Source organism: Trebonia kvetii, from assembly GCF_007827045.1.
Taxonomy (GTDB): Bacteria; Actinomycetota; Actinomycetes; order Streptosporangiales; family Streptosporangiaceae; genus Trebonia; species Trebonia kvetii.
This window is the reverse complement of record NZ_RPFW01000005.1, coordinates 580031-691649: the sequence shown is the minus strand read 5'-3', so window position 1 is coordinate 691649 and position 111619 is coordinate 580031. Positions and strand designations below refer to the sequence as shown.

The following is a 111619-nucleotide window of genomic DNA, read 5'->3' as shown; positions in this document are numbered from 1 at the left end:
CGCGGCAGCTTCTCCCCCGGCCGGACCCGGCCGGAGGTGATCATCTCCTTGATCTTGCCGATCGCCTCGTCTGTCAGTGCCACGGTCCCGCCCCCGCTTCCGAATGTCCCTCGCCCGCCCCCGCCGCGCCCGCTCGCTCGGCGAGCCGGTAGGCTCGGGCGGCCGTACCGCCAAAAACCGCCGCCTGTTCCGCCGCTGACAGCCCGGCTGTCAGCGACCTGGCCAGGCCGAACACCCCGGCATAGTCGCTGACGAGCAGGCAGACCGGCCAGTCGGAGCCGAACATGACCCGGCCGGCGCCGAACGCGTCGAGCACGGCGTCCGCCACCACGGCGAACGCGCTCGGCGCTGCGCCAGCCGGCGCCTCGGTCACCAGGCCGGACAGCTTACACGCCGTGTTCGGCAGCCCGGCGAACTCCCGGACAGCCGCCTGCCACGCACCGAGGTCACCGCCGTCGATTCGCGGCTTGCCCGCGTGATCGAGGACAAGCGTAAGGCCGGGCACGACCGCGGCGGCATAGCTGGCGGCGGGAATCTGGTGCGGCAGCACCACGAGGTCGTAGCACAGGCCGGCCGCCGCGACCGCGCGCAGACCGCGGATGACGTCGGGGCGGCGCAGCCAGTCAGGATCGGGTTCCGACTGCACCTGGTGCCTGATGCCGACGAGGTGCTCGCCGCCGGGCCCGGCGGTAAGCCTGGCCAGTTCGTCGGCGATCGCCTGGCTGGTGAGGTCCGTCCAGCCGACCACGCCGGCGACCAGCGGATCGCCGCCGGCGAGCGCCAGCATCTCCGGCGTCTCCTCCGCCACGGTCACGGTCTGCACGAGCACGGTCGCGCCGACCCCTGCTGCCCGCGCGTCCGGCCTCAGGTCATCGACGGTGAAGCGGCGGCGGATCGGCGCCATCGCGTCGCCATCCAGCCAAGGCTGGTCCCTGACGGCGAGGTCCCACACGTGGTGGTGGGCATCGATGACGGTCATAGCCGCCACACCACGGGCAGCGCGGCGTCGCCGCCCGCCGCCGAGTAATCGTGCGGGGTGTCGAGCAGCTCGGCCATGCGCGCCTGCCAGGCGGCGTTCACCGGGCTGGCCGCGAGGGTGGCGAGCATGGCACGGTAGTCGTCGCAGTCGATGACGTGGAACAGGTCGGTGCCGCTGCGCCAGATGGTCCAGCCGGTCACGCCTGCCGCGCGGATCTGCGCGGTGAGCTCGGCCGGCACTGCCGCGTGCGCCCGCTCGTACTCCTCGATCCTCATCCCGCGGACCCTGGTGTGCAGTGCGATCCTCATGCCAGCCCCTTCGCGGTGGTGACGCCGACGGCGGCTACGGCATCCCAGAGCGCGCGGGGGATGTCCAGGTCACGCAGCCGAACCGCTTCGCTGATCTCCGCGGCGCTGCGCGCGCCGATGAGCACGCTGGCGACAGCGGGATGGTTAAGCGGGAAGCGCGCCGCGACCGCGCGCAGCGGCACGCCGAACCGGGCGCAGGCCTGCTCGAGCCGCAGCGCCCGGTCAAGCAGCTCGCCGGACGCCGCCTGGTAGTCATAGGTCGCGCCGGGCGCCGGCGCGGCGAGCAGGCCGGAGTTGAACACTCCCCCGGCGATGACCGACACGCCACGGGCCTCGGCGGCGGGGAGCAGCGCGTCCGCGGCGGACTGGTCGAGCAGCGTGTACCTGCCCGCCACCAGGACCACGTCGATGTCGGTCTCGGTGACGAACCTGGTGAGCATCGCGGCCTGGTTCATGCCGGCCCCGATCGCGCCGACCACGCCGTCGGCGCGCAGCTTCTCCAGCGCCGGGTACGCCTCGCCGATGGCCTGGTCGCCGTGGTCGTCTGGATCGTGGATGAGCACGATGTCCACCCGGTCGAGGCCCAGGCGTGCCAGGCTCGCCTCCAGGCTGCGCCGCACGCCGTCGGCGCTGAAGTCGAACCGCCTGACAAGACTCGCGGGCACCGCGAAACCCTCGGTGTCGGACCCCTGATCGCCGGCCGCCCCGGCTGCCCCGGCCGGCTCGAGCAGCCGGCCGACCTTCGTGCAGATCACGTACTCATCGCGCGGCCGGGCCCGCAGCGCCTCGCCGAGACGCCGCTCGGACAGGCCGAGGCCGTAGTGCGGCGCGGTGTCGAAGGTCCTGATGCCGCCGTCCCACGCGGCGTCCACGGCGGCACGCGCCGCCTCTTCCGTCACCGCGGTGAACAGGTTGCCGATGGTCGCGCCGCCGAACGACAGCTCGGTGACGCGCACCGGCGAGCGGCCAAGCGGCTGGGTCGGCAGGGACGCGGTGGCTGTCACGCGCGCGGCCTGATCCGCAGTCCGGCCATGCCGCCGTCGATCGCGAGCGCGGTGCCGGTGACCGACGCGGCCAGCGGGCTGGCCAGGTAGGCGATGCCGGCCGCGACCTCGTACGCGGTGACAAGGCGTCCCATCGGCTGGCGCCGTTCGAGCGCGGCACGCTCGGCCGCCGGGTCGGCGGCCTGGTCGAGCAGCCGGCCGACCCACGGGGTGTCGGCGGTGCCTGGGTTGACGCAGTTGACCCGGATGCCGTCGTGGATGTGGTCGGCGGCCATCGCGAGCGTGAGCGACAAGACGGCGCCCTTGGTCGCCGAGTACAGCGCACGCTGCGGCAGGCCAGCGATCGCCGCGACCGAGCAGGTGTTGACGACGGCGGCGTGCCCCGAGGCGCGCAGGTACGGCAGGGCGGCCCTGGTCACCCGGACGATCCCCATCACGTTGACGTCGAACACCCGATGCCACTCGTCGTCCGCGTTGTCGGCCACCGTGCCGATCGCACCCACACCCGCGTTGTTCACCACGATGTCGATGCCACCGAGGCGGTCCGCCGCGGTGTCGACCGCCAGCCGGACCGACGCGTCGTCGGTCACGTCGGCGGTCAGCGCGATGAACTCGGCGCCTGGCTTGCGGTCGAGCACGGCGACGTTCGCGCCGCGCTCCGCAAGCAGCCGGGCGGTGGCCAGGCCGATCCCCGATCCGCCGCCCGTCACGACCGCCGCGAGTCCGCTCAGCTCTGCCATGTCAGCCCCATCCGTTTCCTTTGTCTCGTGCTTCCCGCGGCTTGCCTGGTCGTGTGCCGACCGGTCAGGGCGCCGCGACGAAGCGCTGCTCGGCCTGACCGAGCCCGTCGATCTCCAGCCGCACCCGGTCGCCCGCCCGCAGGTAGGGGTGGTCGGGCAGGCCGAGCGCCACCCCGGCGGGCGTGCCGGTATTGATCAGGTCGCCGGGCTCGAGCACCAGGTACTGGCTCAGGTACCAGATGAGGTACCCGACACCGAAGATCATGTCGCCGGTGAAGCCGTCCTGCCGCTTGCGGCCGTTCACGTCGAGCCGCAGCCCGAGCCGCTGCGGGTCTGGCACCTCGTCGGCGGTGACCAGCCACGGCCCGAGCGGGTTGAACCTCTCGCACGACTTGCCCAGGTCCCACTGCGGCGACAGCTCAAGCTGGAACGCGCGCTCCGACACGTCGTGGCTGACCGCGTAGCCGGCCACGACGCGCAGCGCGTCCTCGGGCGACTCCAGGTACCGGCCTCGTTCGCCGATGACGACGCCGAGTTCGACCTCCCAGTCGGTCTTGGCCGAGCCGCGCGGTATGAACACCTCGTCGTACGGTCCCGTCACGGTCGCCGGGTCCTTCATAAACACCACCGGACGCTCCGGTATCGCCGCGCCGGTCTCGGCGGCGTGGTCGGAGTAGTTGAGCCCGATGCACACCACCTTGCCCGGCCGCGCGATCGGCGCCCCGGTCCGGCCGGACACCGCCGGCAGGGCGGCGAGCGCGGAGGGGGCGGCGACCGCCGCGGCGAGCCGCGCGAGCCCGCCGCCAGCGAAGAACGCCGGGCCGAAGTCGCCGGCGATCCCTGACACGTCGCGGGCCGTCCCCGTGGTGTCGAGCACGGCGGGGACCTCGGCCCCCGGCTCGCCGATGCGCAGCAGGCGCATGCCGCTACCTCTCTTCCGCGGTGGACTCGCCGCCGACGATCCTGGCCAGGAACAGCGCGAACAGGATGACCGCGCCGTCGATGGCCTCGATCCAGTAGTTGGATACCTGGGCGAGGTCGAGGATGTCGCTGACGATGCCGAGCAGGATCACGCCGGACGCCGCGCCGATCATGTTGCCGCGGCCGCCCTTGAGGCTCACGCCGCCGATCACCGCGGCGGCGAAGACCGAGAAGATGATGCCCTCGCCGTAGCCCTGCTGGCCGGTGACGGCCGAGACCCGGCCCGCCTCCATCAGGCCGCCGATGGCGGCGAGCACGCTGCCCGCCACGTAGACGCCGATCTTGAGCCGCTCGACCTTGATGCCCGCCGCCCTGGCGGCCGCGGGGTTGCCGCCGACCGCGTAGATGGCGCGGCCAGCCCGGTGGTAGCGCAGGAACAGGCCGACAAGGACGAAGATGATCGCGGTGACAACCAGCGAGACAGGCAGCTGGCCGAAGGAGGCGGAACCGAGGTAGCCGAACGCGGTGGGGAGGTTGAACAGCGTCTGCGCCTTGACGATGCCGCTCTGCAGGCCCGCGAGGACGATCGTCATGCCCAGGGTCACGATGAACCCGTTGAGCCGGCCCTTGACGATCAGCAGGCCGTTGATGAGGCCGACGGCGGCGCCGACGACGAGCAGCACGATGATGCCCAGGTACGGGCTGAGCACGGTGCCGCTGCCGTAGGCGGCGACCGGCACGATCAGCCACGCGGCGACCATCGGCGCCAGGCCGAAGGTCGACTCGAGTGACAGGTCCATGCCGCCGATCATCAGGATTAGGCTCTCGCCGACCACGACCACGCCAAGCGCCGAGCTCTGCTGCCCGATGCCCGCGAAGTTCGACACGGTGAGGAACACGGGGCTGACCACCGAGCCGACGACGATCAGCAGGATCAGCACCGGCAGCAGCGCCACCTCGCGCAGCACGCCGACGTTGGCAGTGCGCACCCAGGACAAGAGCGGTCCGGCTGTGGACGGCGGCGCCGCCGCCGTCGCCTGGCCGACGGCGGGCGGCGCCGGGCTCTGGGGGGTCTTGTTGGAGATCATTGCGCTGCCTCCTCGGCCGGGACACTGGCTGGATCGCCGACCGGACCGTTCGTCGCGGTGCCCTTCATGCCTTCCGTGGCGAGGATCAGCTCGTCCCGGTCGAAGGGCGGCTTGCTGAATTCCGTGAACACCTCGCCGCGCACCAGCACCACGACCCGGTCGCAGACCGCCAGGTCGGACAGTTCGTCGCTGCACAGCAGGACGCCGGCGCCGGTGCTCGCCGCCACGTCGGCGAGCGAGCCGAGCAGCAGTTCCTTGGACGCCACGTCCACGCCCCTGGTCGGCGTGATGGCGACGATGAGTGAAGGGCGGTGCGCCAGCGTCCTGGCGACGGTGACCTTCTGCTGGTTGCCGCCGGACAGCTCCCCGGCTGGCTGGCGGGGACCGGCAGACACCAGGGACAGCCGGGCGGTGAGTGGCGCCGCCGCCGCGGCCCGGCGGGCGGGCCGCAGCACGCCGGTCCTCCCTGACAGGTCCCCCGCGATGGTCATCGTCACGTTCTCCGCCACGCCCAGGTGCGCGACGAAACCCTCGGCACGCCGGTCCTCCGGGATGTAGCCGATCCCCGCGTGCTGGGCGGCGGCCCGTCCGCCGGCAGGCACGCGCCTGCCGTGCAGCAGGATCTGGCCCGCGGCGTAGCCTTCCGCGCCCGCGACGGCGCGGCCGAGGGTGGCCACTCCCGCGCTGAGCAGGCCGGTGACGCCCACCACCTCTCCGGCGTGCACGCTCAGCGACACGCCGCCGAGGCGGCCGCGGGCCGAACCTGACTCCAGTCCGTCGACCGACAGCACCACGGGCGCGGCCTCCAGGTCCGGTGCCTGGCCTGGCCGGCCTGCGTCGCCCGCGGCCGGCTCGCCAGCCCGGTGCTCGCCGGCCCTGTGCACGCCGCCGACCATGGCCGCCACCAGGTCATCCCTGTCCAGGCTGGCGGTCGGCGCGGTCAGCACCAGTTCGCCGTCGCGCAGCACGGCGACGTTCTCGCAGATCTCGAAGACCTCTTCCAGGTGATGCGAGATGTAAAGAACCGCGACGCCGCCGGCGGTGAGCTGGCGGACCCGGTCGAACAGCCGGCGCGCCGCCTGGCGTTCCAGGGCGGCGGTCGGCTCGTCGAGCAGCACGCACTTCGCGCCGCGGGCCAGCGCCCGCGCGATCTCGACGATCTGCAGCTGCTCGACGGAAAGCTCGCGGCACGGCGTCCGCGCGTCGATGTCGAAGCCCCATTCGCGCATGATGGCGCGGGTCCTGGCGCGCAGCTCCCGCCAGCTCACCACCGAGGAGGTATTGCCGAGGAAGACGTTCTCCGCGACGGACAGGTCGGGGACGATCATCGAGTGCTGGAAGACGGTGGCGATCCACTCGCGCCAGCGGGCGATGTCGCCGACGCGGGGCGCGGGCTCGCCGCCGAACCGCACCGTTCCCGCGTCCGGCTCGATCAGGCCGGACAGGATCGAGACCAGGGTCGACTTGCCCGCGCCGTTGCGGCCGACAAGACCGAGGCACTGTCCCGCCCGCAGGGATAGGCCGACGCCGCGCAGCGCGCGGGTGGTGCCGAAGCGCTTGTCGACTCCGGTCACCTCGACCAGCACGGTGCTGCCGGGCCCCGGGTCAGGCGGGCCGCTGGAAGTCATCGCATGTCCATTCCTGGGAAGAACGGGTGGCCGGCACACCCACGGGTGCCGGCCACCGGGTGACTAGGACGAGGCGCAGACGCCGCCGTGGGCGCTGCCGTACACATTGCCCCAAAGCGTGTTATCTGTCACCGCTGTCGTGGTGAACGAGGCGGGCAGCCCGTCCACCGGGGTGGTCAGCGTCAGATTGGTGGCTTCCTTGGTGACGAACGGCGCGATGATCGGGTCGGCGAGGTTGGTGTCACCCTGGTAGGTCACGTTCTGCAGCTTGGGAGCGCCGCCGCCCGGGTCGCCCACAGCGTGCTTGACGCCCTTGGCGGCGTCGACCGCGTAGGTGAGTGCGTACTGGGCGTACAGGTTGGCGGGCTGCGACTGGGAGGCGGTGACCGAGCCGTTGGCGATGTCGCACATCTCGAACGGCACGCCGTCGTCGCTGATCAGGATGACCGGGTTAGCGGAGCCGGGGCCCATGCCCTTGCTCTTGAGCAGCGGGATGATGCCGGTGTCCGGGCTTGACCACTGCGAGTAGATGGCCTTGAGCTGCGAGCCGTAGGCGTTGATCGCGTTCTGCGCGTCGGTGACCGCGGTGGCGTCCGTCCAGACGGTCGGCTCCTTGAGCACCTTCACGCCGGGGTCGTTGGCCTGCATGCACGAGTTGAAGGCGTCGGTGCGGTCGGCGCCGTTGGACGAGGTGAGGTCGCCCTCCAGGTCGAGCACGTAGCCGGACTTCACCTTCGAGGAAATGTACGCGCACGCGTCCTGCCCGTACGCGGTGTTCGAGGCCCGCACCACCATGTAGACCTTGCCCGCGCCGACGATCGTGTCGACGGAGACGAGCTGGACGTGATGCGCGTTCGCGTAGGTGATCGCCGGGCCGAGGCTGGTGGCGGTCTCCGGGTTCACGATGATCGCCTGGGCGCCCTCGTTGACCAGCTGCTCGATCTGCTGGTTCTGCACGCTCGCGGAGGCGGCGGACAGCAGCGGGCCGAGCAGCTTGATGTTCATCTGCTGTGCGTACTGCTGCTCGTAGTTGATATAGGCGGCCCAGAAGGCGGTGTTGTTATAGGTCAGGCTGACGCCGACGGTGACCTGACCCCCGGACGTCGCCGCGCTTGTCGCCGCGGAGGCGACGGCACTCGCCGAGCTGCTCGCGGGGGCGGCCGATGAGCTGGCGGGCGGGGTGGCGCTCGTGCTGCTGCCCGAGCTGCAGGCGGCGGCGAGCAGGGCCGCGGCGGCCAGGGCCGCGGTGCCGGCCAGGTGTCTTCTCAGTCTCATGAGTTCTCCTCTGTACACATGAGTGGGGACTTACTAGGGGCCTACGTTTACTGATTGGCGGTGCCGGCCAGCTCTTGCCAGACGGCGCCGTGCGGGAACTCATACGCGCGCAGCGATTCGGGCCGGAGTTCCGCGGAGAACCCGGGCGCCGTCGGCGCGAGGTACCGGCCGCCGGTGACGCGCACCGGGTCGGTGAAGTGTTCGTGCAGGTGATCGACGTACTCAAGCACGCGATCCTTGTGCGTGGCCGCGACCGCGACGAAATCGAACATCGCCAGGTGCTGGACCATCTCGCACAGGCCGACGCCGCCCGCGTGCGGGCAGACGGCGACGCCGTATTTGGCGGCGAGCAGCAAGATCGCCACGTTCTCGTTAACCCCGGCGACCCGGCAGGCGTCGATGGTCAGCACGTCCGCACCGCCCGCCTGGAGGATCTGCTTGAAGATCACCCGGTTCGCGACGTGCTCGCCGACCGCGATCTTGACCGGGGCGATCGCGTCGTGGATCACGGCCAGGCCGAGGATCTCGTCCGGGCTCGTCGGTTCCTCGACCCAGTACGGGTCCCAGGGGGCGAGCGCGGCGATCGCGTCGGTCGCCTGACCGACCCCCCAGCGCTGGTTGGCGTCCACCGCGATGCGGATGTCCGGGCCGACCGCCTCCCTGGCCAGGGCCATCCGCCGGACGTCGTCTGGCAGGTCGGCGCCGACCTTGAGCTTGATCTGGGTAAACCCGTCGGCCACCGCCTGCCGGGACAGGCTCACCAGCTTTTCGTCGGAGTAGCCGATCCAGCCGGGGGTGGTGGTGTAAGCCGGGTGGCCGAATCGCTCGAGCTCGGCGATCCGCTCCTCGCGTCCGGCGCGCGCCGCGCGCAGGATGTCCATGGCCTCCGCGGGGGTCAGCGCGTCGGACAGGTAGCGGAAGTCGACGAGCGCGACGATCTGTTCCGGCGTCATGTCGGCGAGCAGCCGCCATACGGGCTTGCCCGCGATCTTGGCGGCCAGGTCCCAGGCGGCGTTGACCACGGCGCCGATGGCCATGTGCATGACGCCCTTCTCCGGGCCGAGCCAGCGAAGCTGGCTGTCGCCGATCAGGGCGGCGCTGAAGGCGCCGAGATCCCCCGCGATGTCCTCGACGCGGCGGCCGACCACGTGCCGCCGCAGCGCCGCGATCGCGGTGACCATGACCTCGTTGCCGCGGCCGATGGTGAAGCACAGCGCGTGACCCTCGAGCCCCTCGGCGTCGGTGCGCAGGATCGCGTAGGCCGCCGAGTAGTCGGGGTCGGGGTTCATCGCGTCGGAGCCGTCGTGCTCGAGCGAGGTGGGGAAGCGGACGTCGTAGCAGTCGAGCGCGACGATTCTCGCGCCGGCCAGGCCGGCCGCGGCGCCGGGCGCCGCCGGAATCGTCACTGGGTCTGCTGGCCGCACCTGCGTCACTTGCACTCCTCGGACCGGAAACATCGGATCTATTGATCGGATGTTTACACCGGACGGTAGACCCGCGCAAGAGGCTCGTTACGGGGAGATTTCCTGACTTGCGACGGCTGCCAACGGCGCCCCGACGGCATCGAACGTCGTTTCACCTGCGGAAAGTCCGCGGCTGCCGCCTGCCGAGAGAAGCCGAAGCACCCGCGCTGGGCTGGTCACAAATCAGAAACACTGCGAAAGATGGGTTCTTTCGCGCGCTGCGCGTCAGACCGCCGGGACACGCTGGGAGTGTCATGCCAGACATGGGTGCGAGCAGCGCGTTTCTCGCGATAACACGCAGCATTCATCGGATCACTCGAAACGGTTGGTGGTTTCACCCCTCCCGGCCGAGAGGAGGCGGCCGGGAGGGGGAAACGCCGGGAGGAGCGAGCTCGGTCAGGCAGTGCTTAGCGGCTCAGGAGAGATTCACGTCTGACGGGAGGGCTGCTCGCTCTGACTAGGAGCCTTCGCGGTAGGCGATGGCGGCGGCTTCTGTGCGGCTTGCCGCGCCTAGCTTGGCGAGGATGTTGGAGACGTGGACGCTCGCCGTCTTAGGCGTGATGAACAGTTCCGTGCCGATCTCGCGGTTGGACTTGCCTTTGGCGATCAGGCTCAGCACCTCGCGTTCGCGGTCTGTCAGGGCGGCGAGCGGACTGGTGCCGCCTGCGCCGTTGCCGTGGCCGCCGCGGTTCTCGTGCGCCGGGTCCAGCCGGGCGCGGCGTGCCAGGTCGGCGAGTGCCGCGCCGAGGGGCGCCGCGCCGAGCCGGGACGCGGTGTCGTGCGCCGCACGCCAGACGCCGATGGCCTCATCGCGGCGCCCGGCTTCGACCAGGGCCTCGGCGAGCCGCCACTGGGTGCGCGCCGTCTCGTAGACGAAACCTGGCCCGAACTCGGCGAGAACCTTTTCCCAGGCACCCGGGGAGTTCGACCGCGTGAGGCGAGCGTATTCGGCCTCGCAGCGGGCAAGCCAGCCGCGACCCTCCGGGCCGAGCACCGCCCCGGGTCTGGCGGGGAAGCTGGCGCCCTCCCTGGCCACGGCGAGCAGTGCCTCGCCGGCGGCGGCTTCCGCGTCCGCGCCCGCTGGATCACCGGCCGCCCGCAGTCGCTCCGCACGGTCGGCGCGCGCCCCGAGGGCGATCGCCGTCACCCGGATCACCGACGGACTGTGCGCGGGCCACGCGTCCGCGTCGATCGCGGCCCCCGCCTCCGCCAGGGCGCCCTCGTAATCCCCCTGCCACAGGGCGTGCTCGGCGAGGATGCCGCGCGCGATGTACGCGACGAAGATGTCGTTCCAGAACGGCTCGAGCCAGGTCCGCCGTTCGCCGACCGCCGGGTTGCCGCGGGCCACGTCGACGAACAGCGCCATGGCGGACAGCAGCGCCTCCGCCTGCCTGGTGACCCGGATGGGAAACCCGTCCGCTAGCTCCTGCGCGTGGTCCCAGCATCCGTCGGCGAAGTGTGCCTGGAAATGCAGGTGCTGCAGGTCAAGGCCGAACGGCGCGAGGCCGAGCCCCTCCGCCTCCGCCCATTCCGCACCGCGGTGGGCGACCTCGGCGGCCTCCGCGAGGTCGCCGCGCGACAAGTGCTCCGCAGCCAGGTGGTAGGCGGCCCGCAACCGGACGCCGATTGAACCGGCCGCGCCCGCCTGCTCAATCGCGGCCGTGAACATGCCGATCGCCTCGCCTGAACTACCGGTCCGCAGGGCGAGCTGCCCGGTGGTAGCCAGCGCGTCCGCCTCCATGGAGGTCGACCCGGCGGCGAGGGCCGCCTCCCTGGCACGGTTGGCCCAGTCCCTGGCGTCGTCGTAGCGATGCGCCGCCATCAGCGCGATCGCGTACGTCGCCATGGCACGAGCCCGGTACCAGGTCGGCTCGTTCGGCGTCTCGCGCACGGTCGCCTTGGCCACCTCGAGTGCCTCGATGTACCACTGCGAGCTCTCGCCCTGCAGCAGGTGGTACGCGAGCCGTTCGCCCACCCGGCAGCGCAGCTCGACGTCTTCCGCGGCTTCTGGCTCATCGGGCACCCAACCGCGGATGCGCCGGAGAAGGTGAACGGCGCGGGGCACGTCACCGCTCGCCGCGGCGGCGAGCGCGGACTTCAGGCCGAGCTTGCCGCGCGACGAGCCGGCGATCCGCTCCGCGTCATCAACCCGCGCCCACAGTTCCAGGGCCATGTCGTAGTGGCGGTGCGCCTCCGCGGGGGCGCCGAGGCGCGAGGCCTCGGTGCCCGCACGGACCGAGGCGGCGAACGCGCCGGGAATATCGTGGCTCGCCATGTAGTGGTGCGCGAGCTCCGCGGCGGCCCCGGGAACGCCAGCGAGCAGGCTGGCGAGCTTGGCGTGCAGCCGGGTCCGCTCCCCCGGCATCAGGTCGCCGTAGATGGCCTCGCGCAGCAGCGCATGCCTGAAGCGGAACCCGGCGGGCCCGTCGGGAGCAAGCAACTGCTGGCCTGCCGCCTCGCGTACCGCCTCCTCGTACGCGTCGTCCGCCAGGCCGGAGGCCGCACGCACGAGGTCATCGCCGGCACTGCCGCCGGCGACGGCGGCCGCTCGCAGCACCCGCTGCGCCGCGTCGGACACGCGCTCCACGCGCGACAGCAGCAGCTCGGCTAGGCCGGTGGGCAGCGTGCGGCCCGTGGTGTCCTCAGCGCACCACGACGCGGTCAGCAGTTCCTCCGCGTAGTAGGCGTTCCCCTCCGCTCGCTCCACCAAAGAGTTGACGGTGGCGGCCGACAGGGGTGCCGAGACGTTCGGCACGTCGGACAGGATCTCGGCGAGCGCGGCGGCTGGCAGCGGCCCGAGTTCGACAAGCGCGACCATGGGCAGCCGCAGCAGCTCCGCGATGACGGCGCGCAGCGGGTGACGGCGATGCAGGTCGTCGGTGCGGTACGTGCCGATGATCGCGACGCGCTCGCGGTGCAGCATGCGGGCGAGGAACGTGACCAGGTGCCGCGTGGTGGCGTCGGCCCAGTGCAGGTCCTCGATGACAAGCAGGACCGGGCTCTCGACGGCGAGCTCAGACAGCAGGCTGAGCACGGCGCCGAACATCTGCTGGCGCGCCAGGCCCGCCCAGTCCGCCTCCTCGGCCTGCCCGTCGCCGTCGGGCAGCAGGCGGGACAGCACGGGGCGCGCCTTGACGGCCTTCTCGATGCGCGGCGGCGCGGCGCGGAGCGCGTCCGCGAACGGCAGGTAGGGGACGCTGTCGCCGATCTCGGCGCACTGGCCGCACAGCACGGTGAAGCCGTCACGTTCGGCGATCTGCATCGCCTCGGCGACCAGGCGTGACTTGCCGATGCCCGCATCGCCGCCGACGAGTCCCGTGACCGCGCGGCCCTCCGCGGCGTCGTGCAGGAGGCCGCGCAGCCTGGCCAGCTCCGCGTCTCTGCCTACCAGCGTGCCCATGCCTCCATTATCTGTCGCGGTGCGACATTCCGGCTAACCGATTTAGGCCTGGTCCGGCCGTGCGGGGGCGGGTCGCCGGGGAGAGGATGGTGGTACCGGGTGCGCCGGGGTGAGCAGATGAGTGAGCCGGTGAGAGGTACCCCAAGCCGTTCTGGAGGGAGGTTTAAGGAATTTTCCCGATGATGGACGGCGGGTCTTACTGCGAGCCTGGAGGCAGAACACGGAGGGAGCGCACGATGGAGATGACAGTGCGGCGGATCGCGGGCAAGGTGGCGAACGTCTTTCGGGAGATGCACGAGGGGCAGCGGCGGATGCTGGTGCTGCGGACCGCAATGGACCGCTACCACGAGAACTCCGGAGCCGCGCCCGACACGTATGCCGAATTCCTGCTGCGGACGTCCGGGGTGCTGCTGCACGAGCCGCCGGCGCACAAGCGGCTGCGGAAGCGCGGGCATCTGGCGGTGTAGCGCCGGCTACGTGAGGTCGCTCGCAAGGTCATGCGGTGCGCGCATCCGCCACGCGTCTGTCACCAGCTCGGCCAGCCGGCCTTCGCCGACTTCCGCCAATCGCAGCATCACCAGCGGGAAGCCGTCGTAGCCGGGCGTGGTGAAGAACTTGTCCGGCTCGCCGAGCAGCAGGGCCTGCTTCTCGGCCTCGTCGCCGACGTAGAGCACCGCGATGTCGGTCCTGATGCGCCGCGGCTGACCCGGCAGCCGCTCGGGGTAGGACCAGACGAAGCCCTTGCCGCCGACCCGGAAGTCGAAGCCGTCGCTGTCGATCTCCTCCACGTGCGGCAGGGCAAGCGCCAGGCGGCGCACATCATCGGCGTCAGCCACCGTGGAACCGGTCCGGTCGCGCCATCCGCATGGCAACAGGCTAGCGTTTCGCGGCGGCATTCCGTGCAGATGCGAGGCGACGATGTGTACGATCGGGAGCGAGACTCGTTCGTATCTTCCGAATGTCTGGGCGACTGCCGAACCGATTGGAGTTGCGATGCCTCCTCGATTCCAGCTTGTCATCGACTGCAAGGACCCTGAGCCGCTTGCCCGTTTCTGGGCGGCTGCCCTGGGATACGTGCTCGAGTCGCCTCCCGAGGGCTTCGCGACCTGGGACGACTGGCGAAGGGACATCGGGCTCCCCCACGAATACCTTGGACTCGGGACGGACAGCATCGTCGATCCCCGCGGTGAGGGTCCCCGCATCTGGTTCCGGGTGGAGCCGGCGGCCAATTGGGCAAGAACCGCTTCCACTTCGACGTGCGCGCCAGCGGCGGCAGCTCCGTGGTGGGCAGCAAAGTCCCGTTCGCCACGCGCAAGGAGCGGGTGGACGCCGAGGCCAGGCGGCTGGCGGACCTCGGGGCCACGATCACCGGGGTGCTTGGCGCCGAGGATGGCGAGGATGCCGAGGAGCTCGATCACTACGCGATGGGGATGAAGGATCCAGAGGGCAACGAGTTCGACATCAACTGACGCCGTCGGGTGAGGCTAAGGACGCGGCCATGGTCAGCCATGATCCTCAGCGGGAATGGATGATGCTGGGCGAGGAGCCGGTCGTGCGGACGCCGTGGTTCCGGGTGGGCCTGGCCGACGTCGAGCTTCCTGACGGACGCCGCATTGACCACTACCTGTTCCGCCTGCCTCCGGTCGTGCTCACCGCGATGCAGGACGACCAGGACCGGGTCCTGCTCATCTTGCGGTACCGCTTCATCCCTGGCACGTGGGGCTGGGAACTGCCCTCGGGCCTGGCTGATCCGGCGGAGGACTTCGCGGCCGCCGCGGCGCGCGAGACTCTCAAGGAAACGGGCTGGGAACCGGAGCGCCCGGAGCTTCTGCTGCGGCTTGAGGTCTCGGCTGGACTCACCGACTCGGTCCATCATGTCTACCGGAGTTCCCGTGCCAGGCAACGGGGCGAGCCTGGCTTCGAGACCGTGCGCATGGAGTGGTTTCCGCTTGGCGACCTGTCCGCGATGATCTCCAGCGGCGAGATCCGCGCGGCGAGCACGTCGGCAGCGGTGCTGATGATCGGCAGCGCGCCACCCCCGCGTTAGTCGAGGGCGGGTATTCGAGGGTGCGCGCCGCTGGCGCGGTCAGGCTCTCAGCCCGGCCACGGCAAGCAGTGCCATCACGCCCGCGGCCGTCGCCGCGATCGCGAAGCCGCTGTGCGCGCCGAAGCTGTCCACTGCCCAGCCGGCCACCGCCGCCGCGGCGGCCGCACCCGCCGCGCTTGCCGAGTTCAGCCAGACAAACGCCTGGGTGAGCACGGAACGGTGGACCGCCGATTCGGCGAGCACCGTGCAGAGCACAAGCAGCGGCGGGATCGCCAGCCCGGTCAGCGCGAGCTCGAATCCCAGCTCAACCGGCGAGCCGGCCGCGAGCAACGGCAGGCAACTGGCGGCCAGTGCCGACGCCACCATCGCTAGCTGGATCCTCGCGGGCGTGCGCCAGTGGCGCAGCCCGTACAGCCATCCGGCCAGCAGGCTGGCACAGCTGGACACCGTGAACAGCGCGGCGGCCGCGCTCGCCGCGCCATGCTCGACCGCGAAGGCTGTCACCGAGATCTGCATCGCACCGAAGAAGCAGCCGACGGCCAGGTTCATGCCGGCCAGGATCGCGAAGCGGGGCCGCAGCAGTGAGTGGCTCGCGCCCCTCAGCGGCGCGTCATCATCGGATGCCGATGCCGATGCCGACGCCGACGCCGACGCCGACGGCGACGGCGACGACGACGTCGATGCCGACGCCGGTGCGGTACGGCGCTGCCCGGCAAAGCACAGTCCGCCGGCCACCACCAAGGTGGCGGCTAGCACCGTGCCTGCCGCCGGGTACCCGCTGTTGCCGAGGATGCTGACCAGGGCCGGGCCGGCCAGGTAGGCCAGCTCGTTGGCCAGCGATTCCAGCGCAAACGCGGTAGGCAGCGCCGCGGCTCGCCCGTCGCGTAGCAGCGCCGCCCAGCGGGCCGCGGACAGCGCACCAAGCTGCGGGATGGTGGCACCGGCCAGCACCCCGCTCGCCGCCATCAGCCAGCCGGGGGCGCCCGCGGTGACCACGGTAAGCAGCTCGGTCACCGCTCCGCCGTGTGCCAGCAGGGCGGGCACCAGTACCCGGCTCTGGCCGAAGCGGTCCATGAGCCGGGCCAGTTGCGGTCCCGCCATCGCCTCGGCGAGGGCGAAGCCCCCGGTCACCAGCCCGGCCGTGGCGTAGGAGCCGGTCTTCGCGTGTACTAGCCAGACGATGCCCAAGCTGGTCATCGCGATCCCGATGCGGCCGACGGCCCCTGTCAGGAAGAAGAGCGCGGCACCGGGAGTACGCAGCAACGTGCGATAGGACGCCGACGACATGATGTGTCCCATTCGCTGCGGGCGGGGCGGACCACCAGGTCGTCGGCGTCCGGATTTACCGACCCGTGGTCATCGCCTGGAACCATCCACTGGTGGCGTGGAGCGGGGACACGCGCCGCACGCCGGTTCCATCACCGAGCAGAAGTCTTTCGAGCCTTCTCGGCTGGTCTCTCGTTGAGACATGACAAGCGTATCGCGCCCCGCCGCGGTCTAGGTCTCATATTTGGTGGGGGTGGTGACGTGCGTGCGGCCGGACGGCAGCGTCCAGCGGGTGACGCCAGGTGCGGATTGCCTGGCGGTCCAGTCGGGTGCCTGCTTCGCGCGATGGTGCGTCCTGCAGCGCGGGGCGAGGTTGCACTGGTCGGTGGGCCCGCCGGGCCACGGCACGGTGTGGTCTAGGTCGGTGCTGGCGGCCGGGTTCTGGCAACCGGGGGCGTCGCAGGTCGCGCTGCGGGCGCGGACCAGATGCCGCAGCGCGCGGCTTGGGCTGTAGTGGTCTTCGGCGGCCGCGTGGTCGCAGTTGCCCCGGGTGACGGGGATGAGGGTGAGGTTGAGGCGGCCCAGAAGCTCGGCCAGCTGTGCTGGCGGCGGGCGGGTCTGCAGGTTGTCGAGCAGTCGGGGCCGCGGGCCGCGAGCGCAGCCGTGCGCGAGCGCGGTGCCGTCCGGCCCGGTCAGTGTGACGCACCAGCGGGTCTGCGGATGCATCGCCGCTGCGGCGGCGACCGCGCGGGCGTCTTCGACGTCAAGCAGCCCCCAGGAGCCGGCCTGTGCCGGCGCAGTGGACAAGCCCAGCAGCGTCCCGGCGGGGACCAGGAGGTTGATGAGAGCCGGGACGGGCGGCGGGTCGGCGGGCGCGGATTGGTCAGCCGCTGGCTGGATCCTGTTCAGCGGGTCGCGTCCCTGAGTGAGGTCGGTCAGCGCCAGGGCCCGCAGCTGGTCCAGGCTGCCGTCCAGCCCCGAAGCACGCAACCGGGACGCGACCGCGTCCAGGTAGGCCTTCGACGCGAGCACGTCGGCGACATCCAGCTCCCGTCCGGCCAGGCTCGCGTTGCCTGAGGCCTCCCGGCGGACGTCCACCCGCTGGTTGTCCCGCCGCGCCTGCTCCCTGCGGGCCTTGACGGCGGCGGGGTTGAGTTTCATTTCCAGCGCGGCGGCCTTGCGGGCTAGTTGCTCGGCCCGCAGCTCCGGTGCCGCCTCCGCCAGGATCTCATCCGCTCGTGCTGTGTCGGCGGGATCAAGGCTCCGGGTGTACATGGCGATCCAGCCGGCCCGCGCGGCGTCGACCAACCCGGCGGCCATGCCGGTCAGGGTACGCGGCAACCGGGAGATGAGGTCGATGGCGTCGTCGATCAGGTGCGCGGCCTCCGCGCGGCTGACCGTCAGCTCGACGGACAGCTCCTCGCCAGGGAAGCCGCCAGGCGCGCACCCGGCAGGGACACCGCGCCGCAGCGCGTCATCGAACTCGGCCTGCCGACGGCGGCCGAACTCGGCGGCGGCCAGGACCTGCTTGTACTGCTCTCGCGCCAGCTGGCGCTGAGTGGCCCGCAGCACGCCGACGAGCTCGTTGTCGGACAGGGAAGTCACGTCGGCGACGGCCTGCTCGGTCAGCGCGGCGAGCAATGGGCCAGGTGGCAGGGCGTCCGCGGCGCCGTCCTCGGCGAACAGCGGGCCGCAGAGGTCCCGCTCCTCGGGCTCGGCGTCCCACGGTTCCGCAGCGCAGCGGGCCGAGGCCTCTGAGGCGGGATCGCGGCCCGCGGCGGCCTCCCGCTCCAGCCACGCCACATACTCTGCCCACTCCACGTCCCCGTCATCGACAGCGTTCGGCGGCGGACCGGGACGGACCGGCCCGTGACTGTCAGGATCGCCCATGAGCCGAACCTCCTCCCGGATGATCGCAGCCGCGAAGCTTTACATGCGAACATCGTATCGAGCGAGGCTGACATTCCAGTGACCCGCTTCGAATTGCCAGCGCCGCCGTTACGCGTAGGTGCGCAGGACGCGCAGGGCGGTGGCACCATGCGCGCCGGTGGCCCTGAGGCCTGACGCCGCCGGGTCCAGGCGCTGGGCGGCCACCCGGCAGAACGCTCCCGCCGACCCGCTGATCTCCGATTCAGCGTCCTCGCGCCCGAAGGTCCACGCGGTCACCCCATCCGGTGCCGTCAGCGAGCAGCGCACCGCGGCAGGCTCCTGGCCGGCGAGCGAGAAGGCGTACGGCAGCGTCCGGTGCGCGAGCCACGCGATGTGCCGCAGCCGGCTGGTATCGGGAAAGTCAATGCCGAGCGGTCCGGTGATGTCCAGGCCGTGCGCCCAGTGCTCGGCTAGGCGCGTCGTGGCCAGGGTGGCTGGCTTGACCGGCCCGGTCACCCACTCCAGCGTCACCTGCGGGTCGGCGGCGCGCAGCGCGTGCACCGCGGCGTCTCGTGCCCGCCGCCACCTGGAGAAAACTTGCGCCGCCGCGGTCCGTTCCGCGGCCACCATCTGGGCTGCCCAGTCATCGACCGTGCCCGCCGCGGCGGTGGCTGCCCTGGGGCTCGAACCGCCCGCGGTGGCCACGACGCCCTCCTCGGACTGGGCCAGGTGCAGCACCACGTCGGCGACCGACCAGCCGCTCGCACCGGACTCCGTCAGCCACTGCTCCTCGGTCAGCGGGCCGAGGATGCCCTCTAGCCGCGCCGTCTCCTCGGCATAGTCGTCAATGACCGCATCTGTCACCCGGGCCTCCCAGCGACGTGAGCCTCACGGCCCTGCCATGCTGTCAGAAACCATGCGCAGGATTTCCTCGAATGCCTCTACGTTGCCCATCGCGTCGTTGACGGGATTGTGGTCGTGGGCTGTCCTTCGCAACCGCTTCCAGCTCTGTGTGTCGCTCCAGTTCCGGTTGAGCCCGGCCCAGAAGTCGCCGATGCGGCGGGCGGAGTGCCCAAACGGGTTATCCAGTCCGGCCCGGTCGAACATGCCGGCAATCCACTGCCAGTCATAGGCGGGGTTGTCGCTCACGAAGACCGGGGGTGTGCTGCCGAGGTGCGCGTACAGCCAGGCCGCGAAGCTCCCGGCGACTTCCGCATCGGTGGCCACGCGCTCGCCGACGATGCTGACCGCCGGGTTGGCCGGGTCCGGCGTCGCCTCGAACAGGCGCCCGTGGAACGTGTCACGCGTGTCGTAGTGAACGGCCCCGAACTCAGTCAGCACTCCGTACACCGGGCTGGTACCGCGAGCCTCGCAGTCGACGAATATCCATGGTGTCTTCTTGCTCATCCTGCCCCATTATCTCGGGTGCGGGCTGACTGCTCCAAGCCGGCTGCTACCCGAGATCGGCGCTGAACATCTCCTCGGGTACGCCAGTGACCTCGATCTGGCGCCAGATCGAGGTCCAGCCGGGCAACTCGTGGTAGCGCCGCAACTCGGCGAGCCCGGCCAGCCAGCCGGCCCAACCCGGGTACGGCGGGTTGGCGGGGTCGAAGCCGCTCTGCACCGAGGTGAGCCGGGTCTTGCCGTCCGACCCCTCAAGCTCCCAGCTCGCGGTGAGGCCGTCGGCGAACCGCAGCGTCGCCTTGCGACCCGGCTCGAACTCGACGAACTTGACCCCTCCCGGGTCCACATCGAAGCCGCCCATCGCGAAGCGGCCGCCCACATAGGGCTCGATTTCCACGTTCGCGCCGGACCACCGGCAGAACTGCTCCGTCTGGGTCATCGACTCGAACACCGCCTCCGGTGCCGCGTCGATCACCACTTCCGCGCGCAGGTCGGCCGACGTGAAGTCGCACTTCGGGGTCAGCGCACGACCGGCCAGGTAGTCCGCCAGGTTCGCGATCGCCAACGTCCAGAACGTCTGCAACGCCCCACGGGCGCCGGCCGTGTCGGCCAGTATCGCTTCGAAGCTCGGCAGGTCGGTCTGGCTCAGCGTGACCAGCGTGCCGTCCTCCTCCTCGTCGAGCCGGAACTCGGACGTGGTCTCGACCCCGTCGACAGTCCAGGCGAACCGGATGGTGCGCTCGTCCACGTACAGGACGCGCTGGTGCGGCTCGGCGCCGTCCGGCGTATAGCGGCCCCAGAACTCGTACTTGCCTGGCAACTCCACGTCGGCGTGTTCGGCCAGCCAGACGCGCAGCGCGGCCGGGTCGGTCAACGCCTCGTACACGGTCTTGGGCGGGGCCGGAACGAACGCGCGCAGGCGCAGGTCAGGCTGCTCGATCATCGGGATCTCCCTTCGGATAGCAGGCAACGGCCAGACGGAACGCGTCGCCCTCGGAACCGCCGTAGCGGGTGAACAGGTCCTGCAGCGTCCGCTGCAACTCGTCGAGGAACGCCGTGCGCTGCTCCGGGCGGACCCGGATGTCCCCGGACATGCCGATCGAAGGCAGGTCGGGCCGGGTGAGGTCGAGCGCGGCGATGTCCGCCTGCACGTCCTCCATCAGGTCAAGCAGGTAGCCGAGGCTTACCCGGTCGCGCGTCTGGCGCAGCCCGATCCGGCCGACCAGGCGCGGTGACAGCCAGTAGGACCGGCCGGCCGCCTGGTAGATCCCTTCGTTGATCCCGCGCACCCGGCGCTCGGCCACCTGGCGCACCAGGCTGGCCTCAGCCAGGCGCTTCACGTGGTAGTAGACCCGCTGCGGTGTCTGGTCGAGCTCGACCGCGACCTCGGTGCACGACCTGGGCTCGGCGAGCTGCCGCAGCACTTCGATCCGCTGCGGCTTGAGCAGGGCCTCAGCCTGCTCGATCTGGTCGAGGTAGACGACATCTCTCATTGCGAAAACTACTCTTTACGTAAAACCGATTTTTGTCAATCGTGTGATCGAGTACCTACGGACGATCGCCGCGTCCCTCTCCTCCTAGGGGCGTACGCCGGCCGCGGCAGCCGCCTATCACTTTGTGCATAGGTGAGCCGCCGGACAGTGGCCCGACGGCCGACTCCCCGCGGACGTCCCGGCTCCTAGCGTGGACAGTGGCGGACGAGATACCGCCACGTCGGGAGGAAAGCGACATGATCGAGGTACAGAACCTCACCAAGCGGTACGGGGAGAAGGTGGCGGTTGACGGCCTGACCTTCACGGTCCAGCCGGGGACGGTGACCGGGTTCCTCGGCCCGAACGGGGCAGGCAAGTCGACAACGATGCGGATGATCGCGGGGCTCGACCAGCCGACCGCCGGCCGGGTGCTGGTGAACGGCCGTGACTACCGCGCGGCGACCGCCCCCATGGCCGAGCTGGGCATCATGCTTGAGGCAAGGGCGGTGCACACCGGGCGCTCGGCGCGCAATCACCTGCTTGCCCTCGCGCAGACGAACGGGATCGGCAGGCACCGCGTCGATGAGGTGATCCGCCTGGTCGGCCTGACCGATGTGGCGGGCAAGCGGGTCGGCGGCTTCTCGCTCGGCATGGGCCAGCGGCTCGGCATCGCCGCGGCGCTGCTCGGCAGCCCGCGCGTCGTCGTACTCGACGAGCCGGTCAACGGCCTCGACCCGGAGGGGGTGCTGTGGGTCAGGAACCTGCTCAAGGCACTCGCCAACGACGGGCACACCGTTTTCGTCTCCTCGCACCTGATGAGCGAAATGGCGCTGACCGCCACCCGGCTTGTCGTCGTCGGCCGGGGCAGGCTGATCGCCGACACCACCGTCGAGGAGTTCACCGCGCTGGCCGGCGAGCGCAGCGTCAGCGTGCGCACGCCACAGCCGTCCGAGCTGCGCGACGTCCTGCTCGGCCCTGGGATCACGGTGACCACCGAGACCCCTGGCCTGCTTGTCGTCGAGGGCCTCACCGCGGAGCAGATCGGCACCGCGGCGTGGCAGGCACATCTGCCCGTGTTTGAGCTGAGCGCCAACGAGGCGTCACTAGAGGAGGCATTCATGCAGCTCACCGAGGGATCGGTAGACTACCGCTCCAGTGAGCCGGTCATGACGGGAGCGGTCCTATGAGCGTCCTGACCGAAGTACCCGCCACCAGGGAAGCAAGCCTCCAGGTCACCCAGGCCCGGGTGCTCCGTTCCGAGTGGACGAAGTTCCGCTCCCTGCGGTCCACCGTCTGGACGCTGCTGACCGCGCTTGTCCTGATGATCGGCATCGGCGCGCTGTTCTCCGCGGTGAACGCCAGCCAGTACCACACGTTCAGCGCGGCGCAGCAGGCCTCCTTCGACCCGGTTTCCACGAGCCTGACCGGCACCGCCTTCGCGGTCATCGCGTTCGGGGTGCTCGGCGTCCTCATGACAAGCGGCGAGTACGGCACAGGCATGATCAGGTCTTCGCTTACCGTCGTGCCGCGCCGCCTGCCCGTGTTGTGGGCCAAGCTTGGCGTGTTCGCGGGAGTGGTGCTCACGGTCTCGATGGCCGCCAGCTTCGCCGCGTTCTGGATCGGGCAGGCACTGCTCAGCAGTCATCACCTCGGCGTGTCCCTCAGCGCGCCTGGCGCACTGCGGTCGGTCGTGGGGGCCGCGCTGTACATCACGGTAGCCGGGCTGATCGGGGTGGCGCTCGGCGCGCTGCTGCGCAGCACCGCCGCGGGCATCGCCACCTTCGCGGGCGTGTTCTTCGTCCTTCCGCCGCTGGCCGGCCTGCTGCCCTCATCGATACGCGACCACCTGGTGCAGTACCTGCCGTCCAACGCCGGCTCCGCGCTCTGGGGCGGCGTGCAGGATGCGGGCAACGTGCTATCGCCCTGGGCGGGCTTCGCGGTGCTATGCGGGTACGCAGCTGTCCTCGTCACCGCCGCCGCGTGGCGGCTACGGCACAGCGACGCGTGAAAATGACCGGCACGACCTCCAGGTACCCGGCCCACCGCACGGCGGCGGGCCGGGTATCGGACGTGCTGGCGGTGCTGGCGGCCATGGCCTCGGCGGTCCCCGCGGCGCAGCACGGTGAGACACGCCCAAGCAACGCGGTCGTCGCCGTCGCCGTATTGGCGGCGATCCCGCTCGCGGCACGCCGCCGCTGGCCGGTCCCGGTCTTCGCCTGCGTGCTCGCCCTGAGCCTGGCCACCGCGCTGTGGGACAGCTTCCGCGCGGTCAACGGGCTGGCCTTGCTGATCGCGCTGTATACCGTCGCATCGCTGCGTCCGCGGCGCGAAGCCCTGGCGTGCACCGCGGCCCTGTTCGCGCTCATCGTCTCCATCGCCTTCTGGCAGGCGGGCGGCGCCTTCTGGTACGACGGCATTTTCGTCTGCGGGCTGTTCGTCGCAGCACTTGGCCTCGGCCTCTACTCCGCCACCAGGCGGGCCTACCTCGCCGAGCTGACCGACCGGGCAGACCGCCTGGAACGGGAACGAGACCAGCAGGTCGCGCTGGCCGCCGCGGCCGAGCGCGCCAGGATCGCACGGGAGATGCACGACATCGTGGCGCACAACCTGACGGTGATGGTGACCCTGAGCGAAGCGGCCGCCGCCTCCGTGCCAGGAGCGCCGCAGCGGTCGGCGGAGATCATGCGCGACGTGTCCACGGTCGGCCGGGGCGCGCTGGCAGACACGCGCCGCCTGCTGGGCGTGCTACGCCAGGATCCCGCTGCGCCCGCCGCCGGCGACCTGCGGCCGGTACCCGGCCTCGCCCAGCTCGACGAGCTCGTCGGCCAGGTCAGGTCCGCGGGCCTGGACACGACGCTGGAGATCAGCGGCCGGGTGCCTGGCCTGTCCGAGGGCCTACAGCTCACCGTGTACCGCCTGGTCCAGGAGGCGCTGACCAACACGCTCAAGCACGCCGGGCCGGGCGCCCACGCGACGGTGCGGCTGCACTTCCAGCCGGGACAATTGCGCGTGGACATCCGCGATGACGGCACCGGTCATGAGGGCACACCGTGGCGAGACTCGGGCAGTGGCCTGCTCGGCATGCGCGAACGCGTCCGCGCCTTCGGCGGCAACGTCGAGGCCGGGCCGCTCGAACCGCATGGCTGGCAGGTTTCCGCGCGGCTGGATCTGGACGCCGCATGATCCGGGTCCTGCTCGCCGACGACCAGGCGCTGCTCCGCATGGGCTTCCGGATGATCCTCGAGGCCCAGGCCGACATCGAGGTGGTCGGCGAGGCAAGCGACGGAGCCGCCGCCATCAGCATGACGAGGGCCCTGCGCCCGGATGTCGTGCTGATGGATGTCCGGATGCCTGGCATGGACGGGATCCAGGCGACCGACGCCGTCCGGACCGCGTTCCCGGAGACCCGGGTCCTCATCCTGACCACCTATGACCTGGACGAGTACGTCTTCGCCGGGCTCAAGGCCGGCGCGAGCGGCTTCCTGCTCAAGGACGCGCCGCCGGAGGAACTGCTGACGGCGATACGCACCGTCGCCGAGGGCGAGGCAGTCCTCGCGCCGACCGCGACCCGGCGGCTCATCGACCAGTTCGTCCCCATGCTGCCCGACCCGGCCCAGCGCAACGACCGGCAGGAGCTGGTTGCCAGGCTCACCGAGCGGGAAAGGGCCGTCTTCACGCTGATCGCAACCGGGAAATCGAACCGGGAGATCGCCGCGGAGCTGCACCTGTCCGAGGGCACCGTCAAGGTGCACGTCGGGCGGATACTTGCCAAGCTAGAGCTGCGCGACCGCGTCCAGGCGGTCGTCCTCGCCTACGAGTCGGGCATCATCACGCCGGGCAGTTGACGGAATCCTGATCCGTGGGAGTCCGTCGCCATCCTGGGGTTAGTGCACCGTGGCAGGTGTCCAGTGGCTGCCGGCGTCACTGGTGAGCCTCACCTGCTTGGTGTAGACGCCTTGCTGAATGATCACACCGAAGGTGCCAACTACGGCGGTGGCCAGCAGGGACGAGCCCGCGTTGGCCGCGCCAGCCGCGGCGGCCAGGCTCGGGCTCTCGCGCCAGCTGCCGCCACGGTTACTTGAGATGTACACGTCCATCCTGCCGCCGGACAGGAAGACCGTCCCGGCCGGGCTCATGATCGCGCGGCCCAGGTAGCCGCCGAGCGGCGGGCTGGCAACCTGGCGCCAGCTGCGCCCGCCATCTCGCGAGACGTAGGCCACCTTGAACTGGCTGCCCGCGCCTGGCTCACTGCCGCATCCCAGGAACAGCCAGCCGCCCGCCGCGGCGAGCACCCCGGAGAAGGCGCCGACGCAGGGCCGCGGCAGCGGCAGCGGGCGCCAGGGCGCCGCACCCGTCACCGGTCCGGCGAGCAGCACGGGCTTGCCCGGGCCCCGGCTGATCGCGAGCAGGTAGCCGGCTGAACCGGAAACCGCGAGCTGCACCGACGGCAGGGAGCCGCTGGCTCTCGTCGTCGCGGTACCGGGAAGTGGCCGCCAGGGCCCCCGGCCACCGCGAAGTCCGCTACCGGCCCGGGTACGCCCAGCTGCCGCCAGGTGGCGCCGCCATCCGTCGTGCGCCACAGGTCGGGGCCGAACGCCTAGCCGTCGCCCGCGCTGGTTAACAGGATCCAGCCGACGCCGTCCCGGGGCGGGCTTGACTGAAACATGTCCGCGGGCGGCGCCGACGGAGCGGGCACCGCGTACCAGGTCTGCCCTCCGTTGACGGTCTCGCGCATCAGCACCGTGGTCCGGCACCAGTTCACCTGGTTGCACGGGAGCTCAGCAAGCACCCAGCCTCTGGACGGCGACACGAAGCTGGCCGACCGGACCACCGATCTGTTTCGCCGACCTGGCTGCTACCGCCGGCGCACTGGTCCGCACCGTGGCCCTCTTTGCGCCACCGGGGGAGGCATCGCGTGCCGCGCACGCGGAGGTCGCGGTCAAAAGCGCGGCGATGATCGATGTGGCGACAACGAATCCGCATCGCTTGCGTGGCATCTCAGGTTCGCTTTCCGTCCGGCGCGCCGACGTGCCCCGGGCACGCTCACCTTCTGAGACGGAGTGACGGGCGTTCGGTTGCGCTGAGCAGCGCCTCGATTTCCATGATGGCCTGGGCGTTGTCCCGGTACAGCACCGCGTTGATGCCCACCTGGCGTGCTCCGGCGGCCCACGGCTGGTGGTCATCGAGGAACACCATCTGCGCCGGCTCGACCCGCAGCCGCTCGCAGGCGAGGGCGTAGATCGCGGGGTCTGGCTTGGTCAGCCCGCACTCGTGCGAGTAGACGATCACGTCGACCAGATCCTCGAATCCGTAGGCGGCCTGCTCTCGTTCCCTGGCGCCGACGAAGCTGTTGCTCAGTATCCCGGTGCGGTAGCGCGGGCGCAGCCGGCGCGCGTAGTCGATCAGTTCCGTGTTGGCGGTCCCGAGGTACTCGCGCCACAGATCGGCAAGGAACTCCCCGAGCTGCCGCTCACTGAAGCCGAGGCGGTCGGTAAGGGCATCGGCAACATCCCGTTCGGTGATAGTCCCGATACTGCCGCCCAGCCAGGCATCGGCCATGCGCTCATCGAGCTCGCCAGCGGCGAGGCCGAGCCGGGATTCCCACTTCTCGCCCACGCCGAGGCGCGGCGTGATCTCCAACACGCCGCCGATGTCGAACACAACCGCCTGGATCGTCATGGCAGCCATGCTGAGGCTTGCCCCGGGGGCAAGGTCAAGGGGCGCTTGCCCGGTCATGGCGCGGGTCGCGGGCCTCGACGGGCAGCGAGTGATCCCAGTCGGACAGCAGCGTGCGGAGCGCCGCGACCAGCGCGATGGGCTGGTCGAGCATGATGTGATGCCCGGCGACGGGGATCTCGATGACCGGGGCCACCCGGCCTAGCCGGTCATAGACGAGGTCGCTCATCTCCGCCGACAGGATGCCGTGCTCGGCACGGAACAGGGCCGCACGGCAGTCCAGCCGGGTCAGCGGCTCCGTGGGGTCCTCCCTGCTGTTGAAGATGACTGGGTCCCACTTCCACGTCCACCCGTCATCGCGCTGCCGTATCGACATGGCGGCGACGTGGTCGGCGATGTAGCCGATCACCGGCTGGTCAGGGACGGGACGGAAGCGCGCGAGTATCGCCTCGCGCGTCGGATAGACGCGCAACTGCCGAAAGACACGCTCGTGCCGCGCCGCCTGCTCCTCCGGAGCCCAGTCGCGCAGCGGGGCGTCGATGATCACCGCGCCCTCGATCTGTGAACCGAACAGCGCCGCCGCCCGCAGGGTGACGACGCCGCCCATGCTGTGCCCGATCACGACCGGCGGCTCGCTAAGCCCGGCGTCCGCGGCGACGGCGAGCACCTCACCCGCCCACGTGTCGAAGCTGTAGGTCTCGCGGCGGCCGCTGTCCCCGTGCCCCGACAGGTCCATCGCGATGACTCGGCGGTCGGTGGCGAGCAGCGGCGCGATGTGATCCCACCACCGCGAATGAGCACCGCCGCCGTGCAAGAGCACGATGCCGCGCCCGGCCGGGCTGCCCCACATCCGGTAGGCGATGCGGACGTCGTCCTGCATCGCCGCGCCCTCGGTCACGGGAGCGGCGAGGGCCTCGGTAAACCAGGCGGGCGGTACGGCGGAATCCGCCTCACTCTGCACGATCATGTGCAAGAGTCAATCAGATGGCCGCGACTCGCCCGCCGTGTGGGCATATCCGGCACGTGGGAATGAACTGGCGCCCAATAGGCTTGCTAACTGTGGTCACGGTTGTCTTGTGCGTCGACCTCAGGTCCGCAGGCAGCCCGCGTCCTCGTCGCCTCAGCCAGGGCGCGCGCGTGCGACCAGTGCGGGAGTCAAAGTCTTTTGGAGCAAGGTGATCTTTACATGACCATGGGCAACGGCGAGGGTACAAGCGGCTTCGCCGACCTGGCCTTGGCCCCGGAACTGTGTCAGGCGCTTTCTGGCCTCGGCTACGAGGAACCAACCCCGATTCAGCGGGCCGCCATCCCGCCCCTGCTCGCGGGCCGTGACCTGGTCGGGCAGGCCGCGACGGGAACCGGGAAGACGGCGGCGTTCGCACTTCCCGTGCTGCAGCGGCTCCTCGGGGAGGGCGAGCGCCGGGCAGAGCCCTTCGCCCTGGTGCTCGTGCCAACCCGCGAACTCGCGATCCAGGTCTCCGAGGCGATGCATAGCTACGGGCGCGACATGGGCGCGCGCGTGCTGCCGGTATACGGCGGCCAGCCAATCGGCCGCCAGCTCGGGGCGCTTAAGCGCGGCACCGACATCGTCGTGGCGACACCAGGGCGTGCGCTCGACCACCTCAACAGGGGAACGCTGAACCTGAGCGACCTGGAGATCGTCGTGCTCGACGAGGCCGACGAGATGCTGGACATGGGCTTCGCGGAGGACATCGAAACCATCCTCGCCAACACCGGGGACAGCCGACAGACCGCACTGTTCTCGGCGACCATGCCGCCGCGGATCGACGGCATGGTCCGTCGCTACCTGCGCGACCCGGTTCGGGTCCAGCTCAACCGCCAGGCATCGCAGTCCGATGACGCCCTGCAGGTGAGGCAGACCGCCTACGTCGTGCCGCGCGGGCACAAGCCCGCCGCGCTGGCCCGGGTGCTCGACCTGGAAGCGCCGACGGCAGCGGTGGTCTTCTGCCGGACCAGGGACGAAGTGGACCGGCTGACAGAGACCCTGAACGGCCGCGGCCATCGTGCCGAGGCACTGCACGGCGGAATGGACCAGCAGCAGCGGGACCGGGTCATGGGCCGACTGCGGGCCGGTGGCCTCGATCTTCTCGTGGCCACCGACGTCGCCGCCCGCGGCCTCGACGTCGAGCAGCTCTCGCATGTGGTGAACTACGACGTGCCGAGCGCTCCCGAGCTTTACGTGCACCGTATCGGGCGCGTCGGCCGGGCCGGCCGCGAAGGCACCGCGATCACCCTCGTCGAGCCGCGCGAGCAGCGGATGCTCAAGACCATCGAACGCGCAACGCGGCAGTCGATCGCGGTCGAGAAGCTGCCGACCCTCGCTGACCTGCGCAGCAGGCGCCTGGAGCTGACGCGTGCGGCACTGCGGGAAATCCTGATTGAGGGCAACCTCGATGACTTCCGTGCTGTCGTTGAGCCGCTCGGCGAGGAGTTCCACCTCTACGAGGTGGCACTCGCCGCGGTCAAGCTGGCGCACGAGGCAGGCGGAACTCCTCGCGAGGAGGAGGAACTGCCTGAGGTGGAACTGGCCTCGATCGCCGACAGCGGCGGTGGCGGCGGCAGCAGGCGCAAGGCGGCCGGCCGTGACGAGCGGCGTGTGCGCGGCGCGACCGCGGGCACGACACGCCTGTTTGTCGGAACCGGCCGTTCCGCCGGAGTCCGGCCCGCGGACCTGGTGGGCGCCATCACTGGCGAATCGCACCTGTCCGGGAGGGACATCGGCGCGATCGAGATCGCCGATCGCTTCTCGCTCGTCGAGGTCCCCGAGTCAGCGGCGGATGACGTGGTCGCACGCCTCCGCCGGGTCAGCATCAAGGGCAGAAAGGCAACTGTTCGCCGTGAACGCTATTCTGCGCGATAACCCCCCGACATCAACCCCGACGGCGTGCACTAGCCTTAGAGGTAGCGTGATCAACGTTTGGCCCCGGTGCGGTGCTGGCATGGGATCGCGGAAAGGCGTGTGCCGATCATGGTGAACGGTGGCAGCAGCGGGCATCGGCGCCATCTGCCAACAAGCCCCTTCAAGCCTCCGCCGGAGGCTCCTCCCGTCGAGCGGTACGAGCTGGAAGACCTGGTGACCCACGACAAGTACGGCCTTGGCCGTGTCATCCTCGTCGAGGGTGACGCCGCTGTCGTGGTGGACTTCGCTTCGAAGAAGGTCCGGATCACCAGGCCGTTCGCCAGGATGACCAAGCTCTGACCACTGGCGGGCCGGCTCAGGCCACCAGGCGGTAGCATGCCGCCGAGTTAGAGCAAAACGCTGTAGTGCTGCTGACGAGCAAGCTGGTTTCCACGGATGTGGTGGCCTTCGAAATGCGGCCACCTTACATCCGGAGGTTTTTTCTTGTCGTCCCTGTCCGTTGAAAGTCCCCCTGTCCTGTCGTTCGCTGGCGTAGGCGTTCCCGCGCCGCTGGTGGCGGCGCTCGCGGCGGAGGGCATCACCACCCCGTTCCCCATTCAGGCGGCCACCCTGCCTGACGCCCTGTCCGGCCGGGACATCCTCGGCCGAGGCCAGACCGGATCGGGCAAGACGCTCGGCTTCTGCATCCCGCTCGCCGCGAGACTGGCCGACGGCTATACAAGCGCCTGCCGGCCGCGCGGCCTCGTGCTGGTGCCGACCAGGGAACTCGCCAGCCAGGTCCGCGCCGTCCTCGCGCCGCTCGCCGAATCGGTGGGACTGAGCGTGGCGACGATCTACGGCGGGGTTGGGCAGAAGCCTCAGGTGGCCGCGCTGCGCGCCCGCGCCGACATCGTCGTCGCGTGCCCTGGCAGGCTCGCCGATCTCATCGAGCAGGGGCACTGCCACCTCGGAGACGTGGAAATAAGCGTGCTCGACGAGGCTGACCACATGGCCGATCTCGGGTTCCTGCCCGTCGTGCGGCGACTGCTCGACATGACGCCGGCCGGCGGCCAGCGGATGCTGTTCTCCGCGACGCTCGACGCGGCCGTGGACGTCCTGGCGCGACGCTTCATGAAACGCCCGGCAAGTCACGATGTCGGCCAGGTTGAGGCACCACTCACGCTGACTCACCACCTGCTCACCGTCGCGCCCGCCGACCGGGTCGCCGTGGTCGCCGCGCTCGCGGGCGGCAGCGGCCGGTCGATCGTCTTCACGCGGACCAAGCACGCCGCCCGCCGCCTCGCCCGCCAGCTGAGCGCGAACGGCATCCCCGCGGCTGATCTGCACGGAGACCTGGCGCAGGGCGCACGAGAAAGAAATCTTGCCTCCTTCACGGCCGGGACGGTACGCGTCATCGTCGCGACTGACATCGCCGCCCGCGGCATTCACGTCGACGGCATCGACCTGGTCATCCACGCCGATCCGCCGACCGAGCACAAGGCCTACCTGCACAGGTCGGGGCGGACTGCCCGGGCAGGAGCGGCCGGCACGGTGATCACCATCCAGACTCGCGAACAGGCCACCGCCGTCCGCGGCCTGATGCGCAAGGCGGGTGTCGTTCCGCTGACCGCTACCGTCACTCCCGGTTCAGCGCTGCTGCGCTCGATCGCCGGCGAGCCCGCCGCGCCCGTCATGCTTCCCGTTGCCCGACCTGCGGCGATCACGGCAGCTCCCGCGACCGGCCACGGCGCGGCCGCTTTGTCGGCCGGGTTCCGCGGACGTCGCCGTCGATGACCGCGCGATGGTGTTAGATGTGAACTGGTTGTAGTCGAAGTTCTGCAACGCGTCATACCGACAGGAGAAACGCAGTGGCTCAGGGAACAGTGAAGTGGTTCAACGCGGACAAGGGCTATGGTTTCATCGCCCCTGACGACTCCACGCCGGACGTCTTCGTCCACCACTCCGCGATTGAGACGGATGGCTACCGCAGCCTGCAGGAGAACCAGCGAGTCGAATTCACCGCGGTCCGCGGCGCCAAGGGCCCCCAGGCGGAGAACGTCCGGCCCCTCTAAGGTCCTGGCCGTTGCCGGGTTAGCTGGCGGCTCGGGCGAGCCTGGCAACCGCCTCGCTGATCACTTCTGGCGAGCACGCGATGTTCATCCGGGCGTGGCCGGCGCCTTGGGCACCGAAGGCGGGTCCGTTGGTGAGGGCCACCTTGGCGTGCTCAAGGGCGAATTGCGCGGGGTCGTCTCCCCAGCCGAGGGCGGACATGTCGAGCCACGCCAGGTAGCTGGCGTCGGGTCGGCGGAACCGCACCGCGGGGAGGCTGGCGGCCAGCAGCTCCGCCAAGACGGCGACGTTGTGCTCGATCGCGGCGACGGTCGCCCGCAGCCAGTCACGACTCTCGCTGAAGCCCGCCCGGGTGGCGATCAGGCCGAACAGGCCGGCCCGGAACGTTACCTCCTCGGGCAGCGAGGTGATCAGCCTTGTCATGGGATCAGCGGAGGCCACGAAAAACGCGGTCTTCAGTCCTGCCAGGTTGAACGCCTTGCTGCCTGATTCGGCGGCGATCCCGTGTTCTGCCGCCTCGCTGGATACGGTCAGGTACGGGGTGAAGACGTGCCCGCCGTGGACCAGCGGGGCGTGGATCTCATCGCTGACCACGAACCCGCCGTGCCTGGCCACGATCGCCGACAGCTCCGCGAGCTGCTCGCCGCTGTGCACAAGACCGACAGGATTGTGCGGGTTGCACAGGAGCACACCGCGCGCGCCCGCGCCCATGGCCCGGTCGATGCCGGCCAGGTCGAGCGCGTAGGCCGTGCCGTCGTCGAGCAGCGGGACTTCCACGACAGTGCCGCCAGCCTCGGGCACGAAGGCGAAGAACGGCGGGTAGACCGGCGGCGTGATGATCACGCCGCCGCCGGGCGGGATAAGGCGGCGCAGCGCCTCCACGACGACCACGCTGACGTCGGTGGTCACCCCCATGCGGTGCACCTGCGGTGACCACCCCCACTCGTCCTGCGCGAAACCGGCGAACGCGGCCGCGGCGCGGGTGTCGCGCGGGTTGACGTACCCGGTGTCCCCGGCCTCGATCGCCTCCCGCAGCGCGGCCTTGATCTCCGGCGCCAGGGGGAAGTCCATCTCGGCCACGAACATCGGCAGCACGTCCGCGGGGTACCTGGCCCACTTCTCGCTGGTGCGGCGGCGCAGGGACTCCAGCGGATCCGCCTCATTCATGCTCACCGGCCAAGCGTATTGGCCGCCGCGCCGCGGCAGTCAGCTAGCTGTCCGCCGACAGGACCCGGCGCGGATGGCTGCCGTCGACGTACCCGACGAACGGCGGATAGATGTTGTAGCCGAGCAGTTCCTGCAGCCGCTCGGGCAGGTCGCGAACGACGTCACGGGGAACGGCCAGGCAATGGTTCTCCTGTGGCCGCAGCCAGCCCGCCGCGTACTCGAGTATCACGCCCAGACGCGGCCGGCTGGTGTGGTTCGCGCCGCCGCCATGCCAGAGGCTGCCCAGGTAGAACAGCGCCGAGCCCGGCGACATCACCGCGGTCTCCACCGGATCGCCAGGGCCCGGCCGTCTGCCAGGCTCCCACCGGTGGCTACCGGGGATGAACCTGGTCGCCCCGTTCTGCGCGGTGAACTCATCCAGTGGCCACATGGTGTTGACCACCAGCGGCGGATGCGGCTCGGGCACCGGGTAGATGGCGTCGTCCCTGTGCAGTACCTGCGCCTTTTCGTCCGCGCCGATGCAGATGCCGACCGGTGCGCTCAACTGGTAGTGGCCGAGCACCTGGTCGAGGACACCGAGCAGCAACGGGTGGGTGGCGGCGGCGTCGAACACGCGGGTCTTGGCGAACAGCGCGTAGATCCGCTGCGTGGCGAATCCCTCGAAGGAGTTCCGCCCGGTCCTGGTGACATCAAGCAGCCGGCCCAGATCAGCCTGGGCATCGCGCACTCCGTCGGGGGTCATCATGCCGGTCACGACCACATAGCCGTCACTCAGCAGCCGCCCGGCCACGTCCTGGCCGGCCGACGTGACAGGCATCGTCGCCATCATCAGCCTGACACTAGGCGGCCCGGCGACTGCCGTCTACTGTGAGGCAACCTATTGGCCGGATCGGAGTGTATGAGGGTGTGGAACCGCTGACCGACGCCTCGCCTGACGCCGACGCACGGCGGCGGGTGAGCGCGCTCTTCGAGGCTCACGCGCTGGGGTTGGTCAAGTTCGCCAAGGTCATGCTGGGCGACCAGTCGATCGCCGAGGATATCGTCCAGGACGCCTTCGTCGGCATGTACCGAAAATGGGGATCACTGCACAACAGGGACAAGGCACTGGGCTACCTCAGGGCGAGCGTGCTGAACGCCTGCCGCACCGCGCACCGCAACCGGATCCGCCGCGACCGTGCGCTGTTCCTCGCGCCCGACCCCGGCAACATGGTCTCCGCGGAGGAGAGCGCCCTGGTCGGCGAGGCCAACCGCGAGGCTCTCGCGGCGCTGCGCGCCCTGCCCGCCCGCCAGCGCGAGGCCGTCGTGCTCCGTCACTACCTCGGCCTCACCGAGGAAGAGACGGCCCAGGTCATGAAGGTCACCAAGGGCACCGTCAAGTCCGCCACCTCCCGGGGTCTGTCGACCCTGACCCGGATCCTCAGGGAGGAAGCCGAATGAGTGCCAAAGACCGCGTTAGCACCGCCGCCGAGGCGACCGCCGCGTCGGTCCGGGAGATCCGCCCGCTAGCCCTGCCAGAGAACAGCGCGGCCGCTGCCGGACCGCGTCAGGACCGGGGCCGTACCTCGTCCCGGGTGCGCAGCACCCTTGTGACGATGAAGGAGATCTGGATGATCCCGCTCGGCGCCGCCGCCGCTGTCGCTGCCCTCGCCGTGTCCCTGGTGGCACTCCGCCACGCTGAGCCGCCGCGCCCGGCGCCGGCGAACGGCAGTAGTACCGCCGCCGGCGGGATGCCGCGGTACTACGCCATCGCGACCGAGGGGCCAGTTAGCCACGATGGCCAGGCAGCGATCGACGTGATCGTGGGAGACGTCCTCACCGGTACGACGCTCGCCACCGTCGCCCTGCCGGCCATTTACGAAGGTGTCGGGGTGAATCCTGCGGTCGGAGTGTCCGCCACGGCCAACGACCGGGCATTCGTTGTTGGCGCAAGAGACAGCTGGGGCAACGTAGGGTATTTCCTCGTGCGCATCGCACCAGGAACGAAGCAGGTGGCGACGCTCACGCAGCTGCCCGTCCCGCTCACGTCACCCGGCGAACTGCTCGGCTTCGCGGTATCCCCCGACGGCAAGGAACTGGCCGCCCTGTCCGTTCGCGGCAACGGCACGACACTGCGGATCTACTCCGTCACGTCCGGGGCAGTACTGCGGACCTGGATAGCCGGCACCTGGCGCAATCAGACCGACGTCATTCTGTGGCAGACTGGCGTGTCGTGGACGGCGGACGGCCGCCAGGTGGCGTTCTCCACGGTGGTGACCACGGGGAAGGGCCCGGGGGACGCCGCGCTTGTGGAACGGACCATCACCGCGGCGCGGCCCAGCGGTGACCTCGCCGCCGCAAGCAAGGTCGTGCTCAAGGCACCGGGCAACTGCGCGTCGCTCCTGCTCACACCGGACGGCGGGACCGTCGTCTGCGCCACGCGTGTCGACTCCGTCTACGGCGCCTCGCCAGTCAGCTGCGGGAAGACCGAGCCGATGTTCGTCGCCTACTCTGCCGCCACCGGCAAGCGCCTGCGCGTCCTGTACCGGCACCCGGGGCCCTGCGCGTCCGCCGTGTACAGCGTGCTGTGGTCAGACGCCTCGGCCAGGCACGTCATTGGCGAAGCCTGGACAACCTTCAGCGGCAAGCCGCCTCGGTCCACCGACCGCTACGGCGTCGCCGCCGCCGGGAAGTTCACCAAGTTCCCGGTCGCGAAGCACGGACAGTGGTACAGCGGGCCGGCCTTCTAGCTTCCCTACGCGCCTGCTTGCTATGCGTAGCGGAAAAGTGGCGCGCCGTGCCGGCTGTGCTCCTAGGCTGTGTCCATGGCTACTCGTCGCCTGCTCATCGCGCTGCCCGGTCTGCTGGCAGTGCTTGCGGCCTCAGCTTGCACGTCGGCCCCGGCCGCGACCGGGGTGCCTGCCAGGACTATCCAGCACGTGCCGCATACCGCCAAGGCGTCAAGTCCGCAGGTCCGTGCTTCGAGCGCGCCGGCCAGCGTCACGCTCGCGTTCGCCGGAGACGTCCACTTCACCGCGCGCACCGCGCGCCTGCTGAGCGATCCGGCCACCGCGTTCGGGCCGATCGCCACCGTGCTGAAGTTGGCTGACTTCACGGCGCTGAATCTCGAGACGTCCGTCACCAGCCGCGGCACGCCGCAGCCGAAGACCTACCACTTCCGCACCGTGCCTGCCGCGTTCACCGCACTGCGCGACGCCGGGGTCAGCCTGGTCACCATGGCGAACAACCATGTCCTTGACTACGGGCAGGTCGGCCTGGCGGACACGGTGGCCGCGGCGAAGGCCGCCGACTTCCCTTACGTGGGGATCGGCAAGAATGCCGCCGCCGCGTGGGCGCCGTACGTCACCACGGTCAAGGGGAGGAAGATCGCCGTCATCGGCGTCTCGCAGGTGGCCGAACTCGCGTCGTCCTGGGTGGCGACGGATAGCAGGCCGGGCGAGGCGAACGCCATCGACCTGCGACAGACGCTGGCCGCGGTGCGTGCCGCCAAACGGCTGGCGCCCACCGTCATCGTGTTCATGCACTGGGGCACGGAAGGCGAGTCATGCCCGGATCCCAACCAGCTGTCGCTGGCGCGGCAGCTGGCCGCGGCCGGCGCCAGCATCATCATCGGCGCGCACGCGCACATGCTGCAGGGCTCCGGCTGGCTCGGGCACACGTTCGTCGCCTACGGCATGGGCAACTTCCTGTGGTGGGAGAACTCCTACAGCACCGCCACCGGCGTCCTTGAACTGACCCTTCACCCGCACGCGCCGCTGACCGCCCGGTTCATCCCCGCCGTCGTGTCCGGCACCGGGCAGCCGATCGTGGAACACGGCGCCACGGCGCGCCAGGCCGTCGCCCACTACGAGAGCCTTCGCGCGTGCGCCGAGCTCACCTCGCGGCCAACCTGACCGAATCGCACCTCAGCCTCCCGCGTGAAGCTCGTACTTGAGGGGCGAAGCGCTGAACCGTTCATCGGCATCTGTTGGTGTTGGGCGGCGACCGCGGCCAGTCAAGATGGTACCTGCCGCGGATCGGCCAGTTTCCCGGTCCGACGGTGTCAGTACCTGCGTGAGTCGCTCAGCCAGGACCGAGCCCGCGATGGCGCTGCCCACGCCGACCCGCAGCGGCGAGCCGCTGTGGCTAGAGCCTTACCCCGACGCGCTGCTCGGCGAACTGCCCGATGCCGCACCGGGACCGCAGGCGCGGTACGAGTCCAGGGAATCGGTGTCGCTTGCCTTCGTCTCCGCCCTGCAGCACCTACCGCCCCGCCAGCGCGCCGCCCTGCTTCTCCGCGACGTGCTCGGGTTCCACGGCACCGAGACCGCTGCCATGCTCGACTGCAGCCTGGACGCGGCGAACAACCTGCTCCGGCGAGCTCGCGCCACGATCGCCTGCCACCTGCCGCCGGGCGGGCGCGACCATGCCCCGCTGCCGGGCTCCGCGCGCGAGCAGGAAATCACCGGCCGGTTCGCCGACGCGTTCGAGCGCGGCGACGTCGCGGCGATCGTCGACCTGCTCACCGACGACGCGTGGCTCACGATGCCGCCGCTGCCGCTGGAGTACCAGGGCCGCGACACGGTCGGGCACTTGCTGTCTGCCGTCTCGTTCCGCAACGGACCCCAGCGAACGCGGCTCATCCCCACTCGGGCCAACGGCCAGCCCGCCTTCGGCCGCTACTCGCGCGATCCGCACTCCCCGATCAGCCACGCGCACGGGCTGATCGTCCTCACCCTCGCCGGCAATCGCATCAGCGCCATCACCGGCTTCCACGACAACAGCGTGCTCGCCAGGTTCGGGCTGCCCCGGACTCTGCCCGAATAGGCCCGCGACCGCGCCGGGCCTACGCGTTTCTGCCGTGGTGGCCGCCCTTGTTGCCCTTGGCCAGGGCGGCGTCAGCGGCCGCGATCTTCTCCGCCTTCTGGCGCTCGAGCCACGCGTCGGCCGCCTTCTTCTTGGCCGCCTTCGCGGCCTCGAGCTTGGGTATGTCAAGGACGGCATGCGTGCGGCTGGCGTCGTACCTGACAGGGACGACCGTGCCGACGTCGAGGTCGCCGAGCTTGGAGGTGTCCAGGCCCTTGGACGAGAACGTGACCTGCGTGCCGTCATCGAACTTGATGTGGCCCTCGATCCCGACGTAGAAGCCCATGATGCCCATCTCGCCCTTGGCCGCCTCGACCTTCTGCGCGGTGATCACGCCGTCGCCCTCGAGGCCCTCGGTGAGCAGCTTGTGGTGCAGCAGCTTGTCGAACATTGCGGCATCTTCTCACGGCGATCGCGGCGATCGCGGAAGTTGTGCGTACTCGACGGTTAGCGCGGCCAGTTATGCGGAACGGGTTCGTGCTTCGCGCTGTCCGAGCCGCGTCCGCGGAGACGCGGCTAGCGGCCCGCGTTTGCGGACGCGCCCGGGTAGCGGCGGGACCCGGCATCATCACGCCGGCGTCGGTAATTCCTATAAAATCGGTCGATCCAGGACGAGACCGGCCTCAAGCCGCAGTGGGCGGCCGAGGCGTTCACCGACCTGGACGAGGACGTGCGGCAGTCCATCGCCAGGATCAAGGCAAGCCCGTTCATCCCGCACAAGGACGCGGTCCGCGGCTTCGTCTTCGACGTGGCCACCGGCAAGCTCAACGAGGTCCTGTAGGACTCGTTAACCCCGTCCGTGCCTTGGCGTCGTCGTCGAGGCTGGTCGGCGGCGTGTTCGGCGTCGCCGTGCTCGGCGCGCGGATGTCGGCGGGCACCGCAATGTCGGCGGGCGAGAGCGTGGACGCTGGCCAGGCCCTGACCCAGGGGCTGCACGCCGCGCTTATCGCGGCCGCGGCGGTCGCGCTGGCCGGAGCCGCGGCGAGTGCCGTGTTCCTCCCAGGCAGGTCGCGCTGCCGATCGTTGACCGGGATTGGGCCAGTCCGAAGCGCTATTTCAGCCCAGCCCCGTGCGGAGGTCGTTGGATGCTTGGCCGGTCGCCTCTGCGTGATCCCAGCCAAGCACATCCCGAAGGTCGTACTGGGATAGCCAGTGTTGCGCCAGGAGGTCTCCGAGCCAGTAACCCGACCGCGAGGGTAGCGTCCCTGCTTGGCAGTCTGGTGCGAACAGCCCCCGGACGTGAGCCGCCTCCGCAGGGGTGGCCATCTCGTCGAGCACTACCGCAGCCAGGGCTCTTTCTGCCGCACGACACTCACGCACCCACGAGTCGTGGTGTTCGTCGTTCCACAGGTAACCACTGTCCGACAGACCGGGATGCCGGTTGCGAGTAGCAGCCGTGGCTAGACCCTCTTGAATGAGATGGCTTGCGACGTCGTCTGGCCAGTCCGCCGCACCATGGTGCATGTGCGCCAAGTGCAGGGCCTCGTGGGAGAAAAGCATGCCGTCGTATGGCGGGGCGCCCAAGAACTCGAGTGCCACGAACATTGTCTGTCGGCCGTGGAACTCTTCAATCCAGCCATTGGCGGTGTGATTTCCGACCAGGAGGACAACATTGAGTTCGTCCAGGAGTCCCTGGGCCCTGAACTCCCGCTCTGTCAGCCTCGCAAGCGCCTCGGCCCGGGCCTCCCACTCCCGCACCAGCGGCGAGATCCTGGGCACATCGGCGACCGCGCAGTTCCTGCTGGACGGGTCACCATAGGAGCGGTAGTAGACATCGAACACGTCGCGGTGGGCTGCCTCATATTCGGTCGTCCACGCCTGTAGACGGCTCAGATCGTCCTCGATCCTCGCTAGCTTCTGATACTCCGCAACCGTGCTGATAAGCCTCATGAGAACTTCCTACCCCGCCAAAGATCCCTGCGAGAGCCATACATTCCGAGTGCCGCGGCCAGCGCAGACCGCAAATGGTCAGCCGCGACGGCGGCAAGTCCGTTCGGTCCGTTCGGGTGCGCGACACTTTTGTAGGGGCTGAAGATCATCTTTGGTGACCGGCTGGTCAGGCGGCTGGTGTCTGGTTGTGCCGGTTGAGGCAGGTGGCTTCCCACTGGCTGCTGGCTTCGGCGGTGCGCAGGGCGATGATCGAGTCGGCGCCGTCAACGGTCCAGTGCATGCCGGACTGCTTGAGGCGCTGGCCGATGACGGACTTGCATCCGGCCTCGACGACGCCAGAGCCGACGAACAGCCCGCATTGGCGGAACCAGTGATAGCGCATCCGCGGGGCGTTGTTGAGGAAGTAGCCGAGCTCCTTGTCGACCTCGTCTTTCTTGATTCCGATCAGGGGATACTTCCTGGTGGCGTCCACGATGCCGTCGATGTAGCCGTAGTCGAGGTCTTCGAGGCGGGCGGCGAGCCACTCGTCCTTGCGGCCGAGCAGCATGAACTCCAGCGACCGGGTGAGGGAGTGCAGGTGCTCGCGGGCGTGGTAAAGGTCGACGATCTGGGTCGCCCCGGGGAACTTGTCGCTGGCGATGTTCCAGATCCAGGCGGCGCCGTCGCCGATGACGGTCATCTGGCGGACGTGATCGGAGCCGCGGCGGATGCCCTCGGCCTTCACCAGGCCCGCAAACTGGCTGGCGGGCTCGAAGGTGGCGATGTAGCTGGAAGAGGCCCGGTCCCGGACCGGGTAGCCCTCGTCATTCACCTTGTCCTGGGTGAAGAAGACGGCCATCTTGACCTCGCGGGTGCGTGCCCGGCCGTCCTCGCCCTTGCCGTCCCTGCCCTCGGTCTCCTTCCTGGTGACGGGGACTCCGGTGCCGTCGATGACGGCGTAGAGCTTGTCCGGCAGCGGGGCCGGCGGCAGCGGGACGACCTTGCGGCGGGCGACGAGCCCGGCCTCCTGCCGGGCGGCGGCGGCCCCGGCCGCGCCGGCCGCCTCGGCGGCCCGCTCGACCCGTTTGACGGTCAGCCGGATCCCGGCCAGGTCCCTTATCAGCCCCGCGGCCCTGGCGAACGGGACAGCTGCCCCGGCGGTGGCGGCCATCGCGGCCAGCCCGGGCGACAGAGAGGCTCCCGTGATCCCGAGCTCGGCATCCCTCGGGGCCAGCCCCCGGCCGTGCCCGCGCCCGCGCCTGCACCGGGCGCAGTGGTACCAGGCCCGGCGGAGCCGTGCCTCCCCGACGACGGTGTCGATGACCTTGCCCCGGTAACCCGTGAACGCGGCCTCGTGCCCGTTCCCGCAGGCCACCCGGGGACCACGGTAGCCGGTGTCGGCGGACAGCAGTTCCCCCAGGATCCCGCCGCCGAGCCGCAGCACGCCCTCCCGGATCACGGCCTCGGCCGCCGCCAGGCCGTCCCCGCCCGGGGCCAGCGCCCGCGCTGCCTCCCCCGCCAGCCGCCCTACCTCAGCGGACCACGCCGCCGCGAGCGCGGCGGAGACCCCCTTTTTTCGCCGTCCTCCGGCACGGAGGACGGCTGCGTGCCGGCCGCCGGCCTGGCCTCGCAGATCCGCTCGTTCACCTCCACGATCTTCCGCGAGATCTCGGTGAACTCCGCGTGCCGCGCGATCTCGCCGCGGACCTTGTCAACTTCTCCTGCCGCCAGTTGCCGGCCCACCGTCTTGCCCTGGCTTTCCGACCGGGTCCACAGCATCCGCGGCCCGTGACCAGGATGACCCGGCTGCGCGCACGCGCAGTTCGGCTTGCCGCACCGGCGCCAGTTCTCGCTCACCGACCCCCGACGGAAGTCGCCCACCGCCGCCAGCCGCGCATACAGCCGGTCCCGCTCCGCCTCCAGATCCGAAAGCGTCGGCTCGGTCATGGATGCCCCTTCACCTGATTGCAGCATGAGCAACCAGGCTCCCAGCATAACCAGCCAAAACGCGGGACCTCAATAAACGTGTCGCACACCCGTCCGTTCGTCCGTTCGGCGTGCCGCGCTGGAATGTCGGTGTCTCAGAGTAGTATTCGATTAGTAACTAAATGATGATCTTTCCTTCGAACGGGGCGTTCATGGACTGGCAGGCAGCTGGCGACTGGCCGGGCGGCACGCCCGGCCGTAACCCGAGCCTGCCCGAGGTGCTCGCCGCGTTCGGGCACGGCGGGGCGTGGGCGGCGGCCGCCCCGTCGGCCAGGCTGGCGGCCGTGCTTGACGCGGCGGCCGGCCCCGGCGGCACGTATGAGGGTGCGGACGCCGATGCGCTGACCGGGATCGTGCGGGGGTGGGCGGCGGTCGAGTCGTGGGCGGCGGCGGGGATGATGGGCGCGTTGCAGGCGATGATGCGCGACGATGACGCCGGCCGCCCCATGTTGCAGCGGCGCACCGACCTGCCCGGCGGGTGGGACGATTCGCTGAACTACGAGATCGCCGCCGCTTTGTCGATGGGCCCGCAGTCGGCGGGGAACCTCGCACGCCTGGCGTGGGCGCTGGGGATGCGCCTGCCGGGCATCGGCCGGCTGCTGGCGGACGGGACTCTCACCCGGTCGAAGGCGAGGCTGGTCGCACAGGTCTTCGAGCCGCTTGATGAGGATGAGGCGGTGCGGGCGGAGGCGCTGATCGTCGGTGAGCTGGAGGGGAAGACCTACCCGCAGGTCGAGCGGCTCGCGTGCCGGGCGGCGCTGGCGGTGGCTCCCGATGTGGCGGAGCGGCGCCGGAACAAGGCGGAGCGGGCCGCGCGGGTGACGGTGTTCCGTGAGGAGGCCGGCACGGCGGGGCTGTCCGGCCGTGACCTGCCCGCCGCCGAGGCGCTGGCTGGTCATGCGAACGTGGTGGCCCGGGCTCGCGTGTACGTGGCGTCGGGCGCGTTCCCCGGCGAGACTACGGGCCGCCTGCAGGCGCAGGCGTATCTTGACCTGCTCGGCGGGGTGCCCGCCGCCGACCGGATCGCGTTCGCCGCCGCGGCGGACGCGGAATCGCAGGAACCGCCCGAGGAGCCCGAGGAGCCCGAGGAGCCCGATGAGTCCGGCGCGGGCCACGGCGAGCCGGGACCGTCTGGCGGTGGAGCCGCACCCGATGGGCCAGGCCGCTACTGCGATGCGGACTGGCCTGGCGGGGACGATGACGATGACGATGACATCCCCGATATCGACAGCGACTGCGACAGCGACAGCGATGACGTTGATATACCTGACATCGACAGCGAGGACGACGACGATCGCGATCCCGACGCCGACGGGGACGACGGCCGCGATCCCGACCTCGATGGGGACGGCCCGGATCGGCGCATTGGCGGGGGGCGTGATCCCGACGGCGATGACAGCCGCGATCCCGACCTCGGTGGCGACGATGGCGACGGCCCAGATCCGGGTAGCGGCGGGGGCCATACTCCGAGTCTCCCGCATGCGCCAGTATTTGCGGTTGCCGAGGTGACGGTCCCGCTGGTCACCCTCCAGCGCCGGGCGGAACGCGCCGGGGACAGCCGTCTGCTCGGCCCGCTCGACCCCGCACTTGCCCGCCACCTAGCCGCCGCCGCGGCCCGATCCCCGCACTCGCGCTGGGAAATCACCGTCGTGGACGGCTGCGGCTACGCGACGGGAAACGGCATCGCCCGTGCCGCGCCAGGCAGGCGGCAGCCGCCGGGCGGCAGACCCGGAACCGCCCCGGGCCCGGGCTCGGCCCCTGGCGCCCTGCCCGCACGGGTGAACATCACCGTCACCGAGACACTGCTGCGCCAGCTAGCCCAGGCCGCCCAGCCAAGGTCCGGCGCACCGCCGGGCGACTGGCAACTGATACCAGAAACCTCCGGAACATGGACGCTCACCCTGCCCGGCGGCCGGCAGCTAACCGTGCGGTTCGACGTGGTGCCCACCCATGACTGCGACCATCGCTACCAGACCAGCGCCTACCAGCCAGGGGAAAGACTGCGCCGCCTGGTCCAGGTCCGCGACCACGAATGCACGTTCCCGACCTGCTCCCGCGCCGCGCACCAGTCCGACTTCGAGCATGCCGTCCCGTTCGACAAGGGCGGCAAGACCGACGCGTGCAACGCCGGAATGCGCAGCAGACGTTGCCACCGGGTGAAGCAGAGCCCCGGCTGGACCCTGACCCAGCCCAAGCCCGGCTGGCACCACTGGACCACCCCGACCGGCCGCACCTACATCCAAGAACCCTGGCGGTACATTGCCTGACTCCCGCGCCTGCTAGGCGTCCGCCGGATGCCGCCACCGGCTCCTGCGCTCCAGTTCCGGCAGGACGCCCTCACCGAACCAGTACGCCTCCTCCAGGTGCGGGTAGCCGGACAGGATGAACTCCGAGATGCCCAGGCTCGCGTACTCCTCGATGCGGTCGGCGACCTCGGCGTGGCTGCCGACCAGGGCGGTTCCCGCTCCGCCGCGGAGCAGCCCGATCCCGGCCCAGAGGTTGGGCGCCACCGTCAGGGCGCGCCGGTCACCGCCGTGGTGCAGGTCGCGCATTCGATCAGCCGCTCCGCGGCACGCCACGCCTCCCGCGCGGTGTCCCTGGTGATGACGTGCAGCCGGATGCCGAAACGCGGCGGGGTGCGCCCCTCCTTGGCCGCGAGCGCCTCGATCCAGCGGAGCTTGGTGTCCACCGCGTGCGGCGGCTCGCCCCAGGTGAGGTAGACGTCGGCGTACCGCGCGGCGACCGGCCCGGCGGCGTGCGACGAGCCGCCGAAGTAGACGCCGGGGACCGGCTCGGGCGGCCGGACGAGCCTGGCGCCCTCGACGCGCAGGTGGTTGCCGGTGACGGTGACCGTCTCGCCGCGCCACAGCCGGGTGACGATGTCCAGGAACTCGCCGGTCCGCTCGTAGCGCTCCTCCTTGTCGAGGAAGTCGCCGTAGGCGCGCTGCTCGGCGGACTCGCCGCCGGTCACGACGTTCAGCAGCAGCCTGCCCCCGGACAGCCGCTGGAACGTCGCCGCCTGGTGCGCGGCGAGCGTGGGCGAGATGAACCCGGGCCGGAAGGCGACGAGGAACTTAAGCCGCTTGGTGGACTCGGCGAGCATGGCGGTCGTCAGCCAGGCGTCGAGCCCGTCGGCGTGAGCACGCCCTCGAAAGCCAAGCTGCTCCGCGCCGCGGGCGACCTGCCCGAGGTACCCGATCGTCGGCGGCCGGCCGGCGGCGACCGCCGCGGCCGACGCGCTGTGGTTGCCGCCGACGATGTCGCGGCCGTCGCCGTTGGTCGGCAGGAACCAGTGAAACCGCAGTGCCGCCCCCGTCTCCTGCGAAGACATCGGCGCCTCCTCTTGGTTAGGCCCAGGCCTGTTAGCCGTGACTACGGGTGACTCGCAGTCTTTCTTTAGTCTATTAAACTGATCGTAATTATTGACAACATGGCGGACAGGTGTCAGCGTTGAACAGCGAGGTTGACCTGTACTTCGGTCCCACGCTAAGCCTGAAGTACGACGCCGCATCGCCGGAACCAAGTTCCTCGGCTAGATCAGCTTAGAGAGGGGCCCCGTGTCGTCACTGCACCTGGCCGTCGCGCTTGACGGCGCCGGCTGGCACCCGGCCGCCTGGCGAGAGCCGGACGCGCAGCCCGATCGCCTGTTCACGCCGGCGTACTGGACCGGCCTCGCCCAGCAGGCGGAGCGCGGCCTGCTCGACTTCATCACCATCGAAGACGGTCTCGACCTGCAGTCCGATGACCGGTCCGGCCGCGACGAGCGCACCGACCGGGTGCGCGGACGGCTTGACGCGGTGCTGATCGCCGCCCGGGTCGCCCCGGTTACCCGGCACATCGGGCTCGTCCCGACCGCGATCACCACCCACACCGAGCCCTTCCACCTGTCGAAGGCGATCGCCACGCTGGACTACGTCAGCGGCGGCCGCGCCGGGGTGCGCGTGCAGGTCGCCGGGCGCGCCGACACGGCGGCGCACTTCGGCCGCCGGGAGATACCGCCGCTGAGCCTCGAGCGGTTCACCGACCCAGATGTGCAGCGGCTGGTCACCGAGCACTTCGACGAGGCCGCCGACTACGTCGAGGTGCTGCGCAGGTTGTGGGACTCCTGGGAGGACGGCGCGGAAATCCGCGACGTGGCGACCGGACGGTTCATCGACAGGGACAGGCTGCATTACACCGACTTCGAGGGGCGCTGGTTCTCGGTGAAGGGCCCGTCCATCACGCCTCGCCCGCCCCAGGGGCAGCCGGTGGTGGCCGCGCTGGGGCACGCAACCGTTCCGTACCGGCTGGTCGCACGGTCGGCGGACGTCGGCTTCGTCACCCCGCGCGACCGCCAGCATGCCGCCGAGATCGTGACGGAGATCCAAGGCGAACAGGAAGCAGCCGAACGGCAGGTGGCGCACCTATTCGGCGACCTGGTCGTCTTCCTTGACGACAGCCCGGCCGCCGCGCGCGCCCGCAGGGACCGTCTCGACGAGCTGGCGGGGGCGGAGTACACCAGCGACGCGCACATCTTCGCCGGCACTCCCGCCGAGCTCGCCGACCTGCTGCTCGACTGGCACGAGGCAGGGCTGACCGGGTTCCGGCTGCGACCGGCCGCGCTGCCGCACGACCTGGTCCAGATCACCGGAGGCCTCGTGCCAGAACTGCAGCGGCGCGAGTCGTTCCGGGCCGGCTACCGTGCCGCCGGCTGGCCGGCCACGCTGCGCGGGCTGCTCGGCCTTCGCCGCCCGGCCAACCGCTACGCCAGGGTCGACGCATGAGGTCTAGGGCTGCCAGAGGAAGGGGACCCCGTTGAGCAAGCCGGTCAAGCAGATCCATCTCGCCGCGCACTTCCCCGGCGTGAACAACACCACCGTGTGGAGCGACCCCGCCGCGGGCAGCCACATCGAGTTCGACTCGTTCCGCCGCTTCGCGCAGACCGCGGAGCGCGGCAAGTTCGACTTCATGTTCCTCGCCGAGGGGCTGCGGCTGCGCGAGCAGAACGGCCAGATCTACGACCTGGACGTGGTCGGCCGCCCGGACACGTTCACGATCCTCGCCGCGCTCGCCGCGGTGACCGAGCACCTCGGCCTGACGGGAACCATCAACTCGACGTTCAACGAGCCGTATGAGGTGGCCCGCCAGTTCGCGTCGCTCGACCACCTGTCGGGCGGGCGCGCCGCCTGGAACGTGGTCACCAGCTGGGACGCCTTCACCGGGGAGAACTTCCGGCGCGGCGGCTTCCTCGCGCAGGACGACCGCTATGAGCGGGCCAGGACATTCCTGCGCACCGCGAACGAACTGTGGGACTCCTGGCACGGCGATGAGGTGATCGCGGACTCCGGCAGCGGGCAGTTCCTGAGCACCACGGCGCCCGGAGTGTTCGCACATCAGGACAAGTTCTTCGACATCGCCGGCCAGTTCAACGTGCCGCGCTCGCCGCAGGGCCGCCCGGTGATCTTCCAGGCGGGCGACTCCGACGAGGGCCGCGACTTCGCCGCCGCGTCGGCGGACGCGATCTTCTCCAGACACTCCACGCTCACCGAGGGGCAGGCCTTCTACGCCGACGTCAAGGGGCGGCTGGCCAAGTTCGGCCGCACCCGCGACGAGCTGCTGATCCTGCCCGCGGCGACCTTCGTGCTCGGCGATACCGACGCGGAGGCCGCCGACATCGCGCACGAGGTGCGCCGCGCCCAGGTGTCCCCGCAGACCGCGCTGCGCTTCATCGAGCAGCTATGGAACCGCGAACTGCCGGGCTTCGACGTCGACGGTCCGCTCCCCGCTTTCGACCCGGCCGTCGGCGATGATCTCGTCTCCAAGGGCAGGGCGAGCGTGCGGCAGTTCGCGAAGGACCCGGTCGCGCTCGCGAACGAGTGGCGCGCGAAGGCCGAAGCGGGCCGCCTGTCGGCGCGCGAGGTCGTCATCGAGGTAACCGGGCGCCAGTCATTCATCGGCGCACCGGAAACCATCGCGCGGACCCTCAACGACCTGGTCCAGGCCGACGCCTCCGACGGCTTCATCCTCGTCCCGCACATCACCCCGGGCGGCCTCGACCCGTTCGTGGACAGGGTGGTGCCGCTGCTGCAGGAGCTTGGCACGTTCCGCGCCGACTACACGGGGACGACGCTCCGCGATCATCTCGGGCTGGCGCCGCTCGGCCGTCCGGGCATCGGCACTGCACGGACCGGCACTGCGCGGGCCGCCTCATGAGGTTCATGGGCGGCGGCGCGCTGGCTGAGGAGGAAGCACCGCATGACTAGCACCCCGCTGACCGTCCTTGACCTCGTACCGATCTCGTCGGGGTCCTCCGCCCGCCAGGCGCTGCGCAACAGCATCGACCTCGCGCAACAGGCCGAGTCGCTCGGCTACACCAGGTACTGGTTCGCCGAGCATCACCTCAACCCCGGCGTTGCCGGGACCTCGCCGGCGGTCCTGCTCGCGCTGACCGCGGCCGCCACCTCGACGATCCGGCTCGGTTCCGGCGCGGTGCAGATGGGGCACCGCACCGCGCTGTCCGTCGTCGAGGAGTTCGGGCTGCTCGACACGGCCCATCCGGGCCGCTTCGACCTCGGACTCGGACGCTCCGCCGGGCGGCCTCCCGAGCCGAAGGCGCCGGCGCTCGCCGGCGGCGCCGGCGCCGCCGTGGTGAACGGCCGCACCGCGAACGGGCTGCTGATCCCGCCGCGGTTCTCCACCGCTGCCCTGCTGAAGTCGCCGCGGTTCGCGCTGCAGAAGCGCCTGCTGCAGCACCCGCACGCGGAATCGCAGAACTACACCGAGCAGGTCGGCGACGTGCTTGCGCTGATCGCGGGCACCTACCGCGCCGCGGACGGCGAGGAGGCGCACGTGGTGCCCGGCGAGGGCGCGGCGCTGCAGGTGTGGGTGCTCGGCAGCAGCGGCGGGGAGAGCGCCGAGGTGGCCGGCCGACGAGGCCTGCGGTTCGCCGCCAACTACCACGTCAGCCCGGCGACCGTGCTCGAGGCGGTCGAGGGCTACCGCGCCGCGTTCGACGACTCGGGCGAGCTTGACCGCCCCTACGTCAGCGTCTCGGCCGACGTGGTCGTCGCCGCGACCGAGGAGCAGGCGCGCGAGCTGGCCGCCGGCTACGGGCCGTGGGTGCGCAGCATCCGCACCGCCGAGGGCGCCATCCAGTTCCCCACCCCTGCGGAGGCCCGCCGCTACCCGTGGACCGACGCCGACCGTGCGCTGGTCGCCGACCGCGTCGACACTCAGTTCACCGGCACCCCACGGCAGGTCGCCGACCAGCTGGAACGGCTGCGTGACGCCACGGAAGCCGACGAGCTGATCATCACCACCATCACCCACGACCACATCGACCGCGTTCGCTCTTACCAGCTGCTCGCCGAGGAGTGGGCGAAGCGGTGACCGCTATGCGCTGCGCGTCGAGGAAGGCCTGCTCGACCGGGTTCGCGGTAAGCGAGCGGGCGGCGTCGTAGGCGGCCGCGGCTTCGGCGGCGCGGCCGAGGCGGCGGAGCAGGTCGGCTCGTGCCGCGTGGAACAGGTAGTAGCCGTCCAGGGCCGGGGACCGCAGGTCATACACCGCGGCAAGTCCCGCGGCGGGACCGCGGACCTCGGCGAGCGCCACGGCGCGGTTGAGCCCGACCACCGGCGTCGGGGTGAGCGCGTAGAGCTGGTGGTAGAGCGTCAGGATGGCGTGCCAGTCCGTGTCGTCGCCGCTTGGCGCGAGGCAGTGGACCGCGTTGATGGCGGCCTGGACCTGGTACGGGCCCGGGTGACCGTGCTGGACGCACGCGCGCACGATGGCCTGGCCCTCGGCGATCATGTCGCGGTCCCAGAGCCGCCTGTCTTGTTCGGCCAGGCGGGCCAGCGATCCGGCGGGGGTGACCCGGGCGGCGCTGCGCGCGTGCTGCAGCAGCAGCAGGGCGAGCAGCCCCTGCGCCTCCGGCTCGGCTGGCATCAGCCGGGCGAGCACCCGGGCGAGCCTGATGGCCTCCGCGCACAGGTCAAGCCGCAGCAGGGCGCCGGCGGTCGCCGCGTACCCCTCGTTGAAGATCAGGTAGATGACGGCGAGCACGGGTTTGAGACGGGCGGGAAGTTCGGCTTCCGCGGGGACGCGGTAGGGAATGCGCGCGCCGCTGATCTTGCGCTTGGCCCGGACGATGCGCTGTGCGAGGGTTGCCTCCGGCACGAGGAACGCCCGGGCGATCTGCGGGGTCTCGAGCCCGCCGAGCAGCCGGAGGGTCAGCGCGACCTGGGCGGGCTGGTTCAGCGCCGGATGACAGCAGGTGAAGATCAGCCGCAGCCGGTCATCGGGGACGCTCTCCGCCTCCTGGTCCAGGGCAGCGTCGGCCGCTTCGCCGAAGGCGGCGCCGTACAGGTGATGTGCCTGTGTGTGCCGCTCGTCGCGGACCGACTCGCGGCGCAGCCGGTCGATGGCACGGTTGCGGGCGGTCGTGACGATCCACGCGCCTGGATTGGGCGGGTAGCCCTCGGCTGGCCACTTGGCGACCGCCACGGTGAACGCGTCCTGGACCGCTTCCTCGGCGGCGTCGATGTCGCCAAGGAAGCGGATCAGGGTGGCGACGCAGCGGCCGTACTCCCGGCGGAATACGGCTTCGACAGTCACCTGGTTCCCCGTCACTGGCTCAGCGTAACCGGGGCCGGGCCGGTTGACAGCGGCGCACTGGCCGTAGACGATCCTAGTATCTCGTTCTAGAAGTGTGATCCAACCCTTCGCCTGATCAGGAGTGACGGACATGGGCGACTACCAAACCCTGCTCACCGACGTGTCGGGCAAGGTCGCGACGATCTGGCTGAACCGTCCCGAGCGGCGCAACGCCTTCTCCGGCGAGCTGAACCGCGAGCTGAACGAGGCGTTCGCGCGGTTCGATGCCGACGACGGGGTGCGGGCGATCGTGGTCACCGGCGCGGGCAGGTACTTCTCGGCCGGGGCGGACCTGGGCGGCGGCGCGGGCACGTTCGCCGGGCGGTCGGGCGCGGACGCTCCCGAGAGCCTGCCGCCGGCCGAGCGCGTGGAACCCAGCCGGATGCGAACCCCAGTCATCGCGGCGCTGAACGGCTCGGCGGTCGGCCTCGGGATCACCCTGCCGCTCGGCTGGGACATGAGGTTCGCCGCGGCCGACGCCAAGTACGGCTTCGTGTTCACCAGGCGCGGCCTGGTGCCCGAGGCAGGCTCCAGCTGGATGCTGCCCCGCCTTGTCGGTGTCTCGCTGGCCATGGAACTGCTGCTCTCCGGCCGGATCTTCTCCGGCGCCGAGGGTGCCGCGATGGGCTTGTTCTCCCGCGCCCTGCCCGCCGATGAGGTCCTGCCCGCCGCCCAGGAGCTCGCGCGGGACGTGGCGGCGAACACCTCCGCGGTCTCGGTGGCGGCCACGAAGGCGCTGGTCTACGGCGGGCTCGGCCAGGACCGGGCGGAGTCGCGCGCGATCGAGCAGCAGGTCTTCGACTGGATGGGCAGTCAGGCCGACGCGGCGGAAGGCGTGACCGCCTTCCTCGAGAAGCGCGCACCGCAGTGGCCGCTGTCCAAGGTCAAGGACTATCCGCCGATGCTGTAGGCACTGCCAGGTGTGGCGGGAGCGGTCTGCGGGAACAGCGAGGACTGCGTTGCGCTATTGAGCTGCGACGGTCAGTATCGGCCTTGCCGTGAAGCCACGAGGACATACAGCCACGGAAGCGGAAGAGGAACGGCAATGACCACGATGAGGGCAGCCGTCGTCCCAGAGCTCGGTGCCAAACTGGAGATTCAACAGCTCGACGTGCCCGAGCCCGGTCCCGGCCAGGTGCTCGTCAAGATCGAGGCAGCCGGCCTTTGCCACACCGACATCCACGCCGCGCACGGCGACTGGCCCGTGAAGCCGAACCCGCCCTTCATACCTGGGGCACGAGGGCGTCGGCGTGGTCGTCGCGACCGGTCCCGGCGCCACGCTGCACAAGGAGGGAGACCGGGTGGCGCTTCCCTGGCTCGCCACCGCGTGCGGCCATTGCCGGCATTGCGTCGCGGGCTGGGAGACGCTGTGCGAGCAGCAGCATAACAGCGGCTACTCCGTTAACGGCTCGTACGCCGAATACGCCGTCGCACGACCGCTATGTCGTCGCCGTCCCCAGCGAGGTCTCGTCGCTGGACGCGGCGCCGCTGACGTGTGCGGGCGTCACCACCTTCAAGGCGATCAAGGTCGCGGGGGTGCAGCCGGGCGAAACGGTCTCTATCGTCGGCATCGGCGGGCTTGGCCACCTGGCGTTGCAGTACGCACGGGTGCTCGGCGCGCGGGTGATCGCGGTCGACGTGGAAGAGGCCAAGCTGGACCTGGCCGAGGCGCTCGGCGCCGACCTCATCGTCAACGCCAAGGAGACCGACCCGGTTAAGGCGATCGCCGACTACGGCGGCGCCGACGTCGCGGTCGTCACCGCCGCGTCGCCCCGCACGTTCGAGCAGGCCTACGCGTCGCTGCGGCGCGGCGGCCGGCTGTCCTGCGTGGGACTGCCCGCCGACGACAAGATCACCATCTCGGTGTTCGACACCGTGCTCAGCGGAAAGCAGATCATCGGCTCGATCGTCGGCACGAGGAACGACCTGGAGGACGTGTCCGCGCTGCATGCGGCGGGCCGGACCAAGGTCATCGCGGAGCGAAGGCACCTCGAGGACGTCAACGCCTGCTTCGACGAGGTCCTCGCGGGTCACGTGCCGGCCCGCCTGGTGTTCACTTTCTAGCGATCACCTGGGACGTCGGGGCTGGATGATGGGGCGTAGCCGGCGACATGTCCGGGGCAGTCGAGCAGGCCGTGGCGAGCAGCGCGCCGGCGCCGACCATCGCGGTCGCCAGGGCAGCGGCCACGGCCTTTATGGGCCTGCGGGCAGCGGCGGGCGTGCGGCCGGCGCGGCGGAGACGCGGTGCGCGGTGCGCCCGCGGCGCCGGGATCAGCCGCTGCGCCAGCCACGCCGCCGCGTCACCGGCGGTGAGCTGGCCGGCTGCCAGTGCGTCGATGACAACCGCGGCTGTCGCCGGCGGGTTCAGGTCGGCTTGCCACCCGTTGAGCGAGAGCAACTGCAGTCCCGCGCAGACCGCGACCTGACGGCCTTCGCGCGGGAAGGGCCGGTAGCACAGCAGGGCGTGCACCATGCTGACGCCGGCCGCCGCCGCCGCGTCCCGGTCGGACAGTGCCCCGCCCGGTCGCCCCGCATGAGGCTGCGCGTCATCGAGAGCGGCCTGCGCGGCCGGGATGTCCATCACCGCCAGCGCGGCGTCGGTACTGATGCCCAGCGTCCGCGCGGCGATGACGGCGAGGTCGGCGGCATCAAGCACGATCATTGCTGGTCGTCCTGCAGCAGGTCGAGCAGGCGCTGATGCCGGGCCAGGTTTTCCTCGAGCTTGCGACGGAATCGCTTGTCCCGGCGGCGCGCGTGGACCAGCGCGGCGATGGCCTCTCGCGCCACGTCGGACACCGAGCGGTCTTCCACTTCCGCGACGGTCGCCAGCAGGTCGGCCAGCTCAGGATCGAGCCGCAGCACCATGTTCTTCGTGCGGGCCTTGCCGTCGCTCGCGTGGTCCATGTTCACCATGATTCATCGATGATATCGAGATATCCCAACGCTGGGCAATCGTGAACCAGGCGAGCCCGGCAGCGGCCAGCAGGACCGCGATGAAGAAGTTCAGCCGCATCCCGAGGAAGTGGGCGGAGGAGTCGATCCGAATCGTTTCCTCGAAGATCCGGTATCCGGAGTAGCCCGCCACGTACAGGGCGAACAGCCCCTGGGGCCTGATGCGGCGGTGATGGCCGAGCCAGACGAGCACCGCGGCCCACGCCAGGTCGAAGACCAGCTCATACAGGAACGACGGCTGGAAGGTGGCGTGCCGCAGGTCCGGCGCGGTGAGGCCCGCGGCCAGCCTCGCCGCGCGGCTGATCTCCACCGCCCACGGCAGGGTGCTCGGACTGCCGAACAGCTCCTGGTTGAAGTAGTTGCCGATGCGCCCCACGGCCTGCGCAACCAGCAGCGCGGGTGCGACCGCGTTCATGAACAGGCCAACGCTCGCGCCGGCCCGGCGCACCCGCCACGCGCCCACCAGGGCGCCTGCCGCTATCCCGCCCCAGACGCCAAGGCCGCCCTGCCAGACCGCGAGCGGCCCCCACCACGCGTGGGGAGTGATATCAAACGGCGTGGTGAGGTCAAAATAGATCCGCCCGCCGATGATCCCCGCGGGAACCGCCCATAGGGCGACGTCAACGACCAGTTCGCGGTCACCGCCTGCGGCGGTCCACCGCCTGGCCGTTATGTACACCGCCAGCGCGATCCCGACCAGGTACATCAGCGCGTAGAAGTGGACGAACAGCGGCCCCAGCTGGACACCGGAGACGGGCGGACTAGGAATGAACGCGAGATCTGCTGTCATGATATCTAGATATCATGACAGCAGATCAGGGCGCCACGACTTGTCCCTTGCTGACCACGGTGACGCCGCCGGCGGACACGGTGAATCCGCGGGCGCGATCGTGCTCCTTGTCCACGCCCACCATGGCACCCGGCAAGACGACCACGGCCTTATCCAGGATGGCGTTCTCCACGACGGCGTGGCGGTGGACGCAGGCGTTGTTCAAGATCACCGCCCGGTTCACCCGGGACCGGCCCTCGATGCGGACTCCCGGCGACAGGACCGAGCTGCGTATCAGCCCTCCGGATACGATCACGCCGGTGCTGATCACGCTGTTGACTGCCTGTCCCGGCCGGTCGCCGTCCTCGTGCACGAACTTCGCCGGCGGCTGGGAGGACAGCCGCATCACGATCGGCCAGTCCTGGTTGTACATGTTGAACCGCGGTTCCGTCGCGCACAGGTCCATGTGCGCGTTGAAATAGGAATCGATAGTGCCCAGCTCCCGCCAGTAGCAGCGGTCGCCTGCGCAGGCACCCGGCACCTCGTTCTGCCAGAAGTCGTAGGCATGCGCGGCACCCTCGCGCGCCAGCCTGGGGATGACATCGCCGCCCACGCTGTGCCCGCTTTCATCGTCGGCCGCGTCCTTGTGCAACGCCTCGATCAGCACGTCGGGATCGAACACGTAGACGCCCATGGACACCAGCGCCTCATCCGGCTGGCCGGCGCGGCCCGGCGGGCTCGCGGGCTTTTCCAGGAACGCCTCGACGGAATGGCCATCGGCGGCGGCCTGCAGCACGCCGAAGTCCGTCGCCTGTGCTCGCGGCATCGGGATCGCCGAGATCGTCACCCCCGCTCCCCTGGCCACGTGCTCGTCGATCATCTGCAGTGGGTCCATGCGGTAGACGTGATCGGCCCCGCAGACCACGACGAGATCCGGCCGGTGTTCATCGAGCAAGCTCAGCGACTGGTAGATCGCGTCCGCCGACCCGGCTTGCCAGCCTGGCCCCCGCCACTGCTGGGCCGGCACGGGGATCACGTGGTCGCCGGGCGTGCTGCTCAGCTCCCAGGCGGTCGCCAGATGCCGGTTCAGGCTGTGGCTCTTGTACTGCGTCAGCACGCAGATCTGCCGGATCCCGCTGTTGACCAGGTTGGATAGCGTGAAATCCACCAACCGGTACAGGCCGCCGAACGGAACTGCCCCCTTGGCCCGCTCCGCGGTCAGCGGTGTGAGCCGCCGTCCAGGCGCGCCCGCCAAGACAATGCCGAGAACCCGCTTGCCAATCATCCCCGCACCCCCCGCCGCGCCCCGGCGCGGCTTGTGAACGACGCGCGGCGCACAGCCGTGAGGCAGCGCCGCGAGACTACTGGGGGGCGAGCGTCCTGACCCGCACCGGCGAGCGCAGAGCGATCTTCCATGCGTGTTCCCGGCAGCGGACAAGCTCAATCGTGAGAGCCGGCGAGACGGGCCGGGCTCAGGTAGCGTATGACCGGGTTTGCGCAACACGGTGGAGGCGGCTGTGACGGCAGGATCAGCGCATGACAAGCTGCTCATCGAGAAGCTTCGGCTGGCTCGGGACGGCAGTCCAGGGACGGCGACCATCCTGGCGCTCGGGCAAGGCCACGAGCACACCGCCACAATCAGAGTGCAGCCTGATGAGGGCGACGTGTTCGAGACCACCATTGAGATCCTCAAGGGCCGCATTGAAGTCGGCCAGAGCGTGCGGGTCAGGTTCAATCCGGCCCATCATTCCAAGGTCGTCCTGCTCAACACCGCCGCAGTCGGCGGCCTCTGGCACGTCGCTCCGCACTGCCCGGACTGCGGCGCCCCGGTCGACCTGGCGGTGGCTTCGGTGGCCGCCCATCCGACCTGCGCATACTGCCGGCATCCCATTCCCTGTGACCCAGCCTGACGCCTACTTCAGGCTCTTACGCAGTGCGATCACGCGGTTCACGCTGGCCAGGAACCCCTGGTGACCGAGTATCCCCTTGCTGTAGGCCGTCGCGAGCTCGGCCCGAGCCTGCTGGCCCTGAGTGACGCCTTGCGTGGAGGCGAGTATCAGGTCCATGCCCGCCCGCGCGGCGAGCAGGGTGCGGTTCGCGGTGCTGCCGTATTTCTTGAGCGCTCCCGCCTCGAGCGCGTCGGTGATGGTGACTCCAGTGAACTTGAGCCGGTTCCGCAGCTCTCCCTGCACGACCTTCGGCGAGAGGCCGGCCGGCAGGGCCTGTATCGCGGGGTACACCGCCCAGGACAGCATGACCAGCCTTACTCCGGCGCTGATCGCGGTCTTGAACGGCGCCTCGTCTGTGCCGCGGATGGCGGACAGAGTCAGGTGGAGCGTGACTGGCCCGGCATCGGTGTTCTGGGCGGCCGTGGCGGCCCCCAGGCCCGGGAAGTGCTTGGCCGCGGCCGCCACCCCGCCCGCCTGCTGTGCCTTGATCATGTTCGCGCCAAGCGCCGACACGACCGCCGGTTTCATGCTGTAGGAGCGCCCGAACTGGTCATCGAAATCTCCTGCCTTGCGGTACACGTCAAGCACGGGCGCGAGGTTGACATTCATGCCGACGCCGCGCAGGTTGGCCGCGGCGCCCTGGCCCGCCGCGGTGGCGAGGGCTTTCGCCTGCGGCAGCGGCTGGGCGCCGATCTGCTTTTCCGACAGGTTCGGCTGGCCTGGCAGGCGGCGAACCTCGCCGCCCTCCTGGTCGGTCATCAGCAGCAGCGGTGCGCGTACCGGGTTGAGCGGGCTGGCGTTCGCTTGCTCAAGACGCTTGATGACGGCGGCGATCTGCGTCTTGCTCGATATGTTCTGCCCGAAGAAAATCACGCCGGCGGCCTCGCCGTGCTTGATCAGCGTTATCAGGCTGGCGGGGGGGTTCAGGCCCGAGTAACTGTAGATCACCCGCTGTCCCGCCAGCTGCTGCGCCGACAGGCTCGCCGGGACGGCCGTGCCGACAGCCTCCCGGCCGTCGGCCCGGGTCGTCAGCGCGTGCGCCGACGCCACAGTCGGCAGGGCGAGCCCCAGGGCCAGCGCACCGGCCACGAGCAACTTCCGCTGGATCCTCATCGGCGGTCACCTTCCGTTACCGGGGTGAGGGCTTCGCGCTGCGCCGCGACGACCTCGTTCATGGCCTGGTGGGCCGCGCTCGACAGGCCGGGGAAGTTGACGAAGCCGTGCGGGACGCCGACGTACTCGGTGAACCGGACGGGGACGCCCGCCGCACGCAGTGCGGCGGCGTAGCGCAGGCCGTCCGAGCGCAGCGGGTCGTGCTCGGCGACCTGGATGAGGGCAGGCGGCAGGCCCGCGTGATCGGCGGCGAGCAGCGGCGAAGCCCACGGATTGGCCGCGTCGCCGTCGGGCCCCAGGTAGTGCCGCTTGTAGGCGTCCATCTCGGCGGCGGAAAGGAACGGCAAGTCCTGCTTGCCCGCCGACCGGTCGGCGGTCATGTCGGTCACCGGGTAGATCAGCGCCTGGTGGGCGATCGCGGGACCGCCGCGTTCGCGCGCGAGCAGGCACATCACGGCGGACAGGCAGCCGCCCGCGCTCTCCCCCATTACGCCGATCGGTCCGGCGGCGCCCAGCTCTGCCTGGCTGCCCGCCGCCCAGGCGAGGGCCGCGTAGCAGTCCTCGACCGCGGCGGGGAACCGGTGGGCAGGCGCGAGCCGGTAGTCCACCGACACGACGACGGCACCGACCTGCTCTGCGACCGTGCCGCATATCCAGTCGCCCATCGGCAGCGAGCCGAAGACGAACCCACCGCCGTGGAAGTACACGACGAGCGGCCTGCCCGCGCCGTCCCCGGAGGCCCTGGAGGCCCCGGCCGGGCGGTAGACGCGGACGGGGATCTGACCGTCGGCCCCCGGCACCGAACGGTCGGTTGCCTCGACTCCCGACGGGGCCGCGCCGAGCAGCCAGCGGGTCACCGCGTTCACGGGGAACTTCCTGGACTGCACGGCGATGATTTCCGGGTCGCTCATGGTGGCGACGGACACCTGCCGCCTGGTGATCCAGCCCCACACCAGGAGCCGGCGATTGATACGCGCCATGGCTGTCCCCTTCCGTCCGCTTCGGACGATAGTACGGGGAGACCGGTGTCATGGAACGGCACGGCCGTGATTGAGTTGGCTGCGGTGCAGCCGCACTCGACGGGCGAGACAGGGGGAGGACGAACCGGATGGAGATTTCTCGCAAGCCGCCGACCGCCAAGGGACAGGCCGAGTCGTTCACCGGCGAGGTGTGGCTCGATCCGATCACGCGGGGCCTGCCGCCGTCGGAGATCAACGTGGCCGCCGTGCACTTCACCCCGGGTGCCCGCACGGCGTGGCACTCGCACAACGGCGGCCAGACCCTGTACGTGACCGAGGGGCGCGGCCGCGTCCAGGCCCGTGGCCAGCAGATCGTCGAGCTTCACCCGGGCGACGTGGTGTTCGCCCCCGACGGCGAGGAGCACTGGCACGGCGCGGCTCCCGACCATTTCATGACCCACCTGTCGATCACCGAGGGCGCACCGGCGTCGTGGGGACCGCACGTGACCGACGCCGAGTACCAGGGAGAATAGGCGGACCGCGGGGCGGCGACCGCGGTAACCCGGCGTAACGTGTCCGTGTGATCCGCTACCGGGTACTCATCTCGGGCCGCGTGCAGGGCGTGGCCTACCGCGACTCGTGCCGCCGGATGGCCGAACAGCATGGCGTGAACGGCTGGGTGCGGAACCTTCCCGACGGCAGCGTCGAGGCCGTCTTCGAGGGGCGGCCGGACGATGTCGGCCGCCTGGTGGACTGGTCGCGCCGCGGTCCGCGCTTCGCGGAGGTGGCGGACGTCCGCGTGCACGCCGAAGAGCCCGAGGGCATCAGCGAATTCCAGATCAGGTAGCCGCGTGTCACTCCGGCCGGGAGCGCTTGGCGTCCCAGCGGTCCCAGTGCACGACCTCCTCGACCGGGCGGCGCCTTGGCTGTGCCCACCGTCCCTGCGCGGGATAGCCCATCGGGATCAGCGCCATGGCCAGCGCGTCGGCCGGCAGGCCGAGCAGTTCGCGCAGTTCCTCCTCGTGACCGCCGTACAGCGTGGTCAGCGAGGTGCCGATGCCGTAGGCGCGCGCGGCGAGACAGAGCTGCTGCACCGCACCGTAAATGGACGAGCCGACGCGCGGGCTTGTCGCATCGGCCGCGCCGCGCAGGACCGCGAAGATCCACACCGGGGCCTCCTGGATGTGGTGCGCCAGGTGCTCCGCGCCAAGGAAGCCGCGTGGCGTCAGGCCGCCCTGCGGCGCCGTCCCGCTGAGAATCTGCTCGCGGCGCGAGCCGTAGGCGGCGTCCCAGTTGTCGCGGTACCAGGCGGCGACGCGGTCCTTGACCTGCTGGTCGGTGACCACCACCCAGCCCCAGTGCTGGGCGTTCCCGCCGGACGGGCCGCGGATCGCCGCGTCGAGTATGGCCCACAGGACGTCATCGGGGATCGGCTCTGCCGACAGGTACCGACGGGCGGGCGTCGAGTGCAGCGCCTCGAGCACGGTTAGCGACTTCTCGTCCGCCGGATCGCCGCCGGCCGCTTCTGCAGTTCCCATGCTCCATCTCTACCACGAGCAGGGGGTCAGAACTTGATCCAGGATTTGGACCTGGCAGTGCGGCGCGGGCGCCAACACCTGCACGCGCGTTAGGTCACAGGCGAGAGGTTAGCTCGGCAACAATGTCTGCCGCTGACTGTCGCTGCCGCACCAGCGCGACGCCCTGTCCGGCCCACATCGAGAGTGCTTCGATGTCGCCCGTCGTCCCCTCCATCGGCGGCGCTGGCTCGTATCGAACGATTGCCTCGCCGTCGGCGAAGTGTGCGATCACGTCGCCCTCCCCCGGGCGCTGCCCGGGTGGGGGGCGGCCAGCGGACTCCCACGCGCTGGACGTTGAGTTGCGCAGGGCGCGGTGCGGAGAATCGGGCCAGCCGGCCTCGTACAGGTCGGGGTACCACTGCGAATCGGTCTCCACGGCGGCTATCAGCCGTTGCCTGTAGTCCTCGTGGATCGGCATCTCCTCGGCAAGCAGGAACCGTGTCCCCAGCCAGGCGGCCTGGGCACCCAGGGCGAGTACCGCGGCGACTCCGCGAGCGTCACCGATCCCGCCGGCTGCGATCACCGGCACTGGCGCCACCGCGTCCACCACGGCGGGCACCAGCGGCAGAGTGGCAACCTCGCTCCAGACGTGCCCGCCTGCCTCCCAGCCTTGCGCGACGACGACGTCCACGCCGGACGCGACCGCTCGGCGTGCCTCCGCGGCGCTGCCGACCGTGAGCAGGACAAGCCCCCCGGCGTCGTGCACCTGCTCGATGTACTCGCTCGGGTCTCCCCACATGAACGAGACGATCCGCAGGCCGGCCTCAAGGGCCTGGCCGAGGCGGCGGTGGTGGTCTTCGGTGAGAACGAGATTGCCGCCGAACGGCCGCGCCGTCAGAGCCGTCGTCTCGCGTACGACGTCACCGGCGTCTTCGGACCAGGTCAGCGTCACCATGCCGAGCGCGCCGGCGTTCGAGACCGCCGCGGCCAGGCCGGGAACGGCGGCCATGGGTGCCTGGACGATCGGCAGGTCAATCCCCAGCAACTCACACACCGGCGTGGTCATGGTCCTCCGGTCTTATGACTCATAGGAGGTAGGCGTCGATTGCGGGGACCGCCGGTCCCATCCGTGGAAATTCGAGTAGTCGCCGGCGTCCCAGGCCTCCCGCAGGCCGGGGGTGCTCAGGTCCCAGTCCGGCCGGATCTCGGCGGTCGCCTCGCGCAAGTCACGCCACAGGTCGTAGAACGACGGACGCCCCCAGAACCAGTACCCGTTGTAGACCCTGTGCACGACAAGGCCCGGCTTGAGCACGAGAGTGTGCGGGATCATCGGGTTGTGGTCGGGGTCGGTGTACTCCTGGATGTCCAGGTCCTGTTGGACAACCCGCCCCGGGTCGGACAGGAAGGGCCACTGGGCGCCGACCGAGCCGCGGAACTCCTGCAGCGTGTGATGGTCGTCGGTCGCGATTGTGGCGATCTGCGTGTAAGCCACCGTGATCTCCGGATAGTGCGCGGCAAGCTCCAGGTGCTGGCGGTGCTCCTTCGGGCAGTAGTTGCCGCGCGCGAGCGTGAGGATCATCGGGTCCCGGCCCTGGATCTCGCTCAGCGTGCGCATGGTGCCGGTGTGGTCGGGCAGCGCGTAATCGGGAAAGCTGCCACCGGGGACGATATCGGAACGCACGGGATGAAACGCCTCTCTTCTGGCTCAGCCGGGAAGGTCCTCCGGGCGCTTTGCGGCAAGCTTGCCGTGCAGCAAGCCGGTGGACTGGCCCACTTCGATGAGGTACCCGTCCGGGTCACGCATGTAGCAGCGGATCTCGGCTTCGCGGTCGATGGGCGGGGTGACGAACTCGGCCCCCTTCGCCTTCCAGTCCTCGTAACAGGCCTGGATATCGGCGACCCGCAGGTTCAAGAAGATCGAGGTGGTGTCACCAGGCTGATAGTCGGCCACCGTAATGCCCGGCTTGTCGGGAGTCGGCGGCCCGCCCGGGTTCATGATGATCCACGAGTTGGACAGCTTGACCATGCACGGATTCTCCTCAAGGACGACCGTGCCGCCCAGCACGCGCGAGTAGAAGTCCCTGGACCGCGCGACGCTCCGGACGGTGATGAACATCGTCACCAGAAAGCCGTCTTCTGGCATGGGCAGGTTGGCGTAGTCAATGCGGGGCGCGGGTTCTGTCACGGTTGCTCCATTTCGGCGGCACGACGGTCCTGCTGATCACCCCTTCCCCCGATGTGGCCTCGCCGATCATTGGATGGCAGATGGGGTGCGCCGGCGATGAAGTCGCGGAGCTGGTTCCAGCGTTGGATGTGGCGGTGGTCGAAGCGCCGGGCGGCGCGGGCAGCGCGGCGCGGGCGGGCGGCGTAGCGGTGGGTCGCCCACCAGGATCCGGGCTTGGCCAGCCTGAGCGCGCCGACCAGGGCGACCAGGCCGATGAAGATGCCGATGATGCCGGTCATCACCTTGCCCTTGAGCAGGCAGATCACGCACAACGCTAGGTTGACGGCGATGACGGCGACCGATGACCACCAGGCCGCGGTGCCGATCCGGCCGGTCACGAAGTCGACGCCGCCAATCAGTGCCCCGGTGATCACCAGGACGCAGAAGATCGCGTCGACCGACTTGCGGCCCTGCTCGGTCCAGTAGACGTCTTCCAGGTGCAGCCAGAGCGCGAACTCATCGACGGTCAGGCCGACGCCCGCGCCGAACACGGCGGCGGCCGCATCGAGCGCCGCGCCGTGCGGCTCCTGGGAAATCAGGACGATGCCGGTCCCGATGATGATCAGGATGCCGAACACCTGGTGATGGACGTGGTTGCCGCCGATGCTGACGTTGCCGAGCCCGGCCCGGCCGCCGCTGCCCGAACGGATGGTCCTTGTCACCAGCCTGGCGATCAGGAACGTGAACAGGATCGCCAGGAACATCCACATCATCGGCTGCAGGGAAAGGTCGGCGCGGCCGACGGGGATGCGCACCCGGGACGGCACGTGCACCGCGGACGGAAACTTGATCGGCGGCAGGTTCACCCGAGAAGCGAGCCAGGACACGTTGCCCGCAGCAGCGACTCGCACGGCACCCTCCCGCACCCCACGGCCTATGCCCGGATTCTACGCGCGTTCTGGTCAGCGCGGCGGGGCCGCGGACCGGCCGGCCTGGCTCAGCAGTCGCTGGTGCAGTTCGGTGGTGAGTCTGTCGATCTCACGGGTGATGTCAGTGTTGGTCTTAAGCTCAAGTTCCTGCTCGGTGAAATCGTGATCCGCCTTGGCCTGCTGGAACGCGGCTTGCCTGTTCTGGCCGATCATGACGAACGTAGACAGGAAGATCGCCTCGAGCGACACCACTAGCGTCAGCGTCGGCCACGGCTTGGGCTCGAAGAACACCATCCAGATCGTAAATATGGCGATGTGCAGGTAGACGAAGTTCATCGACCCGGCGAAGGCGGTGATCCAGTCGGCGACCCTCAGCTGGGCGCTCGCGGCCCGCTGCGCGTCCATCTCCAGGACAACCGGATGCTGCCGGTGCGGCTTCGGCAACGTGTATCGCACGCCTTTCAGCGTCGTCGCCAGCCAACCGGTCTCAGGCACGTGCGCCGTGGGTGAAGCCTGCGCGTCGGTCGTCGGTTGCGCCGGGGGCGGAGGTTGCGCGCCCTGATCGGGATCAGCCATGGTGAACGCCTCTCGTCTTAGGCGGTGGCGGTTCTCGGGCCAGCACCCACCGCAAAGGCAATGATCCCGTGGCCGCAAGCAGCCCGCGACCCGCCCGGTCACGTACGCGAAGCCATGACCGGGACGGGCCGGAGAATGGGCTAGCGTCTTGAGGAGCGCCAGGGCGCCTTGGCGCCGAGCCGGGCGGGGTCGAGGCCGGACCAGCGATGCCCGCCGCCGAAGAACCTTGTCCTGGCGAGCAGCGTCACCATGGGCCTGGTGAACAGGAACACGACCAGGACATCGATGAGCGTGGTCAGGCCGAGGGTGTAGGCGAAGCCCTGCACGTCGCTGACCGCGAAGTGGTAGAGCAGGGCTGCCGCCAGGAACGACACCGTGTCCGACACCAGGATGGTGCGCCGTGCCCGCTTCCAGCCGCTCTCCGCGGCCGAGCGCAGCGACTTGCCGTCGCGGGCATCGTCGCGGAGCCGTTCGAAGTAGATGATGAACGAGTCCGCCGTGATGCCGATCGCCACGACGAGGCCGGCGATGGCCGACAGCGACATCGTGAAGTGCTGGTACTTGCTGAGCAGCACCACTGACAGGTAGGCGAGGAGCGCCGCGAGCAGCAGGCTGGAGACCGCCACCAGGCCGAGGCCGCGGTAGTAGGCGAACAGGTAGACCGTCACGAGGGCCAGCCCGATGATCCCCGCGATCAGGCCCGCGTCGAGCGAGCTGCGGCCGAGTTGCGCGGAGATGGTGTTCGCGGTCAGCGCCTTGAAATAGAGCGGCAGCGAGCCGTACTTGAGCGTGTCCGCCAGGCTGGTCGCCTGCGCCTGGGTGAACCCGGCGCTGCCGCCCGCGGTGATCTGCACGTTGCCGGCGGTGATGGGCTGGGCCGTTTCCTCTGCGGAGGTCACGTTGCCGTCGAGGACGACCGCGGTCGAGTCGAGCGCCTGGTCATCGGGATTGCCGCTGTGGGAGCCGGCGTAGTACGAGCCGTACTGGCTGGTGGTGAGCGTCGCGAACTTCGCGGCGGCCCCGTTGTCGAGCGACAGGTCCACCACCCACTGGGCGCTGTCCTGCTGCAGCCCGGCGTTGACCGACGTGATGTCGCTGCCCACGTAGGCGGCTTGGCCAAGCACATACTTGGTCCCGCTCGAGTCGCAGGACACGATCTGGCCCTTCAGGGCGCCCCACTGGTCTCCCGAGGGCGAATAGCCGACCGTCTTCTGCCAGCTCGGGTTGACAGTGCTGGCGTCGCGGCCGGGCGTGCAGACCTCTTTGTCGAACAGCTTCAGTGTCGCGGCGTTCACAAGTGCGGCGTCACCATAGGTGACCGGGCTTGCGCTGGCCGCTGATGGCGGGACGTACGGTGCCTCGAGGTATACCGGCCGGACGCTCAGCTGAGAGGAGCGGCTCACCACGGTCACGAGGTCATAGGAGGGCTTGCCCGGCACAGTGACGTTGATCGTGTCGCTGCCCTGCTGCTGCACCTGGGCGCCGGAGGTACCGGTGCGGTCCACCCGGGACTGCTCGACCGCGATCGCCTGCCGCATCTCGCCGCTGGCCGGCGCCTTGCCGTCATGGGTCTCCGCCTTCAGCACCACCTCGGTGCCGCTTGACAGGTCAAGACCGAGACCGACCTTGAACTGCTGATGCCACTTCCCTGGGCTGAGGGTCTCGTTGCCGAGTACCGAGATCAGCATGATCACGATGATGGCGGCCAGCGCGATCAGCGCGCGAACGGGCCTTGGGCCGCTTCTGCTTGGGGGTTTCATCGTCTTCCTTCGTCATCGACGTCGTGTGCGCTCGCGCGCTTGACAGCCGTTCAACGAAGGCTGGGTGCGTGCGGTGCCAACGGTTTCGAATCGAAACTTGACACAGTTGCCATAGAAACTGTTTCCATGTACATTATTTTCATCGCCCAGGAGAAGAGGAACAGACAATGGCACCTCCACCGATCTTGACCGGACAGGACATCGCCGAGGCCCAGGGAGCGGTCACCAGGCTGCTCGAGCGCGCACTCGAGCCGACCGGAGTCAGCAGGCACGAGTACGTCGCGCTGCGGGTCCTCGTGGTTCGCGGCCCGCAGGGGCCGCGCGAGCTGCACGCCTTCCTTGCCAACCAGCCGCAGCTCGGGCTGAGCGCGGACGCGGTCGCCGAGCTCCTCGCCGGGCTCGAGGAGGGCGGGCATGCTACCGGAACGGCGCAGGACTCCTCCGGTCCCGCGCAGGCGACACCGGAGGGCGCTGCCCTCCTCGCGCGGCTGAACGAGGCGGCCGCGCCGTCGATCCGCGCGCTGTACGCCGGGTTCGTCCCCGAGGATCTGGCGGTCGCGCACCGCGTTCTCGTCGGGGTCACCGCCCGCGCTGACGAACTCGTCGCGCAGGCGGCTCCGGTCGCGAGCTAGCGCCGGAATTCGCCGGCGAAATCGCGGCGAGTCGCGGGCACGGGCCGGATCGGTATCAGTGGGCCGCCCAGACCGGGCGGCCCGCCGATGCCCCGCGGCAGCGGGGCGGAACCGAGAGGGACAGGCATGCTAATCGCCGACAAGACAGTCCTGGTAACTGGCGCCAATCGCGGTCTGGGTCGCGCGCTCGTGACGGAGGCGCTCAACCGCGGCGCCCGGCGGGTGTACGCGGCCGCGCGGCGGCCGTCGGAGCATCCGGACGAGCGCGTCACCCCGCTACTGCTCGACGTGACAAGCGCCGCGCAGATCAGGGAAGCCGCGCAGGAGGCCGCATCGGTCGACGTCCTGGTCAACAACGCCGGCCTGGCGCTGTACGAGGAACTGGGCGACCGGCCCGCGCTCGAGCGGCAGATCGCGGTCAACCTGCTCGGCACCTACGACGTGACGCAGGCGTTCCTGCCGTCGCTGATCCGGGCCGGCGGGGCCATCGTCAACATTTCGTCGCTCGCCGCCTGGGGCGCCATTCCGGTGCTCCCCGGCTACTCGATGACCAAGGCGGCCGCCTTCTCGCTGTCTCAGGTGCTCCGGGCGGAACTGGCGCGCCATGGCGTGCGGGTGCACGCGGCGATACTCGGCCCGGTGGACACCGAGATGGTCGCCGCGCTCGACATCCCGAAGGCGTCGCCCGAGTCCGTCGCGAGCGGCGTCTTCGACGGGGTGGAGAAGGACGAGGAAGACATTTTCCCCGACCCGTTCTCGCAGACCATCGCCGACGGCTGGCGCGACGGCGCCGTCAAGGCGCTCGAGCGGCAGAACGCACAGTTCATCAGGCCGTGACGCCAGCTGCCCCGCCCGGCTAGGAACACGCCGGGCGGGGCGGCGCAGCGGCCGTGACGCACAGCCGCGGATGCGGCGAGTCACGGTCGCGACAAATAGTTTCCATGTAAATTTAATTTATGAGCGACATCGAGGCCGAGGTGCGCCACAACGCCGGCTTTCTGATCTGGCGGCTGTCCATGGGGTGGCGCGCCGCGATGGACCGGGTGCTCGAACCGCTCGGCCTCACGCAGGCGCAGTATGCCGTGCTCGCCCCGCTCTACGGCATGTCCCGCAGCGGTGCACGCCCGAGCCAGCGGGAGCTCGCCGACCTGACCGGACTGGACGCCGTCTATATATCCAAGCTGGTCCGCGCGCTCGAGCGCGCCGGGTTCGTCGAGCGCTCGGCGAGCACCGTCGATACCCGCGCGGTGGAACTGACGCTAACCGACCAGGGCCTTGCCACGGTGCGGGAGGCGATGCCGCGCGTAGTCCGGCTGCGCGACGAGCTCAGCAAGCCGCTTGGCGGAATCGACGGCGAGCGCACCCGCCAGCTGGCGGAAATGCTCGTGCAACTGCTCGACTCACCCGAACTGCGCCGCTGACAAAGACACGGCTTCACTCCTCCGGGGTGCGCTGGCGGTTTTCCAGCACCCGGCGCAGCGTGGCAAGCGCCCGGCCGGCCGTGGCGCGATCTTTCGCGCTGAGGACGGAAAGGCGTTCGGCGGTCTCGGCGGCGAAGGTGGGCCGCGCGGCGTCGAGCAGTCGCCGGCCGGCCGCGGTGAGCTCAAGGTAGGACGAGCGCCTGTCGTGCGGGTTGGCGGTGCGGCGGCACCAGCCGGCCGCCTCGACGCGGTCCACCGCCTTGCTCGCGGCGCCCACGCTGATCGCGACCTCGCGCACGATGTCAAGCACGCGGCAGTTCTCGCGCACCAGGTCGATGACCACTGCCCGGAGTCGAAGTCCACGTGGATCAGCTCACTCCAGGCCGGCTCCCATGAGGTCCTGCTCGACGACGCGGTGCGCCTCGCCGCCAATGCCGCGCGCGATGACGTCGAGGTGACGCTGCACGTGGCGCGGCAGGCAACGCACGTGTTCCAGAACCGGTTCGGCGAACTGGACGAGGCCGACGAGGCGCTTGACGAGACGGCGCGGTTCTTCCGGCGGCACCTGGGGCCCCGTTGACCGGGCACGGCGGCCGACCCTATTCTGGCTTAGCCACTATTATGACTTAGCCAGAATACCCGAGGAGCTGCCCGCGGATGACTGCCATCGACGTGCCGGCCGCGGCGCGGTTCGCCGACGTGATCCGGCTGCGAGCGGTGCGGATGGTCGCGCCGCACGGGTTCGGGTACCTCGGCCAGGCGCTTTCGTCGGCCGAGCTGTTCGCCACGCTGTATTCGGGGCACTACGATCCGGGCCGCGACAGCCTGGTCGTCTCGCCCGGGCACTACATCATCACCGCTTTCGCGGCGGCACCGGAGGCGGGCCTGCTCGACGAGGACGCGCTGACGGCCTACGGCTTCGACGACTCCGCGCTCGAGGCGATCGGGACGGAGCGCTCCCCCGCGGTCGACCTGACCGGCGGGTCGCTCGGCATGGGACTGTCCGGTGCCGTCGGGCTCGCGCTCGCCGACCGGCTGCAGGGCCGCGCGGGCGCGCGGGTCTTCGCCCTTGTCAGCGATGGCGAGCTGGAGGAGGGGCAGGTCTGGGAGGCGGCGATCTTCGCCGCGCACAACCGGCTCGGCTCGCTCACGGTGCTGCTCGACGCCAACGACTCGCAGGTCGACGGGCCCGTCTCGTCGATCACCACCCTGGAGCCGATCGCCGCGAAGTGGGAGAGCTTCGGCTGGGCGGCCTTCGACGTCGACGGGCATGACGTCGCGGCACTCGACGCCGCGCTGCGCGCCGCCATCGCCGATCCCCGGCCGTCCGCGGTCATCGCGCGCACCTCAACCAGGCACGGCCTGTCCGTCCTGCCCGAGGGCGCGGACGGCCACTTCATCAGCCTGCCGGCCGAGCTTGCCGAGGCCGCCGTCAAGGAACTGGAGGCGCGCCTTGCGTAGGCAGCCCTATCCCACGGTGCTGAAGCCGTACGGCCGTGCGCTCGTCGACCTGGCGCGCACCCGCCCCGAGATCCTGTGCCTGACCGGGGACCTGACGAGGCAGACCGAGGTCGACCTGTTCCAGGAGGAGATACCCGAGCGCTTCATTCACGCCGGCATGGCGGAGGCGAACATGATCAGCATGGCCGGGGCGCTGGCACGGCGCGGGTTCCTGCCGTTCGTGCACACCTTCGGCGTGTTCGCGACGCGCCGGCCGCTCGACCAGATCATCAACAGCGTGGCCTACCCAAGGCTGCCGGTGCGGATCGTCGGGTTCATGCCCGGCGTGTCAAGTCCCGGCGGCCCCAGCCACCAGGCGATCGACGACGTCGCCCTGATGCGCGCGATCCCGAACATGACCGTGGTCGACGTCGCCGACGCGACGCAGATCCGCGCGGCGCTGCCGGCCATCGCGGATCTGCCCGGACCCGTCTACCTGCGGCTCAAGCGCGGCGAGATCCCGGTGATCTTCGACGGTGACCATGAGTTCTCGCTGACAAAGGCAGAGGTACTGAACGAGGGCGGGGATCTCGCGATCATCGCCAGCGGCATGATGCTGCCTGCCGCCGTCAGTGCGGCCGACACGCTTGGCGCCGCGGGGATCGGCGTGACCGTGGTGAACGTGGCGGTCATCAAGCCGCTGGACACCGAGACAGTCATCCGGACGGTGAGCACGGTCTCGGCGGTGATCACCGCCGAGAACCACAGCGTGATCGGCGGGCTCGGATCCGCGGTGGCGGAGACGATGGCCGAGGCCGGGCTTGGCCGCCCGCTGCGCCGCGTCGGACTGCGTGACACGTTCGCCGAGGGGGCGCGCACTCCACCGTTCCTCTTCAAGAAGTACGGTCTCGGCACCCAGGACATCGTGGACCGTGCGTGGGAGCTGCTGCACCGCAACGGCCCTCCCCCGCAGGTACCGGTCACCGAGGCCGCCGCGGGCGAATACGCCCCGGTATAGAGAAAGGCGGGCACCGCATGTCGTTGCAGGAGTTCCTACCGACGCCGAAGCTCGACGAGTACAGCGAGTTCTTCAAGGACTTCTTCACCATGAGCCGGCGCGACGACGGCGTGCTGCTCGTCAAGGCGCACACCGTCGGCGGCCCGATCCAGCTGAGCGTGCAGAACCACCGGGCGCTCGGCCAGATGCTCAAGGTCGTCGGCGCCGATCCGGAAAACGAGATCCTCATCCTGACCGGGACCGGCGAGGAGTTCATGATGCGCTCCGACCCCGAAGGGTTCGCGATCGAGGAGGAAAACCTCGACCACTGGGCCTACGAGTACGCCTACAAGGACGGGCGGATCAACGTCAGCGCACTCGTCAACGACCTGGAGATTCCCACCATCGGCCTGGTGAACGGGCCCGGTTTCCACACCGAGATCCTCACCATGTGCGACATCACCATCGCGGCGGAAGACGCCGTGCTGTTCGACCTGCACTACGACATCGGCTCGGTCCCCGCCGACGGGATACACAACGCCTTCCAGGAACTGCTCGGCACCAAGCGCGCCGCCTACGCACTGCTGACGGGAGAGGCGATCGACGCCCGCAAGGCGCTGGAATACGGCCTGGTCAACGAGGTCGTGCCGGGTGAGGACCTGATCGCGCGCGGGTTCGCCATCGCCGACCACATCATGACCCAGCCGCGGACCATCCGCCGCCTGACGACGCAGATCATCCGCCGCCCGTGGAAGCGCCGCGTCATGGAGGACCTCGACGGCGGCTTCGGCATCCAGATGTTCGGGCACGTCGCGAGCAGGCACGCCGCGCATGGCGGCGAGCACATCCGCGCGACCGTCGACTACGTACGCGAGGGCCGCAGGAACAACTTCGACGGTCAAGTAACGCCCGGCGGTGCGTGACGTTGGCCCGGTCGAAGCAGACCGACGGCGCCGAGGTCTGGCAGGTCTTGCTTGCGTCGGCCGGGCAACGGGACGGCGAGCCGGTCGCCGCGGAGATCGCGGGCCAGATCGAGCAGGTAATTGTCTCGGCCGGGCTGGCTGAAGAAGTCCGGCTGCCCTCGGAGCGGGACCTGGCACAGCTCACCGGGGCCAGCCGACCGACCGTGAGCCAGGCCATCCGGATCTTGATCGTCAAGGGCCTCGTCGAATCGAGGCGCGGTTCCGGCGCCTACGTGCGGCGCAAGCCGGAGACCAGCCTCGCGGCGACGGTCAGCCTGATGCTGAGCCTCAACAAAGAATCCGTCGTGCACCTCAACGACCTGCGGCTGTGGCTGGAGAGCGACGGCATCACGCAGGCCATCACGCGCGCCTCCCCCGCGGAGGTCGACGCGGGAGAGGCAGCGCTGCGCCGGCTCGCGGCAAGCGTGGGCAACACCGCCGCCTGGATAAGCGCCGACACGCAGTTTCACGCGACCTTGGTCCGCGCGTCGCACAACCCGTTTCTCGCCTCCATCTACGAGAGCGTCCATGAGACGCTTATCAACTACGAGTACCGGAACTGGATCGGCAGCGGCACCGTCCCTGACTGGCTGCGGCCGAGCGAGGCGGCAGGCCTGACCGCACTGCACGCGCCGATCCTCGCGGCCGTGCGCGACCGCGACGAGAAGGCGGGCAGGATCGCGGTTCTGCGTCATCATCACGTCATGGCTCAGCACCTCGCGGAGGTCGCGGCACACAGTGCCGGGTGAACGGGCGCCTGGGCCACGAGCCACGGGCCCATCGGATAGACCGTAACGCCGCCGACCGAGATGCCGTGCATGCCGAGCCTGCTCAGGTTCATCCACGGCTCCTCCCAGGCCTGCTCGACGACGATGGCTCCGACACCGGAGGAGCGGAGGTAGGCATCGAACAGCCCGAACGCCTTCCTGCTCGGATTGGCGAGCAGGGTGATGGGGTGCGGTATGGCGTTGACGGGCGTCAGCGAGGCGTTGATGTAGCCGCCGGCGATCCGGAAGTAAAAGTCCGTGGCGGCCTGGAACAGCATGCCGGCGTTCCCGCGGTGGGTGAGGATGACAACGATCTCCCCGGGGTGCAGCACCCGTCGGTACATGCCCTGGGTGATGAACGGCGGAAGCTGGTTGACCGCGTGCATGGTGGCCGGCGCCTTGTAGTTCGACGGCAGCGGGCTTATCGCCTGGTAGGCCGTCGGCGAGTCGGTGAGGATGGCCGCGACCGCGAGCAAGCCGAGTCCCCAGCGGGCGGCGCGATACGGCCAGTGCCCCATGCGATATGGCCGGTGCCCTGTGCGGTACGGCGTGTGTCCCAGCGGTGCCGCCAGCCAGAGCGCCAGGGCGAGCGCGAGGATCAACACCCCGAAGACGATGAACCGCGACGGCTCGGCGCTACGCGCGATCGGCAGGGCCCACAGGCCGCGCCACGGCACCGGGTAGGTGTGCTTGATGCCGGTCACCGCCAGGTCAGGGCCGACGGCGAGCGCGATCACGAACGCGAAACCGAACAGCAACAGCCTGCCGAGCCTGCTGCGGCGCCAAGTCAGGCCGGCCAGCAGCACCAGGATGAGGAGCAGCGGTATGCCGACATAGTTGTCAATCCCGGTACGGCCGATACGGCCGGAGTAGCCGGCAAGTGAGGCCACACCGAACACCTGCGAGGAGGCGGGGACGACCAGCCGGATCAACGGCAGCGAGAACCCGGGCCGCTGTCTGGAAAACGAGGCATGGGAGTGCCGCAGCGCGTACACCAGATAGGGCGCGGACGCGACGACGGCTCCGGCGTAGGCCATGGCGGTCAGCCCCGCCAGCCTGGCCACGTCGGGCCGGTCGACGCGCCTGGCGACCAGGAAGCCGATCGCCACTACACCCGCCAGTACCGGGGTCAGCTCGAAGAAGCCCTCGTCGAAGGTGTAGAACTCAAGCGCCAGGGCGAGAGCCGTCCACCCGACGAAGCTTGCCGTGCTCAGGGAGCCGTCCCACCAGCGCAGCGCCAGGTAGACCAGCAGCGGGAACAGCGCGATCATCGTGAGGTTCGGTTGTCCCTGCCAGGTATGCGTCAGCTCATAGGGGCAAAAGGCGTAGACGGCGCCGGCAGCCAGCGACGGCCAGAACCGCCCGGTCAGCCGGCGCGCCGCCGCGAACGTCGCCAGGCCCGACAGCGGCGGGACGAGCAGCAGCATGACGTTGTAGGCCACCACCGCGCCGAATGCGGCCGTCACCGGCCACATCGCCAGGTCCACCGCGGGTGCGGTGCTCGCCCACGCCAGGTCGTAGCCGTGCGGCGCGCCGATCTGGGCGGAGAACAGCGGATTGGTCCAGTGCGACACCGCATACGGCCACCAGCGCAGGCTCCAGGTGTAGAACTGGACGTCTGTCCAGTACTGGCGCAGGTTGGGCACGTTCAGGTGGCGGGCAAGCGGCAGGCCAGCCGCGATGACGAAAGCCGCCAAGTACGCCGCGAAGGCAAGCAGGTGCTGGGCCGGCGGACGGCGGCCCCAGTCACCGGCCCGCCGGGCGGCCCGCAGAACCGCCGTCCGGGCCAGACGGGCCCACGGCGCGGTAACCGGTGGTTCGCCGCGCAGGCCTGAAGTCCCGGAGTCGGCGGCATCCATGCGGTCCCCCTGACACGCGTCGCTTAGCTCAGCGTAGTGAGTCAGTCACGGAGGTAGCTGGCGGCCCGGCGGTTCATACGGAGATTTAACTCGGCGGAGACCAAAATCAGAGGGGACGGGCGCGCATCCTCTTACTTAGCCTGCCAGTTCCACGGTCAGTCCGAGTTGCTTCGCCAGCAGGCCCGCGCGCTCGCGGTCCTGGGTGGTGAACGCGCCTGCTACGCGGGCGAACCGGACGTGGTGCAGCGCACCGCCAAGCGGCAGGCCGTCCTCGCGTACCAGCTTGATCCGCCTGCCTCCCGGCCAGGTCAGCTCGACGGTCTCGGAGCCGGCCGCGTCCAGGCTGCCGTCAAGGACGTCACGGAACAGCCGCACCGCGCCGTCAAGGTCGCCGACATGGTGCTCGATCAGGTCTAGGCGGCACGGCGGGCCAGGCTCCGGCAGCTCGCGCGGCGGCTCGGATTCCGGCGAGCCGGACTGCTGAGCGACCTGGATGACGATGCCGTGCGCCACGCGCGGGTGCAGGAACGCTTCCTTCCACTCCGGACTCGCCAGGTTGACACCGACGGGCTCGATGCCGAACGCCCTGATCCTGGCCAGCACGGCCTCGATGTCACTCACCATGAAGTTGAAGTGGTGCGGCCCCGCGCCGCGGGTGGCAAGGAAGCGCTCGAGGAAGTCCACCTCAGGATGCGCGGCGGGTGTCAGCAGCTCAATCTTCGGACCCGCGGCGTAGTCCAGCTGGCCCCACCAGAACCCAGGAGAGTCGCCGCCGTACACCCAGGTTCCGCCTAGGACGCCGGTGAACAGGTCCCAGCCGACGGAGAGGTCCGGCGTGCCCACGGCGAGGTGATCGAGGATCGTGGTCATGGGACCTCACATTACGGCCAGCAGTCCGGGACGCCGAGGGTTAGGTAGGCGAAGCCCAGCGCGTCGCGATGGCCGCGCAGCCAGATGGACCGGTGAGCGTCGAGCTTGGCCCTTACCTCGTCGGCCTCGGGATGGTTCCCGTTGGCAAGCAGCCATGCTTCGGAGCCGGCGGCGTACCCGGACTCGAACTCCTCCCACTCGCCGCGGGTCGCGGTTTCGATGCGCAGCGGGCGGAATCCCTCCACCACCGCCACCTCGACGAGATCGGCGAGGTGCAGGAATTCATCGAGAGTGGTGCCCTCCCACATGTGCGCCAGCTGCTCCTTGGTCGGCGTGCGGTCCCAGATTCCGGCGCCGAACAGCAGCAGCCCGCCTGGGTTCACCAAGGGCCGGAGCGCCTTGAGCGCCTCGGGGATGGTGCCGAACGCCTGATCGGCGCCGCTGCAGATGACGACATCGGCCGGGCTGGCATGCTCCGTCGCCGGGCCCTCGATGAAGGAGACCCTGCCGGACAGGCCCCGCGCCTCGGCGTTATCCCTGGCGTGTGCGATGTCCCTGGCACTAATGTCGATGCCGGTGCCGCTCGCGGCTGGCGCGGCCTCCAGCACCCGCAGCAGGAACTCACCCCATCCGCAGCCGTACTCAACGACGCTCGCGGGGCTGCTTGCGGCCAGGTCGGCGGCGAGGCGGTTAGCACGCGCGGCGGACAGCGGCCCGTGAAACGTCAGCCGTGCACCGGCGCCGAAGCCGGAGGGGTTGGTCACACGGCGTGATCTTATGCCTGGATCTCGCCTGTGTCTGTTGAATTACCCGGCCATGCCTCCGCAGCTTGCTGCATCGACATGAAAGTGTCTTTGATCTTGTTGTTCCGGCAACGGTGGCTTATGATCGCGGCGTTGCCACTAAGTTTCGACGGCTTCTTTTGCTCTTGACGAACGGGGAGTGACATGACGGCGGTTCAGGGTCTGGGCGAGGCGGTTACCGCGCCGGGAGACGCGCGGCTGTTCATCAACGGCGAGTACGTCGAGTCTGCTGGCGAGCGGTTCCAGGTGGTCTCGCCGGTGACCGGCGCGGTCATCGGGACGGTTCCGGTGCCTGGCGCGGGCGAGATCGACGCGGCGGTCACCGCCGCGCGGGCCGCGCAGCGGGTGTGGTCGCGGGTGAACGTGTGGGAGCGCGCGAAGGTCTGCCACGCGATCGGCGACGGTATCACCGCCCGACGCGAGTCACTGGCCCGGCTGCAGACCCTGGAGCAGGGCAAGCCACTCGCGGAGTCGTTCGCCGACATCGACGAGGCGGCCACCCTGTTCCACCTGCACGCCGAGGACGCGGTGCGGCTGACCGGGGAGACGATCTCCTCGACCGACTCCGCCAAGCGGATGTGGACCTTCTACAAGCCGGTCGGCACCTGGGCGATCATCACGCCGTGGAACTTCCCGCTGCTGATGTTCGCGGAGTTCGTCGCCCCTGGCCTTGCCACCGGCAACGCGCACGTGGTCAAGCCGCCGGCGCACACCGGGTTCACCGTGCTCGCCGCCATGGAGATCCTGCAGGAGGCCGGCGTGCCGGCCGGCCTGGTCAGCGTCCTGCCCGGTGAGGGCCGGACCGGGCAGCTGCTCGTCGAGCACCCGGGCATCGACGCGGTCGGGTTCATCGGCTCTTCCGAGACGGGCGCGAAGATCCAGGCGAGCGCCGGGCTCAAGCGCTCGATGATGGAGTGCTCCGGCAACGGCCCGCTTGTCGTGCTCGACGACGCCGATCTGGCAGCTGCCGCGCGCGCCGCGGTCTACGGCGCCTACGTGTGCTCGGGGCAGGTGTGCTGCGCAACCGAGCGGGTGCTCGTCCACCAGAACGTGCACGACGCCTTCGTCGAGGCCGTTATCGCCGAGGCGGACGCGGTGGTGCGCCTAGGCGACCCGTTCGACGCCAAGACGAACCTCGGCCCGCTCAACAACCAGGGCGTCGCCGCGAAGATGGACGCGCACGTCGCCGACGCCCACGCGCGCGGCGCCCGGGTGCTGCGCGGCGGACGGCGCGCCGAGGGATACCCGACCGACCTGTACTACGAGTTCACCGTCGTGGACGGCGTGCCGACGGACAGCTTGCTGTCACAGTTCGAATCCTTCGGTCCCGTCGTCCCGATCATCACCGGCGGAAGCGACGACGAACTGCTCGACATCGCCAACGCCGACGCGCTCGGCCTGCAGGGCGCGGTGTTCACCAACAACCTCTCCCGTGCCTACCGGTTCGTGGAGGAGCTGGCCACCGGGCAGGTCGTGGTCAACGACAGCACCTGCTGGTGGGACATCAACATGCCGTTCGGCGGGGCCGGCGGCCGCAACACCGGCTGGGGCCGGATCGGCGGCAAGCACACCCTGCTCGGCATGACCGACCTGCGCACCGGCGCGATCTCGCTGTAAGCGCCGGCGAGAGGGCACATCATGCAGCCCGTGGCGTTCGACGCCGTCGACCTGAAGATCATCGCGATCCTTCAGGCCGACGGCCGGCGTTCCTACAGCGCGATCGCCGAGGATCTCGACCTGCCGGCCTCCTCGGTCCGGTATCGCGTGCAGCGGCTGATCGACTCCGGCTTCCTGCAGATCGTCGGCATCGCCGATCCGCTAGCCATCGGCTTCGAGCACCTGGCGATGATCGGCATCCGCACCCAGCCCGCCACCGCCCGCGCGGTGTGCGCCGCGCTGAAGGAACTGCCCGAGACCAGCTACGTCATCATGACCGCAGGCCACTACGACGTGATGGCCGAGGTCATCTGCCGGGACGTGCGCCACTTCAGCGAGCTGATGGCCGAACGCCTGCAGACGATCCCTGGGATCGTGTCCACCGAGTCGTTCTTCGCGCTTGAGGTGCACAAGCTCGCCTACGGCTGGGGAGTGGGCAACGTCGCGACCGCGATGGCCGGGGGCCACGTGCCGGTGCTGTAGTCATGGCCCAGGCTCGGCCGGCGAGTTCTTCTCGCGCTGGTGATAGCCGGCGGTCATGCCGCCGTCGACCAGCAGCGTGGTACCGGTGATGAATCCGGCCTCGTCGCTTGCGTAGAAGACCGCCGCGGCGGCAACGTCGCGGGCCTCGCCGACCCGGCCGATCGGCGGGACCGGCCAGTCGCCGCTCTCCGGGCGGTCCTCTTCACCGGGCGGGGCCATGTGGCGCATCCCGGGCCAGGTGTCTCCCGGGCACAGCACATTCGAGCGCACGCCGTCGGGGCCTCCCTCCAGCGCCAGCATCTTCCCCAGCATCACCACGGCCGCCTTCGAGACCGAGTACAGCCCAATGGACTGCTCGCCCCAGATGCCTGCGTCGGATGCGATATGGATCATGCAGCCGCGGCGGCGGGCCAGGTACGGATAGGCGGCCCGCGCGTAGAGGAAGTAGCCCCGCACGTTCACGTCCATCAGCCGGTCGTAGTCCGCCAGGGGCGTTCGCAGCAGGCTTGCCTCAACCCCGATCCCGGCGTTGTTGACCAGCACGTCGAGGGCCCCCAGGCGCTCGACGGCCAGGTCCGCTGAGCGCGCCACGGCAGCAGGATCGCCAGCGTCAGCGGCCAGGAACCAGCTCTGCCCGGCATCGCGGAGCGCTGCCTCCGCACGCAAGCCCAGCTCCTGATCCCGCCCGGTCACCACCACCCGCGCGCCCTCTCGCAGGAATCTATCGGCAATGGCGAAGCCGATGCCGGTCGTGCCTCCGGTGATCAGCACCTGCTTGCCTTGCAGCCGTCCCCTGCCGTCGGTCATATCCATCGGGTCATCGTCCGCGGCGGTGCAGGAGAAAGGCGAGTGCGCAGCTGCTGGGAATTAGGGCGGCGGGGATGAGATTCAGGGGCACCCCGGCGACGCGGGGGAGGTGGCCTGGCTCGTCTTCGACGTCCGCGCCGGTGACGGCCAGGGCGGGGAAGAACGGCAGCCATGCGATCGCCGACAGCAGCGCGGCGGTGGCAACCGCCGCGTCGTCGTCGGTTGCTTTCTGGCCTGGTCGCCATAGTAGCCATAGGGCAAGGAGCTGGGACCCGGCCACCGTTCCCCACCCCGTGGCGTTGTGGAACCGGGCATGTGGCGGCCAGGCCGGATTGAAGACGTGGGTGGCGTTAAGGTCAGCCCGGCCGGTACCGATGATCGTGCCGATCGCCGCGCCGCTGAGGATCAGACGGCTAACTCTCATGCCCGCACTTATAGTCATGTAGTCAGGATCTCTCCAGGATGGATGCATGTTTCCGCCGGCCCTGGCCCGGGCACGGCGTCCACGGACGAGAGGTGCTCCCGTGACCAACACCGGCCAGCCTGCTTTCCGCGAAATTCGCTACGACGTAGCGGGCGGCACGGCCACGATGACACTGCACCGGCCCGACCGGCTCAACGCCTTCACCCGCACGATGGCGCGCGAGCTTGTCGCGGCCTTCGACCTGGCCGACGCCGACGATGCCGTCCGCGTCGTCCTGCTCACCGGAGCCGGGCGCGGCTTCTGCGCGGGCGCTGACCTGGCGGGCGGCCGGACAACGTTCGCCGGGCGCGGCGAGGCGGAGGCCGACGGCACGATCGCCGGGGTCCCGCGCGACGGCGGCGGTATCGTCTCACTGCGCATCGCCGCCTCCCGCAAGCCAGTGATCGTGGCGGTCAACGGCCCGGCGGTAGGGGTCGGCGCCACCATGACGCTGCCTGCCGACATCCGGATCGCCGCCGACACCGCGAAGTTCGGCTTCGTGTTCGCCCGCCGCGGGCTGGTCCCCGAGGCCGCGTCCAGCTGGTTCCTGCCGCGGATCGTCGGCATCTCACAGGCGATGGAATGGGTGGCGACCGGTCGGGTCTTCGACGCCGCCGAGGCGCTGGCCGGCCGACTCGTCTCCCGGGTAGTGCCCGGCGCCGAGCTGATGCCCGCCGCCCGCGCGCTGGCCGATGAGATCGCGGCGAACACCTCGGCGGTGTCGGTCACCCTGTCCCGGCGGTTGCTGTGGTCAATGCTCGGCGAGCCAACGCCGTGGGATGCGCACCGGCTGGACTCGCGGGCGATCTCCGTGCTCGGCCGGGGACCGGACGTCGCTGAAGGCGTGGAGTCCTTCCTGGAGAAACGGCCGCCGCGGTTCTCGGCACCGGTGACGGACTACCTCGACGTCGTGCCCGAATGGCCGCCCCGGCCCGCGGATCTCACCTGAAGCGCCACTAGTTAAAGTGGACGGACGTCTTGCCCCTTACTAGCGGGCGCGGCCCGAGGCAAGGAAACGATCATGTGCCCTGTGCCTGGAGATGATCTGGCATCCTCCGTTGTTCCAGCGCCGCGGCCTTCGCATCACTCCGGCCCCGGCTATGTGGCGAACCACAAGGCGCCCGACTTCGAGCCAGGCGAGCCGCTGCGAGACGCCGCGGCACGGTGGCTCAACCTTGTTCCCGCCGAACACCGCCGTGACGGCCGGGAATCGGCCGACGATGCTCTGGAGACGCTGCGGGAGCACATGCGCAGCTGCCGCGACCATCCGCTCGGGGCCCTCTGGGTGGCACATCGCCACCTGGGGGATCCGGTGCCCGCGGTCCGGATCGCGGCGCTCGTGCTCGCCTCGGAGGCGCTGTGGTGGCTGGGGCATTTCGAGGACGCACGGTTGGCCGCCCAGGCAGCGGCTGACGCTGATCCGGCCTCTGCCCAGGCGCTGTGGCGCCTCGCGGTCGCGCTGTACCGTCAGGGCCGGTTCGAGGAGGCGGGTGAGCGCCTCGATGACCTTCTGAAACTGGCCGACCGGTTCGCTCCGGCGTGGGCGCTCCGCGGGCAGGTCAAAGTCTGGCTCGACGCGGGCAACCCCGAGGCGGGACGGGCCGACTTCGCCGGAGCGGCCGCGCTGCCCTCCGGTTCGGGCATCTGGGTGGTGCCCTACCGGATGGCGGGTGCTGAGTTCAAGGCGGCGGTTGATGCGCAGATCAGGGTTCATGACGCCGAGACAGGCGGTTCCTCAGGCGAGCCGACGGACGTGGCATTGCTGCCGGACAAGTCGCGGGTCGAGCGGGGCGTAGACCCCGATAGCCGGTGGCATCTGGAAGGGCCCAGCCGTGGGGGCGGCGATCGGGACACCCAGTTTGGCGGGCTCGGCGGGGACTTCGCCGCGGGGGCACGCTCGCGCGTTTCCTTCGGGGACAGGTTCGTTCTTTACCAGCGGAACATCGAGAACCTCTGCCAGGACAGGGCGGCCCTGCGCGAGGAGATCCGCAAGTCGGTGGCCGAGCTGTTCGACGCGGCTCTCGATTCCCGCGCGGCGATCGCGATCAAGGGTGCCCCTGAGCAGCACGCCGAGGGAGCAAACGTCCCAGGAGACGACGACCGCTAGCGCCAGGCCCAGGGGAATCCCGGCCCGTGTCTTTCGCGGGGGTGTCGCGCGCGGTAGACACGAACGAGCAGCAGGAAATCGCAGCCGACTCTCACGTCTAGACCGGAGAGCACACCATCATGCCGAGCAAGAAGACAAGCGCCAAGTCACCGGCGCGTAAGCCGATTGCACCGTACCTCGCGATCCGCTGTTCGTCATTTCCCCGCAGGGCGAGGTGGTCCATCGGGCCGCCAAGAATCACGTCTGGTGCCGGGAGCGGTCGTGCACACCGCACGATGTGTACGACCGCTGGGTGGAACTGTTCGGCGACGGGCTCGACGCGTTCTACCCGGTGCTGCGCACGCCGGACATCGGCAACATCGGCACGATCTGCTGCAGCGACGGCGAATACCCCGAGGCCGTGCGCGCGCTGGCGATGCAGGGCGCCGAGGTCGTCTACCGGCCAAGCGAAGCGGCCCCGATGACGCAGGCAGGACTGGACCCCGGCGGCACCTCAACTCCAACTGGCTGAAAGACCTGCGCACGGAACTGTTCCGCAGGACGTACGACGAGCCGATCCATCCGGCCAACCTGTGGCTCGCCGCCTATATAGCTCCGCCCGAGGAGGATGAATGAGCAGCGCCGACCCGGACCGGGCCGCCGGCCGGGTCGACGCTGGTCACCCACGCGGCGCGCAGGTGGACGGGACGGCCGGGGATCAGGCGCAGCGGGCGTGACCTGGCGAGCAGCGTGCCGTCTTGCCATGCCTCAAGCCTGGCCCGCTCGCGGTACTCGGCCGGGCGGATCGCGAACCGGCCGAGTGGCGGCAGCACGCCGGGGTCGATGGCGTTCGGCGAGATCCAGCGCAGCGGCGTCTCGGCCACGACCGGGACCGATGACGGCACCGGACGGCCAGCCGCGGCCAGATACAACGTGATCTGCCGCGCGGCGTGCCGGCCGGACAGCGCCGCCACGTCGGCGGTCTCCGCGGCGTGCACGAGGTTGCCCGCCGCGAACACGCCCGGCGCCGACGTCGCCATGGTCGTATCGATCGCCGGACCGAGGGTGCCCTTATCCAGGGTCAGGCAAGCGGTCCGCGCGAGCACGTGGTCGGGAATCCAGTCGCCGGTGAAGACGAGCCAGTCGCAGGCGATCACCCGGGAGGGCCCGCCATCGACTCCGGAGACCTCCACCGCGGCCAGCCGGCCGTTCGCGCCGGTCACCCGGGTCACCGCGGTCGACGTCCAGACGGGGACGCGCCAGCGCAACGCGGCGCCCAGCTTGAAGGCGGCGTAGCTCTGGTGCCGCGGCTGGTCGGTGACGAGGGCAAGCACCCGGGCGCCCGCGTGGGCGAGCGTCACCGCCGCTGAGAAGCTCACGTGCTCCGCGCCCACGACGAGCGCGCGGCCCGCGAGCCGCTCCCCCGCCAGGTAGACGCGCTGCTGCAGCTCGCCGGTGGTGAGCACGCCCGACGGCCGGTCGCCTGGCACTAGCCGGGCGGCGCGCGGCCGTTCCCGGCATCCGGTGGCGAGTAGCACCGCGCCGGCCTGTACCTCCTCGATGCCCGCGGCGCTGGTCACCGTGGCCGACGGGCCGCCACCGCCGGCCCGCAGGTCGGTGACGGTGCACCCGGCGCGCAGCTGCGCGCCCGCGCGGGCCGCCGCGTCCGTCAGTGCCCGCGCGTAGGCCGGTCCCGACAGCACCCGGTGCAGGTCGCGCAGGCCGTAGCCGGTGTGCTTGCTGTGCCTCGGGATGCCGCCTGGCGCCGCCTCCCGGTCGGCGACCACGACGCGGCGCACGCCGCGGCGGCGCAGTTCCGCTGCGGCCGCGAGCCCGGCTGGACCCGCACCGACGATGAGGACGTCAGCGTCCATCGCGCGCCCCCGCGGCGGCGGCTTCGAACAAGGCCGACACCGACGCGCCGCACCAGAACGCCTGGCACCTGCCGTTCATCGCCCGGGTGCGCCGCCGCAGCCCGTCAAGTTCGCCGGGCGGGATGTCACTGGCGAGCGCGTCGCGGATCTCGCCGCGGCTGACCCTTTCGCAGTGGCAGGCGATCTCGCCGTACGCTGGGTCCGCGGCGATCCGCGCCGCGTGCTGGTACGGCCGGGTGCCGGCCTCCCCCAGGTAGGGCATGCGCGGCGGCGACTGAACCCCCTCCCGCTGGCTAACGCTGGCCCGTGGCTTCAGCGGCAGCCCCGCCTCGCCCAGCAGGCCCGCGACGTGCTCGGCGATGCCGAGCGAGGCGGTGAGCCCGGTCGACCTGATCCCGGCGACGCGCACGTACCGGCCGAAGGCGGCAAGCTGATAGTCGGAGTGCTCGGTCGCGGCGCGCAGCCCCGCGTACGTGGCGGTCACCTCCTCCTGCTCCAGCCCTGGCAGGATCCGCCGCCCGTCGGCGAGCAGCGCGGACAGCCCGGCGGCGCTCGTCGAGCGGTCCGCGCGGTCCGTGACGTCTTCCGCGGTCGGCCCGAGCAGCACGTTGCCGAACACCGTCGGGGCGACCACGACGCCCTTGGTCCGCTTGGTGGGCACCGGCAAGATGATCGACGACAGCAGCGGCCGCGCCAGCTTGTCGTAGACGATCAGCTCACCCTTGCGCGGCCTGATCGTGAAGCCGCCGCCGCCGAACATCCGGTCCACCTCGTCGCTCGCCAGGCCCGCCGCGTTGACCGCGAACCGGCAGCGGACCGGCTCCCGGCCGGGATCAAGCGCCAGCTCGAACCCGTCATCGCCGGGCTGCGCCGACACCCCGGTGACCCGCGTCCCGAGCCGCAGGTCCACGCCCGCGCGCACCGCCTCTGTCGCGTACGCGAGCGGGACCGACCACGGGTCGATGATCCATTCGTCGGGGATCCACAGGCCGCCCGCCGCACCGGGTCCGAGGTTCGGTTCCCGCTGGTAGACCTCGGAAGCAGATACCGAACGGGTTCGTGTGTACCCGTTCTCCCCCGACTTCGCCGCGATCGCGTCCAGGCTGGCCGCCTGCTCCTGCGACCAGGCGACGAGCAGCGCCCCGGTCCGCTCGATGGCGATCCCGGCCCGCTCCGCGTACTCGCGCAGCAGGGCGGAACCCCGGGCCACCAGGCGGCTTTCCAGCGTTCCCGGCGTGGCGTCGAAGCCGGTGTGCAGGATCGCCGTGTTGGCCTTGGACGTGCCGTTGCCGACGTCGCCGTCGGCCTCGAAAAGGACGCAGCGCACCTGGTAGCCGGCCAGTTCCCTGGCGATGGCGGTGCCGACCACGCCGCCGCCGATGATCGCGACGTCCCAGCTCATGAGGACACCTCGCTGGCGCTCGGAGTCCGCATTCGCGGACGCACTGTACTTACCGATTCGCTCGCAAGCTCGCTCATGACAGCGTGGAGGTTAGCGCATGAGAGTAACGCGACAACCGTTCGGCCGCCTCATCACGGGACATGACGGGCCGCACCGTGAGCTCGACCTCAGCCGACGGTGACCCCGTCTCGCCCTGGCCGAGGCGCGCGAGCGCGGCGACGCCGAGCGCGGTCGCGTCCGGGGTCCGGCTGGCCAGGACCGGGACGCCGAGCAGGTCGGCCTGCGCCTGGAGCAGCACGCGCGACCTGGTCAGGCCGCCGTCGACGCGCAGCGCGGTCAGCGGGTCGCCGAGATCGGCCGCGACCGCGCCGGCCAGCACCGCGACCGAGGCGGCGATGCCCTCGACAACGGCGCGCGCGATGTGCCCCTTGGCCGTCGCCATGGTGAGCCCCGCGAGCTGGCCCTTGGCGTGCGGCGCCCAGTGCGGCGCGCCGAGGCCGGCCAGCGCGGGCACGAACGTGACGCCGCCGGAATCGGGCACCGTGCCCGCCACGGCGTCGAGGTCGGCGGGCGCTGGCAGCACCCCGATCTCGGTCAGCCAGCGCAGCGCCGATCCCGCCGTGTACACCTGGCCGTCGAGGCAGTACGCGGTCTTGCCAGCCAGCCGCCAGGCGACGGAGGCGGACAGCCCCGCGGTGGACCTGGGCGCCTTCTCCCCCGTGGTGACCAGCAGGAACGCACCGGTTCCGTAGGTGCACTTGGCGTCGCCCGTGCGGACGCAGCCGTGCGCGTACAGCGCGGCCTGCTGGTCCACCGCGATCCCGGCGACCGGCAGCGGGCGACCGCCGAACACCGTGGTCTCGCCGACGACCCCGGCGCAGTCCGCGACGCGCGGCAGCGTCGCCGCGTCGATGCCGAACGCGTCGCACGCCCGCTCCGACCAGCGGGCCGCGTCCAGGTCGAGCAGCATCGTGCGGGAGGCGGTAGACGCGTCGGTCACGTACTGCGCGCCGAGACGGTGCAGCAGCCAGGTGTCGGTGGTGGTGATCACGCCAAGGTCGGTGACGTTCTCGCGCAGCCACGTCATCTTCGGCGCGGCGAAATACGGGTCGAGCGGCAGGCCGGTGACTTGCCTGAGATCGTCGGCCTGGTCGCTAAGGCGTTCGCAGATGCCCACCGAGCGACGGTCCTGCCAGACGATCGCCCTGCTCAGCGGCCTGCCGCTGGCCTTGTCCCAGGCGAGGACCGTCTCGCCCTGGTTGGCGAGCGCGACGGCGTGCACGGGAACATGACCAGCGGCGCGGGCGGCGGCCAGGGCCCGCTCGCCCGCGCTCACCACGGAACTCCACAGTTCTTCCGGGTCGGCCTCCACGCCGTCGCCGCCGGCGGCCGTGGTGGTCACCGGGACTTCCGCCCGGCCGAGAATCTCGTTGCCCGGGCCAACAAGCAGGGCCTTCGTCGCCGACGTGCCCTGATCGATGGCGAGGATGTTCATTCGGCGTCGGCCCCAGGCTCCACCCGCATCGCGGCTGGCTCGGTCACCAGCTGGACGATGTAGAACACCAGGCCAAGGCCGAGCGCGCCGGCCACGTAGTACTGCGCGTCGCGGAACGCGCCGGGACCGATCAAGACGATCAGCTCGTAGGCGAGCCAGATGACGGCCCCGGCGATGACCGGCCACTCCCACCGGCCGTAAATGCCGTGCCCGCGCCTGGTGGCGATGTAGAGCAGCGTCGTCCCGGCATACAGCAGCGCGGGCATGATCGTGGAGGCGGTGAAGAGGGTGAACAGCGCGTTGGTGTTGGCGAGCAGGACGAGCACGATGATGCCGCCGAGCGTCGCGGCCAGGACGGTGGCCCAGGACGGCCCGCCTTCCGGTCGCGGCACCTGGTTGAGGAACTGGTGGCCGGGCAGCCGCCGGTCGCGGGCCATGGAGAAGATCAGCCGGCCGTTGGTCACCATGATGACCAGGCCGCAGGCGAAGATCGAGACGACGACGAAGATCAGGAAGATCTTCTGCATCACGGTGCCGAGCACGGCGCCGACGATGAAGGCCACGGGGGCCGAACTCGAGTAGGCGCCCTTGTCGGTGGCGAACGCGAGAACCAGCAGGAAGACGAACCCGACGGCGCCGGACAGCAGGACGGCGCGGACCATCGCCCTGGGGATGACCTTGTGCGGCTCGTGGGTCTCCTCGGCCAGGTTGCTCGCCGACTCGAAGCCGACGATCGTGTACGCGCCGAGCAGCGTGGCCAGCATGAACGGCCCGAGCCAGGCGTAATACCCGACGGCGGGCACCGGCCCGGTGCTCGTCAGGTTCGACCAGTGGCCAAGACCGCGGACGGCGGCGACGATGACCAGCGCGACGGTCAGGCCGACGATGCCGACGATCTCGGTGGCCACCGCGGTGTTGTTTACCCGGGTGGTGACCCGCGTCGAGGTGATGATCAGCGCGGCCTGGATAGCCAGCACGACGAGGGTCTCGAGCGCCGCGCTTGTCGGGGTGTACGTCTCGCCGATCAGCGGCTGGAACGCGACCTGGATCAGGCCGTAGTCGACGGAGACCGTGACGATGGTCAGGAAGGCGAACGAGGTCCAGCCGAACCACCAGCCCACGTGCGGGCTGGCCAGCCGCGACGCCCACTGGTAGGAGAACCCGGACAGCGGGATGCGCGACGACAGCGCGCCGTAGAGCATCGCGACGAGCGCCTGGCCGACGACGACGATCAGCCAGGTCCAGACGGACCGGGTGCCGCCGACCGTGAGGGCGAAGGCATAGGTGGTGAAGATGCCGGTGGTGATCGAGATGAACGAGAACGCCACCGCGAAGGACTCGAAATGGTGCAGCGAGCGGGTGAACTGCTGGCGGTAGCCGAATTTGCTGAGCTCAGCGTCTTCGGCAGGTGATGTGGTGACCTGATCCATGGGTATCGCGTCTCCCTCAGGGCCTCGGGGGCTAGGGGGTTAACCAGGTTGCTGCGGGGTGGTCTCCAGGACCGGTGCCCGCAGGATGTCGCAGTCCGCGGCGGCGAGCGCTTTCGCGGCCTCGGCTGCGATGTTGCTGTTATCAGCGTTGGTGACGATGGCGGTTACCTGGGCGAGCGCGCAGACCCGGTGCACGGCGACTTTGCCGAGCTTGCTCGAGTCGGCGAGCACGTAGGAGGCGCCGGCGTGCGCGATCATCACGCGCCGCGTCGCGACCTCGTGGGGGTAGTAGTCGGTAAGACCGGCCTCGGCGTGCACGCCGCCTGAGCCGAGGAACGCCTTGTCCGCGAAGACCTGCGCGAAGAAGGCGTCGGCCTGCGCGCCGTAGCAGGCCGCGTCGCCGGCCCGCACCTGGCCGCCGGACAGCAGCAGCTCGATCTCGTCCCTGGCCGATAGCTCCATGGCGACGGGTACCGAATTGGTGAGCACGCGCCCGCAGAAGTCCGCGGGCAGTGCCCTTGCGACCTCGAGGGCCGTCGTGCCGATGTCGATGATGATCGTGTCCTGCGGCTGAACCAGGCTGGCGGCGAGCGCGGCGAGCGCGCGCTTGCGTTCGTGGTGCGTGGTGCTGCGCACGGCGAACGTGCCCTCGGTGGACTGCACGGAGAGCGCGCCGCCGTAGACGAGCTCGAGCAGGCCCTGGTCTCGCAGCCCGCGCAGGTCGCGGCGGATCGTCTCGACTGACACGCCGAACATCCCGGCCAGGTCCTCTGCCGACACGGCGCTCGCCTTGCGAACCTCGGCGAGGATCGCCTGGCGTCGCTGTGTTGGCATCATGTTGACCATCTCCTGACCGCTATTGCCCGATGATGTCGCACTCTTGTGCTGAGGGTCAATAGTGCGATGGACTGCTTCCCGATGGCCACCGCGATTAGCCGGAAGTTCGACCTGCTGAGCCTTGGCACGTTTGTCGTTCTCGGCATGCCCGACGGGATGCTCGGCACGGCCTGGCCGGCGATGCGCCGCAGCTTCGGCGCACCCATTGGAGACCTCGGCCTCATCCTGCTGGTGAACACCGTCGGTTCCGTGGTCATCGCGGCCTTCGTCGGCCGGCTCATCCAGCGGGCGGGGGCGGCCGCCGTGCTGGCCGTCGCCGCCGTCTGCGGCGCGGTCGGCGGCGTCTGCTACGCGGTGGCGCCCGGGCTGTGGCTCGTGCTCTGCGTCGGCCCGCTGGTGGGCGCCGGCATGGAATGATGGACGGCGGCCTCAACACCGCCGTCGGGCTCACCGGCCGGACCCGGCTGCTCAACCTGCTGCACGGCTTCTACGGCGTGGGCACCGCGATCGGGCCGCTCGTGGTCACCGTCGCGATCATCGGCGGCTCCTGGCGGCCCGCCTATCTGGTGCTCGGCGCGCTCAACGTGCTGACCGCCGTCTGCTGGATCGCCTACCGGCGCAGTGTGCCCGCTCCGGTGGCTGCCGCCGTGGCGGCCCCCGTATCCGCGACGGGGTCCGCTGCCTTCGAGGATCCCGGCACAGCGGGCCCCGCCCGGCCGGCAAACCCGGCCGATGGCTGGAGCCAGCGGCGGGTTGTCACGGTCCTGGCGCTTGGCTTGATCGTGTTCTTCCTGTACACCGGGCTCGAGGTGGCCGCGGGCCAGTGGGAGACGAGCTTCCTGCGCGGCCAGCTGGGCCTGTCGGCATCGGCCGCGGGGCTTGCCGCCTTCGGCTACTGGGGCGCGCTGACCGCCGTACGGATCGGCCTCGCCCTTCCCGCCCGGCAGGTCCCGGCACAAACGGTGATCGGGTCCGGCCTGCTCACCGCCATCGGTTCCAGTGGCTTGATCTGGTGGCAGCCCGAACCCGCTGCGACCGTCCTGGCATTCGTCCTTCTCGGCGGGTCGCTCGCCGGCGTCTTCCCCGCCCTCATCGCCGTCACGCCGCGGCGGATCGGCGAGGAACGCGCCAAGCACGCGATCGCCTGGCAGGTCGGCGCCGCGGCCGCCGGCGGGTCCGGGATCTCCGCCGTCATCGGGCTGCTGATCGACCAGACCAGCCTGGCGGTGCTCGGTCCGGCGGTCGTCGTGCTCGCGCTGCTGCTGTTCGCCGCCAACATGGCCCTGACCAGGCTCGCGCCGATTCGGGGCGGGTCAGCTGCTGACCGGTGACCGCTCTTTCGCCTGCGGGCGGTCCCTGCGGAGCCTGGCGAGCGTGCGCAGGCCCTGCCGGGAGATGGGGTGGGGCAGGTAGACGCTGCCGATCGCGATGGCGATCGGGCCGAGCGCGGCCGGATCGGGGTAGGTGAGGTAAAGCGGCTCGTAGACCGGCTGAAACTTGTCCTTGAACTGCCGCAGCGACTGGAATCCGTAGGCCGGCTCGATGGCGTCGCCGATTACCTCAAGCGCACGCTGCAGCGCGCGTGGCTGCTCGCAGCCCTCGCCGCGGTCTAGCCCGGCGAGCGGCGCGCCGGAAAGGCTGACGAAGCGCGCCCCTTCCTCCTGGAAGGTCAGCGCCGCCGTGGTGATCAGGAACTCCATCACGCCGCGGACCGTGCCCTCGGTGTTCCTGCGCATGAGGTCGATCGTCCAGCCGACGGGGCGGCCCGCCTCGTAGACGGGCAGCCAGCTGGTGATGGCGTGCAGCTTGCGGTCCGCGTCGACCGCGACCAGGCAGCGGACGTTGGGGTCATCGAGCTCGTTAAGACCGCCGAGCATGAAGTTCATCTCGGGCAGGCCCTTGTCCGCCATCCATTTCCTGGAAATCTGCTGGATCTGGCCGCGGAGTTCGGCAGGCATCTCCTGATAGGCCCACCATTCGGCGGTGATGCCTTCCCTGGCCGCCTTATTCATGGCGGCCCGAATGGTCTGCCACTTTTTGCCGGCGAATTGCAGGTTCCCCAGCGGGAGCAGCGCGTCCTCGGCGATCTGCACCGACCGCCAGCCGAGCCGCTGCGTCGCAGTGCGAGTCCGCGCTGTGACGCTATAGAGGCAGGGCTGCAGGGCGCGCTCCGCGCAGAAGCCGGCGAACTCCGCGATCGCGGAGTCGATTGCGGCCGGCTCGCCGAATGGCTCGCCGATGGTCATCGCGACGCCGGCGATGGCCCGGTAGGCGATCGCGGCTCGTCCGTCCGTGCTGAACCAGTAGGCGTTTCCCGGCCAGGTCGACATGTAGGAAAGCGTCGAGCCGCCGCGGCTGAGTATTTCCCGCGCCCTGGCCGCAGCGTTCGCGTCCCGGTTGGTGCGGGTGTGCACGAAGAACGCGGTAAGCGCGCCGAGAACCACCATCCAGAACGACAGGAAGACCCAGACGTACAGCAGCCGCACGGCCAGGCCCGCCGGCAGGAAGCGATTGCTGAACAACATGCTGCCAAAGAACCGGACCGGCAGGTCCGGCGCCCGGCCGCCCACTTCGGGATGGGCGCCCAGGTGGCCCCGCAGCAGGTAGCCGAGCAGCAGGAACGCGCCAAGGCAGACGCCAAGCGCGGCGGCCAGGGTGGCCGTCAGCTTCCTGACCGCCTCGCCGTCTGAGGTCTGGTCGAAGCGGCGGCAGGTGACAAGCAGCACTGCCAGCGTGACGAGCGACAGGACCGTCGCCTCTCTGGCCGGCAGAATCGTCCGTGTCCAGATGTCTGGCCTGGCCATGCGCGCGGTTGGTCCGGACTCGACCGCATAGACGACCCAGACGCTGGCGGCGAGCACGATCAGGTTGATGACCACCGCGAGCCACCAGGCGAGGCGCCGCCCGCGGTGCAGCCCGTAGGCGCACAGTAGCAGCAGCAGCGCGGGGCCGGCCTGCACCGGCACGCCCCCCTGGGCGGTGAACAGCAGGGAAGACAGGGTCATCGGGCCGTGCGCGCTGGCGGCAAGCGCGGCCATGATGCCGCCGAGCGCGGGCACCGCGACGAGCACGCCCACCAGCACCCGCACCTCGTGCTTGGGCCCGCGCGGTACCGCCCATGGCCAGGCACGGTCGTACGTCAGCGCCATGACGACGAGGCCGACTGCCGCGCCGCAGGCCAGCCCGAGCTGCTCCAGGTGCCCGATGTACATCACGCTGATCGCGATCGCGGCGCTCAGCAGCAGGCGCAGCCGCCCGCGCCACAACGGGGTAAGCGTGCAGCTCAGGGCGAAACCGACGCCGAGCATGCCGGGCAGCACGCCGACGGCCGTCTCCCCGGCCAGGGTGCCTGGCCACGCCTCGTGTGCCCGTTCGGCCAGCTTGATGAGGCCGGCGGCCAGCAGCAGCCCGGCCGTCTGGCTGACAAGCAGCGTGGTAAACGTGCGGGTAATCCCCATCCGGTGCTCGGCCGGCGCGAGGATCAGCAGGCCAAGCACCGTAATGGTCAGATAGCTGTCCAGGCCGGACGCCCACAGGCCAGCGCTAAGCGGAGTCCACCAGTACCCGTGCCCGAGTGACGGCAGGCCGGCGCCGACACGGCCGGACAGCCACGGTGACGGCCCGTGTGCAATGCTGCCCGCGAGCAGCCCGGCGACCCAGACCACGGCCAGATAGCACATGGTCGCGGGCGCGCACTTGAACAGGCCGGAGACCAGGCCGCGCAGCGATAGCGGCATGACGGCAGCGCCCTGCTCCCGTTCGGCTCCAAGCTCGTCCAGACCATGCTGTACGGCGGTCATTTACGCACGCTCCGTGCTGGCCAGCCGGGCGACGTTGAACACCTGTTCGCCGCGGCGGACCCGCCAGTCACATCTACCCCAAAAAGGCATCAACGCCGCTTCCATTATCATGTCGCGCCGAGGGTACATGGTCCGCTGCTGGGGCTGCACATGGTCATGGCCATTGGCGATGCTCGGTGTCCGCCGCCGCGTCCAGTTCAGCCGGGCTGAGGCGCGGCCGGCGTGCTCAGCCGCTAACCGCGGCTGGATCTCCCCCATCGGGCCGAAGCCGTCATGCGGGGTGTCGATGTAGATGATCTGCGGCTGGGTGGCCACCAGATCGGGCGCGGTCTCGAAGAACTTCTTCACGTAGGGCTGCCTGACGTGCGCGCCGCCCGCGTCGGCATCGGTGAAGCCCTCGATGCAGATGAACTCGTTGTCGTCGGTAAGGCTCCTGGCGAACTGGAAGAAGAGGCAACCGTCCTCGGAGTTGACGTCCCTGGCGTAGGCGTCCGCCAGCGCCAGCCACTGATCCATCTTCTCCGGCCGGATCTGCATCTTGATGTTGATCAAGATCACGGGTTTCCCCTTCTGTTTGTTGACCCTCGTCCTAATCGTCGTGCGGCGCGCCGGCGAGCGTCAACCGGAACAGCCAATCGCCAGGGTCGATTGACCTACTGCTCCCGCTCGTCGCGGTCGGTCTAGGTGCAGACGCACGCCTCAGGCGGTCGCGGGAGGTCGCGTGACAGCCAGCTCCGGCGGGGTGCCGTGGTACGGCTCTACCTCGACGAGGGTCAGCTGGCCGGTGCAGCCCTGGCTGAGGGTCGACGAGGGCCGGTCGGCGGTGAGCACGTTGGGGTTGCCGTGACGGCAAAAGCCCGGGTCAGCTGGGTCCGGGTCATACCAGGCGCCGGTGGAAAGCTGGGCGACCCCCGGCCGCAGCGCGTCGTCGACGGCGAGCCCGGCCAGGCAGGCACCCCGGTCGTTGAATATCCGGACGATGTCGCCGTCGCGCAGGTCGCGGGCTGCCGCGTCGGCGGGGTGCATCCGCACCGGCTCGCGCCCGGCGATCTTGACCGACTGGCTGTGCGCGCCGACGTCCAGCTGGCTGTGCAGCCGGGACTTCGGCTAGTTGGCCACCAGTTGCAGCGGGAAGCGCTTGGCGGCCGGGGAGCGGAGCCATTCGTCCGGCTCGCGCCAGACCGGGAGGCCCGGGCAGTCCTGGTACTGAAAGCTGTCGATGGTCGCGGAGAAGATCTCGATCTTGCCGGACGGCGTGCTGAGCGGGTGAGCGTCGGGGTCGGCGCGGAAGTCGGCGAACGCCACCTGCGGCTCGCTGGCCACCGGCAGTTCGAGGCCCTCTCCTGCCCAGAACTCGTCGAAGCCCGGTACCGCGTGTCCCCGCTCGGCCAGGTTGCCCCGCCACTCGTCGTACAGGTGCCGCAGCCACTCCATCGCGGTGCGGCCCTCGGTGAAGTCCTTGCCCGTGCCGAGCCGATCCGACAGGCCCGCGAAGATGGCGTAGTCGTCCCTGGCTTCGCCGTGCGGCCGGGTGAGCGCGGGCATCGGGAAGAACATCCTGTCGTTCTGCCCTGAGCCGTAGTCGTCACGTTCGATGGTCATGGTGACCGGCAGCACGATGTCGGCATGCCGCGCGGTCGCCGTCCAGAACGGGTCATGCACCACCACCGTCTCCGGCCGGGTGAACGCCTCGCGCAGCCGCGCGAGGTCCTGGTGGTGGTGGAAGGGGTTGCCGCCGCACCAGTACACCAGCCGGATGTCGGGGTAGGTCAGCCGCTGCCCGTTGTAGTCATAGGCCGCACCGGGATTCAGCAGCATGTCGGCGATCCGCGCGACCGGGATGAACGCGGAGACCCCGTTCCTGCCCTGCGACAGCCGCGGCACCGACAGCTGGGGCTTTGGCTCGCCGACCAGGGACGTGGATCCGTAGCCATGGCCGAAACCACCGCCAGGCAGCCCGATCTGGCCGAGCATGGCGGCGAGCACCACGCCGAGCCACAGCGGCTGCTCCCCGTGGCGGGCACGCTGCAGCGACCAGCTGACGGTCACCAGGGTGCGCGCCGCCGCCATCTCGCGGGCGAGTTCGGTGATGCGCGCCGCGGGCACACCCGTGATCGCCTCGGCCCACGCGGGGTCCTTGACGACGCCGTCCGCGGCACCGCGAAGGTAGCGGGCGAACCGCGGGTACCCGACCGTGTAACGGTCAAGGAAACCGGTGTCAGCCAGGCCGTCGGCGTCAAGCACGTGGGCGAGCGCGAGCATCAGCGCGGCGTCGGTGCCCGGCAACGGCGCGATCCATTCCGCCTGTGCCTCGGCGGGCGTGTCGTCGCGGATCGGGCTCACCGTGACGAACCGGCAGCCCCGTGCGCGGGCGGCTTTCACCCAGCCGCGAGTGTTATGCCGCGACACTCCGCCGGGCGACACCGCCGCGTTCTTCGGCGACAGCCCGCCGAAGGCGACCACCATTTCGCTGTGCTCCGCGAGCACAGACTTGGCCGTGGCCTGGCTGAGCAGCACGTCCACGTCGGCGATCACGTGCGGCAGCAGCACCGTGGAGGTGCCGAGACTGTAGCTGTTCACGTGCCGGACGTAGCCGCCGAGGACGTTCAGGAACCGGTGCACCTGGCTCTGCGCGTGGTGGAACCGTCCCGCGCTTGCCCAGCCGTACGAGCCGCCGTACACCGCCTGCGCCCCGTGATCACGGTAGACCCGGCGCAGTTCCCCGGCCAGCAGGTCAAACGCCCTGTCCCAGGACACGGGGACGAACGGCTCGTCGCCGCGCCGCGGCGCGCCCGGGCCATGGTCCAGCCAGCCCTTGCGCACGTGCGGCCGGGCGATGCGGGCCGGGTGATGCTGGGCCGAGGCGACATTGCCGATTTGCGGCATCGGCTCCGGGTCGCCGGCCCACGGCCGCACCTCGGTCAGCCGCTCCCCATCGCTAACCGCCTCGAACGTCCCCCAGTGCGTCAGATGGACAGCCATGCCGTCCATCGTAGGCTCCGGGTCGGACATTCCAGCTGGTGCTGGGACGCGCGCCGGGCGGCGGGCACTCCGGCGCGGCATGACCAGGCAGCTGGCCAGCACGAAATCCTCGTGTCAGCACCACCACGGCATGACGCCTGCATGATTGACGCGCAGACGCGCTGCCGATGAAATTCGGCTATTGAGCACGGTTCGCGTGGGCTCGCTGGAGACGGGGCAAGGTGCTGTGACGGCGTTCTGGCTGGTGATGTGGGTTGAGATGCGCGGGCGCTGGCGTGCCCTGGCGAGCCTGGCGCTGTTGCTTGGCCTGGTGGGCGGGGTAGTGCTTGGCGCGGCGGCCGGAGCGCGGCGCACGGATACCGCCTATCCCCGGCTGCGCGCGTGGGCGGACGCCTCCCAGCTGAGCGTCGTCCCCGAGGGCACCGGCCCGAGCGGGTACTACGCCGCGCTGGCGCGGCTGCCGCAGGCCGCGGCGGTCGCACCGGAGGTGCTCTACAACGCGGCCCTGCCGCCCGGGGTGCGGGCGGCAAGCCCGGTGGTGCAGGCGGTAGCCAGCCCGGACGGCAGCTACGGGACCACCGTCGACCGGGTGAAGCTGCTTGCGGGCCAGATGTTCGGCCCCCGCGAGCCGGGCGCGGCGGTGATCAACCAGCAGCTCGCCGACCTCGAGCACCTGACACCCGGCGGCACGCTGCGCCTGGGCTTCATCCCGCTCGATCCGGTCACCACCAACGAAGAGTTCTCGAAGGAGTTCATCCTGTCGTTCAAGGTGACCGGGATCGCCGTATTCGACAGCCAGGTCGTCAGCAGCGTCGCGCTCGCCAGCGCGCCGACCGCGCTGCTCAGCCCGCCGTTCGCCGCGACCGCGGCGGCCCGGTCGGCCCCGTGCTGTGCGGAGGCCGCGGTCCGCCTGCGGCCCGGCGCGGTCGAAGCCCAGTTCATCGCCGCGGCGGAGCGGCTCGCCAAGCGGTACGCGGGGACGCGGCAGCAGCAGGGCACGGGCGGCGCGGTTGACATCCTCAACGCCGCCGACCAGGTCAGCGCCACCCAGCGGGCCATCCAGCCGCAGGCGGTAGCGCTAGCGCTGTTCGCCACGCTGGCCGCGCTGATCGCGCTGGTGGTACTCAGCCAGCTGCTGAGCCGTCAGCTCACACTGGACGCGGCGCAATATCCGGCTCTCCGCGCCCTGGGCGTGACCCGCCCGGTGCTCGTGGCCGTCTCGCTGGCCAGGCTGGCCCTGGTGACCGGGGCCGGAGCGACGCTGGCGGTGGCGATTGCGATCGCCGGATCGCCGCTGATGCCGATCGGGCCGGCCCGGATGGCCGATCCGTCTCCGGGAATCTCGGTCGATCCGCTGGTGCTTGGCGCCGGCTTCGCGGCCATCGTCTTGCTGCCGCTGGCCATCCTGGCCCCGGCCGCGTGGCGGGCGGCGACCCGCGCGGCCGGGCCGGCGGGATCGTCCGCGATTAGCGGCCGCCCGTCGGCGCTAGGGGCGGCGCTGAGCCGGTGGGGGTCGGTGTCCGGCGGTCTCGGCGTGCGGATGGCGTTCGAGCCGGGGCGCGGGAGCACCGCCGTGCCGGTGCGCAGCGCGCTGGCCGCCACCATGGTCACCGTGGGCGCCGTGGCGGGAGCGCTGGTATTCGGCGCCAGCCTCGTCACACTGGTCGGCACGCCGCATGAGTACGGGCAGAACTGGGACGCCGAGCTTGACCTGGGCTTCGGGGCCGCCCCCGCGAACCTGGCCGGCCAGCTGCTGCGCCCCGATCCGGCGGTCACCGGGTTCGCGAGCGGCGACTACGGCCTGGTAAAGGTCAACGGAACGCTAGTGGGGGCCATCGGGCTTGACCCGGCGGCCGCCAGCCCAGGGGACGGCTACGTGACGATCCTGGCGGGCCGGGCGCCGGCCGGGCCGGGTGAGATCGCGCTCGGCGCCAAGACGATGGCCGCGGCGCACGTCAGGATCGGGCAGGACATTGCGGTGGTGATCAACCACGCGTCCGTCACCGGCCCGCCCGTCAAGCGAAACATGCGGGTGGTCGGCGAGGTCATCCTCCCCGCCTTCAGCCGGGGCTCCTTCAGCCCCACCGACCTTGGTACCGGCGCCCTGCTCACCGCCTCGGTGCTGTCAGAGCCAGCGCCGAACAGCCCCTGCCCGTCCGGCACCTGCTACAACTTCTTCCTGATCCGCTACCGCCCCGGCACCGACGAGGCGAGCGCGGCGGCGACGCTGACCGCGCTGGCCACGCGGGCCGGCTGCCCGCCTGGCGCCTGCGTAGTCACCTCGGACCAGCGGCCGGGCGACATCCGGGACTACGCATCCGTCAGGGACACCCCGCTGGTCCTCGGCGCCCTGCTGGTGGTCCTCGCGGTGGGCACCCTGGCGCACGTCCTGCTGACCGGGGTGCGGCGGCGGCGCCGTGACCTCGCGGTGCTCAAGACGCTCGGGCTCGGCCGCGGGCAGGTGCTGCGCCTGGTCGCGTGGCAGGCCGGCGCATTCGGCTGTGTGGCGCTGCTGGCCGGCCTGCCGCTTGGCGTGCTGGCGGGACGGCAGGCCTGGGCGGCGTTCGCCGACGCCGCGGGGATCGCGCCCGCACCGGACATCCCGATGGCGCTCATCCTGCTGACGATCCCGGTCACCTTGCTGATCGCGGTCCTCATCGCCCTCTGGCCTGGCTGGCGCGCCGCCCGCCTGCGGCCCGCAGCGGTCCTGTGGACCGAGTAGCTGGCAGCACGCGGACGGCATCGTGGATCTCGGGAACGGCCTGTGCTTCCGCGGCCTGTGATCGTGGGCCATCCGGCGGAACAAGCCGACTACGAAGGCAATTCATCCCGTTTAGCACCCATTTATCCCCCCCCCCGGAAATCCGGTCATTTCGATAATTGTGTGTCGTTTGCGGCGAATGGCGCCGCGGATGGTCCACGGTATTTGGGGGCGGCCGGCTGCCGAGGCCGGGTCTGTCGGCTTTGCTTAACCGCCGGTGGGATAAAAAGTGCAAAGCGGACGCGAATGTGGTCGCCGCTTAAGCAAAGGTGGAAAAAGTGGTCGGTCGTTAAGCAAAGAGCGTCGCCGACTTGGCAGCTAGCGGCGTTTCGGGTTGCGCCGGGGATTCGCGGGGCCGTGTTCGATGTGGAGTGGGGGCGGATACGCGACCGAGCTTACGCCGATGAGATCCAGGCGCCGGTGACGTCTTCACTCCGGACCGCGGGGCACGCAAGAACACAGAACGGAGACGCGGCGGTGGCGATCAATTTCGGCGACTCGGCGGTCGCGCGATGAGCGGCAAGGTGGTCGTGAACAGGGCGATGTCGCTTGACGGCTTCATCGCCGGTCCCGGAGACGCGATGGACTGGATCTTCGATTTCATGGTGCCTGTCCCCTCCTGGCAGGAGGAGATCGCGGCGGCCACCGGCGCCATGCTCGTCGGCCGACGGACCGACGAGGTGGGCGACAGGATGGACGCCAACAAGGAGCGGGGGGCGGCATCGAGCGACGAAAGCTACCCGTTCCATGGACCCACGTTCGTCCTCACCCATCGGCCGCCGGACCCGCCGGCCGCGGATGTCACGTACCTCAGCGGTGACATCGGGGAAGCGGTCGCCGGGCGCTGAAGGCGGCGGGCGGGAAGAACCTCGAAATCCTCGGTGCCGACGTGGCCGGTCAGTGCCTGCGGGCGGGTCGCGGTCAGGCGGGCTGCCACAGCTCGATCCGGTTGCCCTCGGGGTCGGTGACCCAGCCGAACCGGCCGACGCCCGCCATGTCCTGTGTTTCCCCGGACACGTCCGCTCCCTTGGCGCGCAGCTGCGCGAGCATCGCGTCCAGGTCGCGGACCCGGAAGTTGACCATGGTCTGCTGGGCGCGGGACCCGAAGTAGCCGGTGTCCGACTCGAACGCCGCGAAGACCGTCGGCCCGTCCGCCGGGTGCCACAGGCCGTTCTCGTCGGCATCCAGGCCCAGGCAGTCGCGGTACCACGCGCCGAGGGCGGCCGGGTCGGCGGCCCTGATGAAGTACCCGCCAATGCCAAGCACGTGTTCCATGCCGCCATCTTGCCAGGACCGGAGCGGGCCTCTCAGTGAACCCGTGATCTCCGCGCTCGGCGTACGGTGCCTGCACCGGATGGCGAGCATGTGGACCACATCGTGATGCTCGACCCGGAGGCAAACGAGTTCTGCGTCGCGTGACCGACACGACGTGTGGGAAGGAATCCGCGCTCCCGGAAAGCGCAAACCGCACTGGCGGCAACGGGCATTACCGCTATCGCGCGGATAACTGAATAAGCCACAAGCTCGCATTAGTCAATTACACCTATAGGGACGCGAGGATGGAGCCCGTCTGGCACAGTGATCTGCGTGAAGACCGCCGTGGTGCAGCACAACTCGGCACGCCAGCCTTACGGGGCGCGGGGTAGGCGCCGCAGGATCGCATTCGCCGTAGCGATCTTGTTCACTTGCGCGAGCCTGGTTCAACAGGTCCTTTATGCCGTCGGCCTGGTTCGCGAGTGGCCAGTAAGCGCATTGAGGGGATCTCCGGTTCCGCTGCTTCTCGTGGCCGCGCCGGCGTGGGCACTCACCCGCCCGTGGCCGTTACCGCCTCCGCACCTGCGGAAGGTGACGGCGGCTCTGGGAAGAGTTCCGTCCTGGCTGGCATTGGGACTGATCCTCCTGCTCACGGTCGTGCTCTGGCGTAACTTGCAGAGCGGCCTGCCTTACCTGGGCCACGACGAGGCGGTCTATGCGGCCAAGGCGCGCTCATGGCTCAACGGAACGCCGAGTGCTCAGTGGCGGCCCTACCGGCCAGTGGGCCTGCCCGCGCTGGCCTGGATCGCGCTGCATGTCCGCGACGATATCGGCGCCGTGCGCGCGGTTGGACTGATGCTCGCACTTTCCACGCTGGCCATCACGTACATGGTGGCGGCGCGGCTCACAAGTCCGTGGCGCGCCGCCGTGGCCACCCTCGTCATGCTGAGCGGATGGGGGTTTCTGCGCCGCCTGCCAGAATTCCTCGACGATATCGCCGCCGCAGGCCTGCTTGCGGCGGTCGCCTACCTGATGGTCAGGGCACGCCAGCGGCCGGGCTCATTCTCGCTGCTGGCGGCAGCCGTAGTGGCGGTGGCGGCATTCTACGTGCGCTACGGCGTCATCAGCGGTTTCATCGCGCTCGGCGGCGCCGCGCTTGCGACGTGGGGGTGGCGGGACTGGATCACATCCTGGCGTGACGTCGCGGCCGGCGGCGTCTTCATCGGCGGCCTGGGCGCGCACCTCGCCTACAGCAGCAGGACGGCAAGCTCGCCGCTAGAGGTCCTACTCTCCGCCCTTCAGGTCGCCCCCAAGGGGGGTACTTCGGCGAGGGGATCGTCTACTACGCGGCGGTCTTTCCCTTCCGACTGGCGGGCGATCTCGGCGGCGTCGTCATGACAGCAGGCCTCATGGCCGCGTTTCCCGCGGCCCGCCGCGTCTTCCGCTTGGGCGGCGCATCGCCGGCCGACCACGTGCGAGTCTTCCTGGCCGTGACCGCTGTGGCGAACGTGCTCTTGCTTGGCCTGATCGCCGACGGCGAGGAGCGTTACGTCTTCCTCTCGGTCCTGCTGCTGCTGATCCTCGGGGCTGACGCCATCGCGCGCTACGCCAGCTCTTGGTCGGCCATCGTTCTCGCCGCGTTCGCCGCGTTCGCCGTGCTGGCGGCCGGCGTGGACTATCGCGTCGTCATGAACGGCGATTTCGCTGTCGTGACCGCTGAGCAGACCTCACTCGTGACGGCGGCGCAGGAGATTTCCGGTCGCCATCCGTGTCTGGTCGTGACCGGCTTCCAGCCGGAGATGGGATGGTACTCGGGGTGCGCCACGACCGGCTTCCCGCAGGGCGAAACGGGACGGCTTCCCCCGGGCGAGCGCGTCTACGTGGTCCTTTTCCAGCGGGGCGGCACAGGCCAGCCCCACCTGGCTCAGCTCAAGAAGCTCACCGCTGGCCGGCACGTGACGATCAAGAACGTGCACACGAACGGTTCACTCGGCGATGCCCGGATCATCACGCTGTCATCCGGACCTGCGGGAGCTGGCCGGGATCCGGCTTACCGTCAAGCGGGTTGAGCGCGGGCGGGCCTCTCGCCGCGGGCAGCGGGCCGTTGGTCTCTGACCTGGTCCGGCCCTGTCGTGGTACCGCAGAAATGAGGGGTGCTGTCCGCGGGTGCGCCGCGGGTACCGCCAGCTAGTCCGCGGCCCCGGAAGAGGTCGTTTGGCGATTGGCTGTCAGCCGTACGCCCCTACCGCCCGGCAGGAACAGCGCGAATCCTGTTATTTGAAGGTAGCCCCGGGATCGCCGGCGCGATCACTGCTCACGCCGGACTGTGTATCGATCCCGGTCACGGGAAGGGGTGTTGGGGATGTCCAGACGTCTCACGCGCGGCTTGTATGCCGTCGCGGCGGCATCGCTTGCGATCGTAATGGCGGGTTCCGCCCGGGCTGGCGCCGCGGCCGCGGCACCGGCCGTCAGGCCGGACCAGCCTCAGCCTGGCGTCGCGCTCAGCGTGGCCCAGGACAACTCGTATTCCTACCTGACCTACACCGGCAGGAACGGTCAGGTGTATCAGGTTCGCCTGGTCGGCGTTCCGCACCGGGCCCCGGCGCCCAGGGGCGGGAAGCTGATCGGCGGTCCCGCCGCGGTGTGGGTGCCGCCGGGCACCCTGCCGATCAGCGGTCACGTGATATTCGGGCGCGGCACGGACAACAGGCTGTGGTGGCGGCACCAGGTCGGGTTCGGCTGGTCGGGGTGGGCTCCGCTTGGCGGCGTGCTCACCTCACGGCCGGCGGTGACCATGGGCGGGTCGCTGTCTCCTGACTCGCTGTCCGTCTTCGTGCGGGGCACCGACGGGGCGGTGTGGTTCCGTACCCTGCACGGGACCCCCGAGCCCGGTCAGCTGCAATGGACGCCGTGGACCAGGCTCGGCGGCAACCTGCTCCCCGGCACGGCTCCGGCGGTGACCAGCAACGCCGCAGGGCTGTTCGTCGCGGCCACAGGCACCGACCATGCCGTCTGGGTGCGGCAGCGGCTGGTCGGCACGACGTTTGGCCCCTGGCACTCCATCGGCGGCAAGACCGCGGCAGAACCGGGCATCACCAGCCCGGCACCCAAGGCGGTGACGGCGTTCATCCGCGGCACTGACAACGCGGCGTGGTTCAACGAGTTCTTCGGAAGCACGACGGGGGTGATGCCGGGCTGGAACTCGCTGCACGGCAAGCTCACCTCCGCTGTCACCGCGGTCCCCCGGCCGCTCCAATCGCGAGACACCGTGTTCGCGCTTGGCACCGACAACCTGCCGTGGGCGAGAGGCTGGCCGGCCGACCCTGCCTGGGAGCTCGTCCACATGGACTACTGAACCCCGGCGAGTTCGCCAAGCCGAGACTGGGCCTGCCACTTGACAACGGAAAACTTGATATCACAATGATATTAGTTAGCCGTTGGCCGGCTGATCCGCGAGGATCAGCCGGCCCCGCCGTCAAGGAGGCGGCCATGAGCGAGCCAGCCATCGCGGTTCACGGGCTGCGCAAGAGCTTTGACAAGAAGGAAGCCGTGGCCGGGATCGATCTGGAGATCGCGGCCGGTTCCCTCGCGGGCCTGGTCGGGCCCAACGGCGCGGGCAAGACCACGTCGCTGTCCATGATGACCGGGCTGCTGCGGCCCGACGCGGGCCGGATCGTGATCAACGGGCATGACGTGTGGGCCGACCCGGTCGCCGCCAAGGCGGTGATCGGGGTGGTAACGGCAGAGGTCAGGCTGTTCGAGCGGCTGAGCGGCGAGGAACTGCTTGAATACGCCGGCCGGCTGCGCGGCCTGCCTGCCGCTGAGGCGCGCTCGCGCGCGGCGCAGCTGCTCGACATGCTCGACTTGACCGCTGACGCGAAGCGGCTGGTCGCGGACTACTCCACCGGGATGCGCAAGAAGGCCGCGCTCGGCTGCGCGCTCATCCACAATCCGCCGGTGCTGTTCCTCGACGAACCGCTCGAGGGCGTCGATCCGATCTCCGCCGACGTGATCCGCCGGCTGCTGGCGCGCCTGGTCGGCACCGGCTCGACGGTGCTGTTCTCCAGCCACGTCATGGAGCTTGTCGAGCAGATTTGCGATCACGTATCCGTCATCGACAAGGGCAAGATCCTGGCGACCGGCACGACCGACGAGGTGCGCGGCGGCAAGACCCTGCAGCAAGCGTTCATTGACCTGGTCGGACCGAGGTCGAGGGATGAGGAGGGACTGACATGGCTCGGCTCCTCGTCGAACTGAAGGTTCGCATGCTGCGCAACGCGATGCGCTCGTCCACGCCCGCGCAGATCTCGTTCATCATCAGCACGATCGCCGCCGCGCTGGTCGCGATCGGGACCTTCTGGGTCCTGGCGCAACTGCGTTCGGTGCCCGCGTCGGTAGACCTGACCACGGTCATCTTCAGCATCTTCGCGATCGGCTGGCTACTGTGCCCGATCTTCGCCTTCGGCCTTGACGGCACGCTCGACCCGGCGACGATTGCCCTGTATCCCCTCCGCACTCGTCCGCTGGTCGTCGGGCTGCTTGCCGCGTCGGCGGTCGGGGCCTGGCCGGCGGCCAATGTGCTCGGCCTGCTCGGGGTAACCGTCGGGCTCGCGCACGGGCTCGGCATACTCGTCGCGTTCATCGCCGTGGTGCTTCAGGTGCTGTTCTGCATCGTGCTCGCCAGGTTCGTGATCACCAGCATGGCGCGGCTGCTGCGCTCGCGTCGCGGCAAGGACCTCGCCATCTTCCTGATCGTCCCGATTGGCGCCGCCCTTGAGTTCCTCTTCCAGGTGGTGCCAAGGGCGGCCGCCTCTGGCGGTCTCACCCCGGAGAGCTTCGCCGGCGTCGACAGCTGGCTGCGCTGGCTGCCGCCCGGCCTGGCCGCGCACGCGATCCAGGACGCCTCGACCGGGCAGCTGGGCAACGCCGTCGCGCGCCTCGTCCTGCTCGCGGCCGTCATCGCCGTGCTCGGCGTGCTGTGGGTGCGCTCGCTCGCCAGGGCCCTGGTCACCGCCGACACCACCACCGGGTCGTCGCGGGTGCGCAATGCCGCGCTGCCGCTTGCGCGCTACGGCCTGCGCGGCGCGGTAGCCGCCCGCTTCCTGCGGTATCAGTACCGCGAGCCCGCGTCCCTGGCCAACTGGGCCATCGCCGTCGTGGTGATGTTCATCTGCTCCGCGAGCACGATCTTCGGTCAGCAAAAGCATCCGGGGGTCATCGTCGCCAGCGCGGTCTTCGGCGCCGCGTTCGCCGGCGCGTACCGCGCCAACACCGTGGGGCAGGCGGGGCCGGCGTTCGTGCTCGAGGCCACGGCACTGAGCGGTCGCCGTGAGCTGCGCGCCTATTACTCCGGCCAGGACATCGTGTCCGCCGCGATCGCGATACCGCTGCTCATCGGTGTCTCACTCATCCTCGGCGTCCTGGTCGGCGACCTGACCGAGGGCGTCACCGCCGCCGCGGTCGGCGTGGCCGGTCTTGGCGCGTCCCTGGCAATGGGCAACATCTTCAACGTCGTGCTGGCCTATCCCATGCAGAAGCGAGCGGGCAATCCGATGCCGCAGCCGGCTCAGGGGTACTCGGGACACGCGGCAGGCATCATCTTCGGCTCTCTCGCGTGTGTCGCGGTGGCCGTCATTCCGATCATCATCCTTGGCAACCTGACCAGCGGCGTCTTGGTGGCGATCCGGCTGCCTGTGCTGTTCGGGTGCGCCGCCGCCTACGGCTTCGGCCTCGCCTGGCTCGGCGTGCGCGCCGCCGCCGTGGCGGCCGAGGGCAAGCTGCCCGAGCTATGCCAGATCGCCATGCGCACCAGCTTCTAGTGACGGGCACCAGCGAACCCGGTCAGCGAGGACGGGCGCGGAACCACTCCTCCCTGTCCAGGGGGTCGGGGCCGATCCTCGCGCGGATGGGCGGCGGTCCGGTGACTTGCGTGTGGTGGGTCACCTCGGCGGTGAAGACTCCTTCGCCGCTGGTCAGCTCGGGCAGCTGCGCCAGCAGCGGCTGGACGCTTCTGGCGGGCAGCGTGCCGGTCAGCGTCACCGCGTCGCCGACCGGGGTGGTGCCGGTGATAAGGCCGGACAGCCGGGCCACCGTTACCGTCACGGCGGGGAGCGCGCTGACGGGGACCTCCAGGCGGAACGTCTCGACCGGCTCGCAGACGACGGTTCCCGCCTGCCTGAGTGCCTCGTGGATCAGCACCGGGGCCAGGTTGCGGAAGTCGGCGCCGACGGATGACATGTTCTTGTTGAACTTCTGATGCATGTGGCTCTGCCTGGGGTAATAGCCGGTGTGCGTGAGCGTCACGCGCGCGTCGGGAATCGCCCAGGCGGACAGGCCTTGCGCCAAACCGTTCCGTACTCCCTCCCAAGTCGCGGTGAAGAAGGCGGGCGGCATGGAGCCGCGCTCTACCTCCAGGTCGCACACCAGACCCGCGCCGACCGGCGCGGGCGCAACGCGGAAGCCGAGCGTCGCCAGGTAGGGCGTGGTCTTCTCCGACACGATGGCATGCGCGGCGCCGGTTCCGGTGATCCGCTCTAGATGAACCGTGGTGGTTGGGCGGAAGGTAGCCGCCACGCCGAACTGCTCGGCGAGAAGGTCGGCGATCACCTCCTTCTGGACTTCGCCGTAGAGGCTGACGGCGATCTCGCCGTGCTCCTCATCGACGCGCAGGTTGATCAGCGGGTCGGCGGCGGCCAGCTCCCGCAGCGCCGCGAACAGCCGGCCGCGCATTGCCGGGTTGACCGGGTCGACCACGGATTCAAGCGCGGGGGCGGGGAACTGCCGGGTGACCCGGCCGGGGATGGTCTCCCCCACCCAGCTGCCGGTGCGGGCCGCGCTTATCCCGCGTATCCGCACCACGTCGCCGGCCCGCACGACCCTCTCGGAGACCCAGCCCTGAGGCGTCGACCGTTCCAGTGAGGTGATCACGTCGCGCCTGTCGCCCGCACGGTCCCTGACGCGCAGTTCGCCGCCGAACATGCGGCAGTGTGCCAGCGTGCCGTGGTCACCGTGCTCGATCTTGTAGATGACCCCCGACGGGTCACGGGTCGCCTGGCGAGCCCAGGGCAGGACGCGCGGCAGCGTCCGCAGCAGGTCGGGCACGCCCGCTCCGGTCAGCGCGGAGCCCGCCGCCACCGGTACCACCGCACCGCGGCCCACCTGGGCCCGCGCGGAGCGCAGCGCCATCGCCTCGGTGATGCCCGGCCCGTCCACGGCGGCGCGCAGCAGCCGGTCATCGCCCGCGGTGAGCACGTCGGTCACCACCGGATCCGTCAGCGAAACCGGCTTGACCGCCGCGCCGGGTGACCCCGCCGCGAGCACGCCCGTCAGGGGAAGCAGCAGCGCGCAGGAACCCGTCGCGAGGCGGCGGGTGATGTCGGCGCGGACCCGGGCGGGGTCCGCTCCCCGGCGGTCGATCTTGTTGATGAAGATCGCGCATGGCACGCCAAGGCGTCGCAGCACCCGCCAGAGGACGACGGTCTGCGGCTGCACTCCCTCCACCGCGGAGACCACGAGCACCGCCGCGTCGAGGACGGCGAGGCTGCGCTCCACCTCGGCGATGAAATCGGAGTGGCCCGGGGTGTCGATGAGATTGACCTGAACGTCGTCCACGGCGAAGGACGCCACGTTGGTACGGACGGTGATGCCGCGACGGCGCTCGATGTCCATCGAGTCGGTGCGGGTGGTTCCGGCGTCGACGCTGCCGAGTTCGCTGATGGCGCCAGCCTCGAACAGGAGACGTTCGGTCAGGCTGGTCTTGCCCGCGTCAACATGCGCCAGGATCCCGAGATTGAGAGTGTGCACGGGACGACTGCTCCAGGAGTCGGGTCGGGACGGACAGCGGTGCGGTCGCTGCACTCATCTCGGTTACCTCCCGGAGAAGATCGTCACGGACAATCAATTACCGCTCAGCCCGGCGTTCTCCCGCAACCGGTTTTTCTTGGCGCGGGTGTCCATGTCGCGAGATCCGTTCGTCGTCCGGTTAGACGAGCCGAGAAGAGCGGCTCGCAGAACGCCCACCGCACGAAGGAGCGACGATGTACTCGCTGTCGGACCAGATATACAAGTACGAGCATGGCCTTACCGCTGCCGAGCAACGGGCCGCGGACGTGCGCGCGGGTGAGACCGCAGCCGCACTGAGGGGCCTGGGGCTCCGTCTCGGGCACGCCGTCCGCCGCAGGCACGACGCGCGGCTGGCCGGCGACGCCGCGGGCAGGTCGGTACGGTACCTGTCGAGTGTTCGGTAAGGGGAGGAACAATGCGTTACATGCTGATCCACGCGGCCGACCCGGACCTAGCCGCGAACTGGGACGACGAGGCCCAGGCCGCGTTCGCCTCCTGGATTGAGGAGACGATCCGCACTCGGGTCAACCTGCAGGGCGCCCGCCTGCGGCCGACGGCGGATGCCACCACGGTCAAGATCAGGGGCGGCGAGCTCATCATCACCGACGGACCGTACGCGGAGACCAAGGAGCAGGTGGCAGGCTACGACCTGCTGGAGTGCGCCAGCCTGGACGAGGCGGTGCGGTTGGCCGGCGAGCACCCCAGCTCATGGACGGGGGCGATCGAGGTGCGCGCCCTGCCGGAGCGCGCACCGGCCGTGCCCCTGCCCAAGCCCGCAGAAGGCAAGATCCGGTACATGATGCTCGTCTGCACCGACCCGGCGGTCGACCCTCGCGAGTTCGACCGCGTCGAGCCGGTCGACCCCTGGGTCGATGAGATGGACGGCCGGGACGTTCGCCTGTATGGCAGCGAACTTGAACCGCCAGACTGCGCCCGCACCGTACGGGTGCGTGACAAGCATGCCATCGTGACGGACGGCCCGTTCGCCGAGACGAAGGAGCAGATCGCCGGCTTCGACGTGCTCGAGTGCGCCGACCTCGACGAGGCCATCGAGGTCGCGCGCAGGCACCCGATGGCCCGCCTTGGCCTGCTGGAGGTGAGGCCGTTCTGGCCGTTCGAGTAGGCCCACCCGGACCCGATGATCACGCCGTCACCGCGACAAGCGTCGTGGGGACGGTGGTGGCCGATGCCTTCCGTGAGGAGTGGGGCCGCATCACCGCGGCCCTGATCCACCAGACGGGTGACTGGGACCTGGCCGAGGAATGCGCGCAGGACGCCTTTGCCCAGGCGCTGCGGCGCTGGCCGCGCGACGGCGTGCCGAACCGTCCCGGCGCGTGGCTGATGACGGTGGCACGCAACGGGGCCATCGACCGCCTGCGGCGCAGCAGCAACTACCGTGCCAAGGTCGAGGAGTTGGCCGTGATGGCAACCAGGGACACGGGCCCTGACAACCCGGAGCCGGACCCCGGCGACGGCGGGGTTCCAGACGAGCGGCTGCGGCTCATCTTCACGTGCTGCCATCCCGCGCTGGCGATGGAGGCGCGGGTCGCCCTGACGCTGCGCACGCTGACGGGGCTGAGCACCGCCGAGATCGCGCGTGCCTTCCTGGTGCCAGAGGCCACCATGGCCAAGCGCCTCGTCCGGGCCAAGCACAAGATCGCCAACGCGCGCATCCCCTACCGGATACCGTCGGCCAGCGCCCTGCCGGAGCGGGTACCCGGCGTCCTCGCGGTGCTCTACCTGGTGTTCAACGAGGGATACGCGGCCAGTGCCGGAGACGACCTCATCCGGCGTGACCTGTGCGACCGGGCTGTCGCGCTGACCCAGGTGCTCGGGGACCTGCTGCCGGAAGAACCGGAAGCCAAGGGGCTGCTCGCGCTCATGCTGTTCCACCGCGCGCGGCAGGCCTCGCGGGTGAACGACCGCGGTGACCTGGTGACCCTGGAAGACCAGGACCGCACCGTGTGGGACCAGGCCCAGATCGGCCTCGCGCGCAGCCACCTGGCGGCGGCCCTGTCCGTCGGGCGGATCGGCCAGTACCAGATCCAGGCGGCCATCGCCGGCTGCCACGCCGCGGCCGCGACGCCGCAGGCCACCGACTGGCCAAGGATCGCGCGGCTCTACCAGCGCCTGGCAGACCTAACCGGTTCACCGGTCGTGGAACTGAACCGCGCGGTCGCGGTGGCCATGGCCGACGGCCCGGCGGCGGGCCTCGCGCTGCTGCGCGGCCTTGAGGCAGACGGCGCTCTCGCCGGCTACTACCTGCTGCCCGCGACCCGGGCCGACTTCCTGCGCCGTCTTGGCAGGAACGAGGAAGCCGCGAGCGCCTACGAGGAGGCGGCCGCCCTTGTCGCGACCGGCCCCGAGCGCCGGTTCCTGACCGCACGGCTGGCAGAGGTCAGATCGCAGCAGAGATGAACCTGTCCCCTTCAGTGTGGCACCATCAGGACGGATGGACTGCTCGAGGCAGAAGCCCCGGCTCGTTCGGAAATGAAGAGTCCTGTTACGAACGAACCGGGGCGTAGTAATGCCGCGCCGATCACGCGCTATCGGCAATAGCGTCCGCCGCGAAGGCCCGCTCCACAATCAGTAGCTGACGGGTGTCGGCGTTGAGGGTCTTGCTGTCCATCTTGATGGTGTCCAGGGGTGCTCCACTCGCCAGGTCCGCGTTGAGCTGCTGCAGGTCTAGCTGCACGACATCCAGGTTCGCCTGCACCCATTGCCCTTCGGCTGGTCCCTCGGGCGAGCCGGGAGCGGCAGTCGAAAGCGAGCCGAACAGCCCATGCGACTCGCCGAACGGGCCAGCGGTGAAGTAGACGGCGTTGGTAGCGCCCCCGGCCCCGCCGTTGCCGACCTTCAGCGCCCACAGCCCGTCGATCACGATGGGCTCTCCGTCGGGATCCCTGAGCTGGCCGAGCGACTGTCCGTTGTTCGCGTCGAACGCGTGGATGTGCCCATCCCCGAAGTTACCGACCAGCAGCACCGGATCGTTGTGGTTGGCGCAGAGGCCGGCGAAGCCGGCCGGTGCGATCGCCAGGCCCCACGGGGAGTTCAGCGGCCCGCGCGAGATCAGCCGGACCGTTCCGCCAGGCAGGCCGGGCGTGCCGTCCAGGTTGTATACGTCAACGAAGCCGCGGTGCGGGCCAGCCGCGTCGTCGTGCTTGAGTGCGTCTTGCTTGGCGTAGGTGACGTATAGCTTCCCGTCCAGAACCTGGACGTTGAATGGCGCATAGCCCTTGGGCAGATCCGGGTCGCTGAACGCGCCGGGCGGCAAGGCCGTGACCTGATCGAAGTTCGCGTCGTACACCTCGATGGTCCCGGCGCGGAAGTTGGAAGCGTAGAGCAGAGCCGTGCTGTTGGGATCCCCGGGGATGATGGGTGTGGTGCTGGTGGCGATGGCCAGCCCCTTGTAGACGGCCCCGGTCTGCTGATTCTCGTTGGGGTTGGTGAAGTTGTTCCCGGAGTTGTCCTTCGCGATGACCGCCTGAGCGCTGAAGCCGCCCGGGCCGGCGAACTTCCCGGTGGGATCGATGGCGGGGTTCCAGCCGAGTATCGTCCCGTCCTCGGTGACGAACAGGAACACGGCCGCGGCGGTCGTGCTCATCCCGTTCTTGTTCGGGCCGGTGACCTTGAAGGCTCCGTTTCCGCCGGCGAAGTTGAACACCGTTCCGGTCGGGGTTCCGCCGGTGGTGTCGACCGGGGTCGGGATGTTCACGACCAGCGGGGCAGTCGTGACCGGCGCGTTGTTCGCGCCAGGGACTTGATAAAGCGTGGACACGCCGGCGTTGTTGTCGGAGATCCAGAAGGGGCTGGTTCCGCTCTCGGAGATGCCCCAAGCGTTGACCAGGTTGGGGTCGGTCACCGCGGCGGCGCCCGGCAGGTCGGATACCAGGTTGGTCTGCAGGACGGTTCCGCCGGAACTCACCCACGCCGGCGCCGCCTGGGCGGCCACTCCCGTCAGAGTGAGGGAGCTGGCCGCGACCAGCGCGGACGCGGCGATGACTGATTTGGGTGGGCGTCCCGAGCTCGGCAATCGCAGTTTCATGCTGTGCCTCCATCTTGGTTTCCCCGATGCCGCGCCATCGCGGCCCGATAGGTCTCGCGAATACGAGTAGACACGTAGAGCGATCGATACTTTACGCCGAGTAATCGACAGCAGGATGGCTCATGGCTGAATCGCAAGCGGGATTTGAGGCGGCATGCACACTAATCCCAATAGCCTCACTGATGGTTAATTATCACTTCAGTCCCACTAGACCTGATCTTTCACAGAGGTTGGCGACCGGGCGCGGCGGGCGTGGTCGTCAGGGGAGTGCCGCGGCTGTGGTGGAGGCGCCGGGGGCGGCTAGCAGCGCGGCGACAGCGATCTCTGCTTCGGCGGGGGCCGGGAGTGCGACCGGCAGGGAGGGAATCGCGGGCAGCTCGCCGGCCGACTCATAGCGGCTTATCAGCTGTGGGTCGATGTAGGACTTGCGAGCCACCGCCGGGGTGTCGCCAAGCCAGCCCGCCACCTCGCGGATGCCGGCGGCGATGACCCGCTGGCGGCTCCTTGCTGATGGCGATGGAGCTGTGTTCGATAGCACCAGCGCCATCAGCACAGTCGCATTCCAGGTGCGGAATTCCTTGGCGGTGAAGTGGCCGCCGGCCCGGGCGGCGATGTAGTTGCTCACATCGTGCGAATGCAGGACGCGCCAGTTGTCGCCGTGCTGATAGCTGAACAGCGTGTCCAGGCCGTTGCGGCTGCGGGCCAATGCTCGCACGGTGGGTATGACCACTTCGTCGGTGATGCTGATCGTCCGGCGCTTGCCCTCCTTGGCGATGTAGTCGAACTTCATGCCGTCACGCGTCAGTGTGAGGTGCCTCTTCTCCAGCGTCGTAGCGCCGTAATGATGGTCCAGCGCGGCGTATTTTTCGCCCCCGACGCGGAACAGGCCCAGGTCGATCAGCCGGACGGCGCTGGCCGCTACGCGGTCACGATCCAGGCCAGCTCGCGCCAGGTCCTGCATGGTGGCCGCCCGCAGCACAGGCAGAGCGCTGGCGAACCGCAGCATGTGAAGAAACTTCTGAGCCTCGCGCTGCTCGCGCCACAGTTGGTGATAGCGGTACTGGGTCCGGCCCCGGCTGTCCACGCCGGTGGCTTGGATGTGCCCCAGCGGGTCCGGCGAGATCCAAACGTTCGCCCAGGCCGGCGGGATCGCCAGTGCGCCGATGCGCTGCAGCGTCAGCCGCTCAGTGACTTCTGCGCCTGACCGGTCACGGTACCGGAACCCTTCGCGGCTCCGTTCACGGGTAATTCCCGGGCCACGAGGGTCGCTGCGTATCAATCCTGGAACCGCAGCCGCCAGCGACGATTCGTCGGGGCTCATGCTCAGTGAGCGTATACGGCCCCGGCGCGCGGGCACCGCGCCTGGCCGCGCTGGTCAGGTCATCGGCATCATGGGCGGGGCGTGCAGGCCAGGGGCGAGCCAAGGGAACCAGAACACGGCCACTGCCAGGGCCAGCGCGGCGACGCCTGCCAGTCGGCCGGCCGCGGGACCCCACCTGAAGACCTTCTCGATCAGGATCACCGCAGCCAGGCCGACCATGGCCGCCACGTTCATCAGGCCCACCGCGACGAGGATCACCATCAGTCCCCAGCAGCAACCCAGGCAGAACAAGCCGTGATGCGCGCCGGCGCGCACGTCGCGGAACCTGCCTCGGTACGAGCCGTAATGCAGCAGCAGCGCGAGCGGCGAGCGGCAGTGCGCCAGGCAGCGGTCCTTCAGGCTGCTCAGCTGGTAGACGCCGCAGCCGGCGAAAAGCACCGCGGCGAGGACGCGGGCCGCACTTGGCTGGCCGCCGGCCAGCCAGCCGGCGAGCCAGGCCAGCCCGTACGCCGGCAGGCCGGCCGCCGCCCAGGCACCCAGATAGCCGGCCGTGAGCCCGGCGATCCGGAGTGTCCGGTTGCCTCGCACGGTCTTGGCGTAGAGCGAGGCCGTTGGCGTCACCGACGGCAGCATCATGGCGGCCATCATCAGCGTCCACACGGACAGGAATACGACGAGA

The 111619-nt window shown here is 70.1% G+C and carries 112 protein-coding genes and 3 pseudogenes (2 of these 115 cut by a window edge); 51 read left to right on the top strand and 64 right to left on the bottom strand.

Features of this window, described 5'->3' with window-relative positions; all coding sequences use genetic code 11:
- The 11 genes from EAS64_RS28405 to EAS64_RS46900 all read right to left on the bottom strand — a co-directional run.
- Nucleotides 1-83 carry the beginning of a FadR/GntR family transcriptional regulator gene (locus tag EAS64_RS28405; RefSeq protein WP_145857930.1) on the bottom strand. It extends 595 nt beyond the left edge of the window, so only the first 83 of its 678 coding nucleotides appear in the window; its start codon is at nt 81-83; the stop codon falls past the left edge of the window.
- Entirely contained in the window at nt 74-979 is a 906-nt protein-coding gene (locus EAS64_RS28400; protein ID WP_145857928.1) for an amidohydrolase family protein, read from the bottom strand. The genes EAS64_RS28405 and EAS64_RS28400 overlap by 10 nt, the downstream gene beginning before the upstream one ends.
- Nucleotides 976-1287: an L-rhamnose mutarotase gene (locus EAS64_RS28395; protein WP_145857926.1), complete on the bottom strand. Its 312-nt coding sequence runs from the start codon at nt 1285-1287 to the stop codon at nt 976-978. The genes EAS64_RS28400 and EAS64_RS28395 overlap by 4 nt, the downstream gene beginning before the upstream one ends.
- Nucleotides 1284-2291 (bottom strand): aldo/keto reductase, encoded by a 1008-nt coding sequence (locus tag EAS64_RS28390; protein ID WP_246115886.1) that lies wholly within the window; start codon nt 2289-2291, stop codon nt 1284-1286. Before EAS64_RS28390 ends, EAS64_RS28395 begins: the two co-directional genes overlap by 4 nt.
- Nucleotides 2288-3031 carry an SDR family NAD(P)-dependent oxidoreductase gene (locus EAS64_RS28385; protein WP_145857924.1) on the bottom strand — a complete coding sequence of 248 codons (744 nt, stop codon included), beginning with the start codon at nt 3029-3031 and terminating at the stop codon, nt 2288-2290. Before EAS64_RS28385 ends, EAS64_RS28390 begins: the two co-directional genes overlap by 4 nt.
- Before the next feature lie 64 nt (nt 3032-3095).
- Nucleotides 3096-3953, bottom strand: coding sequence for a fumarylacetoacetate hydrolase family protein (locus EAS64_RS28380; RefSeq protein ID WP_145857922.1), 858 nt, complete (start codon nt 3951-3953; stop codon nt 3096-3098).
- Between the two features lie 4 nt (nt 3954-3957).
- A complete protein-coding gene (locus tag EAS64_RS28375) occupies nt 3958-5040 on the bottom strand; it encodes an ABC transporter permease (RefSeq protein ID WP_145857920.1) in 1083 nt (360 codons plus the stop codon).
- On the bottom strand, nt 5037-6668 hold the full coding sequence (locus tag EAS64_RS28370; protein ID WP_145857918.1) for a sugar ABC transporter ATP-binding protein: 1632 nt from the start codon (nt 6666-6668) through the stop codon (nt 5037-5039). Before EAS64_RS28370 ends, EAS64_RS28375 begins: the two co-directional genes overlap by 4 nt.
- A gap of 63 nt (nt 6669-6731) precedes the next feature.
- Nucleotides 6732-7943: a sugar ABC transporter substrate-binding protein gene (locus EAS64_RS28365; protein WP_145857916.1), complete on the bottom strand. Its 1212-nt coding sequence runs from the start codon at nt 7941-7943 to the stop codon at nt 6732-6734.
- A 47-nt stretch (nt 7944-7990) separates the two neighbouring features.
- Nucleotides 7991-9376, bottom strand: coding sequence for an enolase C-terminal domain-like protein (locus tag EAS64_RS28360; RefSeq protein ID WP_246115885.1), 1386 nt, complete (start codon nt 9374-9376; stop codon nt 7991-7993).
- A 487-nt stretch (nt 9377-9863) separates the two neighbouring features.
- Complete coding sequence (locus EAS64_RS46900; protein WP_145857912.1) at nt 9864-12806, bottom strand: helix-turn-helix transcriptional regulator; 2943 nt, start codon at nt 12804-12806, stop codon at nt 9864-9866.
- Between the two features lie 236 nt (nt 12807-13042).
- Here EAS64_RS46900 and EAS64_RS28350 point away from each other — a divergent pair, with 236 nt between their 5' ends.
- On the top strand, nt 13043-13273 hold the full coding sequence (locus tag EAS64_RS28350; protein ID WP_145857910.1) for a hypothetical protein: 231 nt from the start codon (nt 13043-13045) through the stop codon (nt 13271-13273).
- A 6-nt stretch (nt 13274-13279) separates the two neighbouring features.
- On the opposite strand, the gene EAS64_RS28345 is transcribed toward EAS64_RS28350, so the two are convergent.
- Nucleotides 13280-13642, bottom strand: a complete 363-nt coding sequence (locus EAS64_RS28345) for an MmcQ/YjbR family DNA-binding protein (RefSeq protein ID WP_187366234.1) — start codon at nt 13640-13642, stop codon at nt 13280-13282.
- A gap of 82 nt (nt 13643-13724) precedes the next feature.
- Here EAS64_RS28345 and EAS64_RS47640 point away from each other — a divergent pair.
- The 3 genes and pseudogenes from EAS64_RS47640 to EAS64_RS28335 form a co-directional block, all read left to right on the top strand.
- Nucleotides 13725-14009: pseudogene (locus tag EAS64_RS47640) on the top strand (VOC family protein); the annotation flags it as partial.
- Between the two features lie 26 nt (nt 14010-14035).
- Entirely contained in the window at nt 14036-14275 is a 240-nt protein-coding gene (locus EAS64_RS46895; protein ID WP_222849673.1) for a VOC family protein, read from the top strand.
- Nucleotides 14276-14304: 29 nt separating this feature from the next.
- Nucleotides 14305-14853: an NUDIX domain-containing protein gene (locus EAS64_RS28335; RefSeq protein WP_222849672.1), complete on the top strand. Its 549-nt coding sequence runs from the start codon at nt 14305-14307 to the stop codon at nt 14851-14853.
- A 39-nt stretch (nt 14854-14892) separates the two neighbouring features.
- Here EAS64_RS28335 and EAS64_RS28330 read toward each other — a convergent pair whose 3' ends face one another.
- The 6 genes from EAS64_RS28330 to EAS64_RS28305 all read right to left on the bottom strand — a co-directional run bounded on the left by EAS64_RS28330 (nt 14893) and on the right by EAS64_RS28305 (nt 20885).
- The gene (locus EAS64_RS28330; RefSeq protein WP_145857906.1) at nt 14893-16140 is read right to left on the bottom strand and encodes an MFS transporter; all 1248 of its coding nucleotides are present in this window, start codon (nt 16138-16140) and stop codon (nt 14893-14895) included.
- Between the two features lie 210 nt (nt 16141-16350).
- Nucleotides 16351-18009 (bottom strand): HNH endonuclease signature motif containing protein, encoded by a 1659-nt coding sequence (locus EAS64_RS28325; protein WP_145857904.1) that lies wholly within the window; start codon nt 18007-18009, stop codon nt 16351-16353.
- Nucleotides 18010-18117: 108 nt separating this feature from the next.
- Nucleotides 18118-18852: a maleylpyruvate isomerase family mycothiol-dependent enzyme gene (locus EAS64_RS28320; RefSeq protein ID WP_222849671.1), complete on the bottom strand. Its 735-nt coding sequence runs from the start codon at nt 18850-18852 to the stop codon at nt 18118-18120.
- Nucleotides 18853-18876: 24 nt separating this feature from the next.
- Entirely contained in the window at nt 18877-19395 is a 519-nt protein-coding gene (locus EAS64_RS28315) for a 3'-5' exonuclease family protein (RefSeq protein WP_145857903.1), read from the bottom strand.
- 46 nt (nt 19396-19441) lie between these two features.
- Nucleotides 19442-20335 (bottom strand): SRPBCC family protein, encoded by an 894-nt coding sequence (locus tag EAS64_RS28310; RefSeq protein ID WP_222849670.1) that lies wholly within the window; start codon nt 20333-20335, stop codon nt 19442-19444.
- Nucleotides 20319-20885, bottom strand: a complete 567-nt coding sequence (locus EAS64_RS28305) for a winged helix-turn-helix domain-containing protein (RefSeq protein WP_145857901.1) — start codon at nt 20883-20885, stop codon at nt 20319-20321. The genes EAS64_RS28310 and EAS64_RS28305 overlap by 17 nt, the downstream gene beginning before the upstream one ends.
- 236 nt (nt 20886-21121) lie before the next feature.
- Between EAS64_RS28305 and EAS64_RS28300 the strand changes: the two genes are divergently transcribed.
- The 4 genes from EAS64_RS28300 to EAS64_RS28285 are packed head-to-tail and all read left to right on the top strand — an operon-like array spanning nt 21122 to nt 24709.
- Nucleotides 21122-22051 carry an ABC transporter ATP-binding protein gene (locus EAS64_RS28300; protein WP_145857899.1) on the top strand — a complete coding sequence of 310 codons (930 nt, stop codon included), beginning with the start codon at nt 21122-21124 and terminating at the stop codon, nt 22049-22051.
- A complete protein-coding gene (locus tag EAS64_RS28295) occupies nt 22048-22872 on the top strand; it encodes an ABC transporter permease (protein WP_145857897.1) in 825 nt (274 codons plus the stop codon). The genes EAS64_RS28300 and EAS64_RS28295 overlap by 4 nt, the downstream gene beginning before the upstream one ends.
- Nucleotides 22873-22874: 2 nt before the next feature.
- On the top strand, nt 22875-24047 hold the full coding sequence (locus tag EAS64_RS28290; protein WP_145857894.1) for a sensor histidine kinase: 1173 nt from the start codon (nt 22875-22877) through the stop codon (nt 24045-24047).
- Nucleotides 24044-24709 (top strand): response regulator, encoded by a 666-nt coding sequence (locus EAS64_RS28285; protein ID WP_145857892.1) that lies wholly within the window; start codon nt 24044-24046, stop codon nt 24707-24709. The genes EAS64_RS28290 and EAS64_RS28285 overlap by 4 nt, the downstream gene beginning before the upstream one ends.
- Before the next feature lie 39 nt (nt 24710-24748).
- Here EAS64_RS28285 and EAS64_RS28280 read toward each other — a convergent pair whose 3' ends face one another.
- The 4 genes from EAS64_RS28280 to EAS64_RS28265 all read right to left on the bottom strand — a co-directional run bounded on the left by EAS64_RS28280 (nt 24749) and on the right by EAS64_RS28265 (nt 27507).
- Nucleotides 24749-25306, bottom strand: a complete 558-nt coding sequence (locus tag EAS64_RS28280) for a WD40/YVTN/BNR-like repeat-containing protein (protein WP_145857890.1) — start codon at nt 25304-25306, stop codon at nt 24749-24751.
- 155 nt (nt 25307-25461) lie between these two features.
- On the bottom strand, nt 25462-25653 hold the full coding sequence (locus EAS64_RS28275) for a hypothetical protein (protein WP_145857888.1): 192 nt from the start codon (nt 25651-25653) through the stop codon (nt 25462-25464).
- 254 nt (nt 25654-25907) lie between these two features.
- On the bottom strand, nt 25908-26543 hold the full coding sequence (locus EAS64_RS28270) for an HAD family hydrolase (RefSeq protein ID WP_187366233.1): 636 nt from the start codon (nt 26541-26543) through the stop codon (nt 25908-25910).
- Nucleotides 26544-26577: 34 nt separating this feature from the next.
- The gene (locus EAS64_RS28265) at nt 26578-27507 is read right to left on the bottom strand and encodes an alpha/beta fold hydrolase (protein ID WP_145857886.1); all 930 of its coding nucleotides are present in this window, start codon (nt 27505-27507) and stop codon (nt 26578-26580) included.
- A 219-nt stretch (nt 27508-27726) separates the two neighbouring features.
- On the opposite strand from EAS64_RS28265, the gene EAS64_RS28260 reads away from it, so the two are divergent.
- From EAS64_RS28260 to EAS64_RS28245, 4 genes are all read left to right on the top strand, one after another.
- Nucleotides 27727-29421, top strand: coding sequence for a DEAD/DEAH box helicase (locus EAS64_RS28260; protein WP_145857884.1), 1695 nt, complete (start codon nt 27727-27729; stop codon nt 29419-29421).
- Between the two features lie 108 nt (nt 29422-29529).
- The gene (locus EAS64_RS28255) at nt 29530-29760 is read left to right on the top strand and encodes a hypothetical protein (RefSeq protein WP_145858090.1); all 231 of its coding nucleotides are present in this window, start codon (nt 29530-29532) and stop codon (nt 29758-29760) included.
- Nucleotides 29761-29904: 144 nt separating this feature from the next.
- Complete coding sequence (locus tag EAS64_RS28250) at nt 29905-31194, top strand: DEAD/DEAH box helicase (protein WP_222849669.1); 1290 nt, start codon at nt 29905-29907, stop codon at nt 31192-31194.
- A 74-nt stretch (nt 31195-31268) separates the two neighbouring features.
- A complete protein-coding gene (locus EAS64_RS28245; RefSeq protein ID WP_145857880.1) occupies nt 31269-31472 on the top strand; it encodes a cold-shock protein in 204 nt (67 codons plus the stop codon).
- A 19-nt stretch (nt 31473-31491) separates the two neighbouring features.
- On the opposite strand, the gene EAS64_RS28240 is transcribed toward EAS64_RS28245, so the two are convergent.
- On the bottom strand, nt 31492-32637 hold the full coding sequence (locus EAS64_RS28240; RefSeq protein ID WP_145858088.1) for a MalY/PatB family protein: 1146 nt from the start codon (nt 32635-32637) through the stop codon (nt 31492-31494).
- A 43-nt stretch (nt 32638-32680) separates the two neighbouring features.
- Entirely contained in the window at nt 32681-33454 is a 774-nt protein-coding gene (locus tag EAS64_RS28235; protein ID WP_187366232.1) for a phytanoyl-CoA dioxygenase family protein, read from the bottom strand.
- A gap of 89 nt (nt 33455-33543) precedes the next feature.
- On the opposite strand from EAS64_RS28235, the gene EAS64_RS28230 reads away from it, so the two are divergent.
- The 4 genes from EAS64_RS28230 to EAS64_RS28215 all read left to right on the top strand — a co-directional run bounded on the left by EAS64_RS28230 (nt 33544) and on the right by EAS64_RS28215 (nt 37440).
- A complete protein-coding gene (locus EAS64_RS28230) occupies nt 33544-34074 on the top strand; it encodes an RNA polymerase sigma factor (RefSeq protein ID WP_246115884.1) in 531 nt (176 codons plus the stop codon).
- Entirely contained in the window at nt 34071-35363 is a 1293-nt protein-coding gene (locus EAS64_RS28225; RefSeq protein ID WP_145857877.1) for a hypothetical protein, read from the top strand. The genes EAS64_RS28230 and EAS64_RS28225 overlap by 4 nt, the downstream gene beginning before the upstream one ends.
- 75 nt (nt 35364-35438) lie before the next feature.
- On the top strand, nt 35439-36527 hold the full coding sequence (locus EAS64_RS28220; protein ID WP_145857875.1) for a CapA family protein: 1089 nt from the start codon (nt 35439-35441) through the stop codon (nt 36525-36527).
- 160 nt (nt 36528-36687) lie between these two features.
- Complete coding sequence (locus EAS64_RS28215; protein ID WP_222849667.1) at nt 36688-37440, top strand: RNA polymerase subunit sigma-70; 753 nt, start codon at nt 36688-36690, stop codon at nt 37438-37440.
- Nucleotides 37441-37459: 19 nt separating this feature from the next.
- Here the strand turns inward: EAS64_RS28215 and EAS64_RS28210 are convergent, their stop codons facing one another.
- From EAS64_RS28210 to EAS64_RS28190, 4 genes are all read right to left on the bottom strand, one after another.
- Nucleotides 37460-37870 carry a hypothetical protein gene (locus EAS64_RS28210; RefSeq protein ID WP_145857871.1) on the bottom strand — a complete coding sequence of 137 codons (411 nt, stop codon included), beginning with the start codon at nt 37868-37870 and terminating at the stop codon, nt 37460-37462.
- 665 nt (nt 37871-38535) lie between these two features.
- Nucleotides 38536-39369: a hypothetical protein gene (locus tag EAS64_RS28200; protein WP_145857869.1), complete on the bottom strand. Its 834-nt coding sequence runs from the start codon at nt 39367-39369 to the stop codon at nt 38536-38538.
- 166 nt (nt 39370-39535) lie between these two features.
- The gene (locus EAS64_RS28195; protein ID WP_281283312.1) at nt 39536-40825 is read right to left on the bottom strand and encodes an ISKra4 family transposase; all 1290 of its coding nucleotides are present in this window, start codon (nt 40823-40825) and stop codon (nt 39536-39538) included.
- 50 nt (nt 40826-40875) lie between these two features.
- Nucleotides 40876-41295, bottom strand: coding sequence for a DUF6788 family protein (locus tag EAS64_RS28190; protein ID WP_145850856.1), 420 nt, complete (start codon nt 41293-41295; stop codon nt 40876-40878).
- A 161-nt stretch (nt 41296-41456) separates the two neighbouring features.
- On the opposite strand from EAS64_RS28190, the gene EAS64_RS28185 reads away from it, so the two are divergent.
- Entirely contained in the window at nt 41457-43601 is a 2145-nt protein-coding gene (locus EAS64_RS28185) for a 13E12 repeat family protein (protein ID WP_145857866.1), read from the top strand.
- 12 nt (nt 43602-43613) lie between these two features.
- Here the strand turns inward: EAS64_RS28185 and EAS64_RS47995 are convergent, their stop codons facing one another.
- Together EAS64_RS47995 and EAS64_RS28180 are read right to left on the bottom strand one after the other, a co-directional pair.
- Complete coding sequence (locus EAS64_RS47995) at nt 43614-43886, bottom strand: LLM class oxidoreductase (RefSeq protein WP_439333628.1); 273 nt, start codon at nt 43884-43886, stop codon at nt 43614-43616.
- Complete coding sequence (locus tag EAS64_RS28180) at nt 43847-44665, bottom strand: LLM class flavin-dependent oxidoreductase (protein ID WP_439333627.1); 819 nt, start codon at nt 44663-44665, stop codon at nt 43847-43849. Before EAS64_RS28180 ends, EAS64_RS47995 begins: the two co-directional genes overlap by 40 nt.
- Before the next feature lie 226 nt (nt 44666-44891).
- Between EAS64_RS28180 and EAS64_RS28175 the strand changes: the two genes are divergently transcribed.
- From EAS64_RS28175 to EAS64_RS28165, 3 genes are read left to right on the top strand one after another with little or no spacing between them, the layout of a single operon-like run.
- Nucleotides 44892-46097, top strand: a complete 1206-nt coding sequence (locus EAS64_RS28175; protein ID WP_222849666.1) for an LLM class flavin-dependent oxidoreductase — start codon at nt 44892-44894, stop codon at nt 46095-46097.
- Nucleotides 46098-46128: 31 nt separating this feature from the next.
- Nucleotides 46129-47526, top strand: coding sequence for an NtaA/DmoA family FMN-dependent monooxygenase (locus tag EAS64_RS28170; protein ID WP_145857862.1), 1398 nt, complete (start codon nt 46129-46131; stop codon nt 47524-47526).
- Nucleotides 47527-47568: 42 nt separating this feature from the next.
- Complete coding sequence (locus tag EAS64_RS28165) at nt 47569-48702, top strand: LLM class flavin-dependent oxidoreductase (RefSeq protein ID WP_145857860.1); 1134 nt, start codon at nt 47569-47571, stop codon at nt 48700-48702.
- Here EAS64_RS28165 and EAS64_RS28160 read toward each other — a convergent pair.
- Complete coding sequence (locus EAS64_RS28160; RefSeq protein WP_246115883.1) at nt 48635-49939, bottom strand: RNA polymerase sigma factor; 1305 nt, start codon at nt 49937-49939, stop codon at nt 48635-48637. The two genes, EAS64_RS28165 and EAS64_RS28160, sit on opposite strands and share 68 nt — an antisense overlap.
- 115 nt (nt 49940-50054) lie before the next feature.
- Here EAS64_RS28160 and EAS64_RS28155 point away from each other — a divergent pair, with 115 nt between their 5' ends.
- The 4 genes and pseudogenes from EAS64_RS28155 (at nt 50055) to EAS64_RS45080 (ending at nt 52027) form a co-directional block, all read left to right on the top strand.
- Nucleotides 50055-50873, top strand: coding sequence for an enoyl-CoA hydratase-related protein (locus EAS64_RS28155; RefSeq protein WP_145857857.1), 819 nt, complete (start codon nt 50055-50057; stop codon nt 50871-50873).
- A 135-nt stretch (nt 50874-51008) separates the two neighbouring features.
- Nucleotides 51009-51146, top strand: a pseudogene (locus EAS64_RS47635) (hypothetical protein); the annotation flags it as partial.
- A 67-nt stretch (nt 51147-51213) separates the two neighbouring features.
- Nucleotides 51214-51336: pseudogene (locus tag EAS64_RS47630) on the top strand (alcohol dehydrogenase catalytic domain-containing protein); the annotation flags it as partial.
- Nucleotides 51337-51499: 163 nt separating this feature from the next.
- Nucleotides 51500-52027, top strand: a complete 528-nt coding sequence (locus EAS64_RS45080) for a zinc-binding dehydrogenase (protein WP_222849665.1) — start codon at nt 51500-51502, stop codon at nt 52025-52027.
- On the opposite strand, the gene EAS64_RS28145 is transcribed toward EAS64_RS45080, so the two are convergent.
- Genes EAS64_RS28145 through EAS64_RS28130 form a run of 4 tightly spaced genes read right to left on the bottom strand, consistent with a single transcriptional unit; the run spans nt 52017 to nt 54969 of the window.
- Entirely contained in the window at nt 52017-52625 is a 609-nt protein-coding gene (locus EAS64_RS28145; RefSeq protein WP_145857855.1) for a hypothetical protein, read from the bottom strand. The two genes, EAS64_RS45080 and EAS64_RS28145, sit on opposite strands and share 11 nt — an antisense overlap.
- Nucleotides 52622-52867, bottom strand: a complete 246-nt coding sequence (locus EAS64_RS28140) for a ribbon-helix-helix protein, CopG family (protein WP_187366230.1) — start codon at nt 52865-52867, stop codon at nt 52622-52624. Before EAS64_RS28140 ends, EAS64_RS28145 begins: the two co-directional genes overlap by 4 nt.
- Complete coding sequence (lgt, locus tag EAS64_RS28135) at nt 52806-53705, bottom strand: prolipoprotein diacylglyceryl transferase (protein ID WP_145857850.1); 900 nt, start codon at nt 53703-53705, stop codon at nt 52806-52808. The genes EAS64_RS28140 and lgt overlap by 62 nt, the downstream gene beginning before the upstream one ends.
- A 25-nt stretch (nt 53706-53730) precedes the next feature.
- A complete protein-coding gene (locus EAS64_RS28130; RefSeq protein ID WP_145857848.1) occupies nt 53731-54969 on the bottom strand; it encodes a glucose-1-phosphate adenylyltransferase in 1239 nt (412 codons plus the stop codon).
- A gap of 208 nt (nt 54970-55177) precedes the next feature.
- On the opposite strand from EAS64_RS28130, the gene EAS64_RS28125 reads away from it, so the two are divergent.
- Nucleotides 55178-55594: a hypothetical protein gene (locus EAS64_RS28125; protein WP_145857846.1), complete on the top strand. Its 417-nt coding sequence runs from the start codon at nt 55178-55180 to the stop codon at nt 55592-55594.
- A gap of 3 nt (nt 55595-55597) precedes the next feature.
- Here the strand turns inward: EAS64_RS28125 and EAS64_RS28120 are convergent, their stop codons facing one another.
- Complete coding sequence (locus tag EAS64_RS28120) at nt 55598-56746, bottom strand: glycoside hydrolase family 3 N-terminal domain-containing protein (RefSeq protein ID WP_145857843.1); 1149 nt, start codon at nt 56744-56746, stop codon at nt 55598-55600.
- Entirely contained in the window at nt 56743-57726 is a 984-nt protein-coding gene (locus EAS64_RS28115) for an alpha/beta hydrolase (RefSeq protein WP_145857841.1), read from the bottom strand. The genes EAS64_RS28120 and EAS64_RS28115 overlap by 4 nt, the downstream gene beginning before the upstream one ends.
- A 128-nt stretch (nt 57727-57854) precedes the next feature.
- On the opposite strand from EAS64_RS28115, the gene EAS64_RS28110 reads away from it, so the two are divergent.
- Both EAS64_RS28110 and EAS64_RS28105 read left to right on the top strand, forming a co-directional pair.
- Nucleotides 57855-58238, top strand: a complete 384-nt coding sequence (locus EAS64_RS28110; RefSeq protein WP_145857839.1) for a (R)-mandelonitrile lyase — start codon at nt 57855-57857, stop codon at nt 58236-58238.
- Nucleotides 58239-58285: 47 nt separating this feature from the next.
- Nucleotides 58286-58552, top strand: coding sequence for an acylphosphatase (locus EAS64_RS28105; protein WP_145857837.1), 267 nt, complete (start codon nt 58286-58288; stop codon nt 58550-58552).
- 7 nt (nt 58553-58559) lie between these two features.
- Here the strand turns inward: EAS64_RS28105 and EAS64_RS28100 are convergent, their stop codons facing one another.
- From EAS64_RS28100 to secD, 7 genes are all read right to left on the bottom strand, one after another.
- Nucleotides 58560-59243: a nitroreductase family protein gene (locus EAS64_RS28100; protein ID WP_145857835.1), complete on the bottom strand. Its 684-nt coding sequence runs from the start codon at nt 59241-59243 to the stop codon at nt 58560-58562.
- Between the two features lie 94 nt (nt 59244-59337).
- Nucleotides 59338-60288 carry an NAD(P)H-dependent flavin oxidoreductase gene (locus tag EAS64_RS28095; RefSeq protein ID WP_145857833.1) on the bottom strand — a complete coding sequence of 317 codons (951 nt, stop codon included), beginning with the start codon at nt 60286-60288 and terminating at the stop codon, nt 59338-59340.
- A gap of 12 nt (nt 60289-60300) precedes the next feature.
- Nucleotides 60301-60903, bottom strand: a complete 603-nt coding sequence (locus EAS64_RS28090) for a redoxin domain-containing protein (RefSeq protein WP_145857831.1) — start codon at nt 60901-60903, stop codon at nt 60301-60303.
- A 24-nt stretch (nt 60904-60927) separates the two neighbouring features.
- Nucleotides 60928-61407 (bottom strand): VOC family protein, encoded by a 480-nt coding sequence (locus EAS64_RS28085; RefSeq protein WP_145857828.1) that lies wholly within the window; start codon nt 61405-61407, stop codon nt 60928-60930.
- Nucleotides 61404-62297 (bottom strand): hypothetical protein, encoded by an 894-nt coding sequence (locus EAS64_RS28080; RefSeq protein WP_222849664.1) that lies wholly within the window; start codon nt 62295-62297, stop codon nt 61404-61406. The genes EAS64_RS28085 and EAS64_RS28080 overlap by 4 nt, the downstream gene beginning before the upstream one ends.
- A 51-nt stretch (nt 62298-62348) precedes the next feature.
- Complete coding sequence (locus tag EAS64_RS28075) at nt 62349-62771, bottom strand: DUF1003 domain-containing protein (RefSeq protein WP_222849663.1); 423 nt, start codon at nt 62769-62771, stop codon at nt 62349-62351.
- Nucleotides 62772-63031: 260 nt separating this feature from the next.
- A complete protein-coding gene (secD, locus tag EAS64_RS28070; RefSeq protein ID WP_145857824.1) occupies nt 63032-64651 on the bottom strand; it encodes a protein translocase subunit SecD in 1620 nt (539 codons plus the stop codon).
- Nucleotides 64652-64818: 167 nt separating this feature from the next.
- Here secD and EAS64_RS28065 point away from each other — a divergent pair, with 167 nt between their 5' ends.
- The 3 genes from EAS64_RS28065 (at nt 64819) to EAS64_RS28055 (ending at nt 66704) form a co-directional block, all read left to right on the top strand.
- The gene (locus EAS64_RS28065) at nt 64819-65283 is read left to right on the top strand and encodes a MarR family winged helix-turn-helix transcriptional regulator (protein WP_145857822.1); all 465 of its coding nucleotides are present in this window, start codon (nt 64819-64821) and stop codon (nt 65281-65283) included.
- Nucleotides 65284-65409: 126 nt separating this feature from the next.
- Nucleotides 65410-66120 (top strand): SDR family NAD(P)-dependent oxidoreductase, encoded by a 711-nt coding sequence (locus EAS64_RS28060; RefSeq protein ID WP_145857820.1) that lies wholly within the window; start codon nt 65410-65412, stop codon nt 66118-66120.
- 119 nt (nt 66121-66239) lie between these two features.
- Nucleotides 66240-66704 (top strand): MarR family winged helix-turn-helix transcriptional regulator, encoded by a 465-nt coding sequence (locus tag EAS64_RS28055; RefSeq protein ID WP_145857818.1) that lies wholly within the window; start codon nt 66240-66242, stop codon nt 66702-66704.
- 13 nt (nt 66705-66717) lie between these two features.
- Here EAS64_RS28055 and EAS64_RS28050 read toward each other — a convergent pair whose 3' ends face one another.
- Nucleotides 66718-67047 carry a MarR family winged helix-turn-helix transcriptional regulator gene (locus EAS64_RS28050; RefSeq protein WP_145857816.1) on the bottom strand — a complete coding sequence of 110 codons (330 nt, stop codon included), beginning with the start codon at nt 67045-67047 and terminating at the stop codon, nt 66718-66720.
- Nucleotides 67048-67361: 314 nt separating this feature from the next.
- Between EAS64_RS28050 and EAS64_RS28040 the strand changes: the two genes are divergently transcribed.
- The 4 genes from EAS64_RS28040 to EAS64_RS28025 are packed head-to-tail and all read left to right on the top strand — an operon-like array spanning nt 67362 to nt 70852.
- A complete protein-coding gene (locus EAS64_RS28040; RefSeq protein ID WP_145857812.1) occupies nt 67362-68165 on the top strand; it encodes a thiamine pyrophosphate-binding protein in 804 nt (267 codons plus the stop codon).
- The gene (locus EAS64_RS28035) at nt 68158-69162 is read left to right on the top strand and encodes a transketolase family protein (RefSeq protein WP_145857811.1); all 1005 of its coding nucleotides are present in this window, start codon (nt 68158-68160) and stop codon (nt 69160-69162) included. Before EAS64_RS28040 ends, EAS64_RS28035 begins: the two co-directional genes overlap by 8 nt.
- Before the next feature lie 17 nt (nt 69163-69179).
- Entirely contained in the window at nt 69180-70064 is an 885-nt protein-coding gene (locus EAS64_RS28030; RefSeq protein ID WP_145857808.1) for an enoyl-CoA hydratase/isomerase family protein, read from the top strand.
- 2 nt (nt 70065-70066) lie between these two features.
- Entirely contained in the window at nt 70067-70852 is a 786-nt protein-coding gene (locus EAS64_RS28025; protein ID WP_222849662.1) for a FadR/GntR family transcriptional regulator, read from the top strand.
- Here the strand turns inward: EAS64_RS28025 and EAS64_RS28020 are convergent.
- The 3 genes from EAS64_RS28020 to EAS64_RS28010 form a co-directional block, all read right to left on the bottom strand.
- Nucleotides 70813-72729: a glycosyltransferase family protein gene (locus tag EAS64_RS28020; protein WP_145857806.1), complete on the bottom strand. Its 1917-nt coding sequence runs from the start codon at nt 72727-72729 to the stop codon at nt 70813-70815. The two genes, EAS64_RS28025 and EAS64_RS28020, sit on opposite strands and share 40 nt — an antisense overlap.
- A 135-nt stretch (nt 72730-72864) precedes the next feature.
- Nucleotides 72865-73599, bottom strand: coding sequence for a VOC family protein (locus EAS64_RS28015; protein WP_145857804.1), 735 nt, complete (start codon nt 73597-73599; stop codon nt 72865-72867).
- Nucleotides 73600-73610: 11 nt separating this feature from the next.
- Complete coding sequence (locus tag EAS64_RS28010) at nt 73611-74363, bottom strand: SAM-dependent methyltransferase (protein ID WP_187366229.1); 753 nt, start codon at nt 74361-74363, stop codon at nt 73611-73613.
- A 183-nt stretch (nt 74364-74546) separates the two neighbouring features.
- Here EAS64_RS28010 and EAS64_RS28005 point away from each other — a divergent pair, with 183 nt between their 5' ends.
- Both EAS64_RS28005 and EAS64_RS28000 read left to right on the top strand, forming a co-directional pair.
- Nucleotides 74547-76019, top strand: a complete 1473-nt coding sequence (locus EAS64_RS28005; protein ID WP_145857800.1) for an aldehyde dehydrogenase family protein — start codon at nt 74547-74549, stop codon at nt 76017-76019.
- Nucleotides 76020-76049: 30 nt separating this feature from the next.
- Nucleotides 76050-76541, top strand: coding sequence for an Lrp/AsnC family transcriptional regulator (locus EAS64_RS28000; protein ID WP_222849661.1), 492 nt, complete (start codon nt 76050-76052; stop codon nt 76539-76541).
- On the opposite strand, the gene EAS64_RS27995 is transcribed toward EAS64_RS28000, so the two are convergent.
- Both EAS64_RS27995 and EAS64_RS27990 read right to left on the bottom strand, forming a co-directional pair.
- Nucleotides 76542-77348 (bottom strand): SDR family NAD(P)-dependent oxidoreductase, encoded by an 807-nt coding sequence (locus EAS64_RS27995; RefSeq protein WP_187366228.1) that lies wholly within the window; start codon nt 77346-77348, stop codon nt 76542-76544.
- A gap of 10 nt (nt 77349-77358) precedes the next feature.
- Nucleotides 77359-77772 carry a DUF6640 family protein gene (locus EAS64_RS27990; RefSeq protein ID WP_145857794.1) on the bottom strand — a complete coding sequence of 138 codons (414 nt, stop codon included), beginning with the start codon at nt 77770-77772 and terminating at the stop codon, nt 77359-77361.
- Nucleotides 77773-77872: 100 nt separating this feature from the next.
- On the opposite strand from EAS64_RS27990, the gene EAS64_RS27985 reads away from it, so the two are divergent.
- The 3 genes from EAS64_RS27985 (at nt 77873) to EAS64_RS27975 (ending at nt 80429) form a co-directional block, all read left to right on the top strand.
- Nucleotides 77873-78760: an enoyl-CoA hydratase-related protein gene (locus tag EAS64_RS27985; RefSeq protein ID WP_281283332.1), complete on the top strand. Its 888-nt coding sequence runs from the start codon at nt 77873-77875 to the stop codon at nt 78758-78760.
- A 153-nt stretch (nt 78761-78913) separates the two neighbouring features.
- The gene (locus EAS64_RS27980) at nt 78914-79918 is read left to right on the top strand and encodes a tetratricopeptide repeat protein (RefSeq protein ID WP_145857790.1); all 1005 of its coding nucleotides are present in this window, start codon (nt 78914-78916) and stop codon (nt 79916-79918) included.
- Between the two features lie 187 nt (nt 79919-80105).
- Complete coding sequence (locus EAS64_RS27975) at nt 80106-80429, top strand: nitrilase-related carbon-nitrogen hydrolase (RefSeq protein ID WP_145857789.1); 324 nt, start codon at nt 80106-80108, stop codon at nt 80427-80429.
- 73 nt (nt 80430-80502) lie between these two features.
- On the opposite strand, the gene EAS64_RS27970 is transcribed toward EAS64_RS27975, so the two are convergent.
- From EAS64_RS27970 to EAS64_RS27950, 5 genes are all read right to left on the bottom strand, one after another.
- Entirely contained in the window at nt 80503-81771 is a 1269-nt protein-coding gene (locus EAS64_RS27970; RefSeq protein ID WP_145857787.1) for an NAD(P)/FAD-dependent oxidoreductase, read from the bottom strand.
- Nucleotides 81761-83173 (bottom strand): NAD(P)/FAD-dependent oxidoreductase, encoded by a 1413-nt coding sequence (locus EAS64_RS27965; RefSeq protein WP_145857785.1) that lies wholly within the window; start codon nt 83171-83173, stop codon nt 81761-81763. Before EAS64_RS27965 ends, EAS64_RS27970 begins: the two co-directional genes overlap by 11 nt.
- Nucleotides 83174-83246: 73 nt before the next feature.
- Nucleotides 83247-84668: an FGGY family carbohydrate kinase gene (locus EAS64_RS27960; RefSeq protein ID WP_145857783.1), complete on the bottom strand. Its 1422-nt coding sequence runs from the start codon at nt 84666-84668 to the stop codon at nt 83247-83249.
- Entirely contained in the window at nt 84665-86098 is a 1434-nt protein-coding gene (locus EAS64_RS27955; RefSeq protein ID WP_145857782.1) for an amino acid permease, read from the bottom strand. The genes EAS64_RS27960 and EAS64_RS27955 overlap by 4 nt, the downstream gene beginning before the upstream one ends.
- A 39-nt stretch (nt 86099-86137) precedes the next feature.
- Nucleotides 86138-86935: a DeoR/GlpR family DNA-binding transcription regulator gene (locus EAS64_RS27950; RefSeq protein WP_187366226.1), complete on the bottom strand. Its 798-nt coding sequence runs from the start codon at nt 86933-86935 to the stop codon at nt 86138-86140.
- Between the two features lie 81 nt (nt 86936-87016).
- Between EAS64_RS27950 and EAS64_RS27945 the strand changes: the two genes are divergently transcribed.
- Complete coding sequence (locus EAS64_RS27945) at nt 87017-87352, top strand: hypothetical protein (RefSeq protein WP_145857778.1); 336 nt, start codon at nt 87017-87019, stop codon at nt 87350-87352.
- On the top strand, nt 87349-88266 hold the full coding sequence (locus EAS64_RS27940) for an MFS transporter (protein WP_145857776.1): 918 nt from the start codon (nt 87349-87351) through the stop codon (nt 88264-88266). Before EAS64_RS27945 ends, EAS64_RS27940 begins: the two co-directional genes overlap by 4 nt.
- Here EAS64_RS27940 and EAS64_RS27935 read toward each other — a convergent pair.
- The 4 genes from EAS64_RS27935 to EAS64_RS27925 form a co-directional block, all read right to left on the bottom strand.
- A complete protein-coding gene (locus EAS64_RS27935) occupies nt 88249-90735 on the bottom strand; it encodes a bifunctional lysylphosphatidylglycerol flippase/synthetase MprF (RefSeq protein ID WP_145857774.1) in 2487 nt (828 codons plus the stop codon). The genes EAS64_RS27940 and EAS64_RS27935 overlap by 18 nt on opposite strands.
- Nucleotides 90736-91293 (bottom strand): putative quinol monooxygenase, encoded by a 558-nt coding sequence (locus EAS64_RS27930; protein ID WP_145857773.1) that lies wholly within the window; start codon nt 91291-91293, stop codon nt 90736-90738.
- Nucleotides 91294-91434: 141 nt separating this feature from the next.
- A complete protein-coding gene (locus tag EAS64_RS46170; RefSeq protein WP_281283340.1) occupies nt 91435-91830 on the bottom strand; it encodes a molybdopterin dinucleotide binding domain-containing protein in 396 nt (131 codons plus the stop codon).
- Between the two features lie 12 nt (nt 91831-91842).
- The gene (locus EAS64_RS27925) at nt 91843-93717 is read right to left on the bottom strand and encodes a molybdopterin-dependent oxidoreductase (protein WP_246115882.1); all 1875 of its coding nucleotides are present in this window, start codon (nt 93715-93717) and stop codon (nt 91843-91845) included.
- Nucleotides 93718-93898: 181 nt separating this feature from the next.
- On the opposite strand from EAS64_RS27925, the gene EAS64_RS27920 reads away from it, so the two are divergent.
- Both EAS64_RS27920 and EAS64_RS27915 read left to right on the top strand, forming a co-directional pair.
- On the top strand, nt 93899-96439 hold the full coding sequence (locus tag EAS64_RS27920) for an FtsX-like permease family protein (protein WP_222849660.1): 2541 nt from the start codon (nt 93899-93901) through the stop codon (nt 96437-96439).
- A gap of 551 nt (nt 96440-96990) precedes the next feature.
- Nucleotides 96991-97326, top strand: coding sequence for a dihydrofolate reductase family protein (locus EAS64_RS27915; protein WP_246115881.1), 336 nt, complete (start codon nt 96991-96993; stop codon nt 97324-97326).
- A gap of 73 nt (nt 97327-97399) precedes the next feature.
- Here the strand turns inward: EAS64_RS27915 and EAS64_RS27910 are convergent, their stop codons facing one another.
- On the bottom strand, nt 97400-97753 hold the full coding sequence (locus tag EAS64_RS27910) for a VOC family protein (RefSeq protein WP_145857768.1): 354 nt from the start codon (nt 97751-97753) through the stop codon (nt 97400-97402).
- Between the two features lie 609 nt (nt 97754-98362).
- Here EAS64_RS27910 and EAS64_RS27905 point away from each other — a divergent pair.
- The 5 genes from EAS64_RS27905 to EAS64_RS27885 all read left to right on the top strand — a co-directional run bounded on the left by EAS64_RS27905 (nt 98363) and on the right by EAS64_RS27885 (nt 103551).
- Nucleotides 98363-99130 carry a glycosyltransferase family protein gene (locus EAS64_RS27905; RefSeq protein WP_187366225.1) on the top strand — a complete coding sequence of 256 codons (768 nt, stop codon included), beginning with the start codon at nt 98363-98365 and terminating at the stop codon, nt 99128-99130.
- Nucleotides 99127-99801 carry a hypothetical protein gene (locus tag EAS64_RS27900; protein WP_145857765.1) on the top strand — a complete coding sequence of 225 codons (675 nt, stop codon included), beginning with the start codon at nt 99127-99129 and terminating at the stop codon, nt 99799-99801. The genes EAS64_RS27905 and EAS64_RS27900 overlap by 4 nt, the downstream gene beginning before the upstream one ends.
- A 293-nt stretch (nt 99802-100094) precedes the next feature.
- Nucleotides 100095-101087, top strand: coding sequence for a DUF8189 domain-containing protein (locus EAS64_RS27895; RefSeq protein WP_145857762.1), 993 nt, complete (start codon nt 100095-100097; stop codon nt 101085-101087).
- Nucleotides 101088-101221: 134 nt separating this feature from the next.
- Entirely contained in the window at nt 101222-101989 is a 768-nt protein-coding gene (locus EAS64_RS27890) for an ABC transporter ATP-binding protein (RefSeq protein WP_222849659.1), read from the top strand.
- Nucleotides 101965-103551: a hypothetical protein gene (locus EAS64_RS27885; RefSeq protein ID WP_145857758.1), complete on the top strand. Its 1587-nt coding sequence runs from the start codon at nt 101965-101967 to the stop codon at nt 103549-103551. Before EAS64_RS27890 ends, EAS64_RS27885 begins: the two co-directional genes overlap by 25 nt.
- Before the next feature lie 22 nt (nt 103552-103573).
- On the opposite strand, the gene EAS64_RS27880 is transcribed toward EAS64_RS27885, so the two are convergent.
- Entirely contained in the window at nt 103574-105535 is a 1962-nt protein-coding gene (locus EAS64_RS27880) for an elongation factor G (protein ID WP_145857756.1), read from the bottom strand.
- A gap of 233 nt (nt 105536-105768) precedes the next feature.
- Between EAS64_RS27880 and EAS64_RS27875 the strand changes: the two genes are divergently transcribed.
- From EAS64_RS27875 to EAS64_RS27860, 3 genes are read left to right on the top strand one after another with little or no spacing between them, the layout of a single operon-like run.
- Nucleotides 105769-105978 carry a hypothetical protein gene (locus tag EAS64_RS27875; protein ID WP_145857754.1) on the top strand — a complete coding sequence of 70 codons (210 nt, stop codon included), beginning with the start codon at nt 105769-105771 and terminating at the stop codon, nt 105976-105978.
- A gap of 11 nt (nt 105979-105989) precedes the next feature.
- Entirely contained in the window at nt 105990-106697 is a 708-nt protein-coding gene (locus EAS64_RS46165; RefSeq protein ID WP_246115880.1) for a YciI family protein, read from the top strand.
- Nucleotides 106698-106750: 53 nt separating this feature from the next.
- The gene (locus EAS64_RS27860) at nt 106751-107992 is read left to right on the top strand and encodes an RNA polymerase sigma factor (RefSeq protein ID WP_246115879.1); all 1242 of its coding nucleotides are present in this window, start codon (nt 106751-106753) and stop codon (nt 107990-107992) included.
- Between the two features lie 121 nt (nt 107993-108113).
- Here the strand turns inward: EAS64_RS27860 and EAS64_RS27855 are convergent, their stop codons facing one another.
- The 3 genes from EAS64_RS27855 to EAS64_RS27845 form a co-directional block, all read right to left on the bottom strand.
- Nucleotides 108114-109619, bottom strand: coding sequence for a TIGR03118 family protein (locus tag EAS64_RS27855; protein WP_145857750.1), 1506 nt, complete (start codon nt 109617-109619; stop codon nt 108114-108116).
- A gap of 259 nt (nt 109620-109878) precedes the next feature.
- Nucleotides 109879-110940, bottom strand: a complete 1062-nt coding sequence (locus EAS64_RS27850; protein ID WP_145857748.1) for a DNA topoisomerase IB — start codon at nt 110938-110940, stop codon at nt 109879-109881.
- A 54-nt stretch (nt 110941-110994) separates the two neighbouring features.
- A protein-coding gene (locus EAS64_RS27845) for a DUF2182 domain-containing protein (protein WP_222849658.1) crosses the window boundary here: on the bottom strand, nt 110995-111619 show its 3' portion. The gene runs 149 nt beyond the window's last position; 625 of the gene's 774 nt are visible here — the last part of the coding sequence; the start codon falls outside the window, past its right edge; the stop codon is at nt 110995-110997.

Excerpts from the sequence above, each read along its gene's own strand:
- EAS64_RS28400 (WP_145857928.1), bottom strand. The coding sequence starts at position 979 with ATGACCGTCATCGATGCCCACCACCACGTGTGGGACCTCGCCGTCAGG.
- EAS64_RS28395 (WP_145857926.1), bottom strand. The coding sequence starts at position 1,287 with ATGAGGATCGCACTGCACACCAGGGTCCGCGGGATGAGGATCGAGGAG.
- EAS64_RS28385 (WP_145857924.1), bottom strand. The coding sequence starts at position 3,031 with ATGGCAGAGCTGAGCGGACTCGCGGCGGTCGTGACGGGCGGCGGATCG.
- EAS64_RS28380 (WP_145857922.1), bottom strand. The coding sequence starts at position 3,953 with ATGCGCCTGCTGCGCATCGGCGAGCCGGGGGCCGAGGTCCCCGCCGTG.
- EAS64_RS28375 (WP_145857920.1), bottom strand. The coding sequence starts at position 5,040 with ATGATCTCCAACAAGACCCCCCAGAGCCCGGCGCCGCCCGCCGTCGGC.
- EAS64_RS28370 (WP_145857918.1), bottom strand. The coding sequence starts at position 6,668 with ATGACTTCCAGCGGCCCGCCTGACCCGGGGCCCGGCAGCACCGTGCTG.
- EAS64_RS28365 (WP_145857916.1), bottom strand. The coding sequence starts at position 7,943 with ATGAGACTGAGAAGACACCTGGCCGGCACCGCGGCCCTGGCCGCCGCG.
- EAS64_RS46900 (WP_145857912.1), bottom strand. The coding sequence starts at position 12,806 with ATGGGCACGCTGGTAGGCAGAGACGCGGAGCTGGCCAGGCTGCGCGGC.
- EAS64_RS28350 (WP_145857910.1), top strand. The coding sequence starts at position 13,043 with ATGGAGATGACAGTGCGGCGGATCGCGGGCAAGGTGGCGAACGTCTTT.
- EAS64_RS28335 (WP_222849672.1), top strand. The coding sequence starts at position 14,305 with ATGGTCAGCCATGATCCTCAGCGGGAATGGATGATGCTGGGCGAGGAG.
- EAS64_RS28330 (WP_145857906.1), bottom strand. The coding sequence starts at position 16,140 with ATGTCGTCGGCGTCCTATCGCACGTTGCTGCGTACTCCCGGTGCCGCG.
- EAS64_RS28325 (WP_145857904.1), bottom strand. The coding sequence starts at position 18,009 with ATGGGCGATCCTGACAGTCACGGGCCGGTCCGTCCCGGTCCGCCGCCG.
- EAS64_RS28315 (WP_145857903.1), bottom strand. The coding sequence starts at position 19,395 with ATGAGCAAGAAGACACCATGGATATTCGTCGACTGCGAGGCTCGCGGT.
- EAS64_RS28310 (WP_222849670.1), bottom strand. The coding sequence starts at position 20,335 with ATGATCGAGCAGCCTGACCTGCGCCTGCGCGCGTTCGTTCCGGCCCCG.
- EAS64_RS28305 (WP_145857901.1), bottom strand. The coding sequence starts at position 20,885 with ATGAGAGATGTCGTCTACCTCGACCAGATCGAGCAGGCTGAGGCCCTG.
- EAS64_RS28300 (WP_145857899.1), top strand. The coding sequence starts at position 21,122 with ATGATCGAGGTACAGAACCTCACCAAGCGGTACGGGGAGAAGGTGGCG.
- EAS64_RS28295 (WP_145857897.1), top strand. The coding sequence starts at position 22,048 with ATGAGCGTCCTGACCGAAGTACCCGCCACCAGGGAAGCAAGCCTCCAG.
- EAS64_RS28290 (WP_145857894.1), top strand. The coding sequence starts at position 22,875 with ATGACCGGCACGACCTCCAGGTACCCGGCCCACCGCACGGCGGCGGGC.
- EAS64_RS28285 (WP_145857892.1), top strand. The coding sequence starts at position 24,044 with ATGATCCGGGTCCTGCTCGCCGACGACCAGGCGCTGCTCCGCATGGGC.
- EAS64_RS28270 (WP_187366233.1), bottom strand. The coding sequence starts at position 26,543 with ATGACGATCCAGGCGGTTGTGTTCGACATCGGCGGCGTGTTGGAGATC.
- EAS64_RS28265 (WP_145857886.1), bottom strand. The coding sequence starts at position 27,507 with ATGATCGTGCAGAGTGAGGCGGATTCCGCCGTACCGCCCGCCTGGTTT.
- EAS64_RS28260 (WP_145857884.1), top strand. The coding sequence starts at position 27,727 with ATGACCATGGGCAACGGCGAGGGTACAAGCGGCTTCGCCGACCTGGCC.
- EAS64_RS28255 (WP_145858090.1), top strand. The coding sequence starts at position 29,530 with ATGGTGAACGGTGGCAGCAGCGGGCATCGGCGCCATCTGCCAACAAGC.
- EAS64_RS28240 (WP_145858088.1), bottom strand. The coding sequence starts at position 32,637 with ATGAATGAGGCGGATCCGCTGGAGTCCCTGCGCCGCCGCACCAGCGAG.
- EAS64_RS28235 (WP_187366232.1), bottom strand. The coding sequence starts at position 33,454 with ATGCCTGTCACGTCGGCCGGCCAGGACGTGGCCGGGCGGCTGCTGAGT.
- EAS64_RS28225 (WP_145857877.1), top strand. The coding sequence starts at position 34,071 with ATGAGTGCCAAAGACCGCGTTAGCACCGCCGCCGAGGCGACCGCCGCG.
- EAS64_RS28220 (WP_145857875.1), top strand. The coding sequence starts at position 35,439 with ATGGCTACTCGTCGCCTGCTCATCGCGCTGCCCGGTCTGCTGGCAGTG.
- EAS64_RS28210 (WP_145857871.1), bottom strand. The coding sequence starts at position 37,870 with ATGTTCGACAAGCTGCTGCACCACAAGCTGCTCACCGAGGGCCTCGAG.
- EAS64_RS28200 (WP_145857869.1), bottom strand. The coding sequence starts at position 39,369 with ATGAGGCTTATCAGCACGGTTGCGGAGTATCAGAAGCTAGCGAGGATC.
- EAS64_RS28190 (WP_145850856.1), bottom strand. The coding sequence starts at position 41,295 with ATGACCGAGCCGACGCTTTCGGATCTGGAGGCGGAGCGGGACCGGCTG.
- EAS64_RS28185 (WP_145857866.1), top strand. The coding sequence starts at position 41,457 with ATGATGATCTTTCCTTCGAACGGGGCGTTCATGGACTGGCAGGCAGCT.
- EAS64_RS47995 (WP_439333628.1), bottom strand. The coding sequence starts at position 43,886 with ATGCGCGACCTGCACCACGGCGGTGACCGGCGCGCCCTGACGGTGGCG.
- EAS64_RS28180 (WP_439333627.1), bottom strand. The coding sequence starts at position 44,665 with ATGTCTTCGCAGGAGACGGGGGCGGCACTGCGGTTTCACTGGTTCCTG.
- EAS64_RS28165 (WP_145857860.1), top strand. The coding sequence starts at position 47,569 with ATGACTAGCACCCCGCTGACCGTCCTTGACCTCGTACCGATCTCGTCG.
- EAS64_RS28155 (WP_145857857.1), top strand. The coding sequence starts at position 50,055 with ATGGGCGACTACCAAACCCTGCTCACCGACGTGTCGGGCAAGGTCGCG.
- EAS64_RS28145 (WP_145857855.1), bottom strand. The coding sequence starts at position 52,625 with ATGATCGTGCTTGATGCCGCCGACCTCGCCGTCATCGCCGCGCGGACG.
- EAS64_RS28140 (WP_187366230.1), bottom strand. The coding sequence starts at position 52,867 with ATGGACCACGCGAGCGACGGCAAGGCCCGCACGAAGAACATGGTGCTG.
- lgt (WP_145857850.1), bottom strand. The coding sequence starts at position 53,705 with ATGACAGCAGATCTCGCGTTCATTCCTAGTCCGCCCGTCTCCGGTGTC.
- EAS64_RS28130 (WP_145857848.1), bottom strand. The coding sequence starts at position 54,969 with ATGATTGGCAAGCGGGTTCTCGGCATTGTCTTGGCGGGCGCGCCTGGA.
- EAS64_RS28120 (WP_145857843.1), bottom strand. The coding sequence starts at position 56,746 with ATGAGGATCCAGCGGAAGTTGCTCGTGGCCGGTGCGCTGGCCCTGGGG.
- EAS64_RS28115 (WP_145857841.1), bottom strand. The coding sequence starts at position 57,726 with ATGGCGCGTATCAATCGCCGGCTCCTGGTGTGGGGCTGGATCACCAGG.
- EAS64_RS28110 (WP_145857839.1), top strand. The coding sequence starts at position 57,855 with ATGGAGATTTCTCGCAAGCCGCCGACCGCCAAGGGACAGGCCGAGTCG.
- EAS64_RS28100 (WP_145857835.1), bottom strand. The coding sequence starts at position 59,243 with ATGGGAACTGCAGAAGCGGCCGGCGGCGATCCGGCGGACGAGAAGTCG.
- EAS64_RS28095 (WP_145857833.1), bottom strand. The coding sequence starts at position 60,288 with ATGACCACGCCGGTGTGTGAGTTGCTGGGGATTGACCTGCCGATCGTC.
- secD (WP_145857824.1), bottom strand. The coding sequence starts at position 64,651 with ATGAAACCCCCAAGCAGAAGCGGCCCAAGGCCCGTTCGCGCGCTGATC.
- EAS64_RS28065 (WP_145857822.1), top strand. The coding sequence starts at position 64,819 with ATGGCACCTCCACCGATCTTGACCGGACAGGACATCGCCGAGGCCCAG.
- EAS64_RS28060 (WP_145857820.1), top strand. The coding sequence starts at position 65,410 with ATGCTAATCGCCGACAAGACAGTCCTGGTAACTGGCGCCAATCGCGGT.
- EAS64_RS28055 (WP_145857818.1), top strand. The coding sequence starts at position 66,240 with ATGAGCGACATCGAGGCCGAGGTGCGCCACAACGCCGGCTTTCTGATC.
- EAS64_RS28040 (WP_145857812.1), top strand. The coding sequence starts at position 67,362 with ATGACTGCCATCGACGTGCCGGCCGCGGCGCGGTTCGCCGACGTGATC.
- EAS64_RS28030 (WP_145857808.1), top strand. The coding sequence starts at position 69,180 with ATGTCGTTGCAGGAGTTCCTACCGACGCCGAAGCTCGACGAGTACAGC.
- EAS64_RS28020 (WP_145857806.1), bottom strand. The coding sequence starts at position 72,729 with ATGGATGCCGCCGACTCCGGGACTTCAGGCCTGCGCGGCGAACCACCG.
- EAS64_RS28015 (WP_145857804.1), bottom strand. The coding sequence starts at position 73,599 with ATGACCACGATCCTCGATCACCTCGCCGTGGGCACGCCGGACCTCTCC.
- EAS64_RS28005 (WP_145857800.1), top strand. The coding sequence starts at position 74,547 with ATGACGGCGGTTCAGGGTCTGGGCGAGGCGGTTACCGCGCCGGGAGAC.
- EAS64_RS27995 (WP_187366228.1), bottom strand. The coding sequence starts at position 77,348 with ATGACCGACGGCAGGGGACGGCTGCAAGGCAAGCAGGTGCTGATCACC.
- EAS64_RS27990 (WP_145857794.1), bottom strand. The coding sequence starts at position 77,772 with ATGAGAGTTAGCCGTCTGATCCTCAGCGGCGCGGCGATCGGCACGATC.
- EAS64_RS27970 (WP_145857787.1), bottom strand. The coding sequence starts at position 81,771 with ATGGACGCTGACGTCCTCATCGTCGGTGCGGGTCCAGCCGGGCTCGCG.
- EAS64_RS27965 (WP_145857785.1), bottom strand. The coding sequence starts at position 83,173 with ATGAGCTGGGACGTCGCGATCATCGGCGGCGGCGTGGTCGGCACCGCC.
- EAS64_RS27960 (WP_145857783.1), bottom strand. The coding sequence starts at position 84,668 with ATGAACATCCTCGCCATCGATCAGGGCACGTCGGCGACGAAGGCCCTG.
- EAS64_RS27955 (WP_145857782.1), bottom strand. The coding sequence starts at position 86,098 with ATGGATCAGGTCACCACATCACCTGCCGAAGACGCTGAGCTCAGCAAA.
- EAS64_RS27950 (WP_187366226.1), bottom strand. The coding sequence starts at position 86,935 with ATGATGCCAACACAGCGACGCCAGGCGATCCTCGCCGAGGTTCGCAAG.
- EAS64_RS27945 (WP_145857778.1), top strand. The coding sequence starts at position 87,017 with ATGGCCACCGCGATTAGCCGGAAGTTCGACCTGCTGAGCCTTGGCACG.
- EAS64_RS27940 (WP_145857776.1), top strand. The coding sequence starts at position 87,349 with ATGATGGACGGCGGCCTCAACACCGCCGTCGGGCTCACCGGCCGGACC.
- EAS64_RS27935 (WP_145857774.1), bottom strand. The coding sequence starts at position 90,735 with ATGACCGCCGTACAGCATGGTCTGGACGAGCTTGGAGCCGAACGGGAG.
- EAS64_RS27925 (WP_246115882.1), bottom strand. The coding sequence starts at position 93,717 with ATGGCTGTCCATCTGACGCACTGGGGGACGTTCGAGGCGGTTAGCGAT.
- EAS64_RS27915 (WP_246115881.1), top strand. The coding sequence starts at position 96,991 with ATGAGCGGCAAGGTGGTCGTGAACAGGGCGATGTCGCTTGACGGCTTC.
- EAS64_RS27910 (WP_145857768.1), bottom strand. The coding sequence starts at position 97,753 with ATGGAACACGTGCTTGGCATTGGCGGGTACTTCATCAGGGCCGCCGAC.
- EAS64_RS27900 (WP_145857765.1), top strand. The coding sequence starts at position 99,127 with ATGACAGCAGGCCTCATGGCCGCGTTTCCCGCGGCCCGCCGCGTCTTC.
- EAS64_RS27895 (WP_145857762.1), top strand. The coding sequence starts at position 100,095 with ATGTCCAGACGTCTCACGCGCGGCTTGTATGCCGTCGCGGCGGCATCG.
- EAS64_RS27890 (WP_222849659.1), top strand. The coding sequence starts at position 101,222 with ATGAGCGAGCCAGCCATCGCGGTTCACGGGCTGCGCAAGAGCTTTGAC.
- EAS64_RS27885 (WP_145857758.1), top strand. The coding sequence starts at position 101,965 with ATGGCTCGGCTCCTCGTCGAACTGAAGGTTCGCATGCTGCGCAACGCG.
- EAS64_RS27875 (WP_145857754.1), top strand. The coding sequence starts at position 105,769 with ATGTACTCGCTGTCGGACCAGATATACAAGTACGAGCATGGCCTTACC.
- EAS64_RS46165 (WP_246115880.1), top strand. The coding sequence starts at position 105,990 with ATGCGTTACATGCTGATCCACGCGGCCGACCCGGACCTAGCCGCGAAC.
- EAS64_RS27855 (WP_145857750.1), bottom strand. The coding sequence starts at position 109,619 with ATGAAACTGCGATTGCCGAGCTCGGGACGCCCACCCAAATCAGTCATC.
- EAS64_RS27850 (WP_145857748.1), bottom strand. The coding sequence starts at position 110,940 with ATGAGCCCCGACGAATCGTCGCTGGCGGCTGCGGTTCCAGGATTGATA.